The organism is Exiguobacterium sp. s133 (assembly GCF_018618595.1).
Lineage (GTDB): Bacteria > Bacillota > Bacilli > Exiguobacteriales > Exiguobacteriaceae > Exiguobacterium_A > Exiguobacterium_A oxidotolerans.
Genome location: NZ_JACSMK010000004.1, coordinates 114,060 through 229,402, shown reverse-complemented (window position 1 = coordinate 229,402; position 115,343 = coordinate 114,060). Strand labels below are relative to the sequence as shown.

Here is a 115,343-nt window from a genome sequence, read left to right as displayed (position 1 = left end):
ACGTCTTCAGAAAAACCGGCATTCCCACCAAATCCGACTTCTTCATAATTCGAAATCAGAATTTGCGTCGTATGCGGTAATGTCTCGTTTTTCCACTCCTTGATCAGTTCGAGCAACAGGGCGACGGATGCTTTATCGTCCAGATGACGTGATTTGACGAAACCTGTTTCGGTATGAATAAATCGCGGATCGAACGTCACGATGTCACCGACTTCAATCCCTGCTACCCGTGTTTCCTCTGCCGTCGTTGACCGGATGTCGAGTCTCACTTCGATATTCGTCGCATTTCGCTCTTCCGTGTTCGTCACGCGTGACGTATGGACGCTTGAGTGATGGAACAAAATCGTTCCTGAAACGGTCTGTCCGTCCATTTTATGGACGAGACAATTTTCACCTTCGATTGCCGTCCACGCATAACCGCCAAGTTGTGATAACGTCAGTCGACCTGTTGGCAAAATTTCTTTGACCATCGCCCCGAGCGTATCGACGTGTGCTGTCAACAAACGAATCCGTGAAGACTGTCCGGGCAACGTAGCGAGCAATGCTCCCTTTTCTAACTTTTTATACGTAATTCCTTCTGCTTTAAATCGATTTTCTACATATGTAAGAGCATGCGCGGTAAATCCAGTCGGACTTGGGATTTCTACTAATTCACGAATCGTCTCAATCACAGCTTTCATCTTGTTCGCTCCTCGTTTGACGTCCTTTTTAAGAAAGGACGGCTTATTTTAATGAAATCGTTTCCTTCTTATGATACCAAATATCTCTCTCCAGTCGAAAAAGAATGCACAATCAAAAAAAGCGACCGCCTGCTATGAAAAAAAGCCATAGCAACAGTTGCGCTACGACTTTCATCCTTTAAATGACTTCTTAACTCTTTCATTTAGACGTATTTTTTCATCCAAATGTCATCTCGATACGTCCCATCCTCTAGTTTGACCGAATCAGGGTCTTCTGCATATACTTCGAAACCAAGTGATTCATAGAGTTTTTGAGCAGCTTCATTTCCTGACAAGACGGCTAGAATGACTTGTTCGACTTCCGGAATTTGTTTCGCCTCTTCAATCAAGGCCTCCATCAGGGCGCGCCCCGTGCCCCCACGATAATCCGGTGAGATATAGACACCAGAAATCATCGCCTTATGTGATTCCCGTGACAGTTCGTACGGTTTGACCTGACCAAATCCAAACAATGTATCTTCATCGAATATCCCGATCCAAACTTCATCCGACTCCGGATCTCCTTCTAGCCCCTCTTGAACTTCTTCGAGCGGCGTTTGTTGCTCATCGTCAAAAGAATGACCAAATGCATCCGGATGATTTTTTAGACCTTCGAGGCGTAAGCGCCAATACTGTTCTGCATCTTCCTTTGTTAACGTTCGAAATGTATACATGACTATCGTTTCTCCCCTTTGTGAGTTTTCTAATGTTTCTTAAGACATGAAAAACTCTTCTATCCCTAACATAACCTTTTTCTAGTAAAATAAAACCTAGTTTTCAGATTTTTTATCGCGTCCTTTTTTCTAATCAAAAAATCGTACCCACTGAAACTCCGTTTGCCCGAGTTCAGTGGGTACGATTGACGCTTCCGATTTAACGTAAGACAGGTTCCATCGTTTGACGTAAAACTTCCGCCGAATGATGGAATTTTTTTAATTCCTCATCCGTCAGCGACACCTCGATGACTTCGCGCACACCTTGTCGGTTAATCACGGCAGGTACACCGATATGAATACCAGAAATCCCGTACTGTCCGTCAACGTGCGCTCCTACAGTCAACAAACAGTTCTCGTTCCCGAGAATCGCACGGACGATCCGAACGAGACCAAGTCCAATCGCATAGTATGTTGCACCTTTTCGTTCAATGATATGATAGGCTGCATCGCGTACATTGATATAGATTTGATCTAAATCTTTTTGAGAATAACGATCGTCTTCTGCAAGCAGTTCATCAATCGTTTTTCCATAGATTCTTGAGTTGCTCCAGGCAGCGAATTCCGTGTCGCCATGCTCACCTAAAATATAGGCGTGGGCGTTTCGTGAATCGATATTAAAGTATTCTCCTAACATTTGGCGCAAGCGTGCCGTATCGAGTACCGTTCCTGATCCGAAGACGCGTGACTTTGGTAAACCAGAATATTTCCATGCTAAATGTGCCATGATGTCAACGGGATTTGATGCAACGACGATGATGCCGTCAAATCCTGATTCCATGATTTGGCGCATCATTTCTTTCATGATTAAAGCATTTTTCGCAACGAGGTCAAGTCGTGTCTCACCCGGTTTTTGTGGTGCACCGGCCGTGATCACGATGACTTCGGCATCTTTACAATCCCCGTAATCCCCTGCCCATATTCGCATCGGCGAAGAACTGAATGGCGTCCCGTGATTTAAATCCATCGCTTCCCCTTCAGCTTTTGCTTTATTCACATCAATGATGACAAGTTCTTCACAAAGTCCAGCTGTCGTCATTTGATACGCAAAACTTGATCCTACTGCCCCCGCACCAATTAACGCAACGCGTGTAACTTTAGCATGTAATTCCATCCGATATGTCCACCCTTCCAAACAAATTAAAAGTTTGTTAACTATCTCACAATTAGATTGTAACATCTTTCACAAACTATTAAAGACTGTGTAAACGGTCACATTTTGTCTAATTTGTGTCAACAATATCCTAACATAAGGAAGTCAGGTACTTCACCTTCCATTACCACAATCGATACAACATGAAACCAATCAGCCCCGCTAGCGTACTGGACAAATAATTAACGGCGTCATTCCCTAGCCACTTCCACCCTCGGACATATTGTGTCGTAGTACCATGATGGATTTTTTTCTCGGTTTCTTTGCCACAAATCTGACAACGATACTTTCGTTGAACGGTAGCGCCTAACACCGTATCGAGAATACTGCCAAGGACACCTCCGGCCGCGACGATCAACCATTGCTTTACGGACAAATCGAATAGAATGTCACCCGCTGTCGCGATAAATAATGCACCGATGATTGTCGCGAGTGTCCCGAGTAAAGATACCCCGCCGCTCGTTCCTCGTAAGACCGGTTTAAACGTCCGGATTGAAATCGGTTCTTTTTTAGAAAGCGGACCAATCTCGGATGCCCATGTATCTGCATTCGAAGCAGCAATGACAATCAAGAAAACTAATAAAAAATCAAATTCATTTGTCAGTACAACGCCTATCGAAGCAAGCATAGCGGTTCCACCGTTGGCAAGTACTTGCCAACCATCTCGTGCACCATCCTTCTCGACGATTTGATCGACGGACTGCTTGCGTGCCTTACCGAGTTTTGATAACAGGCTAGAGCTACCGAAGAATAACAGTAACAGGACTAATCCTTCATAATCGAGCGCATAGACGACCGTGCTGCCGACAAGTATCGTCAACAATGCACCGCTTTTCGTTAATAATCCAAATTGATAGCCAGCATATCCGAGAGCTAAGCAGATGAATAGAAGAACAGTTAATGACATTGAATGACCTCATCTTCAGTGACAATTGTATCAACCGGGCGATCAAATGATTCTACTTCGAATCGTTCCACGACTTGAACGGCAAATGCAATCGAAAGCGTCGGACCTGAAAAATCAATCAACGCACGATCATAAAACCCACCGCCCCATCCTAAGCGATAGCCATTACGCATATAGGCACGACCCGGTACGATACAAAGATCAATCGTCGGCAATGCAATTTCAAAAGCAGTTGCATCCGGTTCAAAAATCCCCATCGAATTCTCAATCAGTCGACTGCTTGGCGAATGTTCAAAAAATCTCATTTCTTGACCGATGACCTTCGGAATGACGACACGTTTTCCATCCGCCCATGCTTGTTGAATGACTCGATCCGTTGAACATTCGTTTCGAAACGAGAGGGTCACCGCAATTGATGTCGCACTCATCCATTCTGGCAATACAAATAACTGCTCTGCAATTCGTCGTTCCCGCTCCTGCCGGTTTTCCAACTCGTTCAGTCGCTCACCGATTACCCATCGCGCTGCTTTTTTATTCATATAGTATTCCCCCATTCACAAAAAAAGCCATCACACAAGGTGACGGCTTCCATCTCAATTATTTTACTTCACGGTGAAGTGTGTGCTTACGGAGACGTGGGTTGTATTTCTTCAACTCAAGACGCTCTGGGTTGTTACGCTTGTTCTTTTTAGTGATATAAGTACGGTCACCAGTTTCAGTGCAAGCCAAAGTAATTTTAACGCGCATGGGATTCCCTCCTATCTAGCTCTCAATGTATCAAGTGTTTTTGCTTTACATAAGGTTAAGCATACTCAAGTATCGTACCAAGAAAGGAACGGAATTGCAACTGTTCATCCGTTCTTTTTCTGAATCGCCAATTGTTCGTATGGTTTTTCAAGGTTCACTTGGAATTCAAGCGGTTTTTGAGCAACATGATAATCATTTTCGATTCCTTGTCGCGCTTCTTCACGTTCTAAATAAATCAATTGTGAATGACGAAGTGCTTCGCCCTCTAATCGTTTAATCGCAACAACTAAACCACCGCTACTCGCTGGAGAACGCTCACTCTCAAGATTGTACACATTGCTGACAAGCGGCAACTGGTTGATCTCAGCAAACGATTGAGCAGCCGACGCCGTCTCCATCGTAAAGTTATGGACAAGGCGGAATTCTACGATTTTATGCAGGGCTTGCGCTTGACGCAACACGGCAAGATTTAATCCGGCCAACTGATTGTAAGTCTGAACGAGCGGTAGGCCCGTCATGCGGACGCCGTAAATATGAACGCCATCTTCAAATCGATAAGCCGTCTCATTTTCTGTGATGACATAGACATTTTCTCCCGCTCCTGCCAATCGCTTCGCAAACTCAGCAATTGGTCGGTTCGAATCTTGGTAATCTTTTGCGACGAGTAAAATCGCAGCATCGTTCCATGACGTTTCACGTTGCACCGCAACATAGTAGTCATGCGTCGTCAAATAGACGTCTGGTTCGATGTCTGTATCCGCTAAGAAGGGATATTCGGCATAACGCGTTTCAAGCCAGTCGGTCGTTAATTCTCCAGCGTCAAGTAACCGCTCCGTTTCTTCAAATCGCTTAATATGTTCACGGAATCGATTCGCCGCATATTGTGCCGTCGTCTGTCCATCGAGAATGAACGGCCAGTCGCTCGAAACCGCGAGCAAGTATTCACGAATCAATTGACGTTTTGCTTTGACCGTCAAACCATCTTGATGACGATTACGCGCCATGACACCGGCTAATCGTTTTTCAAGTTGATGCAAGTGACGAATCATCCAGTCGTTCCGTTCATTGATCCACACATCCGCATACCCTTTCCGGCCCCATGTCCCCATTGCGACGTGCACCGTCTCGATGTCGCCAAAATGACGCTCGAGGAACATTGTAGGTGAAATCGATTCGACCCCAACATCTTCAAGTCGTTCCATGGCTTTACCAAGGAAGTCCGGTCCCTCAAACCACCAATGTCCAAACAGTTCTGCATCGAATGGCGCCGTGACAAGGAAGGGTGGGAAATCTTGTCCACTGTGCTGGTCAAGATGCTCCGCCAATGCTTCCGCAAAGTCAGCTGCATGCTCATCCGTTTGTTTCCAAGCCCAGTCGCGGACATAAAAAGCCTTTTGATCGGACTCTCCTGTAACACGATGTAATTTTAAGCCCGTATCGTAGCGGAGTCCTTCAGGATGCATGAATTCTGCAATTTGGTCCCACTCCCGATCATAGGCAAGATCGCGGTAAAATTCACGATAGTTCGGGTGTCCCGGATAACCAATGACAGAACTCCAAATGCGTCCAGAAATGATTTGATCGCGCGGAAACAGTGCAACACCATGTGGCGAATAGACCGGTGCGCCGATGCCGTGTTTCGGAGCAGGATCAGCGTTTAAGATGGAATGTTCGTCTACGAATGTATAACGAATCCCCTCTTCGTACATGATTTTATCAAGACCTGGTGTGTAGGCACATTCCGGCATCCATAGACCCGTCGGACGGAATCCATAATGACGTTCGAAACAGTTTAATCCAGTTTGAATCTCTGACCGGGCAGCTTGCTCTGATAACATATGCGGACTGAAACCATGCGTTGCCGTACAGGTCATCAATTCAAGGTAACCCGCTTCTTTATAATGACGGAAGGCATGGTTTAAATCGCGACCCCAATGTTCGAATGTATTTTTTAAGTCACGGTACCGTTCTTTGTAGAAAAGCAGGGCATCCCGTTCTTCCGCCACTAAATCGCGGTCAAGTTCTTGATCAATTAAGCGTAATGTATCATCTAAATGCTCTACATAACGTTCTTGAATCAGTGAATCCGCAAGCATTTCAATGACGGGTGGAGAAATACTAATCGTCCATCCGAGCGGACGCTCCAGACGATCAATTTCCCATAATAACGGAATATACGTTTCTGAAATCGCTTCGTACATCCAACGCTCTTCTAGACGATGAGCTTCCTGATGACGAATATAAGGTAAATGGGCATGTAAAACGAGTGAAAAATAGCCTTTGCGCATGTTTTCTCTTCCTCTCCTTCTTTCTATCTTTTAGCTCAACGAATTCGGTCGAAATAAGAATACGGTCGTAAAACTTCTACCCATTCCGGTTGCTCGACTTCTCCATTTTGCCAACGAGCGACGACTTCAGCGAATCGCCCTTCAACGACAGGTTCGTCACGCGGCGTCTCGACCGGCTTCGAACGTAGTACCGGAACAAAGTCACCATCAATCGTTTGAATTCCCCATTCGATGATGTATGTAGTGTTTGGGGATAACGGACGAACGAACCAAGAGTTCGTCATTTCCGGCAGTTCAAATTGATACGTCCGGTTCGCTTCACCTTTTTCATACTCGACTAACGTCACATCAATGATTCGAAGTTCTTTACGGAATGAATCGAACGCTGCATGGTAATGCGTCTCTAACATTTTACGAGATAACTCCGAGAGCTCCCAGTACACGTACAATGCCGTCGGCGATTGAACGATGGCATGCATGATGTCATCTTCATAGTGCGTCGCCATCCCGAATGCATCCCGTTCAAGCGATGGTATGGCGATGACAGCAGGAACGATTTCATTCGCAGCCACTTTCATCGATGGAGTGGTTTTCTGTTGTTTTTTAGGAGTTGCTGTTTTTTTGTCCGTTGGTTCTGAAAGTGATTTTCGGTACTTACTCCACGCATATTTCACTTTCCCTTCCGTCGACTCTAATTTCTCAGCGATTTGTTTTGTCGTCAGTCCTTGTTCTTTTAATTTTATGATTTTATCAAGCATTACCTATCACCTCTTTATCTTTATTCACTTCTTTCCTATTCTACAAACTTGTTTCAAATTCCTTTACGAAAAAAAGTAGGTCGAGGATTTTCCTCGTACCTACTCAAGTTAGTTATTTAAGTCGTAGTGTTTCCCTTTTTCGAGATAGATGAGGTGCTCCCCGACGTTCGTCAAATGGTCGCCCATCCGTTCGATGTAGCGACAGATGTTCGTAAACTGCATGATTTCATCGACAACAATCGGTTGCAATGACATATGGCGCATGTATTGGCGAAGCGCTTTATATGTCGTCTCATCAATGATGTTGTCGAGATCGGATAACGCTTTTGCTTTTTCGATATCACCATCGCGATAGGCGACGATGGCTGTTTCCGTCATATCAAGCAATGTTTCAAACGCTTCTTTTAGAAGCGAGATGTCGATGACATAAGGAAATGTTTCGACACGTAAAACCGCTTTCGAGATGTTTCCGGCATAATCGGCAATCCGCTCTAAGTCTGTTGCGATTTTCATCGCTGTCACGAGTCGACGTAAATCCGTTGCCACTGGTTGTTGTTTCGCAATCAAAAGAATCGCATCATCATTAATTTCAAGTTCCAGCGCATCAAGTTCGTTATCATTTTCAATCACTGTACGCGCGATGTCGAGATCGTATTTTTCAAGTGCTTCTGCTGTCGTCGCAATCTGTTGCATCGTCTTGCGGGCAAGAAGAAAGACTTTTTGATCGAGTACTGCTAGATTTTCTCCAAAAATCGTACGGTGAGCTGCCATTGAAAGTTCCTCCTAATTATCCGAATCGTCCTGAAATATAATCCTCTGTCCGCTTATCACTCGGATTCGAGAAGATACGATCCGTTTGATCAAACTCCACTACTTCTCCGTTCAAGAAGAATGCCGTCTTATCTGAGACACGTGCTGCCTGTTGCATATTATGCGTCACGATGATGATCGAGTACTCTTTTTTCAACTCCTGGACGAGTTCCTCGACTTTGAGTGTCGAAATCGGGTCGAGTGCTGAAGTTGGCTCATCCATTAAGATGACATCCGGTTCGATTGCAAGGCACCGCGCGATACAAAGACGTTGTTGTTGCCCACCTGATAATCCGTAGGCATTTTCATTCAGACGATCTTTGACTTCATCCCAAATCGCCGCACCTCGCAAGCTACGTTCCACGATTTCATCTAAAATCTTTTTGTTTTTGACACCGTGGACACGTGGTCCGTACGCGATGTTATCGTAAATCGATTTCGGGAACGGGTTCGGTTGCTGAAAAACCATTCCGACGGACGTCCGTAATTCTTCCACTTCATATTCTTTATCGAAGATGTTCCGGCCGTTATATTCGATGACACCGTTCGTCCGTACGATTGGCACGAGCTCGACCATCCGGTTCAAGGTTTTGATGAATGTCGATTTCCCGCACCCAGACGGTCCGATGATTGCCGTGACTTCGTTTTGTTTAATATCTAAGTTGACATCTTTTAAGGCGTGGTCATCGCCGTACCATAAGTTTAAATTGTCGACACGGTATACACTGTCTTGCGCAGCTACTGGTTGATTCATAGTTGTTGCCCCTTCTTTCTCGGCTGTTTTTGTCGTCAGCTTCGTATCCATCATCTGTGTTCCTCCTTAAAAACGATTCAGCACACTCCTACGATTAATAACGTTTAGAAAAACGATTTCTAATCCAGATTGCAAGTGAGTTCATTGTCAATAAAATCACCATCAAGACAATGATTCCTGCTGCAGCAAGACCTTGGAAATCAGCTTGCGGACGGCTTGTCCAGTTATAAATTTGAATCGGCAACGCCGTAAACTCTGAAAAGATCCCTTCTGGTGCACGGGCGATGAAGATGGCTGCTCCGACCATGATAAGCGGTGCTGTTTCACCGATCGCACGTGAGACAGCTAAGATGATTCCCGTAATGACACCTGGAAGTGACGCCGGTAAAACGACTTTGAACGTCGTCTGCCATTTCGAGGCACCAAGTGCAAGTGAAGCATGACGCATCGCTTGCGGCACGGAACGAATCGCCTCTTGCGACGATACGATGACGACCGGTAAGCTCATTAACGCGAGCGTCAACGCTCCAGCGATCAATGTTGAACCGAAGCCCATATTCCGGACGAAGAATGTTAAACCGAGTAAACCGAAAACGATTGAAGGTACGCCTGCCAAGTTCGAGATGTTGACTTCGATGAACGATGTCATCCGCCCTTTTTTCGCGTATTCCTCTAAATAAATCGCAGCTCCGACACCCATGATGAAAATCATTGGAACGATTAAAAGCATTAAGAAGATCGTACCCATCAGTGCAGGATAGATTCCAGCGCGTTCTGGACGTCGTGATGGGCCATTCTGAAGGAAATCAAGCGATAACCATGCAGCACCATCACGAAGTACGCCGACAAGAAGAATACCAAGAACGACGAGACCAAATAGGAGACCAATCAAGAAAATCACTTTCGTCACATTGTTGACGACAAGACGCTGACTGATTGATTTTTTTACTGCAACTGGATCAATGAACTTTTTTTGTACAGGTTGTTTTTCTGGTAAGGCCATCTTAATACTCCTCTCTGAAACGACGCGTAATCCAGTTCGCGAGGAGGTTCATCACAAGTGTAAAGACGAACAACAGCGTACCGACAGCGTAGATACTATAATATTCAACGGTTCCATATCCCGCATCACCAAGCGCGACTTGAACGATATAAGCTGTCATCGTTTGGACAGGTTCAAGCGGATTGACGGTTGCAGTAGGATTTGATCCCCCGGCAATCGTCACAATCATTGTTTCACCAATCGCACGAGACATCCCTAGGACGATCGACGCGATGATACCTGAAAGTGCTGCCGGAACTACGACTTTTAAAGCCACTTCAAGGCGTGTCGAACCAAGTGCGAGTGCACCGTCACGGATTTTTTTCGGGACAGAACTCATCGCATCCTCAGAAATCGAGGCAATCATCGGGATGATCATGATTCCGACGACAATCCCTGGGCTGAGTGCGTTGTAAATCGCAAGACCGGGAATTAACTTTACGAGTAGAGGTGTGACGAACGTCAACGCGAAGAAACCGAAGACGATTGTCGGGACACCTGCTAAGACTTCAAGAATTGGTTTTAACACACGACGTGCGCGCTCTGACGCATACTCACTTAAATAAATAGCAGATGTGAGTCCGATCGGCACGGCAACTAGCATCGCAATCACGGTAATCTCAAGTGTTCCGACGACGAGCGGCCAGATTCCGTACTCTGGAACCGAGTTCAACGGGTACCAGCTCGTACTACCGAAAAATTCTTTGATTGAGACGACTTCAAAGAAATGTTCCGTTTCGATGACTAACGTGAGAATGATGCCAATGGTCGTAACGACCGAAGCAAACGCACATAAAAATAAGATGATTGGCATAATTCGTTCCATGATGTTTTTCATACTGAATTTTTGTTTTCGGTTCTGTTGAATCAGCTCGCGAACCGAGTTTTTTGATGATGAATTCATCCTTCTTCGCTCCCTACTTCATCATTCCTACATAAGAACGGGACTTAAAAAGGGAGAGATTCCCCCCTTTTTAAGTCACCCTCCTATTCGGATGTTTATTTCATTGCATCTTCGATTGCTTTTGCATTTTCGTCATAACGCTCTTGCTTCATTTTGACGTAACCGACTTCTTCCGCTAAATCACCGGCATTTTCATTCGTAAATTTCACGAAGTCAGCGACTTGTTTTTTATCAGTGAGTGATTTGTTGTTTACATACGTGTAGATTTCACGTGATAACGGATATGAAAGATCGTTGATTGTTTCTGGTGTTGGATCAACAGCATCTTTTCCTTCAGCCGATAACGGTACTTCTTTTAACTTATCTTTGTTTTCAGCATAGTACGCATAACCAAAGTAGCCGATTGCGCCTTTTGTTCCTTCGACACCTTTAACGAGGACGTTATCATCTTCAGAAAGCTGGACGTCTTTACGCATATCTTTTTCATCCATTACTTCCTCATTGAAGTAATCGAATGTACCTGAGTCTTTACCAGGGCTGAAGAATTTGATTGGTTCTGCTGGGTAAGATGAATCGACATCTTTCCATGTTTTGACGTTCGGATCCTGCCACATTTTATTGAGCTGGTCAATCGTCAATTCCTTGACCCATGTGTTTTCTTTACTTACTGCAACTGTTAATCCGTCAAGCGCTAGTGCCATTCGTGTATATTCAATTCCATTTTTTTCTGCTTCTGCTGCTTCTTCTTCTTTGATTTCACGTGAAGCGTTCGAAAGATCTGTTTCACCGACGACGAAGCGTTTAAATCCGCCACCTGTCCCAGACACACCGACCGTTACGTTTACATCTGGCTGTTCAATCGAATATTCTTCTCCGACTGCTTCCATGATTGGAAAAACTGTTGACGATCCATCAATTGCAATCTTTCCTGAAAGATCCGACGAACTCGAAGAGCTTCCTTCGTCATTTCCGCATGCTGCACCGACTACTGCGATTGAAGCTACTGTTGTGATAAGTGCTGTTTTTTTCATCCAAGACATGATTAAATTTCCTCCTCGAAGTATGTCGCTTATACCAATACGACTTTTTATCCGTTTCCCTTACAAGACTTATAATACGGATGAACTATTAAAACGAAATGAATCCAACGTAAAAGAATTGTAAAGGCTTGTTTTTTGCAGTTTACAATTCAAAATACATTATAAAAAAAGGTCAATCCAAATAAAAAAAACGAAGATGAGTTTCCTCACCTTCGCTCTTCTAGTTAATTTGGCTTAGTCTGCCACGGAATATCTTTTACATTGAAGTACGCCTTCACTAAATCATGCCCAATTTTCGAGTTGACCGTTTCTTGCTCCATATATGGAAGGAATACGGCCCATGCAATCTCTGGATTATCGTATGGTGCCCAACCGACAAGGTTCGAGTTTAATGAACGAACCGGCTGACCACTGCTGTCACGTAATGCAATCCCGTCTTCACCATATACGCTTACCTGTGCCGTACCTGTCTTAGCCGCCGCATCGATTCCTGTCAGCGCAATTACTTTAGAAGTCCCGCGCTCTCCTTTGACGACTCGATGCAATCCTTCGCGGACGTGATCAATGTTGTCTTGGCTGACTTCGATTCGGTTCAAGTAATTTGTTTCGAAGCTATACTCGACTTGTTTTGTATCTTCTTCAATTGAATTCGATGCGAGCACTTCTTTTAAGAAATGCGGTTGAACACGATAGCCGCCGTTCGCGAGTGTGGAGATATACTGCGCGACTTGTAACGGAGTGAACGCGTCATATTGCCCGATGACACGGTCCATCAAGAGCGTGACGCGGTCCGGTGTCCCTTGCACACCTTTCGCTTCGTACGGTAAATCAATCCCAGTCGTCACGCCGAGCCCGAACTGGCTGTAATAGTTTTGCATGATGGCTGCAGCAGCATCGACGCTCGCCCCTGCAATCCCATTACTCGGATAATTTGCCATCCGCATTGCGATGTTGAACATATATACGTTTGACGAGCGTTCGAGCGCCGTCAAATCCGTAATCGGCCCCATGTTGACGTAAGAAGCCTTCTTCGTCCCACCGATTGTAATCGGCGCATCATTGATGACTTCATTTTGACGAATGACGCCTTCTTCAAGTCCCATTGCAACCGTCGCCCCTTTAATCGTCGATCCGATTTGGAGTGAGGTCAGAACATTATTGATTGCGACGTCACTGAATTTATTCGTCGCCGTATCGAGTTTTTGTCCCGACATCGCTAAAACTTCACCCGTTTGCGGGTTCATCACGACCGCATAACCTTCTTTAAGATAGCCGCTTCCCATGCCGCGACCCATCTTGATCGCTTGTTGGAGGATTTGATCGACCTGTTTGTTGTATTCCGCGTCAACCGTCAGAACGAGGTCTTTTCCAGACTCTCCTTCTTCGCGGTTCGGCTCACCAACTGGTTCGCCGTTAAACGTCTCATACACATCATATGCCGGTTTACCGCGCAGTAAATCTTCATATTGTTGTTCTAAAAACGATGTTCCGACCCGATCGTTCAAACTGTACCCTTTTGCCTTGTATTCCGCTTGTTGCTCAGCAGGAATCTTCGAGTACTTTCCGAAAATGTTCCGGAGCGTTCCTTCATATGGATAAGATCGTTCATAGAACGGTTCCACAGAAACACCTTTCAGGTCTTCGAGATTTTCGTCAATGATCGCCATCTCTTTTGCCGTCGCACCAAGCTTGACAAGTTGTGGATCAAGCGCATACCCGACTTCCATATTGTGTTTGATTGCGACGATTTCCATTGTTTTATCATCATAATCAATATCTTTCTCTGTAATTGTATCGAGCATGACTTGATTCTCTTCAGCAATCGATAACTTTTTTCGTTCTTCCAATGTCGGATACTTTTCTTTCATGACAGCATCAAAACGACGTTTCGACTCTTCTGTATTGGTCGCGATCCAGTAATCTTTTAAGTCACGTTCCGTTACCTTCCAATCATCTTTCGGTAAATTGATGATGGCAGCGAGACGTGAAGCTGTTTCAATCCGCTCATCGACCTTTGTATTTTGCGAGCGTCGGTAGACAATTGAATATTTTGAAATCGTATCGACGAGCAATCGTCCATCGCGGTCATAAATTTTCCCGCGTGGTACTTCATACTTTGAAGCGATCATCTCTGTTTTTTGAACTTCTCGTGAGATTTTTTCACCATTGACAATTTGGACGACACCAAGTCGGAAAATCAAAATCGCAAATAATAAAAAAACAACAAAGAACATTAAATTTAATCGAAGCGGCAAGTGGTTACGCCGTCTTCCTCTTACCGTGATTCGTTTCGCCATGGCGTACTCCCCTATCGTTCAAAAAGTCATCTTTGTTTATTATATAGAAGGAAACAATCCATAACAACCTATCCCATCATTTTCCGCATTAAAAAAAGAACCGTGCCCTCTTACCGGGGACACGGTTCTAGCATTTAAAAACGATTATTTTGCGTCAGCGTAAAGCTTGGCAACGTGATCCCAATCAATGACATTGAAGAATGCATTGATGTAATCCGGACGACGGTTTTGGTAGTTCAGGTAATATGCATGCTCCCAAACATCAAGTCCGAGAATTGGCGTTTTACCTTCCATGACTGGTGTATCTTGGTTCGGTGTCGAAACGACAGCAAGTTTGCCACCTTCGACGATGAGCCATGCCCAACCAGATCCAAAGCGTGTTGTAGCTGCTTTAGCGAAAGCATCTTTGAATGCATCGAATGAACCGAATGCTTCATCGATTGCTGAAGCGAGTTCGCCTGATGGTGCAGCACCGTCGTTCTTTTTAAGCAATTTCCAGAAGAATGAGTGGTTCCAATGACCGCCACCGTTGTTGCGAACTGCTGTTTGAATGTCAGCAGGAAGCGCATCAAGGTTTTGAAGCAACTCTTCTAATGATTTCCCTTCGTGTTCCGAGCCTTCGAGCGCCGCGTTGACGTTCGTGACGTAAGCATTATGGTGTTTCGAGTGGTGAATCTCCATCGTACGAGCATCGATATGTGGCTCAAGCGCATCATAAGCGTAGCCGAGTTCTGGTAATTCAAATTTTGACATTTTCATGTCCCCCTTTATCCTATTTTCGGAACTTCAATACCTTTTAAGACTAGCAAAAATGACGGGTATAACGCAAGTAATGACCCTTACATTTTATTGTTCATCGCGTGGTGCGAATACAGAGACACCACCACCCGGAACAGGGAAAACACCAAATCCTTCTTCATCGATGACGACAGGCTCATCTTGGTGATTTGTGTAATCGAACCATTCTTCACCAGCACGATCTTCTCCGACGAACATCCGTTTTTCACACATGTCTGCATTTGACAATAGTACGGCACAACCCGAGTTCGGGAACTCTTCGACTCCGTGACGGACCCAACCGACACAGTGTGGATCATCGAGATAATCTTCTTGTTTCCCGTATGCTTTATGGTAGCGGGCGTACAGCAATGCATCGATCATCTCTTTTTTACCTTCGACTGGATGTGGTCCTTGTACACCGTAATAATCGCCGTAAAAGACACACGGATAACCGTCTTTACGAAGGAGAACGGATGCGTAAGCATGTTGTTTAAACCAATCATCGACCCACGACTCAAGCGATTCGCCTGGTTGCGAATCATGGTTGTCAACGAATGTAACAGCATTCGTCGGATGCGACTCAACAAGTGTATCTGCGAAGAGCATCGTCAAATCAAATTTTTTCCCCTGTTCTGATGCTTCGTGGAACTTATAATGAAGCGGAACATCGAATAAATCAATTGTATAGTCGACGCTATCTAAGAAGTGACGACAATCATCTAAGTCAGATTTCCAAAATTCACCGACCATATAAAAATCTTCTGGATTTTCACCCATCATTGATTTCGCGAATTCATTGACGAATTCGTAATTGATATGCTTGATTGCATCGAGTCGGAATCCTTGGCAATCGAGTGTATCCTTGAACCAGTGCCCCCAGTCGATCATTTCCTTGCGGACTTCAGGATGATTGTAATCGATGTTCGCAAACATCAAGTAATCATAGTTCCCGAATTCGCTATCGACTTGGTTGTTCCAGTCTTTATTTTTTCCGGAAATTTTGAAGACGCCGGTTCTTTCTTCTCGCGCATCAAAATCCGTTCCGTTAAAGAATTCATGATTCCAAACAAAATCAGAATACTTCCCGTCACGTCCTGGGAAAGTAAATTTTGTCCATGCATCGATTTCGAATTCTTCTGAAATTTCTTTCGACCGATCTTCTGGGTTAACTTCGACGACATTAATCGTCTCCAGTTCATCTGCTGCCGCCTTATGGTTCATGACGACATCGGCATAAACAGCGATATCATTTTCATGTGCCACTTGAATTGCTTCAAGTAGTTCGTCTTTCGTCCCGTATTTCGTCCGAACCGTTCCTTTTTGATCGAACTCACCTAAATCATAAACATCGTATATCCCATACCCTGTGTCTTCATCTGATTGCCCCTTAGAAGCTGGTGGAATCCAAACAGATGTGATGCCTGCAGCACGAAGCTCCGGCGCTCTCTCTTTTAAACGTTGCCAATGCTTCCCATCATTTTCTACATGCCACTCGAAAAACTGCATCATTGTATGGTTACGTTCCATCTCTCTTCGCTCTCCCTCAATTACTATAGTATGAATATTATTACAATATCTTTAATATTCCCCAAGCGAACAAAAATAAACGCACACCCCTAAACAGGAGTGTGCGTTTATTAAATGGACCCTGCAGGACTCGAACCTGCGACCGGACGGTTATGAGCCGTCAGCTCTAACCAGCTGAGCTAAGGGTCCTTAAATAAATAGTAGCGGCGGAGGGAGTCGAACCCACGACCTCACGGGTATGAACCGTACGCTCTAGCCAGCTGAGCTACACCGCCATAATGAATTAAAACAACTACAATTAGATTAATGGAAAGCATCTAAAATGTCAATAAATTATTTCACAAAAATAAAGAGAGACTTCTTTACAGAAGTCCCTCCCGCTTATATTCATTTCATTCAAGCCGTTCCCGAACGTTGTTCGAGTACTAAATCTGTAATATTGACGGCGTGATCGCCAATCCGTTCGAGGTTCGATAACAGATCAACAAAAATCATACCCGCTTGACCTGTACACTCCCCGGCATTGACGCGTAAGACGTGGTGTTTACGGAATGAACGCTCGAGTGAATCGAGTTTCCCTTCTAATTCAAGGACTTGGCGTGCTAACGAAACATCATCACGTTCAACTGCTTTGATTGCCGTATCGACGATTTTTTGTGTTAGAACGTACATTTCATCCAACTCTTTTTTCGCTTTTGGCGTAAATTCAATCCGGTTGACGATTTGGAAGTCAACGAGTTCGATTACGTTTTCGACATGATCACCAATCCGTTCGAAGTCATTGACCGCATGCATTAAGAGCGAATGGTCATTCGATTCACGTTCAGAAAGATCGTTCGCCGCCACTTTGACAAGGTAGTTCGTGACTTCCGTGTTCAAATGGTTGATTGCATATTCAATCTGACCAGCGTCAGAAACATCTTTTTTATCATGGGATTGCGTGTAGCGATGTGCTTTACCGAGTGCTTCTTTCGAGAACTCACCCATCCGTAAGACTTCCATTTTTGCTTGGTTAAGCGCAAGTGAAGACGATTGATTCAAGATGTTTTGATCCAAATGACGTGGTTTTGAATCGACTGTCGTGTCTGTTCCCGGAACGACCTTTTTAACAAGCCATGCGATTTGTGCGATGAACCAACATTGAATCAATGTGTTGACGACATTGAACGTACCATGTGCAAAGGCAATTTGCATTTTCGGTTCAAGATTGAGTACACCTGTGATCCAAGCGATGAACGTCGAGAACAAAGGTAAGGCGACTAAGAAAATAATCGTACCGACGATATTGAAGATGACGTGTGCTGCTGCTGTCCGTTTTGCGGCAATCGATGCACCGAGTGCTGCGAGTACTGCCGTGATCGTTGTTCCGATATTATCCCCGAATAAAATCGGGAGAGCTGCTTTGATATCAATCATGCCACCAGAGTATAACTCCTGCAAAATACCAATCGTCGCAGAGGACGACTGGACAAGGAACGTAAAGACCGTCCCGACGAACACACCGAGTAACGGATTGTCTGACATCGAAATCGTCAGTTCACGGAACCACTCACTTGATTGAAGTGGTTTCATGCCGTCACCCATCAATGTCAAACCATAGAACAAGGCACCGAAACCGAAGAAGATTTGTCCGATGTATTGAATCCGTTCTTTATTGAAGAAGAAGATGAGAAACGCACCAAGCGCGATTGCAGGAAGGGCTGCTTCCTTGACGTTAAAGCCGATGATGAAGGCCGTGATCGTCGTTCCGATATTAGCCCCCATGACAACACCGATTGCTTGACGTAAATTCATCAGACCCGCGCTGACGAGTCCAACGACGATAACGGTCGTACCTGACGATGATTGAATCAAGACCGTGACGACAATACCGGCAAGAATTCCGAGTAACGGGTTCGATGTGTATTTGTCTAAAATGTAACGAAGTCGGTCCCCTGCTGTTTTTTGGAGCCCATCTCCCATATACTTAATACCGAATAGGAAAATACCGAGTCCACCAATAAAAGTGAAAATCATTTCCTGCAAATCATAATTCATCGTTTCATCTCCTCATATCTAAAAAAGTGGGATTGATTTTTTGTTAAGATTTTATTGTTTCAACCTCTCCTATTATGTAAAGGTCCGTTGAACTTGTAAATAGTTTTATCAACATTTGAATGTTAAGGTTTTATTAACCTGTACCAAAACAGAGAAAACCCTTTATTACAAGCGTTCCTAAACTCACTACACCACTGTTATGAAACAGAGAAAAGAGTGTTATCATGGTTTTTTTAAGACAATTTATTAATTATTTACAAACCACCTTAGTTCCAAACCGATCTTTTTTAAAGACTCGCCTTGCCGATGTCTCCCTTTATTTTTGTGGATTAGCGTGGATTTCATTTTGGACGACAGTCATCGATAGTATATTTATCATCAAAACGGTTCCATTCATCGTCTGGTTTATGCTCCATTTCATTTTCGTCGCCATCGCGCTTTTACTGTTTCTTCTATTGATGTCGTATTTGAATCGTTGGTTGATTGATTGGATACTCAAAAGACCATGGGCGTACCGGCAAGTTTTTCCGTATACGGTTGCTGCTAACTTATGGAGCTTTCCAGTCGGTGTCCTCTGTTATCAGCTCGGATTCACAGCACTTGGGGTGACGCTCCTATTAGTCGGTCACTTCATTTATTCTTTACTGCCCGTTTTCTCAGCGCGGAAGCGAAAAAAAAATACTCGTCCAAAGTCGTGATTCTGCCTTACTTCTTCGTCTCAGCTCCGTCTACCGGCGGATTGACAGTTGCTTATTTCTATTAAAGAATTGTAAATGTTCGAATTTCGTTCTTGTTTCTCGATTTTTAGGGAATAGTTCGATATGATAGAGAAGGTAAACTTACACAATATGGCGCTATGCCACAAAAGGAGATTTTCGATATGCCGAAAATGGTCCATCGCTCTAAGACTCGTCCCGTTCGTGTTGGGGACCTTGTCATTGGTGGAAATAATGAAGTCATCATTCAAAGTATGACAACAACAAAAACACACGACGTCGAAGCGACTGTCGCTGAAATCTTACGACTTGAAGAAGCCGGATGCCAAATCGTCCGCGTTGCTTGTCCAGAAGAACGTGACGCACTTGCGCTCGCTGAAATCAAAAGCCGAATCAACATTCCGCTTGTCGTCGACATTCATTTCAACTATAAACTTGCGCTCATGGCAATCGAAGCAGGCGTCGACAAAATCCGGATCAACCCGGGTAACATCGGTCGTCGCGAAAAAGTTGAAGCGGTCGTCACAGCTGCAAAAGCTAAAAATATTCCAATCCGGATTGGTGTCAACGCTGGTTCACTCGAGAAACACATTCTTGAGAAATACGGATACCCAACAGCACGTGGTATGGTCGAAAGTGCCTTACACCACATTAAGATTCTTGAAGACCTTGACTTCCATGACATCATTGTTTCGCTTAAAGCATCTGACGTTCAGCTTGCGCTTGAAGCTTATCAGTTAGCATCTGAATCATTTGACTACCCACTTCATGTCGGTATTACAGAGTCAGGTCCTTTACGTACTGGTTCATTAAAATCCGCTGCTGGTCTTGGTGCGATTCTTTCACGCGGTATCGGGAACACGGTCCGTGTCTCACTATCAGCTGATCCAGTCGAAGAAGTGAAAGTCGCAAAAGAAGTCTTGAAATCATTTGGTCTCGCAGCAAACGCAGCAACATTGATTTCTTGCCCAACATGCGGTCGGATTGAAATCGACTTGATGGCGATTGCGGCAGAAATCGAGGATTATATCGATAAGATTCAAGTCAACATCAAAGTTGCTGTACTCGGCTGTGCCGTCAACGGTCCTGGTGAAGCACGTGAAGCGGATATCGGAATTGCCGGAGCACGTAACGAAGGGCTTCTGTTCCGCCACGGAGAAATTATCCGTAAAGTACCTGAAGCGACGATGGTCGAAGAATTGAAAAAAGAAATCGATGCAATCGTTCTTGAAAAAGAAGCTGAAAAAGAAGCGGCGAAAGCCAACCAAGTTTAATTGTTGAAGAGCCCTCTTTTTAATTGAAGAGGGTTCTTTTCATATCCGTTTTTCGACTATGTTATACTAATGACAGAAATTTAAGGAACGCAGGTGATCCAATTGAAAATCGGCATCGATATCGATGGGACGATTACGCACCCGTCTTCATGTTTTAACTATATGAACAAGTATTTAGGAACTTCGATTGACTTCGAAATGGCATCCGAATATGAATTGCATACGTATACGGATATGGGACAAATCGAGTTTTGGGAATTCATGGTCAAGTCTGGTCATGAGCTCGGTATTTATCGAGAATCTACGCCTCAGGCATTTGTCCAAAAACATTTATGGGAATTACGTCAACATTTTGATTTGCACTACGTAACGGCACGCTCAGAAATCGTTCGACCGGTTACGGAAGAATGGATTGCGCGCCATGAGTTACCACTCGACTCGCTCATCATGACCGGGTCGCATGACAAGGTTCAAGTTGTACGTGATCTATCACTCGATTTATTCATGGAGGATCGATTAGAGAATGCGTTACAAATTGCGGAAGATACGTCAATTCCAGTTATTTTGTTCGATGCTCCTTACAATCGAAAAGCACTTCCAGAGAACATCATTCGTGTTTCTTCTTGGGATGAAGCCGTTCAAACGATTTATAAATTCGCTCCAATCCGTTAAAAAACAGCCTTATCCGGCTGTTTTTTTCCATTTTTTATACATAATCCGTTTACGTTATCGTACAATTATCATGAATTCGTTACGTTTTGTCTCGAGTCATCTTCTATTAGCTGAAAGGATTTTTTTATGTTATCGACGTTGAATATTTTTTTCACGAACATATGCATTATATTTTTAATACTATCTGTCACATTTTATTTGATGCGAAATCGACTCCCGATCCAGTATGACTCCAAGCGTTCAACGCGCTTGTATTTTGGTTTAGCAAATGGTTTAACCGGCATTTTACTGATGCATAACTCCATCTCAATCAATGGATCATTGATTGATTTACGACTGCTGCCGCTCGCTCTATCCGCTCTATACGGGGGGCCAGTCAGCATTGTGACGACAGGAATTATTTTACTGCTGTATCGTGTCCTCATCAGTGGGGGTGAATCCGTTAGTGCCTTACAAAATTCTCTAGTGATGCTGACCGGATTTACCGTGCTTATCATCCTCTGTGCTCAACTCATCAAACATAAAGGGCGACTCTTCACTGTAATTGTAACGATAGGCTCTACCTTGGTTCTCTTACGCATGTTGCTCGGCCCTTCACATCCTCATGCATGGCAGACGATTTTTTTGCCGTATTTCTTAATCACAATTGGCGCCTCGATTCTTTTTTATCATCTTTCATATATGTTACAAGGACACTTCGTTCTTTACGCGTACCAGTCCTATTTGGCTTCGACCGATGAACTGACGCGCCTCGCGAACCGTCACGTTATCATGGAAAAAGTACAGGCTCTTGTAGAAGCGAAGGCACCTTGGGGTGTGATCATCTTCGATCTTGACCACTTTAAGGCAGTCAATGATCAATATGGTCATGCTGTCGGAGATGCTGTATTACGCCACTTCTCCGTTTTACTAACACAGGAGTGCCCGGATAGTATCACGGTCGGCCGCTATGGTGGCGAAGAGTTTATCGTCGTCATTCCGAATACATTTACGGTTTCACCGACGCGACTCGCAAGACAACTCGTTCAATCCGTCACCGATACACCGTTCGTCATGCAAGACCACGCCTTGACGATTACTGTTTCTGCCGGTGTCGCCTACGCGAAAAATCAGGCAGCCGGAATCGTTTTTAAACAAGCGGACACCGCGCTCTATGCTGCAAAAGACAACGGCCGTAACCAGTTCATGTTATACGATAAATAAGGAAGCATGGACTTAATCCATCGCTTCCTTATTTTTGCTTTCTAATAAAAGAATGATATCTGTTAGCGAAACTGGTTTTGCAAAAAAGTAACCTTGAAAAAGATGAATCCCAATATCTTTCGCAATTTGAACTTCTTCTCCTGTCTCTACCCCTTCGACGATACACTCGACATTCATCGAACGTGTCAATTGGAAAATCGATTCAAGGATGGACTGGCGTTTTGCTGATTCTTCAATTTGTTCAATGAACTGTTTCGGTATTTTTAATTGGCGCAAAGGTAACAACCGTTCCAATACATGGTAAGAGGCATGACCTGTTCCAAAGTCATCTAACGACACTGGAAAATCAAGTGTTTTTATCCGCCGTAATGCCCGAAGAATCGGCTGGCTCTCAAAATCGAGCGACTGACTTTCCGTAATCTCGATTTTGATTTGTTGCGGTTTAAGCGAATACTTAAGTAGCATCCGTTCAATAAAGGGCATGAACGATTCGTTCGTCAATTGGCGTGGTGACACATTCACTGATACCGTAAAATTCTCTGGCACAAGACCGATCAATCGTTTTCTTGTCTTACAGCCTTCTTCAAAAATCCATTCGCCTAGACGAATGATTAAGTCACTTTTTTCAGCAATCGGGATGAAGACGGATGGTTGATTCGCTTTAGACAACTCCGTTTTCCAGCGAACGAGTGCTTCAAGTCCAACAAAGGTCTGTTGATTCGAATCGTACTGTAGCTGATAGACTAAATAAAAATCTCGATTGACTTCAGCAAGTGATAAGGCGCGCGCAGCTTCGACACGTAATGTTTGTTCACAGCGCCATGTTTGATCGATACACATGACTTTTTTATCATTTTGAACGGATTCTTGTAGCGCAGAATTCACTTGTTGAACTCGTTTCATCCAACTTTTTTGCAACGTATCGCCGTCATCAATTACGATATACAGATTGACATAAATTTGATGGAGGTCGATCTGATAGGGCGCAGACATTTTTTGACTAAGTAACTCCATCTCATCATGACAGGAAACACCTTCAGGTTTTTCCATGACGACAGCAAGCGTCCCTCCTTCAATCCGCACAAGTGCTAAGTAAGGTGGAAGTAATGATTGGAGTCGTTCGATACATTCAAACAAGACACGAGCTTGTATGTCTTCTCCAAAATAGCGTGCCAATTCATAATAATTCTCAAGGTGAATACCGATGAGCAGTAAATGTTGACGGTTAGCATCATCAAAAAAATCTTCTAATCCACGCATATTCAATAATTCTGTTTGCGGATCACGTTTTGCGGCCTCATCAAGTTGATTAGCAAGCGAGTGCAATTGACTTAAATTTCGTATATGTAAATGATTGATGATTAGCGCAATGCAAATTCCAATCGTAACCATCCCGAGCCGTGCGACATGATCTGAAGAGTCGATTTCCACCATAGTCGCCGTTGTATTGAACATGATAAGCAGATTCGTCGCTAGTACGACGACAATCGTATACCACATCACAATCCGGTTGTACGAGATCAAGGCAATCATTAAAAATAAAAAACAACTTGCCCAAGCTGTGACGGCAGCATATGGTAACAAATTAATCGAGATGATCGGCACAATCAGTAACATGATGGAGAGGAGATGCGATTGATATTTTGACGCGATATGACTTCGACTAATGATAAACGTCGTTATCCCGATCACTAAAAGCAGTATGATGATCGTTGATCGATTAAGATACGCATTTTGTAATACATCATCCGTCGTCCCTAAAAAAATCAAAGCTCCTGCTGTCATCATGAACAACGCAAAATTTCCCATCCAGTGTTGTTGTGCGATAGTGGTATCAGTCGTCGTGCTAAGCGGCATACGTCTCCTCCTTTCATTTCCGATTGTCATTGAGGTAGTCATTTTTTTATTCGACATCGCTTGATGATACTCCTGTCTTACGTTATGTGTCAATTTTTTACTTAAAAAGACATGTTCTTCTGTTTTTACACAGCTGAACATGTCTGATTTGATTTAATATCCAAAAAAGCTGGTGATGATGGCGCTTGACTTCACTTGATTTTTATCGCGAATCTGTCCGACATAGATGACGTCCCCTGACAAGATATCGACGACACGAATTTGATAATCAGACGCGTTCATCTTGGAGACGAAATAAAACTGGTTGTCTGCAAATGCTTCGTTAATCGATTCCATCTTTTTCTCCGCCGCTTCAAGCTTGATTGCATCCTTTGTCACTTGCTTCGTTGCAGTGTCATAGACGGTCCATTGCAGTTCGTTTGTTTCTTCATTTTCATTATAAGCGATCAATCGTTCGCCGTTGCCCATCGCAACGAAGGATTGATTCGTTTTATTTAACTTCTCGATTGGTCGGACGTGTTTCCCGTCATCTTCAAGATACGTTTCCTGAATTTCCGAATCGTTATTTTCATCAATGAATTGTTGCACATAGATGACGCGATCCGGCCCGGCCGTTAAGTAGTTTCTGAATTCGTTCTTTTTGATTGCCGGTGAAGCGAGTCGGATTGGCTTGATTTTTTTCTGTTGATAGTCCACTTGCATCAATTGATTGGTCTCGTGATTTTTTCTGTACGCATCGACTTGGATATAAAGTGTCTTGTCCATCCGGTCGATGACGCGTACGCTGCCTGTGCCATACCCTGTCTTGACGGTAGACGGAAACGGGAGCGTCATTTCCGTCAGCCGTTTCGTCTGTTTATCCCACATCTTTAATTCCAGTTCTTGTTCAGCCGTACGGATCCCGTACAGGTAGTCGTCATCTTCACTGAGCGTTTCATCCGCCCGTAAAAAATCCTTGGCGTCTGTTTTTAGAATCGGGTTAAACTCTCTGTTCCCAAATATTCCTTCAAGATAATTGTCGCCATTTTTTTTGACTGTCCCATCTAACGATACATCGGAATAGACGTTTTTACCTTTCGCTGTCGACTGCAGAATCAGATGCAGTTTCGCAAGGTTCGTTCCCTTTACGTCTCCTGTTATGTGCTCGACAGTGTAGTCTGCCGTTTGAATTGTTGCCGTGTAACCGTAATAACTCGTCAAACTCACTAGACATATAACGAGTAACATTACTAAGTATTGAAAGCGTCGCATCATGTTCCCCCCTTAAACGGATAGTTTGTTTTGGACTAAGCGAATGCTTCTAAAGCCGACATAAAAGAAGCCGATTGATAATAAGACAAGATACAACGTCACGTATTCTACTCTTAACAATAAACCGGACAGTGGACCTTCTGTGATATACATCACGAGTCCGAATGGCAGGATTAAAATCATCGCTTCGGCTATCAGCTGGATCATCGCCCGTGATTTTCGGAACGACCGCTCAATCAGGACGATGAAAAACAACAGATTGATGACGGCACAGGACATCATCAATAAGATGAAGACATCCTCGATATTCATCGAATAAAACACTTGCAACAGACTCCCATCTTTAATAAGACCGGTTGGTAATTTATGTGATTCTGGTAACAACCAATCAAACAGACCGTAACTTGCGATAACCGTCAGCCACTGCAAACCGATTAAACTCACCGTCACGAGCAGGACCGTCGTCAGCTTCGCAAAGTAGATTGACACCCGACTGCCCGGTAAAAGTAAGAGTCGATAGATATGTTTTGATTCCCCAATCCATTCACGGTACCAAATTTGCAAGGCGAGTACTAAGATATATGCGACACCAATCATCATGATGTAATCAAAAATCGAGGTCGCTGCCGCAAAAGAAAATTTTCCATACGAATTGACCGCTTCGAGTTCGGAGGCTTGGTTCATCCGCATGAACGTTTCGATGCTTCGTTCGTATAACATCGTCTTGACGACGACTGACAGTAGTTCAAGCACGATTAATGCACCGACTACGATTAAATACAATTTACTGCTCCGTTTGATTTCTTCATTCGTTAACATCAAATACTTTTTCATCGCTGATACACCTCCCGCATCCGGTCTTGGACGGATTTCCCGTGAATTTCCCGCATTTCTTCCGTATCGTGTTCATCAATGATTTGTCCGTCCTGTAAAAAAATCACACGGTCAATCAAATGCTCGACTTCGACGATTTCATGCGTCGTCATCAAGATGCCGCGCCCTTCCATATAATGACTCGAAAAAATCCAGGCAATCTGTTCTTTCGTAAACAAATCAATCCCGGCAAACGGTTCGTCCAGCAACAGATACGGCCGATCGAGGGCAAAACCGAGTAATAAATTGACCTTTGCCTGATTTCCTTTTGAGAGCTCATTAATTTTATCCGTCGACAGCAGTTTGAACGTCGCCATCAATTCATCTGCCGTCTGCTCGTTCCAGTCCGGATAATAATCGTTCATGTATGTAAGCGCATCCCCGATGGTCATATAGCTCGGCATCGTCTGGACGTCCGGCACAAAAGCGATTTTTTCGCGCGACGTCGTCCCGTCGACGATGATACTGCCGGCGTCCATCGGAATCAGACCGACGATGCCTTTAAGAATCGTCGATTTCCCTTCCCCGTTTAAACCGATTAAACACGTTAACGTATCCGGTTTGACAGAAAACGATACACCGTTCAAAACGGGACGTTTTCGTCCAAAGCGTTTTTTTAGACCATGTACCTCAAGCATCGATTTTCCCCCGTTCTTTCGTTTCGTATAGGTGTTCGATTTTCATGACGACTTCATCAAGCGGGACTTGAATCGCCTGGATTGAATGCACAAACTGTTCGACTGCTTCATTTAACAATTCCGCCCGGACCTTCGAGACAACTTCCGGATCCATCGTAATTTTACTCGGGACATTTCGTTCAGTCGTAATCAAGTGTTGTTCCTCCATTTCCTTATATGCTTTTTGAGCGGTGTTCGGATTGATTCCTAGTTGAGCAGCGATTTCGCGTCGTGAAGGAATCTCCTGACCACGTTTCAACTCTTCCGTCGCGATTCGTTCTTTAAACCACCGGATGACTTGTAGGTAGACAGGACTCCGTTGATCGAATTGCATCGGCATGTTGCCACCTCCATCGTTATACTGTATTAAAACACTAATACACCTTATGACTGTATGATACTTGTAATACAGTCACGGGTCAATAAAAAAAATCACTTCTTTTTCGAAGTGATTTTAGGGTGTAAACAAACTTGAGGAGTCGGATGGGTATGAAGGCATGTCGCGCTTCCCTGTCTTGACTCGTATTCAAAGCGGCAACATTCCGCTTTGGAATCGATTCAGACGCTACGCGCTCTAAATCTTTGCATGACTTGTCTTTCACTGCGTCACAGTTTGAAAGGCTTCGTTTTCATTGACTCCTACGGGAAAAGTACGTTTTTGTCCGTCTCGCCCGAAGAACGCATCGAAAAAGATAGACACTTTTATCTCCCACTATCACTTTGTCTACGCTAAGAAAAGGTTAGATTCGTCGTGCCAATTCATCAATCAAATCCGTCGCAACGATACTACTTGGATGGATGCGTTGTTCGATCCGCTTAGAAGCCCGTGCATACCAAGCGACTCCCATGGCGATTAAATGCTCAACCGATCCTTGATCGTGGTAGTCACGTTGGGCGAGCAGACTGGTTATCAAGCCAAATAGCGTATCGCCGCTGCCGCCTTTTGCAAGTCCACTCGATGCCCCGGAAATGACGTATCCTCCCCCGTCCGGTTTAGCGACCAAAATGACATGCAATTTCAAAACAACCGTCACTTGATGGAGCATCGCATAGTCCGACGCTGCTCCAAATAAATCATCTTGAATGTCTGCGACCGCTTTGTTCGTCATTCGGGCAAACTCACCGATATGTGGGGTTACAACGATTGGGGCTCGCCGTTCTGGATACTCTTCGCGAATCAGTGCCGCCGCATCGAGGACAACGGGAATATCTTTAGTAAAAGCCAGTTCAATCCAGTCCGCTACTTTATCCGAAGTCAGTCCCGGTCCGATTCCGACAGCCGTCACTTGATCAAGCATCGCTTGAATCGTTTCCGTCGTCTGATTGAGCACCATCGCTTCCGGCGCGTTGATTAATAATCCAATTTTTGCTGAATCGACTGTTGCGACCTGTAACTTTCCGACACCGGTTCGTAAAGCCGCCCGTGCCGCGAGTTGAATCGAACCCGGCATCGTCTCGCTTCCGCCAATCAAAAGTGCCGTGCCATAGGTCCCTTTATGTCCATCGTGTTGCCGTTCAAACAAACTGTCGATCGGTTCCTCGAACAGTTCCCATTCCGCTGCGTTCGGTAATCCGATATCGACGAGCTCGACATCTCCATAAAACGGTGCGGTCTTCAGTAAAAAGGCGGACCGTTTATAGGCGTGGAGGCAAAACGTCTGCATCGCTTGAACCGCTTCCAAAGAAAAATCGGTTGCCGCATCAGACGGTACTCCGCTTGGTACATCGATCGCATAAACGATTGCTCCTTGCTGACGCTGTTCTTTCACCAAGTCAAAGGTTTTTTCCGTCACCTCATTGATTCGTTTCGGATCAAACCCTGTTCCGAAGAGCGCATCGATAATCACATCATATTGTCCACAAGGTGGCTCTGCGACGACACCAAATTTTTCAGCATACGTTTCATGGAGCCGTGCCGTCTCCGTCTTGGTTGGACCAAGCGGAGCTTGGACCGTCACGTCATAGTCGTCTCGAATCAGCTCACGGGCGATGACGTATCCATCCCCTCCATTGTTGCCTGTCCCACAAATGATTAAAATTCGGTCCGTCTTGGTATGCCGTTGCTTCATCTCGGCCGCGACATGTTGCCCGGCCCGTTCCATCAGCACTTCGACCGGCAGCCCCGACGTCCGTGCCCATTCATCAATTTGTCTTGCTTCATTTGCATCATAGATCATTCCAATCACCTCTGTTCGTCCTATTCCCGTTTTCCACCGAACTATGCAACAAAGGCAGTCGATCCTGAAACCAAAAAAGGGATTGCCCACTTAAGTATGGCAATCCCTTTTTCTTGATTGTTTTGTTCAAAATCAACTTGTTCCCCTTCATCCTCATATGATCCTCTAGAAGAAGTTATTCTGAGTCAGACAGATTGGCAATCGGCACACCGACCATAGATTTCAAACTTATGATCTTCAACCTCAAAACCAGACGCTTTGATTGGTGACATTAATTCCATCGGGCACACGTTCAGCGTTTGCGTCTTTCCACAAGCGCGACAAATTAAATGATGATGATGTTGTCCCGACTGACAAGCAGCACGATATTTCATTTCACCGTCGAGTTCCGTCGTTTCTAAAATATTGATTTCCGCAAAGTCGTTTAAGTTACGGTAAATCGTATCGTAACTTAGCGACGGATGAGAGGTTCGTAATTCTTCCGCGATTTCTCGAGCACTGACATACCGGTTCGCTTCAAAGAGATACGCCAGTAAATCAAGCCGCTTTGGCGTCGCTTTGAATCCGGAAGCTTTCATTTGTTCACGCGCTTGTTCGATCTGTTTCTGCATGCGTTTTTCCTCCAATCCAAAATCGTTCCACTAACATCACGATGATGAGTTCAGCAACAGCAAGCATGACAATCATTCCGCCAGGTGCTAAATCGAATTGATAGGCAAGAATCAACCCGGCGACCGTCGCGACTTCACCAAAGATGATCGCAAACAAAATCGTCGTCTTGAAACTTTTTGCAAAACGAAGCGCCGCTGCGACGGGTAATGTGATTAAACTAGAGACGAGTAAAATGCCGACGACGCGCATACTGATTGCAATGACGAGCGCTACGACAATCATAAATAAGATATGCACAAGACGTAAACGAATACCCGAGACACGCGCCTGTTCTTCATCAAAGGATAAAAAAAGTAATTCCTTATAAAAAGCGATGACGAACAAGATAACGATTCCCGTCACGATTAAAATGGTATAGACATCCGTCAATGTGACAGCCGAGACCGTTCCGAACAAAAAGGACACTAAGTCCATTGAAAATCCATTCGCCAAGCTGATAAAAATTGCCCCAAGTCCCATCCCGGTCGCCATGATGATCGGAATCGCAAGTTCTTGAAAATGTTTATATTTCGCGCGCAACCAGTCAATCGTCAACGCCGCGATGACGGCCGTCACAATCCCTAAGTAAAGAGGGTTCAAACCGGATAAACTTGCGACCATTCCTGAAATCAACAGACTGAGTGCAATTCCAGCAAGTGTGACGTGAGACAAGGCATCGGCGATGAGACTCATCCGGCGTACGACGACGAACGACCCAATCAACGGGGCCGTAAACCCAATCAAGACTGCTGCGACGAGTGCGTACTGTAAAAATTTTAATGTCATAAAGGCTTCAATCACTGGACGCCCTCCCCTTCATGGATAAGCACGCGTCCCGGTACCGGGTAAAGCGAACGAATCGTCTGCTCATCAAGTTCCCAGTATTCCTTAATACCACAGTTGCAACCAAGACGTCCGTCCACGAGATGAATGACGTCCGTGACGAGCTTACTGACAAAATGAATATCATGGGTGACGAGGACAAACGTCCGCTTCTTATCACGTCGTAGTTCTTCTAAAATTTCATAAAATTCTTTGACATACCGCTGGTCGACACCGACTGTCGGTTCATCGAGAATCATCAAGTCCGGATCATTGACGAGTGCACGCGCGATAAAGACGCGTTGTTGTTGCCCCCCCGATAAATCACCGACCTTCGAGTCGCGCCGCTCCCACATACCGACTGTCTCAAGCGCCGTTTTCACTTTTTCACGATCGTGTTTCGTTACACGGCGAAATAACCCTTTTTTCGCGTACAGCCCCATTTCGACGACTTCAGCGACCGTCACAGGAAAACCGGAGTTAAACGAAGCCGCCTTTTGCGAGACATAACTGATCCGCCACCAGTCATTGAAATTCGACTGATTTTGTCCGAACAGGCGAATCGATCCTTTCGGATTCAACAGCCCAAGCATACATTTAATTAACGTCGACTTCCCGGATCCATTTTCGCCAACGATGGCGAGAAATTGTCCTTGCTCAACTGTGAATGACACATTGTTCAATACACGGCGATCCGGGTAATCGTACGTTACTTGATTAATCTCAATAATCGGTTCATTCATTTGTCTTCACTCCTTCCGTTTTTTAAAACGGAATAATTACGTCTTATCAACTTTTCCATTATAGCCCCGCTCCCTGACTGACGCAACTGATGTAACTTTTTTAAACGTTATCGTTTTTTCAGTTAGTCACAAGGTACAATAAAGAAAGATACACTCCCGTTTCTCACCGTATCGTTTCGGGAACAGTTTACTATATGTGAAAGGAGTCGGGATATCTTTGAAAAACGAATTAGCAGTCATCGACATCGGATCGAACTCGATCCGTTACGTCATCTTCCACCCAATCGATTCAGGTCGCTACATCGAAAAAATTAACGTGAAGGTGGTCGCTCGACTATCCGCTCATATCGATCAAGACGGAGCACTCGATCAAGCGGGCATCGACATCTTATCTGACACACTCCAACGGTTTCATGAAATCGGTTTGACGCATAACGTCGAAGAAACGTTCTGCGTCGCGACAGCTGCCATTCGAAATGCCACGAATCGCCAGGATATCGTTGAGACCGTTGACCAGACGACTCCATTTTCGATGCGTATCCTATCCGACGAGCAAGAAGCCTACTATGGCTATTTCGCCATCATTAACTCGACCTTCTTGACAGATGGTTATTCCGTCGATATCGGCGGCGGTTCGATGGAAGTGACGTTGATCGAAAATCGCGAGATGGTCGCCTATCACAGTTTTCCGTTCGGAGCCGTCACGTTGACACGCCAGTTCATCTCCGGTGAGACGATGACCTCAAGTGAACAAAAGAAATTGATTAAATTCTTAAAAGAGCAGTTCGCTGAAATTCCTTGGCTTAAAGAAAAAAAATTGCCGTTGATCGGTGTTGGTGGTTCTGCCCGAAACTTCGTCCGCATCCATCAGTCGACTCTCGATTATCCACTTCACGGGATCCATCAATATCAAGTCCGGACAAAAGAACTCGGAAAACTCGTTGACGAGCTTGAAGACAAGTCACCAAAACACCTTGGGAAAATTGAAGGGTTATCAAAAGATCGAGTCGATATCTTCCTACCTGCCCTGATTGCGATTCACGAACTCGCGTTACATATCGAGGCCGACCAATTCGTGATGAGTAACTACGGTTTGCGCGAAGGACTCGTCTATGAGTACGACTTACACGAAGGTAACCAACGCCGTGTTGAAAACGTCCGCGAAGAAAGTCTGTTTCAACTCGAAAGTGATTATAAAGTCAATCGCGACCGGATGAATTACCTCGGCACGCTCGCTAAATCACTATATCGTCAACTCGTCTCACTCGACATCATTCCGGAACGCGCCGCCGATTTACGATTACTTGATTCAGCGAGTCGTCTGCTTTACTGCGGACAGTATATCAATCCAGATACGCGGTCGAACCAGACCTTTTATTTATTGACGAATACGGACTTGAAAGGCATGACGCATAAAGATCGGCTTGCGCTCGCGCTCGTCAGCTCTTATTCATCGTCAAAACGGATGCAACAACTCTTGAAACCATTTAAAGATTGGTTTTCCGATAAATCAATCGAGCGGTTCGATTTGCTTGGATCACTTCTTAAGCTTGCCGATGCACTCGACGTGACGGAGCGTCGCGCCGTCGACAGTGTCGAACTGCACATTGAAAACGAGGCCCTGCTCCTGACGCTCGATACGGGTGATCATGATTATGGATTTGAAGTCGAAAAAGCCGAAAAACAAAAGAAACATCTCGAACGCGTCATCGACCAGTCGATTGAACTGCAAACGAAAGGAAGTCTTACTTCATGAAATTCGATTCTCCAGACTACTTTAATAATCGCGAAATCAGTTGGCTCCAGTTTAATGAACGTGTGCTCGGAGAAGTCTTAGATACACGAAATCCGTTGATGGAACGATTGAAGTTTTTAGGAATCTTCAGCTCCAACTTGGACGAATTTTATATGGTACGTGTCGGTGGATTAAAGGATGAGGTCCTGGCCGGGTTCAACAAGCCGGAAAACAAACAGCAGTTGACGCCGAAGCAGCAACTGCGCGCAATCGCCGCGAAAACTAAAGAGCTCGTCGAACAGCAATATGAGGCATTCAAGGAAATTAGTACTGCTTTAAAGAAAGAGTCGATTTTCTTTTTAAAGCACGAGGAATTAAACGAAGTTCAGTCCGAATATGTGAAAGCGTTTTTCCGTGATCAAGTTTTCCCTGTACTGACACCGGTCGCAGTCGATGCCTATCGCCCCTTTCCGATGTTATCATCGAAGTCGCTCAATATCGCGACTGCACTCGAAGCAGAGGATGGTTCAAAGCGGAACTTAGCGCTCGTCCAAGTCCCTGCCGTCTTACCGCGTTTCGTCGATTTACCGGTCGACGATGAAGAGACGACGGCCGTCATCTTACTCGAAGATGTCATTATCTCCTTCATCGATTCGCTCTTTAAAGGTTATCGTGTCCTGTCTGCGATGCCATTTCGCATCACGCGAAATGCCGACCTCCCGTTTCATGAAGAAGGGACACATGACATTTTAAAACTGATTGAAAAGGAATTAAAAAAACGCCGGTGGGGGGTAGGGATTCGTCTCGAGATTCAAAAAAATGCCATCAATACAGAACTACTCAACATGTTGCGCGACGTGCTCGACTTACAAGATCGCGATATTTTCGCCGTCGACGGTCCAATCGATTTAACGTTCGCTTTCGCCTTTTATAGTCAAATCGGTGTCGAGTACGACCACTTGATCTATCAAACGATCATGCCAGTCGAACCACCTGCGCTCGAACAATCGAAAAACTTATTCGATCAGATTTTACAACGCGATTATTTGTTACATCACCCGTACCATACGTTCGATCCAATCGTCCGTCTGATTGGTCAGGCAGCTAATGATCCGAACGTACTCGCAATCAAACAAACGCTTTACCGTGTCTCAGGGGATTCCCCTATCATTAAAGCTTTAAAGACAGCCGTCGAAAATGGGAAACAGGTTACCGTTCTCGTCGAGCTGAAAGCCCGGTTTGACGAAGCGAAGAACATCGAGTGGGCAAAACAACTTGAAAAAGTCGGTGCTCACGTCATCTATGGGTATAGTGACTTAAAGACGCACTCAAAGATCACCTTGATCGTCCGCCTTCAAGAAGGACGAATTCAACGCTTCGTCCATCTCGGGACGGGGAATTATAACGATTCAACGGCGAAACTCTATACCGACATCGGTCTATTGACCGTCCGCGAACAATTAGCGGAAGATGCGACAAACTTCTTCAACTGGTTATCCGGATACGGGGAACAGCCGAAATGGAATGCGATCCACACGTCCCCTAATTCGATGCTTGAAAAATTCTTATCATTGATTGATGACGAAATCAAATTTCATAAAAAACATGGCAACGGTCGAATCGTCGCGAAGATGAACAGTTTGACGGAAAAAGAAATCATCACGAAGCTCTATCAAGCATCACGTGCCGGCGTCCGCATCGAACTGATTGTCCGTGGCGTCTGTTGTCTCCGTCCACAAATAAAAGGTGTTTCAGAAAACATCAGAGTCACGTCTGTCGTCGATCGATACTTGGAGCACTCACGAATCTTTTATTTCCACCATAACGGAGAAGAACTGATTTACTGTTCGAGTGCCGACTGGATGACACGAAATATGCGCAAACGCATTGAAATCTTATTCCCGATCATCGATGAAGATCATAAAGAGTATTTGAAGGATTGCCTCGCGATGACACTGGCGGACAATATCAAAGCACGGGAACAAGGGGCGGATGGAGAATACGCTTACGTCACGCGTGGTAAACAAGCATGTGAATCGCAAATCTTGATTCAACATTATACGAACGACAAATTAAAATCAAAACCATCATTCGAAAACCCACTCGAACACAAATGGATTGCCATTGAACGAAAGGAAGATAAAATCTCGTTCGAGCCACAATCACCTCAAAAATAAATGTTGTTTAACGTCAGACATCTTCATATAATGAAAGTGTAAGCGTTTTTTTATATGAAGAAAGGACTGGAACTCATGCTACAACAAATTTTATTATCACTACTTGCCGGCATCATTTGTGGTGTCGTCTTTACCGCTCTTAAATTACCAATCCCGGCACCACCTGTCTTCCCCGCAATCGTCGGAATTTTTGGTGTCTTCCTCGGAATGAAAGTATTTCTATTCGTTGCCGATCGTTGGCCGTTTTAATGAAACAAAAAAACGTTCGCCTCATCCCTTTTTTAGGACGAGACGAACGTTTTTTTATTTCTTCAATGCTTCGGCGATGACATGATCCCAGTTCACATCATCACAAGCTGTTTTACACGTTGGTTCTACTTCACACGTCGCACATTTTCCCTTTTTCGCCTTTTTCGTAAAACGAACTAAAGAATAACCTGCGTATCCAAAGATTATCAATCCAATCAAAATATCGACAAGATGCATGTAATTCCCTCCAAGCTTATGAAAAACCGAGTAGTAGCCCTGTTTGATAAATGACGAAGGAGACACCATAGGCGACGAACAATCCATAGAGACTTGCAACCCACGTCAGCTTCGCGCTTCCGACTTCACGTCGAATGACGGCGACGGTCGCGAGACACGGAACATACAGTAATACGAATGCCATGAAACTATAGGCACTGAGTGGCGTGAACTGCCCTGACAACTGACGACCGAGTTCTGATTCATTGACGGCATAGATGATTGCCATCGTTGAAACAACGACTTCCTTCGCCAAAAATCCGGTAATTAAGGCAGCACCTGCCTGCCATGTCCCAAAGCCGATTGGAACGAGGAGCATTGCAATCACTCCACCAATCATCGCGAGAAAACTATCATTCATATTGACATCGAATCCAGCTGGTCCCGTATAAGCGAGCAACCAAATGACGACTGATCCCCCAAAGATGAACGTACCGGCTTTTCGAACAAACCCTTTTCCTTTTTGCCATGTACTCCGCCATAACGTCAACCATTGCGGTACCCGGTATGGTGGTTGTTCGACCATGAAGAGACTTGTCGCATCTTCGGCCGCTAGGATTTTTGAAAATACTTTTGCCGCAATCAGCGCAAGTACGATTCCTAAAATATAAAGTGATAAGACAATCAATGCTTGATTACTCGCAAAAAAGCTACCGGCGAATACGGCATAAATCGGCAGTCGGGCCGAGCAAGACATGAACGGTGAGATGAAAATCGTCACCAGTCGTTCCCGCTCTTCTTCGACCGAACGTGCTGCCATGATACCAGGAACGTTACAGCCGAAGCCGATGATCATCGGAATAAAACTTTTCCCGTTCAAGCCAACCATTTGCATGAAACGGTCCATGACGATCGCGACGCGGGCCATGTACCCTGAATCTTCGAGAAACGAGATGAAGAAAAACAAGACGAAGATTTGCGGGACAAACACTAATACACCACCGACCCCTGCAATGACGCCATCAATTAATAAATCTTGAATGAATCCAGATGCCCCGATTGCACTTAGTATCCATACAACACCTGCTGAGAGCGGTCCTTCGATGAAGGCCGATAAGAGGTCCGATAACGGAGAGCCGACCCAATTAAACGTGATATGAAATAATCCATACAATACGGCGAAAAAGATTGGTAACCCGAAAATCGGATGCGTAACGACTGCATCAATCCGGTCGGTCCACGATTTTTGATCCGTCTTTTCCTCGACGACAGCACTCGCTCGCATCGCGATTGCCCAGTTTCGGCGACACTCTGTAATGTGGGCATGAATGAAACGACCGAGTTGAGCTTCGAGTTGTTTTCGAATTTCGATAATTGAAGACGAACGTCGCTCCAGGTGTTCGACGAAAACACGATTCCCAGCCAAGTATTGAACAGCCATCCAGCGTTCGTTCAATTGCAGCAATGCTTGTTCCATAATTTCTGTAATCGCCTGTTCCGTTGCCTCTCCGTAGTCAATATGCAGTGGAGTAACGGCTTCTGTCTTGAGTGATGTTAATAAGACATCACAGCCGTCTCCAGTCCGAGCGACAATCGGAAATATTTCTACCCCAAGTGCCGTCGCGAGTGCCCTCGCATCAATCTGTGTTCCCCGATTAGTCGCGACGTCAATCATATTCAATCCAATTTGAAGTGGTTTTCCAATCTCAAGCAGCTGTGCCGTCAATTGCAAGTTCCGCTCTAACTGCGATGCATCGATGATATTAATCATGGCGTCGAATTGTTCTTCCATTAAAAAACGGGCGACGACCGCTTCATCGGCCGATAGCGGGTCCAAATCGTAGACGCCGGGCAAATCGACTAGCTGTCCCCGCCCACCGTGTAATTTCCCGATTTTTTTATCAACCGTTACCCCCGACCAGTTGCCGACATGGGCATATGATCCGGTCAAGCGGTTAAATAATGACGTCTTCCCCGTGTTCGGGTTACCGAGTAAAGCAATCCGTTGCGTCATGGTGAATACACCTCAATCTTTTTTGCATCGCTGCGCCGAATCGCAATCATTTGATGATGATCTCTTTGTTCTATTGTCAAAGGACCTTGAAAGCTCGCCCGTCTCTTGACGACGACTGGACAACCTTCATAAAAACCAAGCGCGAGTAAGCGTCTTCGTAATCGATCCTCGATTTTATTTAAGTTGGTCATAACAACGGGTTTGTTGATTGGAATCGTTGCTAAATCAATCATTATGGTTCCCCCATCTGATACATTTTTCATTGATAACAATTATCATTGTTGATTATAACACGTTTTTTTACAATAAAAAAAGCTGGTAGTGATTCGATGTGTGAACATCTTGTCACTATCAACTTTCTTACGGTTCATCTGAGGTTGCCGCAACATCGATTAAGGAATCAGATCTTTGATGGGCTAAACGATGGCATGAAGGACAGAGCGTCAGGAACTGATTGTTTTCCTGATGCCACTCTAAAATGGACTGGTTTGTTTGTCCACAATGTTCGCAAGCTTCCGCTAACTGACCGATATGATTCCGCTCATGAAATTTCTCCTGCCTGCGTTGCTTCGCTTCCTCAATCGTCGTAACGTCGGTTTCGAAATACCCGTACTGCCACGCTTCGACCAAGCGTTGACGAACACTCACCTGAACCATCCCCGATTCAACCTTCAAATCTGTAAGTGGTGTGCCAAGTAACGGATGATGTAAGTCGACGCTAATTAAATCAAGACACGCGTATGTCCGCTCGACTCCGTCTGCCTCTACTCGCCAGTGAGGATCAGATGGGCGTGTCGTATATTCACTGAACAACGTTTCCGCATAAGCGATTATCCCCATTTTTGTCGCTAAAAAAACTTCTTCACCCGCTTCTAAATCTGCTGGTAAATAAAAGGGTTCCTTCGTTTCATAATAATGAACGACCGCCTGCCGTAAAGCAAAATCTGATTCATCAACGACTAGTAGATGGCACACGTCCTTACACCTCTCTCGTTTAAATGGATGTTCCGATGAGTGGTAATCGCCACTCTGCATCAAAGTTCCCTGACCGCAACATCGCGATTTCTTCTTTATAGGGTGCCACTTTCTTTTTCGGATCAAGCCCGATATACGGTGTCTCTAAAATTTTTGGTAAATGAGCAAGCGCTTGATGATGGACGATCCGATGTAATGTGTCAAATCCAATTTCACCAAAACCGATGTTTTCATGACGGTCTTTTTTCGCACCACGGACGTTTTTCGAGTCATTAACGTGGATGACACCAAGGCGATCGAGACCGACGACCCGGTCAAACCGTTCGAGTACCCCGTCTAAATCGTGGACGATGTCATATCCTGCATCATGGACGTGACACGTATCGAGGCAGATCGACAAGCGGTCGTTGTGTGTGACCCCATCAATGATTTGTGCCAATTCTTCAAACGTCTTCCCGATTTCAGACCCTTTCCCTGCCATCGTTTCGAGTGCGATTTTTACTTTTTCATTTCCAGATAAGACTTCGTTCAATCCTTCGATGATTCGTTTAATTCCGATATCCTCACCGGCACCGACATGGGCACCAGGGTGTAAGACGATATGTTGCGCCTTTTCAAGTGCTTCCGCGCGTCGAATTTCTTCTGCCAAGAATGATACGGCTAATTCAAAGGTTTCCGGTTTCGTCGTATTGCCAAGATTGATGATATAAGGGGCATGGACGACAATCTCTTCAATCCCATTTGCCTCCATGTGTAATAATCCTTCTGCAATCCGTAATTCCTCAATCGGTTTTCTTCGTGTATTTTGAGGTGCTCCTGTATACACCATCATCGTTGTCGCGCCATATGACGCCGCTTCCTCACTTGCACCAAGTAACATCTTTTTCCCCGATAAGGAGACGTGTGAACCAATTTTCATCCTCTATTCCACCTTTCGCTCTACTTACAGTGTACCAAACGTCGGAAAAAAAACAAAAAATCCCTAGGACGAGAAGCTTCTTCTCATCCGTAGGGAAACGTGACTTATTTTGATTTACTCGCATTCGCCTTACGTTCTGCACGTCCGACGCCACGCTGTTCTTTAATCCGCTCACGTTTTGCTGTTTCTTTTAACTTATACTGGTGTTTCTTTTTATAGCCAGGTTTGACGCGTTTTTTCGCTTTAGCCGCTTCACCTGATAAACGGCTATGTGCCGTTTTCGAGACAGCCGTCTTCATGTGTGGTTTCGCACGACGACGCTCTTTGACTTCGCTGACTTGACCACTCTTGACATCGACATTGATGAATTCGATGCCACGGTCTTCAAGACGGTTGATTGAACCATTCTCATGATCTTCAAACAACGTGTACGCAAGTCCTTCTTGGTCGACTCGACCCGTCCGTCCGACACGGTGCACGTAGAAATCAAGATCTTTCGGAATCCCGTGGTTGATGACATGTGAGACACCCGAAATATCGATGCCGCGTGCTGCTAAATCCGTTACGATAACGTATTGGAATTTCGCTTCGTTGATTTCTTTGATTGCTTGTTTCCGGCGTCGTGCGGGTAGGTCACCGTGAAGTGAACCGACATTTAAGCCTGCGTCAAGGAACGATGCTTCAAGTTCAATCGCTTCTGTTTTCGTGTTTGTAAAGACGAGACAGATGTACGGGTTGAGTGCTTTCGCTAATTTCAACGCTAAGTCTGAACGATCACGGTGCTTGACGGGAACCGTATGATGGACGATTTTTTTCGCCGTCTGTTGTTTTGGATCAACATGTGCATAACGTGGGTTGTTCATATACTTCTTGAGAAACGGTTGAAGTTTCTCAGGAATCGTCGCTGAGAAAACCATCATCTGAAGTTTCTCAGGAAGTGCTTGGGCAATCCGGTCCACTTCTGGTAAGAAGCCCATGTCAAGCATCTGATCGGCTTCATCGATGACATAGTTTTTGACGAAGTGCGGTTTTAACGCTTGCTCTTTAAAGAGGTCTAAAATGCGACCTGGCGTCCCGATGACGATTTGTGGTGAAACTTTGACGCGCCCGATTTGACGTTCACGATCCATCCCACCTGTGATGAGGCTCGTTTTGATATAGTCTGGGTTCTTCACGAGAATTGATTTTAATTCTTCGTGGATTTGCCATGCTAATTCACGTGTCGGTGCAACGATGATTGCTTGCATTTCTTGTAATTCTGGATTGATGTTTTGAACCATCGGTAAGAGGAATGACAAGGTCTTCCCTGTTCCAGTTTGTGATTGACCAATGATATCGCGACCCTTAAGGGCAGCCGGAATAATCCGTGATTGAATATCCGTTGGTTTTTTAATACGTGCGTCTTCGAGTGCTTCGACGACGAACGGGTGCAAATCAAAATGGGTAAATCCATTCATCTTCGTCACCTTCCTTTCTCCTGCTTAAACAACTAAAAGTGATTGTGTCACTTTTATCATCTATTTACTTAGTTCAACATGGGTATGGGTCTACTACCGTCATACAGATAAGAATACGTATAGAAACGATCTGGAATTTTTTTATTTTTCGTATGAAGCTTCAACGCGCTGAAGGCGACTTGCATCATCTCTTCAGCGGACTGGACAACCGTCGCATCCATCGATTTCATGTCAACAGCTTCTAATATAGCACGATTCCCGTCGATTCCGACAACTATTTTTCCGGAAATGTCTGCTTTTTTCAAGGCTTCGAGCACACCTAACGCAATATCGTCATTGTGACAGTAGACCGCATCGAATTCCGTACCGGACTCGATGATCCGACGCATGACGCGTTCTGATGTCACCGGATCATAGTCACCACTTGCTGAATTGACAATCGATATCCCGGGTTCTGTCACGATTCCTTTGACGAATCCGGTATGCCGTTCATTCGTCGTGTGTATGTTCGTCGTCCCCGTAATTTCAACGACTTTTCCTGTTGCAGTTCCATTTCGTCTAATCAGTTCGTTTTTGACATATGAAGCAAGTTGTTCACCAATCATCTGATTGTTCGACGTCACCGAGCTGACGACTGCATCAGATCGAATCAATCGGTCAATCGCAAAAACGGGAATCCCATTTTTTTCTGCTTCTTCTAATGCGCTCGTAATATAAACATCGTCAAACGTCGTGATAAATATCGCGTCGACCTTCAATTTGATGAATTCACGAATTTGCTCTCGTTCACTGATGCGGGAGTTATGTGACGTCGCCACGACGGCTTCATACTTATTTACTTTTGCCTCGGCTTTAAACGCTGTAATCAACCGTTGGGCGAATTCATGTTTATCGTTGACGATTGTAAAGGCGACAACGTCACGGTCAGGATTTTCCTCCTGACCTACGAACAGATTTGAAATCAGCAGGATTGAGGCCGTCCAAACAAAGAGGACAAGCAACCATGACTTATTAAACTTCATCCTGGTCTCCTCCTCGTGGTAAGTGAATTTGGACTGTCGTACCGACACCAACCTTGCTATCGAACTCAATTTTTCCATTATGCTCACGAACGATGCGACTTGACATATAGAGACCTAAACCATTGCCATCCGCTTTCGATGTCTTAAAGGCTTGCCCAATCGTTTCGAGTTGGGGTTCTGTCATGCCGACACCATTATCTTGAACAATGAAGACGAATTGATTCGTGTAGACGTGTAGATGCAAATGACAAATCCCATCTGCACCACGCGACTGCACTGCTTGTAAGGCATTACGAACACAGTTCGACAAGATTTGTGACAATCCATTTTCAGAGGCATAGAGATTCGGCATATGCGCCGGCGTATAAATTTTACAATCTGCTGCTTCTGCGTATGTCTCGGCGTGTAAACGCGCTTCTGCTTCCATGATGAATTTAAATTTTTTCATGAATTCGTTCATGTCAATCATCGACATCTTTAATACCTCGCCGCCACCTTTAGAGAGGTCGAGCATCGTCTCAATCATTGCGTTGGCACGATCTAGTTCTGATAAGGCTAACGCCAACATTTCCGGACTATTGTTCTCTTGCTCCGTCAAAAGTTGGAGCGTCATTTTGACTGGCGTCAATGGATTGCGGATTTCATGCGCGATTCCTGCCGCGAGCTGACCGAGCGAGGCTAATTTTTCTTGGTGTAACATCGCTTGTTGTTGACTCAATTGTTCGACTCGCGCGTTTTCCATCCGCTGGGCATACTCATTGTAAGCAGACACTAATGTTTTTACTTCGTTCGACCCCGATCGTTCCAATTCAATCGGTTGTGGCGTCGTGCTTTTTTCGATTTTTTGTACGAGCTCGAGTAAGGGTGCTGTCAGTTGACGTGACATGAGGTACCCGACGATTAGACTGAGGACGAGCGTCAACGCTGCGATGACAAGATATTGTTGCCGTGTCGTATACACGGGTTCGTAAAAGACACTCCGGGGTGTCCGAACAAGAATTTTCCAATCCGTCACTTTTAAATCACGTGCAAAATAATACATGTCTTTGTTCGTACTGAAGATATCGTATGGTTCTACCGTTTGAAATGCCCGGTCGACGACACTTTGAGTCAAGACACGTTCTTTGTCGGTCACGAGGTTTCGCGAAGTCGCGAGTGGCTCTCCTTTACTGTTAAAAAGATAGGCCATCGTTTCGTCGTCGAACGATTCGAGTGAATTTCGAAAGACAAGTGAATTCATCAGACTTAATCCACCACCAAAAATCCCAACCCGTTCACTGCCGTTACGAACCGGAACATACATATACGTGAGATAATCCGACTGTAACGGATATCGTTTACTCATATGAAAGTCTGTACTCGTCAAGGCCTGAAGAAAATCATCATCTTCTAGAATCTTTGAATTTCGGATGCGTCGATCTTCACTAGAAAACCATGTGAATTTTTTAGTCTTTAAATCATAGTAGAAGAAACTCTTAAAACCCGTATCGATATCGAGTAAGTTCGTTTCGCGAACGACTCGTTCTAATTCATTCATATTGTCGACATTCAATTGCAGACCCATGATTTCTTCATGTAAATTCCCGATACTATCACGGAGTGCGTTGCTCGAGACCTCAACACTGTTTTCACTTTGTTTTTCCGTTTGCTGTTCAACCCGTGAAATCGTCACACGGTCAGCTGTGAAAGCAAGTGCCGCGATGACCAGACAAATTAGAATGAACAAAACAGCGGTGATTTGAAAAAAGTAAGACCGCATCATCTTTTTTGTCTCCAACGTATTGCCTCCTTCTCCATGATTTTTACAACTCAATTAGTATATCATGTTATCACTCTTGAATAGACTCCTCTATTTTCAATCATCTGCAATCAATGGTACACTCTAACTAATCATTCTTTCTACGCTAAAGGAGAATCAACACTTATGTTAGTAAAAAAAATCAGCCCTCGTGGTTATTGTTATGGTGTCGTTGACGCGATGAAGTTAGCGCAACAAGCCGCAATGAATGAAAACTTGCCACGACCTATCCATATTCTCGGTATGATCGTCCATAATGCTCACGTTACACATGAATTTGAACGAATGGGTGTTTTGACAGTTGATGGTCCTGATCGTCTTGAAGCACTCGAAACCATTAAAGAAGGAACGGTCATCTTTACAGCGCACGGAATTTCACCTGCCGTCTATGCGCGCGCTGCTGAAAAAAAATTAACAGTCGTCGATGCGACATGTCCTGATGTCACGCGCACACATGATTTAATCCGGACTGTCGTCGCTGATGACTATGAAGTCATCTACGTCGGAAAACACGGACACCCGGAACCAGAAGGTGCAGTTGGCGTCGCTCCTGAACATGTCCATTTGATTGAAAAAGTCGAAGACATCGAAGCATTGCCTGCCCACTTATCAACCAAAAAAATCATCGTCACGAATCAAACGACGATGAGCCAATGGGATGTCCAGGCCTTAATGGAACATGTCCGTAAAAAGTACCCGCACGTCGAAGTCCATAATGAAATTTGTAACGCGACGCAAGTCCGTCAAGAAGCTGTCGCCGATCAAGCGGGCGATTGTGATCTTGTGATCGTCGTCGGCGATCCACGTTCGAACAACTCGAATCGCTTGGCACAAGTTTCATTTGATATCGCAGGTACCCCAGCTCATCGTATCGGTGATTTGACTGAACTTGATTTAACATGGCTCGAAGGCGTGAATCAAGTCGGTGTCACTTCAGGTGCTTCTACACCAACACCAATCACGAAAAAAGTCATCGATTTCTTACAGCAGTATGACCCAGCTGATATCAGCACACATGATAAAACACCATTTCTTGAATTGCGTCGGATTTTACCAAAAGTAAAAATCTTGTAATAGACATTTAAAAACCGTACGGAACCTTAAGGTTCCGTACGGTTTTTAGACTGTAGACAAACTCTTATAAAGAACTAAAATTCTATAGCGAGATGTTATCAGTTCGCGCTTCCCTGTCTCGCCTCGTCTTCAAAGCGGCAATGTTCCGCGCCGTTACAGCAAAGCTGCAGGGTCGCGACCGATTGCTTTTCGCGGTTCTAAAGCGATTCAAGACGGATTTCGCTTTAAACCGTCTGCATGCCTGGATTTTCGTCACGGTATTACCTAAAAAGCGTCATGTTTCGTTGACTCCTACGGGAAAAGCAACGAAACATGACGCTTTTATCTTCCGATATCACTTTGTCTACACGCAAAAAACTGTACTGCACTTTAAAGTACAGTTTTTTGCGTTCATAAAAATTTGAATGGATTCGTATTTGCCGTCGAGACGACCAATTCGACGTCGCGGATTTTTCGTTCCTCAAAACGTTTCTTCAGCTCATTGACGACGCCTTGTTTCATGACTGACTCGACGTGATGTCCAGGATCGACGACTGCTAAGCCGAGCGCCATTGCATCATGGGCGACGTGGAAGTACAGATCGCCCGTCACGAGGACATCTGCCCCGGCAAACGCCGCTGTTGAAACATGTTTATTGCCGTCTCCACCGAGTACGGCGACTTTTTTTATGAGGCGGTCCGATTCTCCCACAAAACGCAGGTTTTCAACACCGAACACATCACGGACATGCTCTGCGAACTGACGTAACGACACCGGTCGTTCGAGGTAACCGATTCTGCCAAGCCCTAACGGCTCAGCTGTCCGCTCCTGGCGCATGATATCATAAGCGACTTCTTCATAGGGGTGCGCTTTTTTCATCGCACGAATCACTTGTTTTTGATTCAGTTCCGTAACGATCGTCTCAATTCGGACTTCAGAAACTCGTTCGACTTGTCCGACATTGCCAATGTAAGGTACTGTCCCAGTCTCAGGTTTAAATTGCCCAGTCCCTACACTATGAAACTGACAGGCGCTGTAAGCACCGATTTGTCCCGCTCCTGCCTTCGTAAGCGCTTCTGATACCTGTTGTACGGCTTCTTGCGGAACGAAGACAACAAGCTTATAGACCGCGTTTTCAAATGTAAGTGACAAAACCATTGTGTCGGTCAGTCCGATGGCTTCTGCCATCAAATCATTAACACCGCCTTGCGTTACGTCGAGATTCGTATGTGCCGCGTAAACGGCAATCTTATGTTCGATACACTTCATGACGATTCTTCCAGTCGCCGATTGATCGTTGACTTGCGCTAATTTACTAAAAATCGGCGGGTGATGGGCAATGATTAAATCGACGCCTTTTTCAATTGCTTCATCGACGACCGACTCCAAGACGTCAAGCGTCACCATGACACGCTTCACGTCTTTATTCAGCGTACCGATTTGTAGACCGATCGGATCCCCCGGCATCGCAAATTTTTTCGGTGAAAATGCTTCGAACTGTTCGATAATGAATTGACCGTTCGCCATCAGCTCGTCACCTCTTCCATTTTTTCGATCAAGCGGCGGATTGTCGTGATTTTTTCTTGGAGGAGCTCCGAGTCATTCCCACGCTGCATTTGTTCTAAAATAAATTGACGCTTTTGTTGTTCTGCTTGCCATTTTTCAATGAAAGCAGGTGCTTTTTCTCGCATGAGTTGCGGTCCAAATAACAATTCCCACTTCCGGATGTCCGCGTCCTCTGCGTAAATCATTTCTTCTCCTTTTTCTGCAACGAGAATCTCGTAAATCTTTCCATTCTCTTTAACGATGGCTTCCGACAGTAACGCATATCCATGTTCAAGTAACCATTTTCGAACATCGACAGCATCGACGTTCGGTTGAAGAATCAAGCGTTCTTCGCCCGATAAATGCGCCTTCCCTTCCTCTAAAATCGTTGCGATGAGCGTTCCACCCATGCCGGCAATCGTCACAGCCGTTACTTCTCCTGGAGTGAGAACCGTCAAACCACTCCCGAGACGTACTTCAATCTGTTCGTCTAATTGAACAAGCGCGACTTGCCCTTGTGCCGCTTCCATCGGCCCCACATTGACTTCGCCTGCGATGGCACGTTCGACTAAGCCTTGTTGGATACAATAACACGGGACGAATGCGTGATCGGAACCAATATCCGCGAGGACTGCTCCTTGTGGAATATATGAGACTACTTTTTTTAATCGTTGATCTAATGTGACGTGTGTTTGCAATGTATGTCATCCTTCCTCTTTCTAATCCATCTCTTTTTAAAATAGCTGACTTAGCCCAAAAAAGAAATACCGTGCTGTATGGCTTTTCCCAAATTCGTACAAGAAAAAAACACCTATCTCGGAGAAGAGACAGATGTTTTTGACTTATTTCTTTTCTGCAAGCCATTTCGCTAAAACAGTGGCTTCTTCGTCGTTAGCAAGACCCCCAGGCATTTGCCCTTTACCATTCATAGCGATGTCTTTGATTTCTTCTTCTTTAAGCTTCGCACCGACTTTAGTTAAGTTCGGACCTGCTCCGCCTTCGAGATTGCCGCCGTGACATCCTGTACATCCTTTTGATGCAAATAGATCTTCTGGCTTCATTTCAGCTGTTGATGGACCCTTTTCAGCTTCTTTCGCCTGATCTACGCCAAAGTATGACAATGAAATCATGGCAATGATTGCGATGATCGCAATCGCTGCGAACGGTACTAATGGATTACGCATTTGGATTTCCCCCCATATTCTATACCCAACCAAGTTGGTGACTGAATGGTATTCCCCGTTACTATTCTACTGTAAAAAAAACAGAGAAGGAAGAAAAAAACAAAACTTTTTCTTCCTTCTCACCAAATTTTCATATTTTCTTCACACTTTTAAAATCAATCCAAGAAGTCTTTCAGACGTTTTGAACGACTCGGGTGGCGAAGTTTACGTAAAGCTTTCGCTTCAATTTGACGAATCCGCTCGCGCGTAACACCAAATACTTTACCGACTTCTTCAAGCGTCCGTGTCCGACCATCATCAAGACCAAAACGAAGACGTAACACGTTTTCTTCCCGGTCCGTCAATGTATCGAGGACATCTTCAAGTTGTTCTTTCAATAATTCATACGCAGCTGCGTCTTGAGGCGCCGTTGCGTCTTGATCTTCAATGAAATCACCGAGATGCGAATCGTCCTCTTCCCCGATTGGTGTTTCGAGTGACACCGGTTCTTGAGCGATTTTTAAAATCTCACGTACTTTCTCAGGTGTGATTTCCATCTCTTTTGAAATTTCTTCAGGCGTCGGTTCACGTCCTAAGTCTTGTAGGAGCTGACGTTGAACACGAATCAATTTATTGATCGTCTCGACCATATGAACCGGAATCCGGATTGTACGTGCTTGGTCAGCAATCGCACGGGTAATCGCCTGACGAATCCACCATGTTGCGTAGGTCGAGAATTTGTATCCTTTTGTATAATCGAATTTCTCGACCGCTTTGATTAATCCCATGTTTCCTTCTTGAATCAAGTCGAGGAACAACATACCACGTCCGACGTAACGTTTTGCAATCGAGACGACAAGACGTAAGTTCGCTTCAGCAAGACGCTTTTTCGCTTCTTCATCGTTTTGTTCAATTCGTTTTGCAAGTTCGACTTCGTCCTCTGCATTCAAGAGATCGACACGACCGATTTCTTTCAGGTACATCCGGACAGGGTCATTGATTTTAACACCTGGTGGGACAGAGAGATCGTTTAAATCCGCCTCTTCTTTATCGTCACCCGTACCATCGTTGTTTACTTTGATACCTTCAGTCTCTAACAATTGAAGAAACTCTTCAAATTGTTGCGCATCCATCGATTCAAATGAGCTGAGCTTATCTTCGATTTTTTGATGCGATAGTTCCCCATTTTTATGTCCGAGCGCGATTAGTTCATCCTTCGCGAGACGGAGTATTTCTGCTTCTGATCTTGCTTTTTCTGCCATCGAACCATACACTCCTTCCACATCATGCAACAGGTCATCGATCTTTTAAGCGTCGTTTCCGTTCGATGATTGCCTGCATTAGTTCCGCTTGAGCACGGATATCTGTTTGTTGATTCAAACGTGACTTCTCTTCATCGAGTGTCCGTCGTTGTCGTTCATTTTGAACGGCGCGTATATAATGACTCAACAAATCCGGATCGTACTCCGGCATGAGCATAAACTCTAAATCGGCGACGATTCGTTGAAGCGATGCATCTTGTAACATCGTCAAGAAGCGGTCCGGATTTGCCGGAGCACCTGCTCCATAAAACTCATATAATTTACCGGCGATCAGCTGATGCGCCGGATCATTAAAATCGACTCCGAGTTGATCTCGGACTTCCATTCCAACCTCCTCTGACCGAATCATGTAAGCAAGTAAAAAACGTTCTGCCCGCTTCCAGTTCGTAAATGTTCGGTCTTGAGGTGCTGCGACGTTCGTTTGTCGTTCGACGCGACGTTCCTGCTTTACTTTAGGTGCTTGTAACGGTTTCACTTGTGACAATAACGATTCTTTCGATAACTGGAATTCTTCCGCTAGCTTACCAAGATAAATATCTCGAAGCAGAGGATTCGTTGTCCGATTAATCTCCTCAAGCATAGTTTCAATATATCGAACGCGTTCTCCTTCTAATCGCAAGTTTTTTCCTTGACGAAAATAAAAAGATTTGAATTCAAGACTTGAAACCCGTTCTTGTTCCACTAGACGAATAAATGTTTCTTCGGAATGAGTTCCGATGTACGAATCCGGATCTTCTTCATCCGGTAGCCGAATGACGGAACAATCTACCGCAACATCTTCAAGAAGACGTAATGCTTTAATCGTCGCTGCCCGACCGGCTTTGTCTCCGTCATAGCAAATAATGACTTCATCGACGATCCGTCCAAGATTTTGTGCATGGACAGGAGTTAAGGCCGTTCCTAAAGAGGCTACGGTATAGGATATACCCGCTTGAGCGACTCGTACAACATCTAAATTGCCTTCTACGAGCACAACTTGTTTATTTTTACGCATCGCGCCCCGTGCTTGTGCAAAACCGAACAGTAATTCACTTTTATTGAAGAGCGGTGTCTCTGCCGTATTGACGTACTTCGGGTCTCTTCCATCAATGGAACGTCCACTGAATCCAACAACCGTGCCATCACGATCTGAAATCGGAAAGACGACCCTGCCGTTAAATCGATCGCGATAATCGCCATCTCTACCTACAGAAATCAATCCAGCTTCCACCATTTCATCCAAGTCAAAATTACGCCGGGTCAAGGAGTCGACTGTAAAACGTTCTTGGTCTGGAGCATAGCCGAGTTTAAATTCACGCATCGCCGATTCGCCAATTCCCCGTTTTTCAAGATATTCACGACCGGCGTCACCAGCGGCTGTCTGTAACATGACTTCATGGTACAAATCAGCAACGATTCGATGCGCTTCACGCATCCGGTATTTCTTTTCTTGATCTGGTGTCGATTCAGTCTGATCAGATCGCTCGAACTCCGGTAATGTCACGTCCGTTCGATCAGCGAGTTTCGAGACGGCTTCCGGAAAACTCATCCCTTCCGTTTCCATGACGAAGGTGATGGCGTTTCCGCCCGCTCCACAACCAAAACAATAATACATTCCTTTATCAGGCGAGACCGAAAAAGAGGGGGATTTTTCTGAATGGAATGGACATAACCCTGAATACCGATTCCCTTGTTTTTTTAATTCTACACGTTCAGAGATTAGTTCAACGATATCCGTCGCTTGGCGAACCTGATCGACCAGTTCATCCGGAATTCTTTTCAATCGTCCCACCTCCTCTTCTCAACTCTTATATATATACCCGCAATGAAACGGAACGAATACTCGTTCCGTTTCATTGGAAAAATTGCATCATCTCATTTATCAGCTAGACTAGTATACTACGCAAGTACTTTCTTGACTAGTCATGTGCCTTTCCTGAAATTCCCGTCAAAATCAAGTTCGCTGTTTCTTCAACTGCCTTATTTGTCACATCGATGATTTGACAGCCAATCCGCTCATACAATTTTTTCGCATAATCAAGTTCACGATTGATGCGATCGATTTGTGCGTAGGCAGCTTCCGGTTTCAAACCAAGCGAACGTAACCGTTCCATCCGGATATCAATCAACTTCTCAGGAGAAATCAATAATCCGAAACACTTTTCTTTCGGAATATCGAAAAGTTCTTCTGGTGGTACAGATTCCGGAACGAGAGGAACATTCGCAACTTTGTACCGTTTCAAAGCAAGGTATTGTGAGAGAGGAGTCTTCGACGTTCGTGAAACACCAATCAAGACGATATCAGCTCGTTTAATTCCACGCGGATCCCGACCGTCATCATACTTCACAGCGAATTCGACTGCTTCGATTTTCCGGAAGTATTCCTCATCCAAACGATAAATTAGCCCTGGCTCTTCTTTCGGTTGCATCCCGAGTCGATCTTCCATCGTATCAAGCAACGGTCCAAGTAAGTCGATTGCTTCGACTTCGTGAGCCTTCGCCGTCTCCGCAAGCAAACGACGGTGCTTCGCATGGACGATCGTATAAACAATCGTCGCCCGCTCTTCTTTCGCATGCAAAACGAGATCATAAATCACTTGATCGTCATCGACGAATGGGATCCGGACTGTTTCAATCGCCCGCTCCGGAAATTGAATCGCTGCTGCACGAACAACAAGTTCACACGTTTCACCCACTGAATCACTGACTACATAAATACGTTGTCTCATCTGTGAGCCTCCTCTTAAATTTCTTCATCTCTTGCTAACGCGACCAGTACTTTCGTCATGTTCGTCTTCGTCATCCGTCCGACGACTTTCAGGATGCCATCACTGTTTTCAACGACAGGCATCGAGTCGATTTGTTTTTCGATCAACTTCATCCCGGCCCCGATCAATGTTTCCGTTTTCTCACACACTGTCAAGTTCGGCATCCGCGTCATGATGATATTAACGGGCAATGAATCGAGTTCTTGGTTCCCGATTGCAGCTCGTAAAAAGTCTTTTCGTGATAAGACACCAACGAGTGCATGATCATTGCCAACGACGAAGAGCGAACCGACATCTTCTAAGAATAAGTGAACGATTGCGTCGTAAACGGTCATACTCTCATGAATCACCTTGGCAGAAGACATGAACTCGCCGACTGTCAACGTGTCGAGTTTCTCATGAAGCATCGAGGCGTTCTTTTTACCAACATACATATACCCGACGCGCGGACGCGCTTCGAGCATTCCTGTCATCGTCAAAATCGAGAGATCTGGTCGTAATGTCGCCCGCGTCAAGGAGAGCTCGGACGCAATTTGCTCTCCTGTGATCGGACCATTTTCTTTGACGATTTGGAGTATCTTTTTCTGCCGTTCATTTAACTTCATCGGCTCATCCGTCCTTTGTTTACACTAAAGTGAGTGCATTGAATCGTGCGACCGCTTGAATCGCGTCCGCGAAACGTTTCATTTCGCTTAAACGGTTCGATCGAATCGCATCGTCTTCTGCCATGATCATCGTCCCATCAAAATAGGCTGTAATGGCTGGAACCGTTGATTCAAGTGCGCCCATCGCTGTTTCGAAATCAGATTGCTCTACTGCCGCTGCGACTTGTGGAATGACCTGTTCGATTCGTTCATGTAAAGTACGTTCCGCTTCATTTTCAAAAAGCTCCGGATTGATAGTAACGACCGTTTCCGCTTTTTTCGAGATGTTGAGTACACGGCTCAACTGTTCGACTGTTTTCTTGAATGTGTCCCGTTGCGTCGCCGCTTCAAGCATTGCTGCTCGTTTTTCATTCGCTCCGACCGTCATATCAAGTTGAAGTGCTGCTTCAACGACGTCATGACGATACCCTTTTTCCGATAAACGGAACTTGAGGCGTTGACTGAAGAATTCTTGCATCGCCACTTTTACTGATTCTGCATCTGTCTGATAAAGACCTGCTTTAATTTGAGCTGTCACTACGAAATCAATCAGTTCAACGAGTGTCATTTGGATATTGCGATCCGCTAAGACTTGGACGATTCCCTGAGCCTGGCGGCGTAACGCATAAGGATCGGCAGAACCGCTTGGAATCATACCAACACCGAAGAAGCCAGCGACGCTGTCCAACTTATCGACGACGGCAAGTAGCGTCCCGGTTGGTGTCGCCGGACTTTCATCCCCAGCGAAGCGTGGCATGTAGTGCTCGCGGATCGCCGCTGCGACTTCCTTGTCTTCTTGTTTCATGTTTGCATAACGCTCGCCCATCAAACCTTGGAGCTCCGTGAACTCATAGACCATCTGACTGACGAGATCGAATTTATAGATATGACCGGCACGATCGACTTTTGTTCTGTCGGCTGAGAAGCGGTCTGCAAGCGCAAGCGCCATCTCACGTACGCGGCGAACTTTTTCACCCGTCGTTCCAAGTTTTTCATGGAAGACGATTTTGTCGAGACGGGCTGCTTGTGCGTCGATATCCGCTTTCTTATCTTCTTCGTAGAAGAATTGCGCATCGGCAAGACGGGCACGAATGACTTTTTCATTTCCGCGGGCGACGTTCTCGATGTGTTGCGCGTTCCCGTTACGCACCGTCACGAAATAATGCAGTAACGTACCATTACGTTTTACAGGGAAGTAGCGTTGGTGCTCTTTCATCGTCGTGATTAAGACTTCTTCCGGCAATTCAAGGTACGCTTCGTCAAACGCACCGAATAAGGCAGTTGGATATTCGACGAGGTTCGTGACTTCTTCAAGCAGTGACGCATCGATCGGTACTTCGAATTGTTCTGATTGTGCTAGTGCTTCGATTTGTTCTTCAATCATTTGGCGGCGTGTTGCATAACTGACGATGACATGCTCACCAGCCAATGCTTCGACATACGCATTCGGACGTAAAATCGTGATGTCTTGACCAAGGAAACGATGGCCACGTGACGTCCGTCCTGTTTCGACTGATGCGACTTCGAACGGAATGACTTGATCGTCAAGTAAGGCAATCAACCAACGGATCGGACGCATGTAACGGAGCGGTTGTGTACTCCAGCGCATGTTTTTCGGGAAGTTCATCGCCTCGATCACTTGTTTTAGCCCCGTCAATAACGTCGCTGTTTCTTGTCCTGCTTCCTTACGCGTCGCATAGATGTATTCGACTCCTTTTTCTTCACCAAGGAATAGATCATCTGTCGTCAATCCTTTTCCACGAGCAAATCCTTCCGCCGCTTTCGTCCAGCTCCCGTCTGCATCTTGCGCGATTCGTTTAGCTGGTCCTTTTAACGTTTCTTCCAAATCCGTTTGGCGTTCCGCGATTCCTTTAACGAGAACAGCGAGACGGCGCGGTGTTGAAAAGGCTTCGACTGTATCAAATGTAATCCGTGCTTCTGTCAAAAATGTCGTTACACGTTCCTTCAGTTGTGTTTCAGACTGCAAGACGAAGCGTGCCGGCATTTCTTCGAGACCGATTTCAAGTAATAATTCATGCATGTGATTCACCAGCTTTCGATTTAATCAATGGGAAACCTAAACGTTCCCGCTCTTCGATGAAACTTTGAGCACAACGGCGCGACATGTTCCGGACACGGTGGATGAATCCTGTTCGTTCCGTGACGGAAATCGCTCCTTTTGCATCGAGCAAATTAAAGGTATGTGAGCATTTTAAGATGTAGTCATACGCCGGGAACACAAGGTTTTCGTCGAGCGCCCGGTTCGCTTCTTTTTCATACTGATCAAACAATGTGAACAATAAATCAACATCTGATGTCTCGAACGTATATTTGGAATGTTCGAATTCTGGTTGATAGAAGATATCGCCATAGCGGAACCCGTCCGTCCAGACTAAGTCAAAGACACTTTCGACATCTTGAATATACGACGCGAGACGCTCGATACCATACGTGATTTCCACTGCAATCGGATTACACTCAATTCCACCAACTTGCTGGAAATATGTGAATTGCGTGATTTCCATCCCGTTCAACCAGACTTCCCAGCCAAGACCTGCTGCACCAAACGTCGGGTTTTCCCAGTTGTCTTCGACAAAACGAATGTCGTGTTCAAGCGGATTGATGCCGAGGAGTTCTAGACTTTGTAAGTAGAGTTCCTGAATGTTGTCAGGAGACGGTTTCATGATGACTTGGAATTGATGATGTTGATACAACCGGTTCGGGTTTTCCCCGTATCGTCCGTCAGCCGGGCGACGTGACGGCTCTGTATAACAAACGTTCCACGGTTCTGGTCCTAAGCTCCGTAAGAATGTCATCGGGTTCATCGTCCCGGCACCTTTTTCTACATCATATGCTTGCATCGTCAAACAACCTTGTTCCGCCCAAAATTTCTGTAACGTCAAAATCATGTCTTGTACTGTCATTTTCAAGAGATCCACCTCCAAAATTTATAAGGAAACACAAAAACGTCCCTATGTACAACATGGTTGTACATAGGGACGAGACAAGCCCGCGGTTCCACCCTACTTGCATGCGTAGCATGCCACTCTTTTACGGGAACACTCAAAAATGCCGTTCACACCCGTTTCATATCCAGCTCACACTATCCTGGAATCGCTTGAATGAAGAGGAGGTGCTACTCCTTTTTCTCATCGTGTTCGTTTAGTTAGTTCTTCCGCACTTATTCTACCGAACGTACGCGTAGTCTGTCAATCATTCTCAAGGTTGAGCAATTGATCGAGAACGCGCTTCGATCGTAACCGAAGTCCACTATAACGTTCCATGTAGGCATCCATGATTTGACGCAGTAATCGTTTCGTTTCCGGCTTGACCGTGACCGTACCGATCCGTGAAAAATCATAGACGGAAAAGACATAGAGCATCTTTGCAACTGACTCCTGCAAGAATACGGCATACTCATCTTCATGACGATGGCGCTTACAGAGCAGTCCGCCATGGTTCAGCGAAAAGGCGAAAGGTGCTTCCGTACTCCCGCAAATCGTACAGCCGTTTAAGTGCGGAGCGATACCAAGATGACGCAACAAGCGTAGTTCAACAATGAACGATACGACATCCGGATCAAGTCCTTCGTCCATCGCCTCCAGTCCGTCGACGAATAAATCATACAACGTCGGATAGGCGACGCGTTCGTCAAGTGCCTTATCCGCAAGTTCGAGCAGGTACATCGCATATGACATCAAGAGGACATCTTGCCGGATATGTGAATACCCGGTGATGACATCCGCTGATTTTAATTGACCGAGTCCACGTGACCTCGGGTAGACATAGACCGCTCGAATAAACGGCTGACTTGCTGCATTAAACCGGCTACCCGGTTTCTTCGCACCACGAGCCATGACGGCGAGCTTTCCGTATTCACGCGTCAGCAACGTGATGATTTTATTCGATTCACCATACACGACCGTTCGTAATACGAGCCCTTCCGCCTTATCAATCATCGCTTAATACTCATCGTCGCGGAAGCCGAGTTCACGCAATTGTCCGGCTTTGTTACGCCAGTCTTTTTGCACTTTGACCCATAGGTTCAAATAGACTTTCGTTCCGAGAAGCATTTCGATGTCCGTCCGTGCTTCAGACCCGATTTCCTTGAGGAGTGCCCCACGTTTCCCGATGATGATGCCTTTTTGCGAATCACGTTCGATTAAAATCGTCGCGTGGACGTCGACCATATTGCCGTCCTCACGTGTTTTGATTTGATCAATCGCAACTGCGATCGAATGCGGTACTTCGTCTCGTGTTTTTTGTAAGACTTTTTCGCGAATCATTTCCGAGATAATAAAGCGTTCCGGATGATCCGTTACTTGATCGGCCGGATAATACATCGGTCCTTCTGGTAAAAGTTTCGCAACCTCACCGAGGAGCGGTTCAACATTATTACCTTGAAGAGCAGAAATCGGCACGACCGCTGCAAACTCTAATTCGTCTTTATACGACTCAATGATTGGCGGAATGTCATTCGGATGAATCAAGTCGACCTTGTTCATGACGAGAATGATTGGCGTATCAAGGCCTTTCAACTTCTCGATGATGAAGTCGTCGCCTTTTCCTTTTGGCTCCGTCACGTTGATCATGAAGAGAATCGCATCGACTTCACGCAAAGCGTTTGTCGCAACTTTCATCATGAAGTCACCGAGCTTATGCTTTGGTTTATGAATTCCTGGCGTATCGATGAAGACCGTCTGCACATCATCCGTTGTGTAAACACCTTGAATCTTGTTTCGTGTCGTCTGTGGCTTATCTGACATGATTGCAATTTTTTGACCGATGACACGGTTCAAAAACGTCGATTTCCCGACATTCGGACGACCGATGATCGAGACGAATCCCGATTTAAATCCTTCTTTAAACATTGAGATCTCCCTTCGTGAACGCACCTGGTAACAATGCGCCAACGGTTGTTTCTGTGACATCACCTGTTAAGTTCGTCAAATAGATTGGCATATCTGCATCACACATTTCGAACAGGACTTGGCGGCATTGTCCGCATGGTGCTACTGGACCTTCCGTGTCTGCTACGACAGCCATCGCTGCATATTCACGTGCATCTTGTGCCCATGCTGAGAAGACGGCTGTCCGCTCTGCACAGTTGCAGAGACCGTAAGCGGCGTTTTCGATGTTACACCCGTGGAAGATTTGTCCGTCTTTTGTTAAGAGAGCAGCTCCGACTTGGAACTTCGAATATGGAACGTACGCTTTTTCGCGTGCAATTTTAGCTTGTTCGAGTAATTGTTCTGTTTTCATGTCATTTTTCCCCTTTTAGCAACTTTGTTGGCCAAAAAAGGCCGGATTCTTATTGTACCAAATATGGGACGAAGATGCATAGTGCAATCACAATTGATGTAAGCGCCAACACTAAAACTGCACCGCTTGCGATGTCTTTTGCCGCCTTGGCTAACGGATGCCACTCTTTCGTCACTAAATCGACCGTTCTTTCAAAAGCTGTATTCAGCATTTCCGCACCTAGAACGGTACCGATCGTTAAAAATAAGATGGCACGTTCAACGGACGAAAGTGGGAAATAAAATGCTGCAATCGTGACGACTAGTCCGAGAACAAAATGAACTTTCATATGTCGTTCTTCTCGAACGGCTTGTCGGATGCCCGCTAGCGCATGGACAAACGGAACCCACCAGGACTTCACAACTCGCCTCGATACAACTCGAAGTGATGTAGAATTTCCTCCTGACGTTTTGTCATGACTTCTTCATCTGCCTTTTCGATGTGGTCATACCCTAACAGATGTAAAAAACCATGGACGGCTAGAAAACCAAGTTCCCGCTCAAACCGATTTCCATATTCAGCCGCTTGTTCCCGACACCGTTCGACGGAAATGATTAAATCACCCAGTACAACAGGTTCGTCTTCTAGTAATTGAAAGTCAATTTCATCTTCTCCGAGCTCATCCATCGCAAACGAAATGACGTCCGTCGCTTGATCTTTCCCACGCCAGTCGCGATTGATTTCTCTGATTTCTTCATTCGTCACGAATGTGACGGACAGCTCACTATTGACTTCGACTTCTTCTTGTTTCGCAGTATAAATAAGAATCGATTCGACTAAGCGCTGCTGTTCCTCGCTCAATAAGTTTCCCTCGTCTGTCATATAAGTATTCATTTCGTTTCCTCTTTCTTTAATTCAGGATATTCAATCCGTTCGTGGAACAATCCCGAAAGCGTATGACACGCACTTTCCCCGACACGATAAATGTCACGTGTCGTAATGTCACATTCCGCGAATTGATCGTCGAGCATCTTCTCTCGAATGATTTTCGAGACAAGATCACGAATCCCCTCTTCAGTCGGAGACTTCATCGAGCGGACAGCTGCTTCAATCGAATCCACAATCATGATGACTGCCGCTTCTCGTGTCTGTGGTTTCGGTCCACTGTAACGGAATTCCGCTTCGTTGACTTCACCTTGCTCCGTTGCTTTTACATAGAAGTAGCGGAGTAACGACGTACCATGGTGCTCTTGGCAAATCGCGACGATTGCCCCCGGGATTTTTGCTTCTTGTAAGAGTTCTACTCCATCATCCGTATGCGCTAAAATAACACGCGCCGACTCGATTGGTGTCAATCGATCGTGCGGATTACGGCCATGTTGATTTTCGATGAAATAAAGCGGACGGCGGGTTTTCCCAAGGTCATGATAATAAGCACCAACTCGCGCAAGTAACCCATCTGCCCCGATTGCTTCACATGCCGTTTCAGCTAAGTTCGCGACCATCATACTATGATGATACGTTCCTGGTGCTTCGACCAGTAATTTCTTTAATAACGGATGTGTAGGATTTAACAGTTCTAATAACCGTGTCGGAGCCAAGATTCCGAAAGTCATTTCTAAAAATGGTAACAAACCAATCGCGAAGATAGCACTCAATACGCCGCTCGCGATCGCAAACGCCGTTAACGTTAGCGTTTCCTGAAGTTCAAGTTGCCCACTGCGCATCAATAAGAAGGTAAAGAAGACAACGATGTTCGCAGCAGAAATCATTAAACTACTCAAGAAAATCCGTCGTCGTGACAAACTCGATTGTAAAAAGAATGTCGCGACGAGTCCGCCTACCACTAAGTAAATCGCAATGTTAAAACTAAAGTTTTGGTTCGTGCTATAGAAAAATGTGCCGGCAAGCGCCATAAAGAGTGTGCTGGACAAGGCGATTCGTTCATTCAGCAAATTTCGTAAAACGAGTGCCGCGAATGCCGTCGGTGTCAACAAGTACAGTACAGGATTGATATCCTCTGCCAAAAACGCCATTCCGTATGTCACGACAAGTTGCAAAATCACGACAAGATAGACAAGACCGAACAAACGTACTTTACCCATCTTCGCGTATCGAAGATTTGAACGAGCGATGAATCCATATAACAGCAACGTCATTAAACCACTCAAAAGTAACGTTCCTAACAATGGTTTGAACGACTTCCGGTCAGAGATCAATCCGACAAGCTTAAGCTGACGGTATTCATCTTGCGAAATCACTTCACCACGCTTAACGATAACCTCCCCTTCAGAAATGATGACAGGTTCGACTTTATCGCTCGTTTGATTTCGTAATTGCTCCGTCTTCTCAGGGTCATACACGTAGTTCGTGACAATCAATTGATCGGTCAATGCCTTACTGACCGCTTTTAATGAAAAAGATAATGGTGTTCGGTCGATGTCGAGCCGTGCATTCTCACGCGCTTCTGCTAACTCTCCGTCCTCAGAAGAAATCCGCTGTTTCATTGCTTCTTCAATTGCCGTAATCACCGCGTCACGTGTCGTGCTTCGAACGGACGAAGAAGACGTCGCAAGCAAACGCAATTCATCATCTTTCAATAAATCAGCCGCCTCTGTATTTCGAAGCCGCTGCTTAATCCGTCCGATATCTTCTGCCTTCGTTATACCTTTTAAGCTCGCAAAGAGTTGTTCCACCTTATCAATTTGTTGCGATGCATATTCTTTTTTGACCGTATACTGACTGTCAATCGCAGCTACGGTATTTTCTTTAATCTGTCTGGTCGCTTCACGGTCTTCGATGGTCAAAGGAGATCGGATATCTTCTTCCGCGATAGAGAAGGCTTCTGCCGCCAAAGCTTCCGGGCGAACGGACACATACATCATCGTTGACACGATGATGTAAAATCCAATCGTCAGCAAGCTGATCCACAGTCCTATTTTCCGCATGTCTTAGTCCCCTTCCCCTTACTTTCATGGTTGAGTTTCAGCCGATTTCTTGGCTGTACGCATCAATGATTTTCCGGACAAGTGGATGACGAACGACATCAGCAGAACTGAAGTGTTCAAAATGAATGCCTCGAACATCACCTAACAAATTCAAGGCTTCTTGCAATCCAGAGGCTTTTCCCCGAGGCAAGTCGACTTGCGTCAAATCTCCTGTAACAATCATTTTCGAATGAAATCCGAGTCGCGTCAAAAACATTTTCATTTGTTCTTTTGTCGTATTTTGAGCTTCATCCAAGATGACGAAGGCATGTTCGAGCGTTCGTCCACGCATGTAGGCAAGTGGAGCAATTTCAATCACACCGCGCTCTAATAAGCGCGCCGTATGTTCGACACCTAACACATCATGGAGCGCATCGTATAACGGACGAAGGTAAGGATCGACTTTTTCTTTTAAGTCCCCCGGTAAGAAACCTAGACTTTCACCAGCTTCAACAGCAGGACGTGTAAGGACAAGCCGTTTCACATGCCCCTCTTTCAGGGCTTTCGCCGCCATGACGACAGCTAAATACGTTTTCCCTGTCCCGGCAGGTCCGATTCCGAACGTTAAATCGTATTTCTCAATCCCGCGTACATAACGTGCTTGACCTAGTGTTTTTGCACGTAATGGTTTTCCTTTATGATTCGTATGAACGACGGTGTCATATAATTCAAGTAATTCATCGACTCGATTTTGTCGTGCCAATTGAATTGCACTTGTTGCGTCACGCTCCGTTAAAACTGCCCCACGATTCACGAGCTGTGTGAGAACGCCGATGACTTGCGTCGCCAGTCTAATCGAGTCCTCCATTTCTGCTTGAACAACCAATTCATCACCTCGATGAACGAGCTGAACATCAAGTTCTGCCTCCATTGTTTTAAGCACCGCATCATTCGGTCCAACGAATGCTTGCGTCTGATCTGAATTCGAGAATGCGAATGGAATTCTTTCATTAAATATCACGTTATGATTGGCCTCCTAATGATGGACAACAGTATGTCATCGCCACAAATCTATTCTCTTCTACTTTAGCATTTCCTAATAATAGATGGAAAGAAAAACCCATCTTGTTGAAACACCTAAAAAGGTCAGCTCCCCTTAAAATTAGGAAGCTGACCTGTTCTTATGAATGGGGTGTTTTTGTTTTACGTTTTGAAACGGGTGGACCGAGGACTTCGCTCCAGATGATGGCACGACGTGCTTCTTCTTGCGTCGTTTGCATCCCTGTTTTCTTGACCGCTTTCGTCCCGATTGCTCCTTCGGCGATTGACCCCTTGATTTCTCCGATATTCGTACTCGTTTTAGAAACCAGCTGACGATCCGTATGCCGTTGCATGTCCGTTCGACGATCTTCTAACAGCGGACGTTGCTGTTTCTTTTTTACAGCCGGCGGTGCATCATCATTCGTCATCGCTTCCGCCTGCCCCACCATGTTCTTCACATAATCCCCAAACTCTTTTGATGGCGTCCTTGTCGGTTGGTTAGCTTTACTTTTATCTGCCGCTTTAGAAATGACAGAGATGACGCCAAATGCCACCATTAAACCGACCCAGATTAAACTTCCCATCCTACATCATCCTTTATTGTGAGTCATTCGGCGAAGACTGACCACCAATTGCCTGGCGCATCTTCGTATCTGCTGTCACGTTGAGGTAATTCGCATAATCCATCACGCTGAAGTTTCCGTCACGAAGCGCTTCCGAAATCGCAAGCGGGACTTCCGCTTCGGCTGCAACAACTTTCGCTCGCATTTCTTCGACACGTGATTTCATTTCTTGTTCGCTCGCAATCGCCATCGCACGACGCTCTTCCGCTTTCGCTTGGGCGATGTTTTTATCCGCTTCCGCTTGATCCGTTTGAAGAACAGCACCGATATTTTTCCCGATATCGATGTCCGCGATATCGATTGATAGAATTTCGAACGCCGTACCGGAATCAAGGCCTTTCGCAAGAACCGTTCGTGAAATCATTTCCGGATTTTCAAGCACTTCTTTTTGATCGTGACACGAACCGATTGTCGAAATGACACCTTCGCCGACACGGGCGATGACTGTTTCTTCACCCGCACCACCGACAAGACGGTCAATGTTAGCCCGGACTGTGATTCTTGCTTTTGCTTTTACTTCAATCCCGTTCATCGCAACACCTGCGATGAATGGTGTTTCGATGACTTTTGGATTAACTGACATCTGTACTGCTTCAAGCACGTTTCGTCCTGCCAAATCAATCGCGGCCGCACGTTCGAAACTAAGTTCGATGTTTGCACGATGCGCGGCAATCAACGCATTGACAACACGATCAACGTTACCACCGGCAAGAAAATGACTTTCAAGTTGGTTCGTATTCAAGTTTAAGCCAGCTTTGACGGCTTTAATTAACGGATTGACGATTTTAGAGGGTGTGACGCGACGTAAACGCATTCCAACGAGTGTGAAAATCGAGACGCGGACGCCGGCCGCCAAAGAACTAATCCACAGTGGGATTGGAACGAGCGTAAAGAAAATTGCGAGGAAGATTAAGACTCCTCCGGATATGAGTAGGACCGTTAACAGTTCAGGTGTCATGTGATTGACTCCTCCTTCGTAGTTTGGACTCGAACGACGACGCGTCCGTGTGTCACTTCTTTGACGATAATTCGCTCACCAGAGCCGATAAAATTCCCTTCAGTCACTGCATCGATCCGATTCCCATCGATTTCAATCGTTCCAGCAGGTCGTAAAGGCGTCAAACTGATACCTTCCTTGCCATTGAGTTGAACTTTCTCTTCATGTGACAAATACCCTTTTTCCGACGATGTCGAATCCGTCAAAATCAAACCTCTCCATAACAATGACTGGTTGGATTTGATTCTTCGGTATGCCCAGTATCCTGCCGCCAGCGACAAAAATACGGATAGACCTATCGCAAGGCCGACTTGACCGACCGTCGCACCCGCCATGATCAGGCTCGCGAGGACAGCACCGATACCCACAACTCCAAAGATACCGAATCCTGTGACGAATATTTCGATCAGCAACATGACGACACCGACCAAGAAGACCGCTAAAATCATCCCTAAGCTAAAAGACATTACTCCGTTCACCCCTTTTTATCAGAATCAGACGCTTCTCCCCTTTTGAAACACATTTCTTTGTTACTCTTATTATATACGCTTTCACCCATTAAAAGGTTTCACAACTCTTTTAATTTCTAATTATTCCGATAATATGTGTCAAAAAAACAAATAAAAAAGGTATCCCGAGGGATACCTTCAAAATTGATCAATTTAATTGTTGTTTAACAAGTCGATTAATCAAAGCACCGTCCGCCTTGCCCTTAAGCTGCGGCATGACGACACCCATTACTTTCCCCATATCAGAAGGAGCAGAGGCACCCGTCTGTGCAATAGCTGCATCAACGATTTCCTGAACTTCTTCTTGAGAAAGTTGTTTTGGCATATAAGCTTCGAGCACGATAATCTCTGCTTGAATCTTCTCGACGAGGTCGTGACGATCAGCGCTTTCGAATTCTCGGAGGGAGTCGTTGCGCTGTTTCATCTCACGTGAGAGTATAGTTAGCTCTTCCTCATCAGTTAATTCTTGCTTACCGAGTTTAATCGCTTCATTTTGCAGGGACGACTTCACCATCCGAATCGTCGTCAGACGATCTTTCTCACGCGAACGCATGGCTTCCTTCATATCCGCTGTCAAACGCTCTTGAAGACTCATGAGGATACACCCTCTCTAACGTTAGAACTTCTTACGCTTACGCGCAGCCTCCGATTTAAGCTTACGTTTTACACTTGGCTTTTCGTAGTGTTTACGTTTACGAACTTCAGCAAGCGTACCATCTTTTGAAACACCACGTTTGAAGCGACGAAGTGCGTCTTCAAGTGATTCATTTTTACGTACACGAGTTTCCACTAGTTTTCCCTCCCTCCGATATTACCGACTAAAGGAAACGTGTCAGACACGTCATATAACATTATAGTAGGAATGTACAGAATGGTCAATAGTTGATTGACATGTTCTCATTACATCCTTGATATGTTCCTTTTTGTTCCTTTCTATAGTCTCATGTCGTCCCATTATTTACAACAGATTCATCTGTTTTACCTAAAAAAACGCGGCACTTTTTGTAAGCGCTTTCTTAAAATCATTAAAATGTTTTGTCAAAACAGTGAATGATGTGTCAAAATATAAACAGTTATCTGAAAAAGGAGTTGGTATTATTTATGAAAGAAGCAAAACGAGTCATCTGGGGTCTTCTCATCGGTATCGCCTTAGGACTTGTCCTAGCCGCTCTACCTGACAAGACGATTTACGAAAAATTAGATATGTATGCCTTACAACCAATCGGGACGATTTTCTTGAACCTGATTAAAATGCTTGTTGTTCCAATCGTCTTCTTCTCGATTTCCCTCGGTGTCATGGGTCTCGGGAACCCAAAAGAATTGGGTCGTGTCGGCGGAAAAGCCATCGGGTTTTTCTTATCGACGACAGCAGTTGCGATCATCATCGCACTTGGTCTTGCCTTATTAATCAAACCGGGCGAACGTGGTACTTTCCAGACTGAAGGACTCTCAAAGGCAACCGGTGAGATTCCTGATACAAGTATCATCAATACGATCGTCGGGATGTTCCCGACAAACCCGATCACGGCGATGGCGGAAGGTAACATGCTCCAAATCATCGTCTTCAGTGTGTTCGTCGGGTTCGGAATTACGTTCTTAGGTAAGAAAGCAGCAACGCTTCGTTCGTTCATCGAACAAGGCAATGACTTGATGACGTACTTAATCACACTCGTCATGAAAATGGCGCCGCTCGGAGCTTTCGCCTTGATCGCTTCAGCCGTTGGTTCATTAGGTCTTAAATCATTACAAGCAATGTTCGCGTATATGTCGATCGTCGTCTTATCATTAATCGTTCATTCATTATTCACATATGGTTCTGCCGTCTCTTTGATCGGAAAAATGAATCCGATCTTCTTCTTCAAGAAGTTTGCACCCGTCATGATGTTCGCCTTCTCGACATCTTCGTCGAACGCAACACTTCCGGTCGCGATGCAAACGGCGCAACGTGAACTTAAAGTACCACGGTCTGTCTCAAGTTTCGTTCAACCGCTTGGTGCGACGATCAACATGGACGGAACAGCAATCATGCAAGGGGTCGCGACCGTTTTCATCGCGCAAGTCTATAATGTCGATTTAACACCAGGACAACTCGCGACGGTCGTCTTGACTGCCGTTCTCGCGTCTGTCGGAACAGCTGGTGTGCCTGGAGTCGGCCTCGTCATGCTGACGATGGTCCTCCAGTCGGTCAACCTTCCCGTCGAAGGAATCGCCTTAATCATCGGGGTCGATCGTCTACTCGACATGATGCGGACTGCCGTCAACGTCACTGGTGACGCTGCTTGTGCCGTCATCGTAGCGAAATCGGAAGAAGGTAACTTAAAAGATAAGGAAGTCGAAGACGAGCGCTACGCGTAAGTTTTCCGCTTGATGAAAAAAGGTCGTCCCTACCGTGAATCACTCATGGTAGGGACGACCTTTTTGTATCTTGTTATTTTTTTAGAACAAATGAACTGAGTGGATCTACCGTGATGCTGCCTGAAACATTTCGAAGTGTTTTCGTCCCTGCTGTTTTACCATCGACGATCAACTTCCACTTTCCTTTCGGAAGCGTCAGCTTGACCGCAGCACGTTTTGCGTTATGGACAACGAACAACTCTGCTTTTTGATGTGGTGCATCTTCTGAAAGTTGATACGCGACGACTTGCTCCATCGTATCGACAAACGTCAAATACCGTCTGATGTCTTTCGCTGATCCGAGGTGAAGTGCCGGATTTGCTTTCCGGACTTCAATCAAGCCCTTCATGTAATCGACGTCTTGTTGACGATCCATCTTCCGTTTCCAGTCGAGCTGGTTGACGGAGTCCGGTGATTTATACGAATTATGGTCGCCGCCCTTCGTCCGCATGAAATCTTGACCGGCATGAATGAACGTCGTCCCTTGTGACGTTAACAGGATGCTTGACGCCAAGCGGTGCATTTTCGTTTTCGTCGCATCCGTATCGTTCGGGTTCGTTAAGTTCAACTTATCCCATAACGTATGGTTGTCGTGTGCTTCCACATACGTGATGGTTTGATTCGGCTCTGCTGCAAATCCTGTGATGTCTTGGTTATACGCAATCTCACCGACGATTCCGCGTTTAATGCGTGTTTCAAGACCTGTTTTCCCGTTAATGAATCCTGCATCCGTATCTTCAAAGACACTTCCTTTAAGCGCATCACGCAAGTTATCGTTGAAGTGGGCGACGCCCGGCATTTGTTTTGCATTTGTCTGATTCGCTTTTTCTGTTTCAGGAAGTGGTGTGTTCAAGCTCCACCCTTCGCCAAAAACAAGGATTGATGGATCGATTTTAGTTGTCGTCTTTTTGACGGCATTCATCGTCTTGACGTCATGGATCCCCATCAAATCAAACCGGAAACCGTCCCAGTGGTACTCTTTTGCCCAGTATCCGACGGAGTCGACGATCAACTTATGCATCATCTGGCGTTCTGACGCTGTATCATTCCCGACACCCGTCCCGTTCGCTAAATCGCCACCCGCTGTGTAACGGTAATAGTAACCCGGGACGATTTTATCGAGGTTCGATGCTTTGGCGTCGAACATATGGTTGTAGACGACATCCATGACGGCACGTAGCCCATTGTCATGAAGACCTTGAATCATCTGTTTCATCTCTGTGATTCTGACTTTCGGGTCATATGGATTCGTCGCATATGAACCTTCTGGTGCATTGTAGTTTTTCGGGTCATATCCCCAGTTGTATGATTTTAGCGGATTCGTCTCATCGACGGAAGCCGTATTGAAGTCGTACACTGGAATGAACTGAACATGTGTGATGCCAAGTTCTTTGAGATGATCAAGTCCTGTTTTCGTCTTCGTTTTCTTGCCATCTTTCATTAAACGTGTTCCACGTTCAACTACTCCGAGGTACTTCCCTTTTTGCTTAATTCCTGAATCATATCTTGAACCGGTCACATCAAACATCGACAAATCACGGACGTGGGTTTCATAGATGATGGCATCTGTCGCTTGTTTAAGCGGCATCTTTGATTTCGTCCAGCGTTTCGGATCCGTCTCCTTTAAATCAACGACAACACCTTGATCCCCATTGACAGCAACAGCTGTCGCATATGGATCGACGGCACGCGTCGTATCTTTTGCATGTTTCACTTCATATGTGTAGCCTGTCCCGTCGAGGTCACCTTTTACAGTGACGGTAAAGACGCCACGATCACCACGTTTCATCTCGATTTCTTGTGTGATGTCTTTTGTTGTTGCTGCTGCTTGTTTTGGTAACTTGTATAACTCGAGCTCGACCGTTTGAGCGGTTGGTGCCCACAAACGGAACGTCGTTTTTGATTTTTTATACGTCACACCTAACTTGCCATCATAGGCATACTTTTGATCAAAGGCATCAGAACGTAAGACCTGTCCTGCTTCAAGCACGCCTTCACCGAAGACAGGATGTGTCACAGTCACGATCTTTGCTAAATCGATGTCGGACGAAACCGTTACTTCAAGTGTCTTCGCGTCAAGTTGTGTGACGACCGGATTGACGAGTCCCGTGAACGAAAATTGTCCGATATCGTCTGCTGAGACGGGCGCGTTCGTTTTGAGCGTCAGCTTCTTAAAGTCATCTGCGAGGAAACTCGTAATCTTAGGTGTCCGGTCAATTTCCGGTTTTCCGTAGTAGATTGTTTGATCCCCTTCGATTAACCAGATGTCTTTTGCTCCGGCATAGAAGAAACGATCCGCCCCGTCTTTTTCAGACCAGCCTTCGATATGCGGAATGATCCCGACGAGTCGTTGTTTCGTTGGGTTCGCAAGCGACACGGTTGTGACAGCACCAAACTCATCTTGTTGATTAAATTCAAACCGTTGTCCATCTGCCGCATTCGGCCATGCCCAAACGCCATATTTTTCATAATCGTTGTCATAACGATAATAATGGACGTTCGTTTTGATTGATTCGACGTCAGCCCCGCCTGTCGGATTGACCGGTGAGACGTCTTTACTTCCGGATGCAATCCACACTTCCGCGACACCATCTTTAATCATGTCTTTTGTGATGAATCGGTCATTTTCAGAACCGGAATCTTTGTTCCAGTTATCATCACGGACGATAAAGCCGATTTTTTCTGGTTGGTCGACCGGGAATTCATAAGCGGCAACCTTTCCGTATGCATCTTCTCCGTTAAAGACGTGCGCCTTGTTCGGGAAGTAATCCGGTCCGTTCGCCCAGAGCCAGAGATTCCAATCTTTTTCTGACGTTTTATCTTCTTTATAGTGAATGATGACGAGCGTCGATTTGCCTTTTTCGAGCGCTAATCCGTTCACTGGGAGTAAACTGAAAATTAGTGCAAACGTTAGCACAACTGCACAGACTGATTTCCATCGATTCATGTTCCATCCTCCTTGAATGTATGTAATCGTTTTCATTTCCATTTTCCACACGAATTCCCATACTGTCAAAGTATATTTTAGTTAACTAAAGAAAATAAGCCTTTCGGACCAGAACAAAAAAGGGCTGACTCATAAGTCAGTCCAAAATCAATCCTATATCGATCAAATGCTTATGAAACTTAAAAAACCTGCATGGGTAGGCTGTTCTGTCACATTTCCCTGTCTCGACTCGTCTTCAAAGCGGCAACCTTACGCGCCGCTTTGGAAGCGATTCAAGACGGAAGACGCTTTTAATTCTCGCCACTTTGTCTACAAAGTGAAGAAAACGACAACTCCACAGTCTGTGTTATCCCTTCATCAATGCTTCGAGTGCTTGTTTCGTTTCCCGCATCGACGCATCCGAGGCGAAGAAATACCAAATGCCGTCACTTGCGATATACCCTTCGCCGTCGATTTTCAAGGATTGTAAGTGTTTGAAACCGGTTTGATTCTCTTGTGCCAGTTGGGTCGCTTCAGAAAACGTAATGTTCGTACTGAAATTATCCTCTAAGACCTGACTGAGTTGTTCGAGCTTCGTTAAAATGTTCGGACCTGCAAGTTTCATTCCGACAGACTCAAGAACTTGCCGTTGCCGGATTTGCCGTCCCATATCCCCGAGCGGATCCTGTTTCCGCATCCGGGCGTAACCACTCGCTTCGAGACCGTCCAGTTCAATCTGTCCTTTCTTGTACTCTTTTTGAAGCCGACGGTCGTTCCAACTAAAGGCAGACGGATTATCAACCGTCACACCATCAACGGCGTCAACGAGTTCAATCAGTCCATCCATGTTGATTTTAGCGTAATACGGAATCTCGACGTCAAACGTCTTTTCGACCGTCTGAAGCGTCTCTTCGACTCCACCATAGGCATACGTATGATTAATTTTTGTCGTCTGTCCATCTGCTAACGTGACTTGCATATCGCGCGGAATCGAAAGTGAACTCGCTTGTTTTGTTTTCGGATTAAACGATAACAACATGATTGCATCGGCCCGACCCGGATCATTTTTCCGTTCATCGACACCAATCAACAAAACATGGACAGGTTGCATGACTTCAAGTGGTAATTTTTGCTCACCTTTTAGTGGAGTAATCAATGCATCAGCAGTTTGTTGGAGCTTTAAAAATGCGTATCCGGTCGTCGCACTCGCAATCAAGACGACTAGTAACAAAAGCACACTCGCGACTCGCAAGAACGGATTCGGTCGCTTTTTCTTCATCCGTGATTCCATCATTAACCTCCTCACAGTTTCTGTTGATACGTCTTCATCAGACCGGTGATATTCGAGTTATGCAAGAAGAGTACACCGTCGACTTGTTGTTGTTTTGCGAATTCTGACACATCAAATGTTGCATTGACATACCGGATATCAACGACTTCGAGATTCGCACTTCGGGCGAGAAACGGCAGGACAGGATTCGCAAAGGAATCCTTCAGGACAAGCAGTTTTGGTCCCTTTACGTCCGACCGCATCGACATGATGCCATGGTTGCCCCGTAAAAAGACTTCATACCGGTCGGCATAATCACCTGCTTCCTTGATATAGCTTTCATCGATGACCGGTTGCTGGCACGTGTTGTCGTAGCACACATCAATCCCGTCGAACTGGCTTCCATCGTAATAAGCAAGTGTATCGCCGGTCGTTGCATAGGCGAGGGTCGTTTTCCGGGCAAGTGATCCATAATATTCGTGCCCGGATACTTTCCGGGCGTTTGACGCGACCGGTACTTCTTTAATCGATACCTTGTCCGCTCGCAACTGACGAACGATTTGCTGATAGGCAAAATAAGCTCCGTCAATGTTCCAGTGATGATCCGTTTTAAAATAATCGGACAGCTTCAACTGGTCGAGCGAAATGTTCGTCATCCCTGCCTGATCAAACCCTTCTACCATCTTTTTGTACCGGACTGTCGCGTTCGACGCGACATAGTCGGGTAAAATCCCGTTCTTCTCAGCGACGACCGTCTTTGAAGGAGCTAGTGCCATGTAGACAGGTCGATCAACGGCTTGAACAAATTTCTTAAAACCGTCCGGAATCGGTGTCACCTGTGCCTGACTCGACTCAATCATGTAGTCATTCGGGGCCGTATAAATGCCATTTCGAAACGGTTGGCGTAAGACGTTTTTTGACAAGCGGGCTTGTGTTTCGACGAGTGTCCCACGAAGCAACAATTGATCGGTAAAATACTTTTCGAGTTCTCCCATGTATGCCCCACTGACGACTGTTGCTGTCGTTGGTGGCGTCAATTTTGCGAGCGAACGATTTTCAAGTTGTGACATGACACGGTCCTGTTTCAAGACCGTCCCAAGACCAACCATCGTCAGGATGACCATGAAACTGACTGCCGTCGCCGCCATCATCCGTCGTTCGAACGAGTACTTCTTTCGTGGCCTCTGGTCTTTGTCTGGTCTGAGTGGCGCATGTGCCATGCTGATTCCTCCTTACTTAAAAACGGAAATAAATGAACGGATTGAAGGTACTCGCGACGAGGGCAGATGTCGCAAGAAACAGTAACAACATCGCATAGCCATACTGAATCGTCTGGCCGACTTTCCCGAGCCGTTCGACGATCCACTGACCCAGTATTTTTGGTAGCGGTGTCGCAGCAAACGCGGCAAGCAGTAAGATGACACCATTTTGGACGAGCTGGTAACTGGCACGTTCATCCCACACTTCTGTCGGGATAAACATCGCACGCAAGTACTCGAGTGCGTCCGGAAATGTCGTTGCACGGAAAAAGACCCAGCCGACTAACACAAGAATGAATGTCCAAATCGTCGAAATGACGGGGACACGGCGTAATAATTTCCCGAGAAATGCTTTCTCGAGCATAATCCATATCCCGTAGTACGCACCCCAGGCGACGAACGTCCAACTCGCACCATGCCAGAGGCCCGTCAGCATCCAGACGACTGCAAGATTTCGATACTGTTTGAGCGGCGAGACACGATTGCCGCCAAGCGGGATATAGACGTAATCACGGAACCATGAGCCGAGTGAGATATGCCAACGTCGCCAAAACTCCGAGACGGACTTCGCGATGTAGGGATAGTTGAAGTTTTCCAAAAAATGAAATCCGAACATCAGTCCGAGTCCAATCGCCATGTCGCTATATCCCGAAAAATCAAAGTAAATTTGTAGCGCATAGGCGATGATGCCGATCCATGCCAGACCCATCGACAAATCATTCATCTTGAAGACGGCATCTGCCACTTGCCCGCAGCCATTCGCTAAAATCAATTTTTTCGACAACCCGATAATAAAGCGGCGGACACCAAGTGCGAAATCAGGTAATGTCTCTTGCCGATCGTTGATTTCATTTGCGACCGTCTCGTAGCGGACGATTGGCCCGGCAATCAATTGCGGAAATAACGCGATATACAAAGCTAAATCAAGCGGGTTTTTTTGGACTTTCCCCGCTTCCCGGTAGACATCGATGACGTAACTCATCGCCTGAAACGTAAAGAAGGAAATCCCGATCGGTAACACGACTTCCGGAACAAACAGTTCCACCTGAAACGTTTGATTCAAAGACGCCATGAAAAAGCCACTGTACTTGAACCACCCGAGTAAAGCGAGGTTCGTGATGACCATACTCGCCATGACAGGTTTGATGCCGACACGGTGCCGGTACGTATCGACCATCAGGGCAAACAAATAGTTGATCAGGATACTCGCGAGCATCAGTAAAACGAACTTCGGTTCTCCCCAAGCGTAAAAGAAAAGGCTCGCTACAAGGAGCCAGCCGTTACGAAAAAATCGTGGCACTAGATGATAGACAAGCAGGACGACCGGTAAAAACACAAATAAGAAAATCGTCGAACTAAACAGCATAGTGAGGATCCTCCTGTTTCAGTTGAATACGTTCAGCGATCTTCAACTCGGTCAGTTGGATCCGGACGTCACCTGCTACGAGAAACTTAAAGGCAATTTTAAAATACTGTGCCCCTTTCATCCGCTCCAGTTGAATCTGAAGATCAGTTGCTCCGTCGAGCATGACGAACTCCGACTCCGACCCCATGCGTTTTTTATTTCCGTATTGCATCTTAAAGAGTTGGACTTGACAAGGAACATCGGTTTCAAAACGACACGTCACATGAATGACGTCCGCCTGTCCGAAAGCGGCATCTTGGCGGTACAGCTTTGACGGCGGATACTGGAAACCTTGATCAAACAATTGGATATACAATTTATCCGCATCCGTCGCCGCCTGGAAATCGAACAACACACCAACCGCTTCGTCTTCTAACAGAATCTTTTCTTGACTTCCCTGCGGAAAAAAATGATAACTTGCTAAATGAAACGTACGTGCTGTTCTCATACCGGGACCTCGCTCATGATCGCGTCAACGATACGTTCCGCCGCATGACCGTCACCGTAAGGATTCGCGGCCTGTGCCATCCCCTGATACATTTCTTCATCCGTCAATAAGCGATGACTCATCTCAAAAATACGTTCCGGATTTGTCCCGACAAGTTTTAATGTCCCGGCTGCAACACCTTCCGGCCGTTCTGTCGTCTCCCGCAGAACAAGTACTGGTACACCGAGCGATGGCGCTTCTTCTTGGATACCGCCGGAGTCTGTCAAAATAAACGTTGCCCGGGCCGCTAAGTTATGAAAATCAAACACATCGAGTGGGTCAATCAAGTGAATGCGCGGATGGTGTTTCAATTGCTCCGCCGCTTCGAGCACGATTGGGTTCGGATGGACGGGGTAGACGATTTCAATATCTGCATGCGTCTCTGCCAACCGTTCGATGGCATCAAAGATGTGCGACAGCTGGAGGTGATTTTCGCGCCGGTGGACGGTCAGTAAAATTAACTTGCGTCCGCTCGCCTCTAAGTCCGTTAAGACTGGGTGCGTATAGTCGGACGAGACGGTTGTCTTGAGCGCATCGATGACGGTGTTCCCGGTCACGATGATCGGTGTCTGTTTATGCTCGCGTCGGAGATTTTCCGCTGCTTGATCTGTCGGTGCAAAATGAAAATCAGCCAGCACACCTGTCAATTGACGATTCATCTCTTCCGGGAATGGTGCATATTTTTGGTAGGTCCGTAATCCCGCCTCGACATGTCCGACCGGAATTTGTTGGTAAAAAGCAGCGAGCGAAGCAGCGAACGTCGTTGTCGTATCCCCATGGACTAACACGAGATCGGGTTGCTCCTTTTCGAGGACACGACGCATCGCATTCAAAATCCGTGCCGTCATTTCTTCGAGTGTTTGCCGTGGACGCATCAAATCTAAATCGTGATCGGGAACAATCTGGAACAACTCCAAGACTTGATCAAGCATCTCACGATGTTGCGCCGTGACGACGACGATCGGCTCGACACCTTCGCGCGCCTCAAGTGCTTTGACGACGGGCGCCATTTTAATCGCTTCCGGTCTCGTTCCAAATACAAGCATGACTTTTTTCATCCATTCCATCCCCTATTCCTTATTCATGATGACAATTCAATCGTCTCGCCACGGACGGACCGTTCGATTTCATCACTTCGTCCTGTCCGTTTTTTTGCCACGTAATGGGCAACTTGCTTTTTCGATAACTGTTTATGCCAGTAGAGATACTTGTTGTACTCCGCCATCGTCTCTGCGGTTGGTCCGAACATCCGGACTTCGCCGTATTCGAGCCATAAGACTTTTGAACAAAAACTTTTGACCTGACTGAGCGAATGACTGATGAAGAAAATCGTTTTCCCTTGATCACGAAACTCGCGCATCTTATCCAAGCATTTTTCCGTAAACGTCTGATCGCCGACCGATAAGGCTTCGTCGATAATCAAGATATCTGGATTGATGTTGATGGAAATCGCAAACCCTAAGCGGGCCCGCATCCCGCTCGAATACGTTTTGACCGGCTGGTCGATGAATTCCCCGATGTCGGCGAATTCTAAAATGTCTGGAGTGATCATTCGGATTTGTTTTTTGTTCAGTCCCATCATCAGCCCCTTGAGCTCGATATTGTCGCGCCCCGTCAACTGATTGTTCAATCCGCTCGAGATGGCAATTAAGGCTGACTTACCACGCAACGTCACCTGCCCGTACGTCGGAGGCGTGACGTTCGCAAGGAGATGTGACAACGTCGATTTCCCGCTTCCGTTGATGCCGACGACACCAACGATTTCACCTTGTTCGACTGAAAACGATACATTCTTTAAGGCATAGAACGGCTTTCCGCTCATCTTGCCAAATAAAACCTCTTTTAACTTATCAATCGGACGCGAATACAAGACGTATCGCTTCGAGACATTTTCAAACACGACATGACTCATCTTCGTTCCTCCTACACATAATCAATGAAATAACGACGGAATCGGATATGGACGGTTGCACCTGTCATTAAAATCACTGCGGTAATGCTCCAAAAATAACAGCCGTACCAAAGATGCTCCATCAAATACCCCGTTCCGATTAAGGCTGAACGATACCCTTCGATCAAATAGACGAGTGGATTGATCATCAACAACGTCTTAAAGATGGAATGATCGGGTGGGACCCACATGATTGGCGTCAAATACATCAACATCCGCATGCCTGATGTGACCATGTTTTGGACATCCCGGACCATCGTCGCGAGCGCCGACAACAGGAGCGAGACCGCATATAAGAAAATGATTCCTGCCGGTATGATGTACAACAGTTCGAACGTATGCCATCCCGGAAAATAACTAAAGGCAGCTCCAAGAATGATTGTCAGGAGGACCATCGCAATGTGCCGATAAAATTGTGCCAAAATGACATAGGCCGGAATCGTACTCAACGGGAAATGCATCTTTGAGACGAGCGCGACCCGTCCATAGATGGAACGGGACCCACTCGGAATCGTACTTCCGATAAAGAACCAGGCAATCAATCCACTGACTAACCATAAGACAAACGGAATCCCGTCAACCGGGTGTCCACCTCGAATGCCAAAACCGAAGACGACCCAGTAGACACCGATTTGCAACAACGGCGTCATGATTTCCCAAAACCACCCGAGGTATTGCATGCTGTATTGGCTTTTTGTCTCATAGAGTGAAAGACGTACGATCAGGTAAAGATGATCTTTCAACTCATTGAGAACAGTACGGACGCTCTTCATATCGCTTCAGCGTCTACTTTCATCGTGTTATGTGTATGCAAGTTACCGAAGTTAAGGACCATGATGTCTTCAAGCTCTCCGACGACGCCTTTCGTATCGAATAAGACTGGTGTCCGCATTTGGTTTTTCAGACGACGTGAATCAAATGCCTTGAATTCATCGTGATCGACAAGGACAAGGGCAAGGTCAGCTCCTTGGATTGCTTCAATCTCGTCGACTAATGTGAAGCGTGACGAAATCGAGCGTTCGACGTGCGGATCACAGACTGCGACATCGAGTCCACGATCTAGTAATTGTTCGATGACTTCGACTGCCGGACTTTCCCGCATATCATCAACGTTTCCTTTATACGTGACACCGAAGACAGCAATTTTCGGACGGACACGGTTGGCGACGAGGCGTTCTGCTTGATCCGCAACGAAACGGGGCATGTTGACATTCGTATCACGCGCCGTATGGATGATTCGTGCAAGCGACGGCGCCTTCGCGACGATGAAGTACGGATCGACGGCAAGACAATGTCCTCCGACACCCGGTCCCGGATGATGCAAGTTAACGCGTGGGTGCATGTTTGCCATCTCAATGACATCGAGGACGTTAATTTTAAGTTGGTGACACACTTGTGTTAATTCGTTCGCAAGTGCGATGTTGACGTCACGGAATGTATTTTCCATCAACTTTGACATCTCTGCCGTCTTCGCATCCGTCTGGACGATTTCTCCCTGGACGAAAGTCCGGTAGACAGCGGCCCCGGCCTTGGCACACGCTTCCGTCAGTCCCCCAACAATCCGGTTGTTATGAATCAATTCATGAAGAATTTGTCCCGGTAAAACCCGTTCCGGACAATGGACGACGAACACGTCTTCGCCAATCTTAAAGCCCGCTTCTTCAATCAATGGTCGTACATGGTCATCCATCGTCCGTGGTGCGATTGTTGATTCGACGATGACGACGTTCCCTTTTTCTAAGTGTGGCAGCAGATTGCGTACTGCTGAAATGACATATTTCAAGTCACATGATTTGTACGTATCGTCAAGGTTCGGCGTCGGAACGGCAACCAGAAAGACATCAGCTTGTTCCGGCGTTAATGTCGCACGGAACGTACCGTTCGCGACGACTCGTTTGATGACGTCTTCTAAGCCTGGTTCTTCAATATGGATATCTCCTGCATTCAACATTTGAACGATTCGCGGGTCGATATCGACACCGACTACTTCTGTGCCGTGATCTGCGAACATCGCAGAAGAAGGTAATCCAATATATCCAAGTCCGATTGTACAAAGTTTCATTTTGTCATTCCTCCATCTAGTGTGTAGTTCACGTCAAACCTTGCATCGAACATGACGTGGCTGTACCTAGACCATACCGACAATTCCTAGTGTTTCCAATGGTTCTAACCATCTCTTAAACCATTCTTCACAGACCTTACATTCGCCGTATTTTCTGTACTTTACGTAAAGGTTGTAAAGAATCGACGAACACGTTGACGAACCTTGTATGATACCGACCATATCCACATCAAACGTTCTCCATTTGTGTGGTTTCACTTGGTATTAGCTGTAACTTTAATTGACTTCAGGTGCTGTTCCCGCTGAAACAGCCGCATATACCGCTAAGAGATGTTGTTTTTCCTCGTCCCAGTTGTACCGTCTTCTCGCCTCTTCCGCTCGGCTTTTCATCTGATTGCGTAACGAATCATCCGCTATCAAGCGATTGACGGCTTGCGCAATCGACTCCGGCGACTCGACATCGACAATCAAACCGACCTGTTCCGTTTCGACGACCCGGCGAATTTCTGGTAAGTCTGCCGCGACGACCGGGACAAGTGCTGCCATATATTCGAATAATTTATTCGATGAGGCTGAATAATGGTTAAAGCAGACGTTTTGTAAGACTTGGAACCCAATCGTCGCTGCCGCTGTATAACTCGGCAACTGATTTAGTGGTACTTTATCGATGAAATAAATCCGCTCACGCGCTGAAGATTCCGCGGCTAAGCGTTGCAAATGTGTTTTGATTTTACCATCGCCAACAAATAATAAAGTTCCGTTCGTCACGGATGGCATCGCCTCAATCAATCGTTCCAGTCCGCGCCCTTCTTGAATCCCGCCTTGATAAAGCAAAATCGGTTCCGCACGGTCGAGACCGAGTTCTGTGTGCAGCGAACGTGCCGCCGGGATCGTTTCCTGATAAAACGGATAATTATGAAGAACCGTCGGCCGGCTTCCGTACAGTTGCTGGTGATAATCCGCTCTTGTATCATTTTCGACCATCGTCCAATCAACGAAACGCAACAGGATACGCTCAAGGATTCCTTGTCCCTTTCCGTATCCTGTCCGGTCGGTTTGCACTTCGTGTGAATCATAGACGACTTTTGCCTGACGTTTTGCTAAAATCGCTTGCGGTAACGTATTTAAATCATTGGCGTGCATGACATCGTATTGACGCTGTCTTGCGGCGCGCGTCATCCGGATGATGCCAAAGCTGTTATAAAGCGCATAGCGTAAAAAGCGGCTTTTTTGTAACAGATAGAGCATGAGCAAGACGGGAATCAACCACGGAATCAGTACCAACACTCCGATAGCCGCGACTAGCGTAACCGGTGACCGTTTCCGAAAACGCGACAGCACACCGGCAAGTGGTGGTGTGCGATCAATCCGAAGAATGCGGAAACCTGCTGGATGCTGCTCGATTTTCGGTAACGTTCCGTCATTTAAACAGTACAAGTCGACCTGATACGCAGCATCAGCAAGGGCGGTACATTCCCTTAACACACGGGCATCGTTCGTAAAAGTGTTCCAAACAAACATTCCGACACGTTTCATCCCTTCACCTCCACTGTCTGTTGACAAGTTTGACGAATCGCTTCAAACAGTCGCTCTTCATTTTGTTCCCAGTCAAAATGTGTTTGGACGTAGGAGACGCCAGAGCGTCCCATCAATGCCCGTTCTTCCGGATTGTTTGCGAGATGACGAATCTGCCGGACGATCTCGTCCCGGCTGCGGTCACGCGATACGACACCAGCACCCGATGCTTCAATCACTTTTGCGGCATGTCCGGAAACAGCGCCGACGATGGCACATCCCATCGCCATATAATCGATGATTTTCCCTGGTGTGACCGTGTCGAATGCCGTGCTCTCGACAAGCGTCGCAAAGGCGATGTCACTTTTAGCGAGCTGTTTCAATGCGTCCCAACGCGGCATCGCGTTCATGAAGTGGATGTTCGTCAGTTTCCGCTCTGCAATCAACTTCTCGAATTTTTCCTTATGGTATCCGTAACCAACGACATGGAATTCAATGTTTCTGTCGACCATCAACCGTTCCGCCACATCAAGTAATAAAAAGACATCTTGTGCCAGTCCGATGTTTCCCGTGTAGACAACGCGGACCTGTTCCGAGACATGACGCCGTTTAATCAACCACTCATTTTCTTCAATCGAATTCGGAATGTAGTGAATACGCGATGCGTCAATCCCCTTCTGTTCGATATAGGACCGAAACCCTTCGCTGTTGATGACGATTTGATCCGCTTGATGATACATCCATTTTTCAAGCCAGTACAATGGTCTCAATAACAGGCGTGATTTCGTGATGCCGACACCGACGAGTGATTCCGGCCATAAATCACGGACATCTAAAATTAGCGGTGCCTGTTTGACATGTTTCGCGACGACACCGACCAGTCCCATAAAAATCGAAGGTGTTGTCGCATAGATATATTCGTACTGTTTTGGATCTTGCCGCACTTCTTTGATCGCTAAGAAAAACTGTTCGATGAAGAGGTGGAGTCGTTTCCACAAATTAGTCGTCGCCCGGACATCGCGTGGTTGAATCCGTGTGATGTGCGCGGCGTCAAGCGTCGGTTCGTCCCAAAACATCGCATCCGTATAGAGTTCCGCCGTCGGATAAAGCGGCTCTGACGTCAAGACATGGACGTCACTGCCCCGTTGTTCCATCCGTTTAAAAATATTTTTCATCCGATTCGCAGCACTTCCGATTTCCGGATAGAAGTTTTGACAAATCATCAACACGTTCATCGACGCCTTGCCTGTCTTCGTGATAGTTTTCGTCTGAGCTTCCAGTAACGGACGATGACTTTTCCTAATTTTGAATTTGCGAGTGACCGGTATTTTGATTTCCATGCTTCATTCGCCTCCAGCACTTCCATGTTCGAAACGAGTGCCTCCTCGTAACGTTTGAGCACTAACGTATATTGGTGCGCAAGTTGTTCCAGCTGTTGATTCATCTCGCTTACTTGGTGTTCCAGTTTCACCTGTTCATTCGATTGTTCCACCATCCGCAATTCAATTTCCGCTACGTGTTGCACTTTTTGTTCCAGCCGCTTGTTGACTTGTTTTAGACGGATGACTTCCGCTAGGTGCATCCGCTCGACAGTCTCAAACGAATCTTCGAGCCAGTCGACTTCTTCTGCAGACAACATCCGGACCGGTTGTACATCTTCCTGAACGACAAGCGTCACGCCAAGCCACTTATCCAACCGTTCGATTTTTTCAATCGTGCCATAAGGTGTTACTTGTTCGACAAGTCGTTTCAAATAATAAGTCCGCTTATGATCGGCGTAATCATTAACGCCGAACGGAACGGTCACGACAAGACGTCCACCTGGTTTGACGAGTGTATATGCCTGCTGAATCACCCGTTCCGGTTCACCGATGTGCTCGAGTACTTCTGTCATCAAAACCGTATCGAATTGCCGGTTTGCTGAAAAAGACATGATGTTCGCTTCACTGAACATGACGACGGATTGGACAGATGCCGCTTCTTCTTTTAATGCAGACGTTGCTTCAGCGATTGCTTCCGGAGAGACGTCGATTCCTGTGACATGTTTCCCTTCGCGTCCGAGTAAAATCGGGACGAGTCCCCCTGAGCACCCGACATCAAGGATGTCTTCTCCCTTCGCCTCACGTATTATCCAGTGGATGCGCGCCCGGACCTTTTTTCCGAACGCGATCCCTAACTGGTCATAATAGGCGGCACGAACTTGATCCTTTGGTCGTTTCATTCCTGCTGTGCCCGTCATGCCGTGACCTCCTCTAATAACAATTCTTGAATCGCATCCGTCTTACCCGCATCCGCTAATTCGACGAACTGCCGGACTAACGGTGCCGTTAGTTGAATCGGTTCATAAAACCCGACAATCGTCCGTAATAAGGCAACACTTGGTCCAAAGTCCTTATCGCTGCATTGGCGCAGCTTGACCAAATACCAGTGTTCGAAGAAATGCTCAAAACGTTTCGTCTTGTATTGGTCGAGCACACCATATTTTGCAAACTTCTCTGCTCGTGCCCGTTCACGGAGGACACTGCGCTCAAAGAAGCGGACCGTCAACGAGTTAACCGTCGAGCCGGCGACTGCCGCGTAATAATAATGCACGACGCGGTTCACAAGCAGAACACGCTCCGCCCGTAACATCATCTCTTGGAAAAATAACGAGTCTTGACCGACGGCTCCGACGACCTGTTCCAGCTGATGTTTGACGAGGAAATCGCGCTTGACGACCAATGCTTGAATGCTTTGCACGGCAAAACGATGTTCAAGCAGATAGGCACGGGGGTCTTCACAAACGGTTCGTCCCTTTTTCCGAATCGTCGGCAAGGCGATGATGCTCGTCTTCTCCGCTAACTTTTTCATATGACCGACTGCAAAATCCAGCTCCCGGTCATTGTCAAGTTCATTCAACAACTCCGCATAACGGTCACTGAGCACTTCATTGTCCGGATCCAAAAAGGCTACCCGGTCGGCACGCGCCAGTTCGACACCTTTGTTACGAGGACGTGATGCACTTCCGCTCCCGCCTGTTTCAAAGAAGTAAGTCGTCACGTTCCCGTGTCGCCGTCCAATTCGTTCGACGGCTTGAATCGTCCCGAAATCCGTCGACCCGTCGTCGACAAGCACGATTTCCGTTTCGTCAAAACGATTCATCCGCTTCAAGCTCGCAAAACACTTATACATCAAATGAGGGCCGTTGTTATAAATCGGCACGACGACTGACAAGACCGGCGCAAGGAGCGGCTCCGTTTGATACTGTTCATTCCACTCGAAGCGATCCAGCATGAGCGTCCGTCCGGATAACGTTCCGCTGACAAACTGTTCAAACGGGACATGCTCCCGCCAGACCATCGCTCCGGTATCTGCGCCTGACGTCTCAAAGACTTCATAAGCGGCTTGTCCGCTGAGCGATTTCCGGACGATATCGGCATCGGCAAACTTAAAGCCGTTGCGTAAATCTTCGAGGTAATATTCCCCGTACGACTCGCCGCCGTCGAGCAGGGCAACAAGATCGGCTTTTCCATATTCCCTTTCCGTCAACTCGGACAGGTGACAAATAGCATCCGCTTCAATCGATTGCTTGGCAATCTGCTGTTCAAGAGCCGGTGTCGGATTGCGTAAGACGACGAGCAGGCGACGCGCCGGTTGCGGTTGATTGAGTTTCAACATCCGCGCCAATTGATCGACCCGGTCAAACACCGTGTGACTCGACATGACGGAACGAATTCCTTCAGCACGCAATTGCTCAATGTCTTCTTCAGATGTCCGTTCGACGATTGCTTTGATTTCCTGTTGATCGTGAACTGTAAATACGTTTGGAAACAGATTGTTGACGGCGATACTATAATTCGAAATGATTAGATTCCCAAGTGCCTGCGATTCAAAAATCCGGCGCGCACACATCGTTTTACTGTATTTGATGCTATTGAGATTCAACACCCAGTCGTAACATTTGCTCACCTGCTGAAGCGCATCATACGGAATCGCAGGGGCAACCCGTTTGACGTACCGGTCCGGGAAATGATAGTCCGGTAAGCCGAGGTGATAGTTGCGGTCGACGATATCGAGCTGATGCGATGAGCTCATCACCCCATCGAATAGCACTTCCGTATCCTTGACACGTTCTGGATACTTCGCCATCCAGCTCCCGGCGAACAAGACATGATTTTTCCGGCTTCGGGTTGCGCCAAGCGGATTATGGATCAGCGGATTCACACCGAACGAGACCGCTTCAATCCGGTCATGGCCACAAAGCACTTGATATTCCGGAAGCATCGCTTCGTCCGATGTCAGCACATAATCGGCTTGTTTTGCCAGCTCACTGAAACGGTCGAAGTTACTCGGGTCTTCCGTTGACTGGAAGACAATCGGAATCCCTTGTTGTTTCACCTCTCGCATCATCTGGAGGAGTAATGTTCTTTTTTTCGATTTCGGTGTCGCGACCCCTTTCCAGTCATCCCCCTGCAAGCCTTTCCATGACGTGATGACTAAAAAGAGATCGATTTTACGACTAAAGACATCCTCAAACGTGTCTGCATTCACATAATGGAGATGGAACGCATCTTGATAATAGGCATGCATGAACTCGGAACAGACGACAGCTACTTCAAGCGGTCGCGGCTCATAGTAACGTGACTGACTCCGAAGCGGAATCGATTGGTAGTCGATCGTATCGAGTAATTGTTGATTACTCTCTTCTTGATAGCGCTTCGTTTTTGTTTCAACCGGCTTGTTTGACGGACGAATCGTCTTAGCCGTTCCCAACGATCCTAACTGTTGTAATGTCTCGAACGCAGTCGAACTCGCTGCTGGTTCCGTCTTCAATCGCTGTTGTTCAGCACGGACCCAACTTAGCTGTTGCGTCACTTTTCTTTTCCACTGTTGTCTATTCACGTTCAAAACACCCTTCCTGCTTGATCTCTTTTCAGTGTACGAGAGCAATTCAAAGGGCACTTAAATCCCTTGCAAGGTTTTTGTAAAGAGTTGATGAATGTTCTCCAGTATTTCCTTATATTCCAGTTGAGAAGATGACTGATTGGCATGGACTGTAGTTTGTTCGTGACTTACTTTTGAATAATTAGGCAATAAAATATGATGAGCACTTCATTAGTTTCAGAATCAGATAGACGGGTAAATCTTAAGAAGATTCGAAAAAGAGAAAGGAATGAATTTTACCATGAATGAAAAAAAAGAGAATTTACCAAATGAACAGGCAGACGTCGGTCTTCACCCAGATCCTGAACCGGCTGAAACATCAGACCCCGGCATCAAGCCTGCTGAGACACAACACCCCGATCCAGATTTAGAAGAATTGAAAGACGATCAAAAAAAATCATGATCGACGTTACACGTCGTACCTAAAAAAAGAAGCGTCGGACGATTCAATTACGAATCGTCCGACGCTTCTTTTTTTAGGTACGTTTTTACATACAAAGTCTACACTTTACAGTTTCACGAGTAACTTTCCTGTGTTCGAACCATCGAACAGACCTAGGAATGCATCCGGAACGTTATCGAAACCTTCAAAAATCGTTTCTTCATATTTCAATTCACCGGCACTGACCCATTTCCCTAACTGTTCTGCCGCTTCCTTGAAACGTTTTCCATAATCCCCGACTAAGAAGCCTTGCATCCGTGCCCGTGAAGCAATCAATTTTGATTGTACGCGAGGTCCGATGTTCTCTTTTTCATTATATCCAGAAATCGCGCCACAGACCGGAATACGGGCAAACGGATTCAAACGGTCAATGACCGCGTCCCCAATCTCGCCTCCGACATTCTCAAAGTAGACGTCCACTCCACTCGGACACGTGCGGTCAAGTGCTTCGCCGACGTCTTCCGTTTTGTAGTTGATGACTTCATCAAAACCAAGTTGCTCTTTTAGGTAGGTCGTTTTTTCATCGCTTCCCGCGATTCCAACGACACGAGCACCTTTGATTTTGGCGATTTGACCGACGATTGATCCGACAGCCCCGGCCGCAGCCGACACGACAACCGTTTCACCTGGCTGCGGGTTACCGATATCCAGTAAACCAAAGTAAGCCGTCATCCCTGTCATACCGAGTACGCCGAGCGCTGTCGATACAGGTGCGAGCGACGCATCAATTTTCCGAACAGTTTTTGCATCGACAACAAGTTTCGTTGCCCAGTCGAGCATTCCGACGACGATATCCCCTTCTTTAAGAGCATCACTACGTGACTCGATGACTTTCGCGACGACACCCCCTTGAACCGGTGCGTCCAGCTCAAATGGTTGCGAGTATGAACGTGCATCATTCATCCGCCCGCGCATGTATGGATCAACTGAAATGTAGAGTGTCTCGAGCAAGACTTGTCCCGCGTCTGGTGCGTTTAGTTCGATTGATTCATACCGAAACGTTTCACGCGTCGGACGTCCTTCAGGTCTTTTTGCTAAAACGATTTGTTGTTCTGCCATTTCATTCATCCTCTCTAATATCTTTTACCCTTTTACTCTACCAGTCCTTTTCACGGAGTGCGAACAGAATGCACTCATCAATTCACAGAAAATTCCTATTTCTTCTTGACGTGTTCTTTCCTGTCGCGTAAGATAAAAAACAATTCATAGCTTTTATGCTGTTATGCACAAAAGCATTACATAAGGAGTGTATTCCCATCGAATCTTCTACAACACGAATCAATCGTCAGTTCGGTATCCATGTACTGAACGGACTCAGTATCGGAATTTTAGTTGCACTAATCCCAGGTGCTCTGCTCGGCGAACTCGCCAAAGCATTATTACCTTACTTCGCGCCCGCTCAACACATCATCGACTCGACTACGATTGCGATGCGCTTGTTACCGATGGTCATCGGTGTTGCCGTCGCCATGCAATTCAAGACGACTCCAATCGAAACCGCCTCGATTGGTCTAGCGACCGTCGTCGGTTCAGGTGTCGCAACACGGACGGAAACAGCCGGTTTTTTATTCGTCGGTACGGGTGATGTCATCAACGCAGGTGTAACAGCTGCCATCGCAACCGCACTTGTCTTATGGATTGGAAATCGTTTTAAAACCTACACTGTTCTCGTCATACCGACGTTGATCATTGTCGGTGCAGGCGGGATCGGCGTCCTTACATATCCGTTCGTCACTAAAATCACTGCGGCGATCGGTCAAATGATCACTCAGTTCACTGTTCTGCAACCAATCTTGATGGGCGTCCTGTTAGCGGTCACGTTTTCTGTTTTGATTGTCTCTCCCCTATCGACCGTCGGGATTGCGACAGCCATCAGTCTCTCCGGCATTGCGGCAGGCGCTGCAAACCTCGGTGTCTGTGCAGCTGGATTCGGTCTTGCAATCGCAGGCTGGAAGGCAAATTCTCGCGGAACGTCGATTGCGCATTTTTTAGGATCACCGAAAATTCAGATGGCAAACTTCATTCGAAATCCCATCATGATCGTTCCCGTCATGTGTAGTGCCGCTGTTCTCGGCGGGTTAGCCGGGATTTTAGGGATTCAAGGAACACCGTTTAGCGCCGGCTTCGGTATGTCCGGGTTGATCGGTCCAATCAATGCTTTGCATTTGATGGCAGGTGGATGGACATGGGCAAATGGACTGCTCGTCTTCGGATTATTCATTTTACTCCCGATTGTCCTCTGCTTATCCTTCCATCAGTTATTCCGTCGCTTCCGCCCCTGGACGAACCAGGAAGACTACCGACTCGATTTTGAATAATTAAAAGAAGCGGATTGCCGGTACCGGCAATCCGCTTCTTTTAATTAACATACTTTAAACAAACTTTAAGACATCTAACGGTTGTTTAAGCTGGTGGTCTGCGAGTTCCCATTCATCCGTCGTCCCGAAACCGAACCGGCAAATCGCAACCGGCATGTCAGCAATTCGTGCTGCTTCGATATCAGACGACCGGTCACCGACCATCAAGTACTCGACGTCTCCAAACTCTGCTCGATGTGCCGCTAAAATATCAGCTTTTTGTTTCCCGTTCACTGAACCTAAACATTTCGGACTCGTGAAAAACGGTCGGATGGCTTGACTGTCGAGGACAAGATTCATGTAGTGGACCCCGCAATTGCTTGCCGTCGAGACAATATGTCCTTGTTCCGTCAAGGTGCGGAGTAAATCCCGGACTCCTTCAAACAACACCTCTTGATCCTTCATTGTCTGTTCTAAATGATGATGACGCTTTTGGCGAATCAACCGAATGTCTTCTTCTGACGCATCCGGAATCGCCTTTTCCCAAAACGCACTTCCCGCCAGTCCGTAACTTGCCCGAACGCGGTCTTTTGATGGCTTTTCAAGATGCGGCATGTCTGCCATCGCAAGATGAATCGCCTCTGTCATCTGATTTGTCGAGTCGATCAATGTCCCATCAATATCAAATAAAATAACTGCCATGAAAACACTCCTCTATTTTTTTAGCATTCTCTTTTTTCTAACATATAGGTAAACCCCGAGAAGAAGCAATAGCCCGACAATCCACGGAGTATACTGGTGAAAATCATGATGTCGTCCATTCATACCATGCCCGAGCTTTTTTCCACCCCAGATGAAAAACGCGGACCACACAAAAAAGGACACTGTCGTTGCGATTGTGAACGTCAAACGAGACACACCTGTCAGACCTGCTCCAACCGCAAAACCCATTCGCCACATCGGTGACAGGAGTAAAATAAATCGTCCGCGCGTCTCCATTTGCTGTTGAAATTGAACCATTCTCGTTTCAGAAATCCGAAACAATTTAAAAACGCGTCCAAGTAGCCGCTCACTTCCGAGTTGACCGATCGTAAAGAAGATGTTCTGGCTGACGACGAAACTGAAGACGGCGACAAGTAACATCAAGACAATATTTGATTGTGCCGTATGCACCAAGTAACCCGCATAGGCGAGCGGAACTTCACTTGGTAAAAACGGAAACATTAATGTCACCATAATCCCTAGATAACCATAGGACTCCATCCATGCATGCCAGGCCATCACATACCTCCTCTTCTCCGTTCGTTTCCTCTTCTTAGTGTAACGAACTTTACGAGTAGCGTACAGAAAACAACTTTTTTCCATTATAAAAGCCTGACACTGAATCAATCAGTGTCAGGCTCAACAATCCGTCTATGTTTCAGTAGGCATCTTCACTTTGGATAGGTTGCGTTCGTGCTTTTTGTTGCTCATCCTGCCAATCACTATATCGCGTCAACTCTTCAAAAATCGTTTTCGTGACGAACAGAATAATCGCGACATCATCTGCGAACCCAAAACCAAGAATAAAATCTGGAATCAAGTCGATTGGTGAAACCAGATAAATCAACGCACCGATTACTTTTAGAATTGTTGTCCGGCGGATATTTCGGTATTCTCCTGATTGATACGAACGTACCATATCAATGAATAAGCGAACCGGCGAAAAGACAAGTGACAGACTTGAATTTTTTTGAATTGAATTGTTCGCTCGTTTTAAAATCGATTTTGTTTTTTTCGGACGATCGATATAGTCCTTTGCTTCTTCCGCATATTGATCTTGTTGTTGTTTTAATTTCTCATTCGATAAATCCATCCGTAAATCCCCCATTCGACGATTTAATGTCTTTAACGTTAATACTATTCCCTCTACACTTGATTGATAATCCTCAACCGTACTTGAAACGTTAGGTTTTAATCAATCCGATTCAGGCTATTCCATTTAGAAGGAAAGTTGCAAAGAAGAGGAGTGAAAGACATGGATTTAGTCAATCAAACGGTCATTATTACTGGTGCTGCAAACGGGATTGGTGCAACGCTTGCTAAAACATATGCAAATGAAGGTGCCGTCGTCATTTTAGCAGATATTGATCAAATGACGGGTGAAGTCATTGCTCAAGAAATCGAAGAAGCTGGTGGAACGGCTTACTTTTACCGGTTGGACGTTCAAGACGAACATGATGTCAACTTACTCATCGAAAAAGCATTAGAACATACAGGTAAAATCGACATCATCATCAATAACGCCGGCATCATCATTCGAAAACCCCTTCTTGAACTCACGCTCGAAGAATGGGACCGCGTCAACCATACGAACTTACGCAGTATCTTTTTGACAACAAAGGCAGCTGCACCACATCTAAAACACGGTGGTCGAATCGTTAACTTGGCTTCGACTCGTGCCTATATGTCGGAGCCTGATACAGAATCGTATGCCGCAACAAAAGGTGGAATCGTCGCTTTGACACATGCTCTTGCCGTTTCGTTAGGTCCCAAAGGCGTTCTCGTCAATGCAATCGCACCAGGGTGGATCGAGACCGGGAATTATCATGAACTTTCCCCGGAGGATCATTCGCAACACCCGTCTGGACGCGTCGGTAAGCCAGAAGATGTCGCTCGTGCCGCCCTGTTCTTAACGAACCCCGAAAATGATTTCTTGACGGGAGAGACACTTGTCCTTGATGGTGGGATGACGCGAAAAATGATCTATGAAGAATGAGTACCGATCGACTGATTGAAAACCATGCGACTACAAGGGTGGGAGTTATTGCATTCTCCCCTCTTGTTTCACGTGACTCCTTCAGGAAAAAGTCCCAACGTATCTTGTCTTGCCGAGCAAAGCGCTTAAAAAAGTAATTCCTTTTTTTGTGTCTGACCATTTAGTCCAAAACTAATTTAAATAACCAAATCATTCATATATCAAACCACTTTTTAATAATGAATATAAAATATTACAAAAACATATCAATGGTCTTTTATTGAATTTTATCTTTCTATCACGTCTACCATTCCTTTTTTACCGCTTTATACCAGTCTTTTCATTGTCTTCTTTACGATACTTATCAATTATTTTCATAAAAAGTACATCCTTTCTATCATTATTTTCCTTATTATTTTAAATAAACTGTAACGTCCCTCCGTAAAAATTGTTGTTAGAGTAGTACAAGTATCACTCAACAACAAGGAAGGACTGATCGATTCACTTATGAAAAAATCTTTCATGCACTCAATGGGAATTTCCCTGATGACACTCACACTTCTCACAACACCATTCGTTACATCCGTAGGTGCTGCGACTTCATATAAAGACAAACAACAACAAAACGAACAAAAACAATCAAAACAAAAAGAAGCACTCGACGAAAACAATCAACAATTATCGAAAGCCCAAGAGAAAGTTTACGCGATTGACCAACAAATCAATGGATTGACGCTTCAAGTCGTCGAAAATGAACAAAAGATTGATCAAAATGAACGTCAGTTAACGAAACTTAAACAAAAGATTACAGCTTTACAGAAGAAAATCAAAAAACAAGAAAAAATGCTCGGCGATCGGCTGGCAGTTCGACAAGCTAAATCTGATAAAGATCCATTGCTCGAAGCTGTCTTCGGTGCAGAAGACATTGGTGATATGATCAGTCGCTTCAACGCATTCAATACGATTGCCGAAAGTGATGCTTCATTATTAAAAGATTACGAAACGAGTAAACAAGAGTTGGCAGAAGCAAAACAAGAACTTGAAGATACACGTACCGCACTCATCCATGACCGGAAAGTTCTAAAAAAGAAGCAACACGAGTTGAATGCTGAAAAGGACAAACGAACAGCCTTATTAAAACGCTTGAAGAAACAAAAGCGTTCAATCGAATCAAACATCTTAAGTCTAAAAGAGGCCGCTGCTCAACTTAAGGCACAAGAAGCGGCAGCCAAAGCCGCTGCTCTCGCAGCTAAAAAACAAGCAGCCGCGCAATCGGCGCAACCTGCTTCAATCAGTAAAGCAAGTACGAAAGTTATCTCAAATGCAACCGGAAAATTCATCAAACCTGCGAACGGTTCCATTTCACAAGGTATGGGTGCCGCGAGCGGAAATAATGGCTATGCTTATCATAACGGGACCGATTTCGCTGGACCGGTCAATTCTGCAATCGTCGCATCAGCTGCTGGAACTGTCATTCAAGCAAGCTCCGGTGGTCCGTATGGTAATCATGTCTATATCGCACACAACATCGGTGGTAAGACATATACGACTGTTTATGCGCATATGAATGCCTTGACAGTTAAACAAGGACAACAAGTCAAGCAAGGCCAACAAATCGGAAAACTCGGTAGTACGGGGAATTCAACCGGTCCCCATCTTCACTTCGAGATTCATGAAGGTGGCTACCAATATAATGCGAACGGACGGACAAACGAACTAAACCCAGAAAGTTTCTTTTAAAATGAATAAGCCCCGACACGTCGATTGATGTGTCGGGGCTTATTTTTTATATTGAGAACATGAGAGGTCATTAAATTTTAAATTGATTTGTTTGTTGATCAAGTGATGTTGTTGTCGTCTCGAGCTCTAACATCAATTGATGAATTTGCTCGAACGAAGCTTGTTGATCACGCATCGAAGCTGCGACCTCTTGATTCCCTGCCGCTAACTCTTCCATTACGCCACTAACCGAACTGACCTGATTGACGACATCATTCGCTTGTTCTTTCGAGCGGACAAGCTGTGATGTCACGTAATTGAGCGTTTCAGTGACATCGGCTACATTTTTCCGCGTCTCTTCGAATGCCGATTTGACTTGAGCAAAGTTTGCGACCTGATTCTCTTGTTCTTTTTCAGAACGCAACAATGCTTCTTGCAAGACAGCACCATCTTGGCGAATCGAACGTACGAGTGAGAAGATTGATCGTGTCGCTTGGTGCGTCTCGTCCGCAAGTTTTTTCACTTCGCTTGCGACGACGGCAAAGCCACGTCCTGCTTCTCCGGCTCTTGCCGCTTCAATCGCTGCATTCAAGGATAAGAGGTTTGTCTGCGCCGAGACACCTGAAACAAGTTCTGCCATTTTTTCGATTTGTTGTGTCTGTTCAAGGAAACCTTCTAGCTGACGTCCAAGTTCGCGGTTTTGAACCGTCGACGCAGCGAGTGAGGCTGTTTGTTCTTCCATGACCGAAGCACTCTGCCCCATCGTCGTGTCTGCGACTTGACCTTGGCTTAATGCAAGCTGAGCCCGACGTTCACTTTGGTCGAATGAGGAGCTCATGTCTGTAATCGTACTGACCGTCGTCTGTAAATCATCCGATACTGTCTGTGTTCCGCTCGCCATCTCATTGATCGCATGCGTCATATTACCAGACACTTCGACGATGTTCGCATTTTCAGACGTTGCCTGTTCACTCATTTGACTGATTGTATTCGAAGTATGACTAATCGTCCCAATCACACCATGTAACGTTTGTTGCATTTGCGCAATCGCTGACTCGAGACGACCGATTTCATCTGCTCGTCCTGACGTCTCCAGTTGCTCCGATAAATCACCAGCCGAAATTTGCTCCGCTGTTTTAACGACACGGCTGATTGGACGCGTAATGCTCCGTGCGAAATACCAATTATATAGTGCTAACGCAATCAATAAAACAAACGTTGCGATTAACACAGTCCGTGTCAAATTGACGGTCTGGTCCTTCGCTTCTTGTTGCAGTACATCATAAAACTCACCGTTTTTTGTATGTAGTGTATACAAATCACTTAGTACACCCTCGATTCGGGCAGCATATGATCGGATTTCAATCGGGTTACGCCCCTCGACCAAATCATTTCGTTCAGCTGATAACGCAGTATATTTTGCTTCCGCCCGGTCCATTTCCGTTTTAAATGCATCAATTAAATACGTTTTTTCAAGCAACTGTAGCGCCTTCTCGTTCTTTTGACTTAAAGCGAGTACTTGCTCGACTTGACTGTCAGACGGTTGAGTTGCAAGACGGTTCCATGCGGCTTGTTCGTACAGTAGTTTTGTTTCAAGTTCCGAGATTTCGACAAGCTGTTTTCCATAATCTTCGTTGTACGATTGAATTTGCCGGAGTTCAACCAACGTCCATCCCATCAAGGCAACGACACTGATGATCGTCACGAGTGTCGAAATTAAAAAGCGTGTCCGTAACGTCATTGTACGTCAACCTTCCCTTCTAATACATCTTGTTTCAGTTGCTCAAGTTGCTTTAAATCTTTCTCTGAAAACGTTACATTTCGAATCGGGGCTAGTTGAATCGCACCTTCTTTGACACCGAGCACGATTTGACCCGACTGTAACCCTTTTTCTTTTACCGTATCGCCAATCGTCGTGATCGCGAGATCGACTTGTTTTAACATCGAGGTCATGACGGCGTCAGGCGCAATTGCCGTCTGATCACTATCGACACCAATCGCTTTATTGCCTTTTGCTTGCGCTGCTTCGAGGACACCACTGCCCGTCAAACCAGCTGCGGCAAATAACACATCTGCTTGTTGTTTCATTTGATCGTTCGCAATCGTCCGTCCTTTTTCGGGTGCTGCAAAGTCTTCTGCATAATCGACTAAAACTTTGATGTCCGGATTGACGGCTTTTGCTCCTGCCGTGTATCCTTTTTCAAACTTCTCGATTAAAGGCGACTTCATTCCTCCAACAAACCCAATCGTCTCATTTTCCGATTGAAGCGCAGCAGCAGCTCCTGCAAGATAACTGCCTTCATCTTCTTTAAATGTAACCGATAAGACATTTGGTAGTTCTGATACGGCATCAATCAACGCAAATTGTTGCAATGGATAACGTTTCGCGACTTCTTCTAATTCCGCTTGTCCCATAAAACCTAATCCGACGACGACGGTCGGCTTCTCTTTTGCCAACGTATCAAACGCCACTTTATATGTTTTCGTTTCCCCTAGTTCACGATAATCAATGAACCAATCTTCTTTTTCACGTAGTAAGGCCATCCCACTCATCGCGGCATCACTAAACGATTGATCACCAAGACCGACATCTGATAAGACAACCGCCATTTTTTGACGTTCCTTCACTGCTTGATCTGGATCGTCGATGATACTTCCACAACCTGCTAAACTGATCGTCGTCGCAAGCATTGCTAGTTTCCAGTGTTTCAACATCTCTACACTTCCTTCCAACGTTCTACATCTGATTATCGGAAGTGATGTCTGACTTCTTAATAGCTAGATTAAATTCAGAATTTTCCTGACAACAAAAAAACACGCCCCTCCTAACATAGGAAAGACGTGTCTGATGATGTATTTATTGCGAATTAATAATCGCTGTCTGAAGAACCACCTGTTACGATGGCGATACCAGCAGATGCACCGATACGTGATGCACCAGCATCGATCATCGCTTTAGCGCCTTCGAAGTCACGAACGCCACCTGAAGCTTTCACACCGATGTCAGGTCCCACTGTTTCACGCATGAGGCGAATGTCTTCAACCGTTGCACCACCAGTTGAGAAACCAGTTGATGTTTTAACGAAGTTCGCTCCAGCTTTGACTGAAAGTTCAGCAGCTGTTTTGATTTCTTCTTTTGTTAAGAGGCAGTTTTCAAAAATGACTTTAACGAGTGTACCATTCGCCGCTTCGACTACTGCACGGATATCACGTTCCACGAGTTCCACGTCACCGTCTTTTAGTGCGCCGATGTTAAGAACCATGTCGATTTCAGTTGCACCGTTTTTGATCGCATCTTTCGTTTCGAAAGCTTTGACTTCTGGTGTGTTCGCACCAAGTGGGAAACCGATTACTGTACAAACTTTAACGTCGTCGTCAGACTTTAAAAGTTCTGCTGCAAGTGCGACATACGTCGGGTTGACACAGACGCTAGCAAATTTGTACTCGAGTGCTTCCTTGCAAAGTGTTTCGATTTGGGCGCGTGATGTTTCCGGCTTGAGTGCCGTGTGGTCGATCATAGCTGCTAAGTTCATGATTAGTTTTCCTCCTTAAGGATATCCCTTATACTCTTTTTCTATTCTATCACGCAAGAGGTCAGACTTCTATCTTTTTACGCTACTTTCCGCAGTTGTTTTTTTCGAATCAATAAACTGTTTAACGTAAAGACGAGCGCAGCCGACCAAATAAATGTAAACGCGACCAAGTGTGTACGTGTAAAGGGTTCATCATACAAGAGAACACCGATGGCAAGTGATAGCGTCGGAGCAACAAACTGTAGAAAACCGACGACTGTATATGGGATCCGTTGGGCACCAAAACCGAATAAAAGTAACGGTACGGCCGTGATTACACCTGTCAACAATAATCCTGCCGTGACGAACGGTGTGTGCGAGAAGGTCGACGTTCCTTGTACACCAAGATAACTGATAAAAAGGAGTGCGAGCGGTAGCGGTGCGAGCGTTTCGAGTGTCAGACTGACCGTCGCTTCGAGCGGACGTTGTTTCTTGACGACACCATAAAAGCCGAAACTAAATGCGAGCGCAAGCGAAATCCAAGGGAACTCGCCATAACCGATTGTTAAAATCAAGACACCGATCGTCGCGAGCAAAATTGCAATCCATTCAATCCGTGACAATTTCTCTTTAAAGAAGAACACCCCGAACACGATGCTGACGAGCGGATTGATGTAGTAGCCAAGCGAGGCTTCGACGATGAAATTATGGTTGACTGCCCAGATGTAGATAAACCAATTCATACTAATGATGATTCCGTTCAAGAAAAACAATCTTCGTGTCCGTTGATTTTTAAACGCCGTCGTCAATTTAGGTAATGCTTTTTGGAAATACAATAACAGTAATAAAAACAAAAACGACCAGACAATCCGATTGGCGAGTATTGCCTCGCTTGAGACGCTAGCTAACAGCTTCCAATAAATCGGAAGTAATCCCCAAATGACATATGCTCCTAATGTGGCAAACAGGCCAGGTTTATTCATCGTTCCATTCCTCTTTTCTGAATTACGAGACCTTTTTCATCTTCATTCGTCCTGCCGATAAACCACTGATCGTAAACAGTGCGACGGCAATCCAGATGAACAGGAAGGCCACGAAGTGAATCGATGTAAACACATCATTAAACAAAAAGACACCGAGTACTAACGTCAACGTCGGTGCGATGTACTGCAAGATACCGACATATACAAATGGAATCTTCGGCATACCGTACCCAAACAGCATCAACTGAACAGCTGTCGCAACACCAAGCATGATGATGGCAATCAAGGCTCCGGTCGGTAAAGCGAGCGGATTCGCTCCCGTCACACCAAGCGTCAACAACGCGAACGGTAATGTCACTAACGTCTCTAGGAATAACCCTGATAACGGTTCTGCCGCTGCCTTTTTCTTTAACACACCATAAAAAGCAAACGAAACAGCAAGCGAAAAAGCAATGATTGGAAACTTCCCGTAGCCGAATGTCAAAATCAAGACACCGATGATGGCACTGATGATGGCAATCAATTGGGGCCGGTTCAAACGTTCTTGGAAAAATAACAACCCAAACAATACGCTGACGAGCGGATTGATGTAATAGCCGAGCGACGATTCGACGATGTACCCTTCACCGATTGCATAGAGATAGAGCGTCCAATTCCCACCGAGGACAAGACCAGCAGCTAAAACGGTCAGACGTTGTTTTTTATTCCGCCATAATCGACCGACTTGCGTAAATTTGCCGGACAAACGTAATAATAGTGTGACGAAGATGAACGCACTGATGATGCGAATCGACACGACCGTCCATGCCGGAACAGTGTCTGCAAATAATTTGTAAATCGGTAACAACCCGCCAATCACGTAGGCGACGAACGTCGCGCTCATTCCCCGTTTATCCACAATGAACCTCCTTATGTATACAAGTAAAGCCGCCATCATCATGGCGACTTTTTCGTTATTCCTGATCGAGCGTCGTAAATAAGGTTTTCATTTCTGACTCCGTCAAGTCACGCCATTCACCAATCGGTAAATCACCTAACTCAATATTCATGATACGGACCCGCTGCAACCGTTTGACGCGGTAACCAAATTCTTTACACATGCGACGAATCTGCCGGTTCAAGCCTTGCGTCAAGACGATTCGGAATGTCCGTGACTCGAGTTGTTCGACGATACATTCTTTCGTTGTTGTTCCAAGGATATCGACGCCGCTCGCCATTCCTTCGATGAACGTCTCTGTGATCGGGGCATCAACCGTTACGATATATTCTTTATCGTGATTATTCTCTGCCCGTAAAATCCGGTTGACGATGTCCCCATCGTTCGTCAAAATGATCAGTCCATCTGAGTCTTTGTCTAAGCGCCCGATCGGGAAAATCCGTTTCGGATGATTGACGAAATCGATGATATTTCCTTCGATGTCGAGTTCGGTCGTACATGTGATGCCGACCGGTTTGTTCAAAATCAAGTACTCAAGCGTCGGTTTTGTTTGGAGCGGCTGTCCATCGATTTCAACGGCATCCGTCGCTTCCGCTTGTGAACCGAGTTCCGCGACGACACCGTTGATTGTGACGCGACCGGCATCGACTAATTTATCCGCTGCCCGTCTTGAGCAGTATCCTGTTTCACTGATGAATTTATTAATTCGCATAGGTTGTCCTCTTTCTCTTGTTAGAATCTTTCCTCAGTGTAGCGTATACGTTACTTGAAAACAAAATAATTTATTTCGTACAGCCTGTTATGAAGCGTGAACATGCGATATCGAGAGGCAATCCGTTCGCGCTTCCCTGTCTCACCTCGTCTTCAAAGCGGCAATCTTCCGCGCCACTATAGCAAAGCTATGCAGGGTCGCGACGGATTGCGCTCTAAATCGTCGTCTGCTTGTCTGGCTTTTTTTCAAGATATTACCTAAAAAGCGTCACGTTTCGTTGACCCCTACGGAAAAAAGTGCGTTTTCAACGCACTTTCAGAGGCAGGCAAGACCCTGCTCGTTGTCCGTTAGGACCAAGGAGCAACGGCTTGCGCCTCGCCCGAGGAAAGCAACGAATAAAGACGCTTGATCTCCCGATAGCACGTTGTCTACTCGCTAAAAAAGTTCGCCTCCCTGAAGCAGGAAGACGAACTCATTTCAGATCGCTTGTTCTTTTAATGTCTCCATGATGCGGACGAATTGTCCGTCATTCATTGGATAGCCGGCTTTATTGATTTTGACGCGCACGAGTTGACCAATCAAAGATTCGTCTCCCTCGATCGCGACACGTAAGTAATTGTCCGTGTAACCGACGAGACGACCGCCTGCTTCTTCCGAAAACTCTTCCGGAATGATTTCAAGCAGTTCCCCTTCGTATTTTGAAGCATATTCTTTTGCGAGTTGATCCGATAAAGCGATCAAACGCGCAACACGCTGTTCTTTCATCGACTCTTCCACTTGATCGTCCATCATCGCAGCTGGTGTCCCTGTCCGTTTCGAGTAAGGGAAGACATGCAGCTCACTGAACTTATGATTATTGATGAAGTTGAACGTCTCCATGAATTCTTCTTCCGTCTCACCCGGGAAACCGACGATGACATCTGACGTGATGGCACAGTCCGGTAACACTTCTTTCAGACGCGTGATCCGTTCCCCGAACTCCGCCATCGTGTACTTACGACGCATCCGCCGTAAAACGGTATCCGATGCTGACTGAATCGGAACATGCAAGTGTCGGACGACGATTGGCGAATCCTTTAAGACGTCTAACACTTCATCTGTGATTTGACTCGCTTCGATCGAAGAAATCCGAAGGCGTTCAAGACCTGTGACGGACTCGAGTGCTTTGAGTAACTTCGCTAAGTTATAGTCTTTCAAATCTTCACCGTAGCCACCCGTATGAATCCCCGTCAAGACGATTTCTTTGTAACCGGCATCAACGAGCTGTTGTGCTTGCTTTAAGACATCTTCCGGTTGACGAGAACGCATCAACCCACGTGCCCATGGAATGATGCAGAAGGTACAAAAATTATTGCAGCCTTCTTGAATCTTCAGCGAAGCACGTGTCCGGTCCGTAAACGCTGGAACGTCCAGTTCTTCGTAGACTTTTGCCTTCATGATGTTCCCGACTGCATTAATCGGCATCCGTTCTTCGCGGAACTGTTCGATGTACCCAATCATCTTGTAGCGGTCTTGTGTCCCGACGACGACGTCAACCCCTGGAATCGCCATGATTTCAGCAGGCGATGTCTGTGCATAACAACCCGTTACACAGATGACACTGTCTGGATTTTGACGAATCGCCCGTCGAATGACTTGACGACTTTTTTTATCACCCGTATTCGTAACGGTACATGTATTGACGACGTAGACGTCTGCATGATCTGCAAAATCGACACGCGCGTAACCTGCATCTTTAAACAGCTGCCAGACGGCCTCTGTCTCATAATGATTGACTTTACAGCCAAGCGTTTGAAAGGCAACAGTAGCCATTTCGTTCACCCTTTCAGTTCAAAATGATACGATACGGCGGATAGGACGTACAGCGGCGCCGTTTCCGTCCGTAAAATCCGTCGTCCGAGTGATGCCGGTAAGAAGCCGGCATCGGTCAACCGTGTTACCTCCGTCTCCGTCAGTCCACCTTCAGGACCAATCACGACGAGGAGTGCATCCCCTGCTTGTAGTCGCGCAAGGGTCGAGGCAAAAGCCGTAGCTTCGCCTTCTTTCGCTGATTCTTCGTATGCGACTAAACATGCCGTATATTGCGGTGCTTCTTGTAGGACTTCATCATACGTCACATAGTCAACTTGCGGCAAGTGAGCACGGTAGGATTGCTCGGCTGCTTCTTTGATGATTTTTTCAAGACGCTCGATTTTTTTCGGGACCTTTTTCGCATCCCATTTCGAGACCGAACGGGCGGATTCAAAAATGAGTAGTTGATTCATCCCGAGTTCGGTCGCTTTTTGAGCGACAAGCTCGATTTTATCACCTTTCGGCAAGGCGTAAGCAAGCGTCACCCGAATCGGTAATTCTGTATCGATTGATGACGACTCGACAATCCGTGCGATGGCCTGTTGTTTGTCGAGTTCTTCGAGCGCACAACGAAATAGGCCGGTTCCATCAAGGACCAAGATTTCATCCCCGACATCCATCCGCATGACGTTTTTCATATGATGGGCGTCATCCTTTTGCAAGGTAAACCGTTCTCCCGAGCGAGCTGCCTGTTCTACAAAGTATCGTTGCATCGGCTCAGGCCTCGCGTTTCGCAATGATTGCGACCCAGTCTTCCAGTTTTGTTGTTTCAACAATCGTAAAGCCGGCCTCGGTCATCGCCTCGACAACCATCTCTTTCTTCTGACTGATGATGCCTGAAGCAATGAAGTGCCCGCCTGGCAGTGTCAGCTCGTAGGCATCGTTCACAAACAATAAGATGACCTCAGCTAAGATGTTTGCGACAATCAATTCGACAGGCTCATTTAATGCTTTCATCAAGTCACCTTGACGGACTGTGATCCGGTCACTGACTTGATTGAGTGCCACGTTATCCGTCGCTGATTTAACAGCGACTTCATCTAAATCAAGCGCGAACACATCTTTTGCTCCCAGTTTCGCAGCGGCGATTGCGAGGACACCTGAACCCGTCCCGACATCGACGACGCGATCTTGCTCTTGCAAGTAGTTTTCAATCGCTTGAATACAGAGAACTGTCGTCGGATGCGTTCCTGTCCCAAACGCCATACCCGGGTCAAGTTCGATGATTTTTTCATCCGGTTGTGGTGTATAGTCTTCCCACATCGGAACAACCGTCAAGTGACGGCTGATCTTGACCGGTTTATAAAACTGTTTCCACGAATGGGCCCAGTCTTCTTCATCGACTTGTGTGAGCGTGACAGTACCTGAACCGATCGTCAGTCCGAACTGCGTCAGCATCTGGATATCACGTTCGATTCCTTTAATCATATCCGTCAAATCGCTACTTTCCGCAAGATAAGCTTTGACGAGGACACCTGTATCCGGATATTCGTCTCGTTTTTTCTCATCCCAAATTTCACCGAAGTTGTCTTCACGATGCGACATCATCTCGAAATCTTCGACATCCTCGATGACGACACCACTCGCTCCTGCTTCATGTAAAATATTCGAGACTGCTTCGACTGCTTCTTGTGTCGTATGGACACAAACTTCTGACCATTTCATTTCCTGTCACGCTCCTTTAGCGAATCACCCTTTAAAGAATGTTTTAATACGGCCAAAGACACCTTCATGCTGCTCTTCGACACCTTTTTCATCACTGATTTCGTTGAATTCACGTAAGATTTCTTTTTGACGATCTGTCAAATGCTTCGGTGTGATGAGGACGACGTTGACATACTGGTCACCATGATGACCTGAACGAACGTTCGGCATCCCTTTACCACGAAGGCGGAACCGTGATCCAGTTTGTGTACCGGCCGGAATCTTCAAGCTAACTTTTCCATGAACGGTTGGCACTTCGATTTCATCCCCGAGTGTCGCTTGAGCGAATGTTAACGGCATGTCCATGACGATATGATCGTCAACGCGCTCGAACAATTCGTGTTCCCGGACACGGACGACGACGTAGAGATCACCGAACGGTCCGCCGTTGACGCCTGCTTCCCCTTTACCAGCTAAGCGAATTTGTTGTCCATTGTCGATCCCTGCTGGAATTTTGACACGAACGTCTTTATTTTTACGGACACGACCTGCACCACGACATGTTTCACATGGTTCTTTGACGATTTGTCCACGCCCGTGACATGTCGAACATGTTGTTTGGTTGACGACACGACCGAACATCGTGTTTTGTTCGACGTTGATGTGACCTGATCCAGCACAACGTTTACATGTTTCTGGGTGCGTCCCTGGTTTTGCACCTGATCCATGACACGTTTCGCAATCTTCCTCGATTGGAATCGTGATGACTTTCTCAACACCCGAGAATGCCTCCATGAAATCAATTTCTTCTACGTACTGGAGATCTTGTCCTTTACGCGGTGCATTCGGATCTTGACGGCGTCCACCACCACCAAAGAACATGTCAAAGATGTCCCCGAATCCTTCTGCGCCGCCGAATCCTGCACCACCTTGCGATGGATCTTGGTGACCGTACTGATCGTAACGTGCTCGTTTATTGTCGTCAGACAAAATTTCGTACGCTTCCGAAATCTCTTTGAATTTTGCATCGGCATCTGATTCTTTATTGACATCCGGATGGTACGTCCGGGCGAGTTTCCGATAAGCTCGTTTAATTTCTGCTGCTGAGGCGTCGCGTGCAACACCTAACACTTCATAATAATCGCGTTTTTCCACGTTCAGTCTCCCTCTCTTTGGCTCCGATTCACTTCATACTGTTTGATTTTACCGAACTTCGTGCGACATGGAAAGAGCCAAAGCGCGGATCACGCTTTGGCTCTCTCTAGCGCCCGAAAAATCGGTCGATTCGAATTATTTGTTGTCTTTATCGTCTACTTCTTCAAATTCTGCGTCCATGACGTTGTCGTCTTGTCCGTCAGCTTGTGCGCCTTCAGCGCCAGCTTGTTGTTGAGCCATGTTTTCGTAGACTTTTTGTGTGAGTTCTTGAACGACTGTTGATAATTCATCTTTCGCCGTACGAATCGCTTCGATGTCTTCTCCAGCAAGAGCCGTTGTTACTTTTTCTTTTGCAGCTTCTGCTTTTTCTTTATCGGCAGCATCGATTTGTTCGCCGAGGTCTTTGATTGCTTTATCTGTCGCGAAGACGAGTTGATCGGCTTCGTTACGAAGTTCAACTTCTTCTTTACGTTTGTTGTCTGCATCTGCGTTCGCTTCAGCATCTTTGACCATTTGGTCGATGTCCGCTTCAGTCAAGCCGCTTGATGATTGGATTGTGATCGATTGTTCTTTGTTTGTACCGAGGTCTTTCGCCGATACGTTAACGATTCCGTTTGCATCGATGTCGAATTTAACTTCGATTTGCGGCACGCCGCGTTGTGCTGGTGGAATGTCTGTCAACTGGAAACGACCAAGCGTTTTGTTATCTGTTGCCATCGGACGTTCCCCTTGAAGGACGTGGATGTCTACTGCCGGCTGGTTATCAGCTGCTGTAGAGAAAACTTGTGATTTCGATGTCGGGATCGTCGTGTTACGATCGATCAACTTCGTCATCACGCTACCCATTGTTTCGATTCCGAGTGAAAGTGGTGTTACGTCAAGAAGAACAACGTCTTTGACGTCACCAGTCAATACGCCACCTTGAACTGCTGCACCGAGGGCAACCACTTCGTCCGGGTTAACGCCTTTGAATGATTCTTTACCTGTGAAGTCTTGAACTGCTTTTTGGACTGCAGGAATTCGTGTTGATCCCCCGACAAGAATGATTTTATCGATTTTATCTGGTGACATACCAGCATCGCTAAGGGCACGGCGCGTTGGTTCCATCGTCCGCTCGACGAGGTCAGCAGTCAAATCGTCGAATTTCGCACGTGATAACGTCATTTCAAGGTGAAGTGGACCTGCTGCGCCAGCCGTGATGAACGGAAGGCTGATTTGTGTCGAAGAGACACCTGAAAGGTCTTTCTTCGCTTTTTCAGCAGCATCTTTCAAACGTTGAAGTGCCATTTTATCTTGCGCTAAGTCGATACCATTGTCTTTTTTGAATTCTGCAACAAGGTGATCGATGATTTTTTGGTCAAAATCATCTCCTCCAAGACGGCTGTCACCGGCTGTTGAAACAACTTCAAAGACACCATCACCAAGTTCAAGGATTGAAACGTCGAATGTACCGCCACCTAAGTCATAGATGAGGATTGTGTGGTCTTCGCCTTTTTCAAGTCCGTATGCAAGTGCTGCTGCAGTTGGCTCGTTGATGATCCGTTTCACGTCAAGACCAGCGATTGTACCCGCGTCTTTTGTTGCTTGGCGTTCTGCATCATTGAAATAAGCAGGTACTGTGATGACAGCTTCCGTTACTTTCTCACCGAGATAATCTTCAGCTTGCGCTTTCAATTTTTGAAGGATGATTGCTGATACTTCTTGTGGCGTGTAATCTTTTCCTTCAACTTCAACTTTGTAGTCTGTACCCATGTGACGTTTAATCGACATGATTGTATTCGGGTTCGTGATTGCTTGACGTTTCGCGACTTCCCCGACTTGACGCTCTCCGTTTTTAAAAGCGACGACAGATGGTGTCGTACGGTTACCTTCTGCGTTTGCGATAACGACCGGCTCTCCGCCTTCCATTACTGCTACACATGAGTTCGTTGTACCTAAGTCAATACCAATGATTTTTGCCATGATAAATTCCTCACCTTCGATTAGTTAATTGTTGTGTTTCGGATGATTCGAGATTACTCTGCGACTTTGACCATGCTTGGACGAATCACGCGGTCATGTAACTTATACCCTTTTTGGAATTCAGCCGTTACGATGCCCGACTCGAATTCGTCACTTGCTTCCTGAACGACTGCCTGATGCAGATTCGGGTCAAAGGCTTCGCCAACCGCTGGAATTTCAACGACACCTTCGTTTTGAAGGGTTTCGGCTAACTGACGCTTGACCATTTCGACACCCGCTAAGACGGACTTTGTTTCTTCGTTGTCAGACTCAATCTGAAGTGCGCGATCAAGGTTATCGACGAGTGGGAGTAACTTCTCGACGATAGATTGTGATGAATACTTCGCACGATTTTCTGCTTCAATCCGGTTACGGCGCTTGAAGTTATCAAAATCGGCACGCAACCGTAATTCTGATGCTTTTGCTTCAGCAAGTTGCGCTTCAAAATTCGGTGTTGCTTCTTCTTCGACGAGGTCCGCTTGCACGAGTTCCTCTTCTGTTACTTCAACTGTTTCTGCTTGTTGCTCGGTTGTTTCTTCATTACTGAGGTTTTGATTCTGCTCTTTTTCTTCCACTCTGAATCGAGCCCCTTTCTATATTCAATCCAAGCTGTTCTTACGCAGCTCGGTTTGGAATGCTTGCAAAAGATGAATGATCGAATTGATGCCTCGATTATAATCCATCCGTTTTGGACCAATCAGCGCAAGTGTCCCGAGCGAAACGCCATCAACGGAGTAATGGGCACGGATCACGCTACAATCCTTCAGGGCATCGACATTGTTCTCGCTTCCGATTGTAATCAAGATTTGATTATCGAGATTCGGACTCAAGAAATCAAACAATGCTTCCTGCTGTTCAATCAATTCTAAGACAGGTCTTAGTTTGGCGACGTCTTGAAATTCCGGTTGGTCGAACATGTTTGCTTTTCCACCCAGATAAATCAAGGGACGCTCATCCTGTTGATCCATCAAAACGATATCGAGTGCTTTCGAAAGTAACGACGTCTGCTCCGAATGTTCGGAACGAAAACGTCTGATTTCTTCCAGCAAACGAATACGAAGATTGCTCAGTGGCGTTCCTCGTAACGTCTTATTCAGACGTTCCATCAGTCGACTCGCTGCCTCACGTGAGAGAGCTTCCGCTAACTGAAGTGTCTTATGCTCAACATGACCTGTCTCCGTTACGAGAACGATTACGACGCGTCCTTCTGCTAACGGGATTAATTCTAAATGGTGGAGCCGTTGTCCTTCTTCTTTAGGACCTAATACAAGTGTCGTGTAATGCGTCAATTCGCTCAACAAGTCCGCCGTATGTCTGATCAAGCGATCATTTTCATTCACGGAATGGGCAAATAATGATTTTAATGCTTTTGCCTCTTGCGGTGAGATGCTTTCCGGACGAATCAGATGATCGACATAAAATCGATATCCAAGCTCAGATGGAATTCGTCCCGCAGAAGTATGCGGTTTTTCAATCAATCCCATCTCTTCGAGGTCCGCCATCTCATTTCGAATGGTCGCGGAACTGAACGTCACGTCGTCTCGTTTCGAGAGCGTCCGTGAGCCGACGGGTTGAGCGGTTTTGATATAATCATCGACGATTGCACGCAAAATCAACAATTGACGATCCGTCAGCACCTTCTTCACCACCTTATTTTGTTAGCACTCACTTTTAACGAGTGCTAATTACATCTTTACTATAAGGAATAGTGGAAATGATGTCAACAGATTTGCTGAACCCTTTGAACAGTTTCCCATTATACGATACAGTGAAACAAATGATGAAAAGGATGATCAAGATGCTTGAGATGTTTGCGATGGCCGGTGTGTTCGTTTGGTTGTTCATTGCCATCATCGGAACGACTGCTTATTTCGCAAGAAAATCTAAAAAATAGACGCGTACGAGGAAAATAACGAGAAAAGACGCTTTTATCTCCCAATAGCACGTTGTCTGTACGCAAAAAACCAATCCCGCTACTGTGGATTGGTTTTTTTGTCGTCCTGAAATCATTCAACTTCCGCTTCACCGATGAACTCGGCGAATACTTCATTCGCAAGCGGGACACCCGCCTCCGTTAATCGCAAGTGTGTATCCGTCCGTTCGACTAATCCGCGCGGCAATAACTTCGTGATTGTTTTACCAAAAGCAGCATCTAACGCTATCCCATACTTTTGCTCAAAGTGTTCGATTGACACCCCTTGTTTCATCCGAAGTCCGAGGAACATCTCTTCTTCCATTCGCTCGACACGTGTCAGTGGTGTCTCGTTGCGGACCGGTAAACCTTCCGCCTTGATGTAATGCGGAATCGGTGCGATGTTCGCGCGACGTGTTTGAGCGATGTAACTATGCGAGCCTGCGCCGAAACCGTAATACTCATCATTTTCCCAGTAGACCCGGTTATGCCGACTTTCTTTCCCCGGTAACGAGAAGTTCGAGATTTCGTATTGTTTCAAACCACCGGCTTCAATCGTCTCAATCATCAAACGATACATCTCTGCTTCAAGATCTTGTGTCGGTAACGGGAGTTTTCCTTTTCGTTCTTGAATCGCGAACACGGTGTGCGGTTCCAAAATTAACGAGTACGACGAAATATGGGTGATCGGTAAGCGAAGGGCGCGCTCGACATCGTATTTAACTTGCTCAAGCGTTTGATTCGGTAAGCCGAACATCAAATCGACGGAAATGTTATCAAACCGTTTAGCCGCTTCGTCAAGCGTCTCTGCGACTTTCGCTTCCCGGTGCGTCCGACCGATCCGTTCAAGCAATCCGTCATCAAACGACTGGACACCGAAACTGACACGGTTGACACCACCCGCTTTCATGATATCGAGTTTTTCAGGCGATACGCCGTCCGGATTCGACTCGACCGTGTATTCAAGCGTCTCATCCGTCAGCGGCAAGAGATGTTTGCTGATGATGTCCATCAGACGTTGCATCTGTTGTTCGTTCAGGGCAGTCGGTGTTCCGCCACCAATGAAAATCGTTTCAAGTCGATCGGTCGGGTATTGTTGTAGTGTCAGTTCGATTTCACGTTCTAACGCATCTAAATATTCCGCAACCGGTTGATTCTTTAAAAATACTTTATTGAAATCACAGTAGTAACAGATATGTTCACAAAACGGAATGTGGACATATGCGGCGCGTGGAGTCATTTCGCCTCATCCTTTCTATATAAACAAGAAAAAGGGTGCGTTAAACGCCCCCTTTTGACTTTAATCTTCATCCATCGACAGAACCGACATGAAGGCTTCTTGAGGTACCTCTACCGAGCCTACCATCTTCATGCGCTTCTTACCTTCTTTTTGCTTCTCAAGCAATTTACGTTTTCGTGAGATATCCCCACCATAACATTTTGCGAGAACGTTTTTCCGAAGGGCTTTAATCGTCGAACGCGCAACGATTTTTGTCCCGACCGCAGCTTGAATCGGCACTTCGAATTGCATCCGTGGAATCAATTCTTTTAATTTATCAACGATGACTTTCCCACGTTCGTACGCAAAATCACGGTGAACGATGAAACTCAGGGCATCGACGTTTTCGTTATTCAATAGGATATCCATCTTCACAAGGCGTGATTGTTGGTAGCCAATCAATTCGTAATCCAGTGAAGCATATCCTTTTGTACTCGATTTTAATTGATCGAAGAAATCATAAACGATTTCCGAAAGCGGTAACTCATACGTGATTTTAACACGTGTCGTATCGATGTATTCCATGTCGATGAACGTCCCACGTTTCTTTTGACAAAGTTCCATGATTGCCCCGACATAGTCGTTCGGCGTCATGACAGCTGCCTTGACGAAAGGTTCTTCGATGAACTCGACCTTTTGTTGATCGGGCATCTTCGACGGGTTGTCGACATGCAAGACTTCGCCAGACGTCGTCGTCACGTTGTAGATAACCGACGGTGCTGTCGTGATCATATCGATGTTGAACTCACGTTCGATTCGCTCTTGAATGATTTCCATGTGCAACATACCTAGGAATCCACAGCGGAAACCGAATCCGAGTGCTTGCGATGTCTCCGGCTCGAACTCGAGTGCTGCATCACTTAACTGGAGACGCTCAAGCGCTTCACGTAAATCATTGTAACGGGCGGCATCGATTGGATACAGTCCACAATACACCATCGGATTCATTTTCCGGTAACCCGGCAACGCTTCGATTGCCGGTTGTTTCGCGAGTGTAATCGTATCCCCTACTCGGACGTCTCCAACGGTCTTAATCGACGCTGACAATGTACCAACATCTCCGACCGTTAATTCTTGTTGACGAAGTGCCTTTGGTGTCGAAACGGCAAGTTCTAAGACTTCGAAATCTTTACCGGTCGACATCATACGAATTTTATCACCGACTTTGACCGTTCCGTTGACGATTCGGATTGATGCGACAACACCACGGTACGGGTCATAGAACGAGTCAAAAATTAACGCTTCAAGCGGTGCAGCCGGATCACCGGTTGGTGCAGGCACTTTTTCGACGATTTGTTCAAGAATCTCTTCAATTCCGATTCCTGCTTTTGCTGACGTCGGAACCGCTTCAGATGCATCGAGTCCGATGACATCTTCGATTTCTTGACGAACACGTTCGACATCCGCCGACGGCAGGTCAATTTTATTGATGATCGGTAAAATTTCAAGATCGTTATCTAACGCCAAGTAGACGTTCGCGAGTGTTTGTGCTTCAATCCCTTGCGCCGCATCGACGACGAGAACAGCACCTTCACACGCTGCGAGTGAACGCGAAACTTCATAAGTAAAGTCGACGTGTCCAGGTGTGTCGATCAGATGGAGGATATATTCCTCACCATCTTTTGCTGTATACTTCAATTGGACGGCATTCAACTTGATTGTAATTCCACGTTCCCGTTCGAGATCCATGGCATCAAGCGTTTGGTCTTTCATTTCACGTGACGTCAAAGCGCCTGTTCTTTCTAGAATACGGTCAGCGAGCGTCGATTTCCCGTGGTCGATATGGGCGATAATCGAGAAGTTCCGAATGCTCTTTTGCCGTTTTAAACGGTCTGCATTATTCATGTTTATAGTCACCTTACCTTATATTCAAACGTACATACGCTTCATTATAACAAAAATCAGACGAGCTGTACCATCCCGTTTTGTTTTACCGAAAAACAAAAATCCAAAGAAACCCTAGAGCTGTTATTGCTTTTAAGAAAAACGTTTGCTACAATTGTGTTTGTTCTGTTGAACGATAAATGCAGATATGCGAATATAAATCTCGAATGAGTTTTCTTGGAGGTGAATCATCCATGGCTAACATTAAATCAGCAATCAAGCGTGTTAAAACAGCTGAAAAACGCCGCGTCGCTAACGTACAACGTAAATCGTCAATGCGTTCAGCTATCAAAGCAGTCGAAACTTTCGCTACTGAAGGTAACAAAGAGCAAGCGCTCGTAGCTTTCAACACAGCGTCTAAGAAAATCGACAAAGCTGCTGCTAAAGGTCTTATCCACAGCAACAAAGCTGGTCGTGACAAATCACGTCTCGCTAAACTCGTAAACGCACTTTAATTCTTTCCGAAGAATACGGTGATCGATCGCCACTAGGGGCTTCCCCGGTGGCGATTTTTTTGTGCTTAAAAAAGAGACCGACTCCAAAAGAATGCTTCCTTTCGAGTCAGTCTCAGTTGATTTGAATACTTCGTTTCAATACGTCAATCGATCGACCATCACGTGATGCGGACCAATTCCTTCGATTTCAAATTGCTCACTCGCAATCTTCATTCCAAATCGTTCGTAAAACGGAACTGCGACTAGCCGGGCATTACACCACCAACCAGTAGCTTGCCGTTCCTTTAAAATTCGTCGTGCTTCTTCAAGCAATGCAATCCCGTATCCTTCACCACGTACATCCGGACTCGTCGCCATTCCCCGCAATTGATATGTCAATTCGGGAGCTGTATCATATGACCGTTTTGCAAATGAGCCGATTGCGACAATTTTACCGCCCTTGACGCCTCCGAGGTGAAACGTATCTGTCGCCAAGTCGTCCGGATACGTGCACGCCTCAATCGGTTGATGCGGACGTAAGACGCCATGACGAAGTGGAATCACTTCTGTTGCTTGAATCATTCGAATTTCCATTAGTTCGTCAGCTCCTCACAAAGTCGCTAGTCGGACGATTAGTGAATCAAACAATATTCGCTTATCACCACGCCCAGTCTTCATCCCTTCATCAGTCGTCGTGATGGCGATTAACGCCTGTTCGAGTTGGGCGAACGTAAATCGTTTCCCGGACTGCAATGCTAATTTAATCGCATATGGATGCGCCCCGACCTTTGAAGCAATTTGTCGTTCACCATAACCTTGTTCCGCCAGGCGCTTAGACAGTAACATCATTCGGTACTGACGTGCCATCAAACCGAGCAGCGCTAATATTTCCTGACCTTGCTTTTCTAAGTCACGAATCAGGCGAATCGCAGGCTCAAGTTGACGTTTCATTAAGTAATCCGTCAATTGAAAGACATTGTCTTCAAGTGTCCGCGGTACTAACAAATCAACATCCGCCAACTCGATCGTCGGATGATCGCCTGCATAAAGCATCAGCTTATCGAGCTCATGCGCTAGCGTTCCCCACATTTCTCCTGTCAAAAAGATTAACCGTTCAATTGCCGGTCGCTCCATCCGGTATCCTTTGTCATTAACAGTATCCATCGTAAAGCGGAATAATTCTTCCGAAGTCGGCTTTTTTGCTTCGAGGACCGTCGCACGATCTTTCAACCGCTTGACGATTTTTTTTCGTTCATCCAGTTTCTCCGCTTCGACAATTAAAACGACGACTGCATAATCTGCCGGTTGTAAGACATATTCCGCTAATCGATCAACGTTATGCGTTTTTTTATCTTTCGCGCCCGTCAGAAAAGTCGCTGGTTTTGCAACCACGACACGGTAATCACTTAAAAAAGGAACTGTTTCCGCCTCATCTAACACGGCATCGAGAGGCTGATCGTTTAAATCGATCTTCATGTAGTCAAATCGTTCGCCATCTGGTAATGCCGCCTTCACGATTTCACGTTCCCACTCCTCTAAAAGATGACGCTCCGTCCCATATAATAAATAAAGGTTAGCCAACTTTCCGTTGACAAGCCAAGGTGTTTTCATCATTCCCACCACATTTCACAGTTTATTCTTAACTTCATCATAGATAATCCTCTTTTATTCCGCTATACTAGAAGCGGAATCTATTAAGGGGGAATGCAGCATGGCACATTCAGTACGCCCACCAAGTGAAAATGCGTTTGAAAACGATATTCAATCAAAACGTAATGACGCGCTTGACTCAGCCGTCGGTTTTGGCGCTTCATTTGGTTTCTTCGCCGTTTTATTCATCATTGGCGTTTTAATCAAATTCTTAAGTCTATAATCACTAAAACAGCAACCTTGGGGGGTTGCTGTTTTTTATTTTATCATAGCTTCACAGCCTGCTGAAGAACAAGTTATCATCCCGTCCCTGTCCGTCCGCCAAATCGTCCGCTGATTTCCGATGCGATCTAACACTTCTTCATGCGGGTGACCATAACGATTATTCCGTCCCGCGGAGATGATGACTGTTTCTGGATTCGTTTGTTGCAACAAGTCGAGTCCCGTCGACGTCTTCGAGCCATGATGACCCGCTTTCAAAATATCGATTGGTCCAAGGTTCCAACCTTCTTCTTGTTCAATGCTCGCGTCACCCGTCAACAAAACCCGTTTTCCTGCAACGTCCGCAAGCAACACGATGGAACGGTCATTCTCCTCTGCTTCTGATTCGTCAGGTGCAACAACAGTAAGCCAAGGTCGTATCTCTCGCCCTGCCTTGACGAACTCCACTTTGGTCCCTGTCGCTTCAATCTGCTCCAGCAAACGATGCCGCTTTTCATCCTGATTATCGTATCTTCCGAAATAAATCGTATCGACACGAATTTTCTTTAATAACCCGATGACACCTCCAATATGATCATTGTCAGCATGAGTCAAGATGAGTCCGTCGATTACTGTCTCCGCGCGCGTATGAAGAAAAGGCGCAACGATTTGACTACCAGGGTCGAACGGACGTAACGTGGGACGTTGTGATAACGTAAACGCCCCGCCTGTGTCGATGACGAACGTTTCTCCATCCTTCTCGATTACCGTACTATCGCCTTGACCGACGTCGAGAAATGTCACCTGTTCTTCCGTCCTTAAATCCATCGATACACTTCCAAGAAGGAGAGCACAGACGGGAAGAAGATGCCCCCACCACTTTTGTTCCGCTACATACCATCCGATTAAGACGACGACTATAACGAGCAAAAAGAGTGGTAACGACAATAAGTGGACAGCAACGGTCGGAACAGGTAACTGCTCCGCTTGGGCGAGGGCAAGATCAAGTACACCAACTGCTCGCTCGTGGAGCGTCATGAATGTATCCGTGACTGGGAAAAACAAGAGTAAGCCTACTAGAAAGGAAAGCGGAAGGATGATCCATTCGATCCAGGCTCCAATGACGAGGTTCAACAGAGGCGACCATGGCGAAACTTCCGTTTGTTCCGCCATTTGCAAGACTAGGCTCGTTAAGATCTGCGCCCAGACACTAATTAACAACCAGTTCCAAGGACGTTTTACTTTTTGCCAGATCTTGCGCGACAATAATAAAAAAATCGTTAGTCCGACAGTCAACTGAAAGCCGATATCATAAAGACTCGTATAGGAATAGGCGAGTTGCGCTGCTGCAACATAGGCAACCACGAGGAGCGGGTCTGTCCGTCGTCCGAGACGCTGATAGAGCAGCAAGATGAACGCGACGCAGACTGCACGCGTGACCGGCGCACTCCATTCCGTCAGCCAACCATATAACGGTAATAAGACAAGGACGAATTCCGCTCTTCGTTCACGCGTCAATCGGCACTTTTTCAAAATCCATAATATCGTAAAAATCAAAAAGGCGATATGTGAACCTGAAATGACGATTGCGTGTAACAATCCAAACTTCTTGAAGCGATCAAGCGTCAACTGATCCATCAATCGGTCCTCACCTAGCACGAGCGCTTCGATATACAAGGCTTGTTTCGCCGGAAGTCGTTCAATCCGGTCCATCCATGCTTGGCGCATCCTGCGTCCCTGCGCGTCAAATCCAGGTGTATCGGTACACGATCCCCATTCTTTCACTTCGAATTTTCCTGCTAATCGTTCTGTACGCATCCAGCGCGCCTCGTCAAAGCCGCCACGATTGACACGGGGTAAAACCATTTTTTCCGTCAGTTCGACTTGACATCGTCTTCCAATTCGCTCGTAATCGAGATCCTGATGTTCATCTAGCGTCGCCGAAACGATCAACTCCTGTTGATTCGCAGTCGCCAGGTACCGAATCCGATCTCCATTTTGCTTCGCGTCCAAAATATCAATTGTCTGAATCGGTGTCGTATCAACGAAATCTTGTCCGTACACGATGAGCACTACGACCAACAGACTCATCAAGACAAGGCGTGTCGAAGTAAAAGACCAGCTTTTAATGGTCAAAACGAGACAAATCACACCTACGAGCCAAAGTGACTCTTTGATTGCGATCAATACAATCATGAAAAATAACGGGAATAACGGCATCAGTAAACAATCAAATAGGCTCTCAATGTTTCAAGCGTCTTGTCACCAAATCCCTTAACCTCTCCTAAGTCTTCATAACGCGCGAACCCGCCCTTTTCTTCACGATAGGCTAAAATCGCGTTCGCTTTAGCTGGACCGATTCCAGGGATTTCAAGTAACTGTTGCTCCGTCGCAGCATTCAAGTCGAGCAGACCAGTCGGCACATCTGCTTGTGGCACTTCTTCTTTCGGTTGTGTAAGTTTCACTTTTTCTTTTGTCGGAACAATGACTTCCTGACCGTCAATCAACCGTGCCGCGAGATTCATTTCTGTCACATCAGCAGCTTGTGTCAACTCCGCACGAACGACTGCGTCTTTAATCCGGTCGCCTAACTTAAAGGAATAGGGTCCCGGTCGCTTGACTGCCCCTTTCACATCAACCATGATTTTTTTGTTTAAGAGGGTCTGCTCCGTGGACCCTTGATCTTCTGCTTTGGCGTCTTGCTCATGCTTAACGATTGCTGGTTTGTCGACGAGCGCTTCTTTCGAACACGATGGTAACGGGACGAACAGTACGATTATCAGTAACACGACAACAACAACACTCGCGATTTGTTGAATCCGGGGAATAGTCATCGGTCTCCCTCCTCTTGCCTCGACTTTACCAGGCTCGAGTCGTCACGTAGCTTTGAGTAATTCGTTTTTCTCGTGGTGTTAACTGACAAATCAATTCCTCAAGAAATCTTTTTCATGTAAATCGTTTATTTTTCTTTAACATACAGCACAAAAAACCGCTGCGAAAGTTTCCTTTTGCAACGGTCCATCCATTATATTTTTTCAGCTACAAAGAAAATTCGTTCGGCCGTCGGTGTTGGTGCATCACTCGTGAAATCACCTGTTACGGCGAGCGTCCGGAATCCGGCTTCACGAAGCCACGTCACGTATTGTTCCGGCGGATACGTCCGTTGATGATGTGTCTCGTCAACACGGTCATAACGTCCATCTTCGTCTTCGATGAAGAACGTCAATTCGTGGACGACGGACAGTGGTGCTTCTCCGGGATCGGCAAACCAAATATAAGAACTTTGTTCGGCGTGTGTCGCATATGTTTTCCCGTTAAAGAGTGTTTCCATCTTATACGGGGAATGCACATCAAACAACAACTTCCCGCCTTCTTTTAACGTCCGTGCCGCATGTTCGAACGTCTGTTGCACATCCGCTTCTGTCTTCAGGTAGTTGAGCGAGTCACACAAAATCGTCAGTGCGTCGACTGGAGCAGGCAATTCGATTTCGCGCATGTCTTGACACCAAAAATCGATTTTTTGCTGTTGTCCCATCGCTTTTTCTTGTGCAATTTCAAGCATCTCTTCCGATAGATCGATACCTGTCACGCGGTAATGCTCAGCGAGTAACAACGTCGCCGTTCCTGTCCCACAACCGACGTCAGCAATCGTACTGTTTGCTTCGACGTATTGCGATACCCAGGCGACCCATTCGTCGTAGGGAACATCTTGCATCAACTCGTCATAGACGTATGCAAACTGTTCGTACGCCATCAGTCGATCTCGACTTCTACTTTAGGTGCGTCTGACCAGAGTTTTTCAAGGTTGTAGTAGTCACGGTCATCACGGTGGAAGACATGGACGACAACATTTTCAAGATCGGCGAGTACCCAACGCGCTGCGTCAAGTCCTTCGAGACGTTTGATCGGAAGTTCATTTTTATGCGCAACTTCTTTCACTTCACGTGCGATCGCTTGAACTTGCTTTTCTGATCCACCTTCACAAATCACGAAATAATCTGCGATTGGTGAGATGTTTTTCATATCTAAAACGAT

The 115,343-nt window shown here is 45.9% G+C and carries 109 protein-coding genes and 2 tRNA genes (2 of these 111 cut by a window edge); 16 read left to right on the top strand and 95 right to left on the bottom strand.

Translation table 11 applies throughout. The annotated features are described in order from the left end of the window. From KNP96_RS08055 to KNP96_RS07965, 19 genes are all read right to left on the bottom strand, one after another. Nucleotides 1–680, bottom strand: the 5' portion of a protein-coding gene (locus KNP96_RS08055; protein ID WP_214769933.1) for a M42 family metallopeptidase. It extends 358 nt beyond the left edge of the window; only the first 680 of its 1,038 coding nucleotides appear in the window; it begins with the start codon at nucleotides 678–680; its stop codon lies beyond the left edge, outside the window. Nucleotides 681–883: 203 nt separating this feature from the next. Continuing rightward, nucleotides 884–1,393, bottom strand: a complete 510-nt coding sequence (locus tag KNP96_RS08050) for a GNAT family N-acetyltransferase (protein WP_088836593.1) — start codon at nucleotides 1,391–1,393, stop codon at nucleotides 884–886. A 199-nt stretch (nucleotides 1,394–1,592) separates the two neighbouring features. Beyond that, a complete protein-coding gene (locus KNP96_RS08045; protein WP_029332987.1) occupies nucleotides 1,593–2,546 on the bottom strand; it encodes an L-lactate dehydrogenase in 954 nt (317 codons plus the stop codon). Nucleotides 2,547–2,709: 163 nt separating this feature from the next. Continuing rightward, complete coding sequence (locus tag KNP96_RS08040; protein ID WP_214765397.1) at nucleotides 2,710–3,492, bottom strand: DUF92 domain-containing protein; 783 nt, start codon at nucleotides 3,490–3,492, stop codon at nucleotides 2,710–2,712. Next, a complete protein-coding gene (locus KNP96_RS08035) occupies nucleotides 3,483–4,031 on the bottom strand; it encodes a 5-formyltetrahydrofolate cyclo-ligase (RefSeq protein ID WP_214769931.1) in 549 nt (182 codons plus the stop codon). Before KNP96_RS08035 ends, KNP96_RS08040 begins: the two co-directional genes overlap by 10 nt. Before the next feature lie 58 nt (nucleotides 4,032–4,089). After that, nucleotides 4,090–4,239 carry a 50S ribosomal protein L33 gene (gene rpmG / locus KNP96_RS08030; protein ID WP_012369771.1) on the bottom strand — a complete coding sequence of 50 codons (150 nt, stop codon included), beginning with the start codon at nucleotides 4,237–4,239 and terminating at the stop codon, nucleotides 4,090–4,092. Nucleotides 4,240–4,343: 104 nt separating this feature from the next. Beyond that, a complete protein-coding gene (locus tag KNP96_RS08025; protein ID WP_214765399.1) occupies nucleotides 4,344–6,527 on the bottom strand; it encodes a glycoside hydrolase family 57 protein in 2,184 nt (727 codons plus the stop codon). Nucleotides 6,528–6,562: 35 nt separating this feature from the next. Then, nucleotides 6,563–7,285, bottom strand: a complete 723-nt coding sequence (locus KNP96_RS08020) for a DUF4912 domain-containing protein (RefSeq protein WP_214769929.1) — start codon at nucleotides 7,283–7,285, stop codon at nucleotides 6,563–6,565. A gap of 108 nt (nucleotides 7,286–7,393) precedes the next feature. Next, complete coding sequence (gene phoU / locus KNP96_RS08015) at nucleotides 7,394–8,056, bottom strand: phosphate signaling complex protein PhoU (RefSeq protein ID WP_088836587.1); 663 nt, start codon at nucleotides 8,054–8,056, stop codon at nucleotides 7,394–7,396. Nucleotides 8,057–8,072: 16 nt separating this feature from the next. Then, nucleotides 8,073–8,849, bottom strand: coding sequence for a phosphate ABC transporter ATP-binding protein PstB (gene pstB, locus KNP96_RS08010; RefSeq protein ID WP_239456901.1), 777 nt, complete (start codon nucleotides 8,847–8,849; stop codon nucleotides 8,073–8,075). A gap of 94 nt (nucleotides 8,850–8,943) precedes the next feature. Then, nucleotides 8,944–9,852, bottom strand: coding sequence for a phosphate ABC transporter permease PstA (gene pstA / locus KNP96_RS08005; RefSeq protein WP_088836585.1), 909 nt, complete (start codon nucleotides 9,850–9,852; stop codon nucleotides 8,944–8,946). 1 nt (nucleotide 9,853) lies between these two features. After that, entirely contained in the window at nucleotides 9,854–10,795 is a 942-nt protein-coding gene (gene pstC / locus KNP96_RS08000; protein ID WP_088836584.1) for a phosphate ABC transporter permease subunit PstC, read from the bottom strand. Between the two features lie 95 nt (nucleotides 10,796–10,890). Then, complete coding sequence (locus tag KNP96_RS07995) at nucleotides 10,891–11,835, bottom strand: PstS family phosphate ABC transporter substrate-binding protein (protein ID WP_088836583.1); 945 nt, start codon at nucleotides 11,833–11,835, stop codon at nucleotides 10,891–10,893. 224 nt (nucleotides 11,836–12,059) lie between these two features. Next, a complete protein-coding gene (locus KNP96_RS07990; protein WP_088836582.1) occupies nucleotides 12,060–14,132 on the bottom strand; it encodes a peptidoglycan D,D-transpeptidase FtsI family protein in 2,073 nt (690 codons plus the stop codon). Nucleotides 14,133–14,276: 144 nt separating this feature from the next. Further along, nucleotides 14,277–14,885: a superoxide dismutase gene (locus KNP96_RS07985; protein ID WP_088836581.1), complete on the bottom strand. Its 609-nt coding sequence runs from the start codon at nucleotides 14,883–14,885 to the stop codon at nucleotides 14,277–14,279. A 93-nt stretch (nucleotides 14,886–14,978) separates the two neighbouring features. After that, nucleotides 14,979–16,439: an alpha-amylase gene (locus KNP96_RS07980; RefSeq protein WP_088836580.1), complete on the bottom strand. Its 1,461-nt coding sequence runs from the start codon at nucleotides 16,437–16,439 to the stop codon at nucleotides 14,979–14,981. Nucleotides 16,440–16,554: 115 nt separating this feature from the next. Further along, nucleotides 16,555–16,628: transfer RNA gene (locus KNP96_RS07975), tRNA-Ile, on the bottom strand. Nucleotides 16,629–16,640: 12 nt separating this feature from the next. Then, a tRNA-Met gene (locus KNP96_RS07970) sits at nucleotides 16,641–16,714 on the bottom strand. Between the two features lie 121 nt (nucleotides 16,715–16,835). Beyond that, on the bottom strand, nucleotides 16,836–18,476 hold the full coding sequence (locus tag KNP96_RS07965; protein WP_088836579.1) for a Na/Pi cotransporter family protein: 1,641 nt from the start codon (nucleotides 18,474–18,476) through the stop codon (nucleotides 16,836–16,838). Between the two features lie 224 nt (nucleotides 18,477–18,700). Between KNP96_RS07965 and KNP96_RS07960 the strand changes: the two genes are divergently transcribed. The 4 genes from KNP96_RS07960 (at nucleotide 18,701) to KNP96_RS07945 (ending at nucleotide 22,341) form a co-directional block, all read left to right on the top strand. Then, entirely contained in the window at nucleotides 18,701–19,174 is a 474-nt protein-coding gene (locus KNP96_RS07960; protein WP_214765403.1) for a hypothetical protein, read from the top strand. Between the two features lie 182 nt (nucleotides 19,175–19,356). Further along, entirely contained in the window at nucleotides 19,357–20,466 is a 1,110-nt protein-coding gene (gene ispG / locus KNP96_RS07955; protein ID WP_029332972.1) for a flavodoxin-dependent (E)-4-hydroxy-3-methylbut-2-enyl-diphosphate synthase, read from the top strand. Nucleotides 20,467–20,559: 93 nt separating this feature from the next. Further along, entirely contained in the window at nucleotides 20,560–21,138 is a 579-nt protein-coding gene (locus KNP96_RS07950; protein WP_235195212.1) for a 5' nucleotidase, NT5C type, read from the top strand. A 126-nt stretch (nucleotides 21,139–21,264) separates the two neighbouring features. Beyond that, the gene (locus KNP96_RS07945; RefSeq protein ID WP_353048325.1) at nucleotides 21,265–22,341 is read left to right on the top strand and encodes a GGDEF domain-containing protein; all 1,077 of its coding nucleotides are present in this window, start codon (nucleotides 21,265–21,267) and stop codon (nucleotides 22,339–22,341) included. 12 nt (nucleotides 22,342–22,353) lie between these two features. Here KNP96_RS07945 and KNP96_RS07940 read toward each other — a convergent pair whose 3' ends face one another. From KNP96_RS07940 to KNP96_RS07900, 9 genes are all read right to left on the bottom strand, one after another. After that, a complete protein-coding gene (locus tag KNP96_RS07940) occupies nucleotides 22,354–24,198 on the bottom strand; it encodes an EAL domain-containing protein (protein ID WP_214769923.1) in 1,845 nt (614 codons plus the stop codon). Nucleotides 24,199–24,351: 153 nt separating this feature from the next. Continuing rightward, the gene (locus tag KNP96_RS07935; RefSeq protein WP_214769922.1) at nucleotides 24,352–25,449 is read right to left on the bottom strand and encodes a hypothetical protein; all 1,098 of its coding nucleotides are present in this window, start codon (nucleotides 25,447–25,449) and stop codon (nucleotides 24,352–24,354) included. Between the two features lie 12 nt (nucleotides 25,450–25,461). Continuing rightward, the gene (locus KNP96_RS07930; RefSeq protein ID WP_214765411.1) at nucleotides 25,462–26,283 is read right to left on the bottom strand and encodes an ABC transporter permease; all 822 of its coding nucleotides are present in this window, start codon (nucleotides 26,281–26,283) and stop codon (nucleotides 25,462–25,464) included. Beyond that, nucleotides 26,280–26,960, bottom strand: a complete 681-nt coding sequence (locus KNP96_RS07925) for an ATP-binding cassette domain-containing protein (RefSeq protein ID WP_088836573.1) — start codon at nucleotides 26,958–26,960, stop codon at nucleotides 26,280–26,282. The genes KNP96_RS07930 and KNP96_RS07925 overlap by 4 nt, the downstream gene beginning before the upstream one ends. Continuing rightward, nucleotides 26,953–27,339, bottom strand: a complete 387-nt coding sequence (locus tag KNP96_RS07920; protein ID WP_088836572.1) for a GntR family transcriptional regulator — start codon at nucleotides 27,337–27,339, stop codon at nucleotides 26,953–26,955. The genes KNP96_RS07925 and KNP96_RS07920 overlap by 8 nt, the downstream gene beginning before the upstream one ends. Nucleotides 27,340–27,739: 400 nt before the next feature. Further along, nucleotides 27,740–29,176 (bottom strand): NAD(P)H-hydrate dehydratase, encoded by a 1,437-nt coding sequence (locus tag KNP96_RS07915; RefSeq protein WP_214769967.1) that lies wholly within the window; start codon nucleotides 29,174–29,176, stop codon nucleotides 27,740–27,742. A gap of 185 nt (nucleotides 29,177–29,361) precedes the next feature. Continuing rightward, entirely contained in the window at nucleotides 29,362–29,787 is a 426-nt protein-coding gene (locus KNP96_RS07910; protein ID WP_029332963.1) for a Fur family transcriptional regulator, read from the bottom strand. Further along, nucleotides 29,759–30,628, bottom strand: coding sequence for a metal ABC transporter permease (locus KNP96_RS07905; RefSeq protein ID WP_029332962.1), 870 nt, complete (start codon nucleotides 30,626–30,628; stop codon nucleotides 29,759–29,761). Before KNP96_RS07905 ends, KNP96_RS07910 begins: the two co-directional genes overlap by 29 nt. After that, nucleotides 30,625–31,392, bottom strand: coding sequence for a metal ABC transporter ATP-binding protein (locus KNP96_RS07900; RefSeq protein ID WP_214769919.1), 768 nt, complete (start codon nucleotides 31,390–31,392; stop codon nucleotides 30,625–30,627). Before KNP96_RS07900 ends, KNP96_RS07905 begins: the two co-directional genes overlap by 4 nt. A 217-nt stretch (nucleotides 31,393–31,609) precedes the next feature. Between KNP96_RS07900 and KNP96_RS07895 the strand changes: the two genes are divergently transcribed. The 3 genes from KNP96_RS07895 to KNP96_RS07885 all read left to right on the top strand — a co-directional run bounded on the left by KNP96_RS07895 (nucleotide 31,610) and on the right by KNP96_RS07885 (nucleotide 35,553). Then, nucleotides 31,610–33,148, top strand: coding sequence for a Ppx/GppA phosphatase family protein (locus tag KNP96_RS07895; RefSeq protein ID WP_214769916.1), 1,539 nt, complete (start codon nucleotides 31,610–31,612; stop codon nucleotides 33,146–33,148). Then, nucleotides 33,145–35,304: an RNA degradosome polyphosphate kinase gene (locus KNP96_RS07890; RefSeq protein WP_088836569.1), complete on the top strand. Its 2,160-nt coding sequence runs from the start codon at nucleotides 33,145–33,147 to the stop codon at nucleotides 35,302–35,304. The genes KNP96_RS07895 and KNP96_RS07890 overlap by 4 nt, the downstream gene beginning before the upstream one ends. Nucleotides 35,305–35,379: 75 nt before the next feature. Further along, complete coding sequence (locus KNP96_RS07885) at nucleotides 35,380–35,553, top strand: XapX domain-containing protein (protein WP_014969827.1); 174 nt, start codon at nucleotides 35,380–35,382, stop codon at nucleotides 35,551–35,553. A gap of 54 nt (nucleotides 35,554–35,607) precedes the next feature. On the opposite strand, the gene KNP96_RS07880 is transcribed toward KNP96_RS07885, so the two are convergent. The 8 genes from KNP96_RS07880 to KNP96_RS07845 form a co-directional block, all read right to left on the bottom strand. Further along, nucleotides 35,608–35,790: a FeoB-associated Cys-rich membrane protein gene (locus KNP96_RS07880; RefSeq protein ID WP_088836568.1), complete on the bottom strand. Its 183-nt coding sequence runs from the start codon at nucleotides 35,788–35,790 to the stop codon at nucleotides 35,608–35,610. Nucleotides 35,791–35,806: 16 nt separating this feature from the next. Then, nucleotides 35,807–37,783: a ferrous iron transport protein B gene (gene feoB, locus KNP96_RS07875; protein WP_214769913.1), complete on the bottom strand. Its 1,977-nt coding sequence runs from the start codon at nucleotides 37,781–37,783 to the stop codon at nucleotides 35,807–35,809. Further along, complete coding sequence (locus KNP96_RS07870; protein ID WP_029332956.1) at nucleotides 37,780–38,016, bottom strand: FeoA family protein; 237 nt, start codon at nucleotides 38,014–38,016, stop codon at nucleotides 37,780–37,782. The genes feoB and KNP96_RS07870 overlap by 4 nt, the downstream gene beginning before the upstream one ends. Before the next feature lie 127 nt (nucleotides 38,017–38,143). Beyond that, nucleotides 38,144–38,758, bottom strand: a complete 615-nt coding sequence (locus tag KNP96_RS07865; protein WP_214769911.1) for a hypothetical protein — start codon at nucleotides 38,756–38,758, stop codon at nucleotides 38,144–38,146. Nucleotides 38,759–38,777: 19 nt separating this feature from the next. Further along, the gene (locus KNP96_RS07860; protein WP_088836565.1) at nucleotides 38,778–39,677 is read right to left on the bottom strand and encodes a deoxyribonuclease IV; all 900 of its coding nucleotides are present in this window, start codon (nucleotides 39,675–39,677) and stop codon (nucleotides 38,778–38,780) included. A gap of 104 nt (nucleotides 39,678–39,781) precedes the next feature. After that, the gene (locus KNP96_RS07855; protein WP_214769964.1) at nucleotides 39,782–41,134 is read right to left on the bottom strand and encodes a DEAD/DEAH box helicase; all 1,353 of its coding nucleotides are present in this window, start codon (nucleotides 41,132–41,134) and stop codon (nucleotides 39,782–39,784) included. Nucleotides 41,135–41,202: 68 nt separating this feature from the next. Further along, nucleotides 41,203–42,156 (bottom strand): sugar ABC transporter substrate-binding protein, encoded by a 954-nt coding sequence (locus KNP96_RS07850; RefSeq protein WP_214769909.1) that lies wholly within the window; start codon nucleotides 42,154–42,156, stop codon nucleotides 41,203–41,205. Beyond that, nucleotides 42,146–43,933, bottom strand: a complete 1,788-nt coding sequence (locus KNP96_RS07845) for a two-component system sensor histidine kinase NtrB (protein ID WP_088836563.1) — start codon at nucleotides 43,931–43,933, stop codon at nucleotides 42,146–42,148. The genes KNP96_RS07850 and KNP96_RS07845 overlap by 11 nt, the downstream gene beginning before the upstream one ends. Nucleotides 43,934–44,080: 147 nt before the next feature. On the opposite strand from KNP96_RS07845, the gene KNP96_RS07840 reads away from it, so the two are divergent. Next, entirely contained in the window at nucleotides 44,081–45,028 is a 948-nt protein-coding gene (locus tag KNP96_RS07840; protein WP_029332951.1) for a 4-hydroxy-3-methylbut-2-enyl diphosphate reductase, read from the top strand. A 390-nt stretch (nucleotides 45,029–45,418) separates the two neighbouring features. Here KNP96_RS07840 and KNP96_RS07835 read toward each other — a convergent pair whose 3' ends face one another. The 21 genes from KNP96_RS07835 to rpsU all read right to left on the bottom strand — a co-directional run bounded on the left by KNP96_RS07835 (nucleotide 45,419) and on the right by rpsU (nucleotide 64,556). Then, a complete protein-coding gene (locus KNP96_RS07835) occupies nucleotides 45,419–46,534 on the bottom strand; it encodes a Nif3-like dinuclear metal center hexameric protein (RefSeq protein ID WP_214769907.1) in 1,116 nt (371 codons plus the stop codon). Further along, nucleotides 46,534–47,250, bottom strand: coding sequence for a tRNA (adenine(22)-N(1))-methyltransferase (locus KNP96_RS07830; protein ID WP_088836560.1), 717 nt, complete (start codon nucleotides 47,248–47,250; stop codon nucleotides 46,534–46,536). The genes KNP96_RS07835 and KNP96_RS07830 overlap by 1 nt, the downstream gene beginning before the upstream one ends. A 144-nt stretch (nucleotides 47,251–47,394) precedes the next feature. Further along, nucleotides 47,395–47,736: a cytochrome c550 gene (cccA, locus tag KNP96_RS07825; RefSeq protein ID WP_029332948.1), complete on the bottom strand. Its 342-nt coding sequence runs from the start codon at nucleotides 47,734–47,736 to the stop codon at nucleotides 47,395–47,397. Between the two features lie 155 nt (nucleotides 47,737–47,891). Further along, on the bottom strand, nucleotides 47,892–48,977 hold the full coding sequence (gene rpoD, locus KNP96_RS07820; protein ID WP_012369736.1) for an RNA polymerase sigma factor RpoD: 1,086 nt from the start codon (nucleotides 48,975–48,977) through the stop codon (nucleotides 47,892–47,894). A 34-nt stretch (nucleotides 48,978–49,011) separates the two neighbouring features. Continuing rightward, nucleotides 49,012–50,799 carry a DNA primase gene (dnaG, locus tag KNP96_RS07815; protein WP_159173848.1) on the bottom strand — a complete coding sequence of 596 codons (1,788 nt, stop codon included), beginning with the start codon at nucleotides 50,797–50,799 and terminating at the stop codon, nucleotides 49,012–49,014. Nucleotides 50,800–50,935: 136 nt separating this feature from the next. Next, complete coding sequence (locus KNP96_RS07810) at nucleotides 50,936–51,745, bottom strand: pyruvate, water dikinase regulatory protein (protein ID WP_029332946.1); 810 nt, start codon at nucleotides 51,743–51,745, stop codon at nucleotides 50,936–50,938. A 14-nt stretch (nucleotides 51,746–51,759) separates the two neighbouring features. Next, complete coding sequence (gene ccpN, locus KNP96_RS07805) at nucleotides 51,760–52,389, bottom strand: transcriptional regulator CcpN (protein ID WP_029332945.1); 630 nt, start codon at nucleotides 52,387–52,389, stop codon at nucleotides 51,760–51,762. A gap of 19 nt (nucleotides 52,390–52,408) precedes the next feature. Further along, the gene (glyS, locus tag KNP96_RS07800) at nucleotides 52,409–54,469 is read right to left on the bottom strand and encodes a glycine--tRNA ligase subunit beta (RefSeq protein WP_214769904.1); all 2,061 of its coding nucleotides are present in this window, start codon (nucleotides 54,467–54,469) and stop codon (nucleotides 52,409–52,411) included. Further along, nucleotides 54,462–55,352, bottom strand: coding sequence for a glycine--tRNA ligase subunit alpha (gene glyQ, locus KNP96_RS07795; RefSeq protein ID WP_029332943.1), 891 nt, complete (start codon nucleotides 55,350–55,352; stop codon nucleotides 54,462–54,464). Before glyQ ends, glyS begins: the two co-directional genes overlap by 8 nt. 285 nt (nucleotides 55,353–55,637) lie before the next feature. Continuing rightward, nucleotides 55,638–56,387 carry a DNA repair protein RecO gene (gene recO, locus KNP96_RS07790; RefSeq protein ID WP_029332942.1) on the bottom strand — a complete coding sequence of 250 codons (750 nt, stop codon included), beginning with the start codon at nucleotides 56,385–56,387 and terminating at the stop codon, nucleotides 55,638–55,640. A 3-nt stretch (nucleotides 56,388–56,390) separates the two neighbouring features. Then, nucleotides 56,391–57,299: a GTPase Era gene (gene era / locus KNP96_RS07785; RefSeq protein WP_029332941.1), complete on the bottom strand. Its 909-nt coding sequence runs from the start codon at nucleotides 57,297–57,299 to the stop codon at nucleotides 56,391–56,393. Then, nucleotides 57,292–57,690 (bottom strand): cytidine deaminase, encoded by a 399-nt coding sequence (locus KNP96_RS07780; protein ID WP_214769902.1) that lies wholly within the window; start codon nucleotides 57,688–57,690, stop codon nucleotides 57,292–57,294. The genes era and KNP96_RS07780 overlap by 8 nt, the downstream gene beginning before the upstream one ends. 49 nt (nucleotides 57,691–57,739) lie before the next feature. Then, a complete protein-coding gene (locus KNP96_RS07775; RefSeq protein WP_088836557.1) occupies nucleotides 57,740–58,090 on the bottom strand; it encodes a diacylglycerol kinase family protein in 351 nt (116 codons plus the stop codon). Continuing rightward, complete coding sequence (gene ybeY, locus KNP96_RS07770) at nucleotides 58,087–58,563, bottom strand: rRNA maturation RNase YbeY (protein ID WP_029332938.1); 477 nt, start codon at nucleotides 58,561–58,563, stop codon at nucleotides 58,087–58,089. The genes KNP96_RS07775 and ybeY overlap by 4 nt, the downstream gene beginning before the upstream one ends. Continuing rightward, a complete protein-coding gene (locus tag KNP96_RS07765; protein WP_214765424.1) occupies nucleotides 58,560–60,617 on the bottom strand; it encodes an HD family phosphohydrolase in 2,058 nt (685 codons plus the stop codon). The genes ybeY and KNP96_RS07765 overlap by 4 nt, the downstream gene beginning before the upstream one ends. A gap of 37 nt (nucleotides 60,618–60,654) precedes the next feature. Then, nucleotides 60,655–61,617, bottom strand: coding sequence for a PhoH family protein (locus KNP96_RS07760; protein ID WP_088836555.1), 963 nt, complete (start codon nucleotides 61,615–61,617; stop codon nucleotides 60,655–60,657). Nucleotides 61,618–61,777: 160 nt separating this feature from the next. Next, entirely contained in the window at nucleotides 61,778–62,221 is a 444-nt protein-coding gene (locus KNP96_RS07755) for a hypothetical protein (RefSeq protein WP_214769899.1), read from the bottom strand. Between the two features lie 13 nt (nucleotides 62,222–62,234). Next, entirely contained in the window at nucleotides 62,235–63,218 is a 984-nt protein-coding gene (floA, locus tag KNP96_RS07750; protein WP_029332934.1) for a flotillin-like protein FloA, read from the bottom strand. Further along, nucleotides 63,215–63,724: an NfeD family protein gene (locus KNP96_RS07745; protein ID WP_034801219.1), complete on the bottom strand. Its 510-nt coding sequence runs from the start codon at nucleotides 63,722–63,724 to the stop codon at nucleotides 63,215–63,217. Before KNP96_RS07745 ends, floA begins: the two co-directional genes overlap by 4 nt. A gap of 190 nt (nucleotides 63,725–63,914) precedes the next feature. Then, nucleotides 63,915–64,361 carry a GatB/YqeY domain-containing protein gene (locus tag KNP96_RS07740; RefSeq protein ID WP_029332932.1) on the bottom strand — a complete coding sequence of 149 codons (447 nt, stop codon included), beginning with the start codon at nucleotides 64,359–64,361 and terminating at the stop codon, nucleotides 63,915–63,917. A 21-nt stretch (nucleotides 64,362–64,382) separates the two neighbouring features. Next, nucleotides 64,383–64,556, bottom strand: a complete 174-nt coding sequence (gene rpsU / locus KNP96_RS07735) for a 30S ribosomal protein S21 (protein ID WP_012369719.1) — start codon at nucleotides 64,554–64,556, stop codon at nucleotides 64,383–64,385. A 311-nt stretch (nucleotides 64,557–64,867) separates the two neighbouring features. On the opposite strand from rpsU, the gene KNP96_RS07730 reads away from it, so the two are divergent. Further along, complete coding sequence (locus KNP96_RS07730; RefSeq protein ID WP_214769896.1) at nucleotides 64,868–66,121, top strand: dicarboxylate/amino acid:cation symporter; 1,254 nt, start codon at nucleotides 64,868–64,870, stop codon at nucleotides 66,119–66,121. Nucleotides 66,122–66,194: 73 nt separating this feature from the next. Here the strand turns inward: KNP96_RS07730 and pulA are convergent, their stop codons facing one another. From pulA to KNP96_RS16915, 13 genes are all read right to left on the bottom strand, one after another. Continuing rightward, the gene (gene pulA / locus KNP96_RS07725; RefSeq protein WP_214769893.1) at nucleotides 66,195–69,107 is read right to left on the bottom strand and encodes a type I pullulanase; all 2,913 of its coding nucleotides are present in this window, start codon (nucleotides 69,105–69,107) and stop codon (nucleotides 66,195–66,197) included. 346 nt (nucleotides 69,108–69,453) lie between these two features. After that, nucleotides 69,454–70,377, bottom strand: a complete 924-nt coding sequence (locus tag KNP96_RS07720; protein ID WP_088836551.1) for an LCP family protein — start codon at nucleotides 70,375–70,377, stop codon at nucleotides 69,454–69,456. A gap of 11 nt (nucleotides 70,378–70,388) precedes the next feature. Next, entirely contained in the window at nucleotides 70,389–71,576 is a 1,188-nt protein-coding gene (locus tag KNP96_RS07715; RefSeq protein ID WP_088836550.1) for a DHHW family protein, read from the bottom strand. Between the two features lie 16 nt (nucleotides 71,577–71,592). Next, nucleotides 71,593–72,981: an MBOAT family O-acyltransferase gene (locus KNP96_RS07710; RefSeq protein ID WP_088836549.1), complete on the bottom strand. Its 1,389-nt coding sequence runs from the start codon at nucleotides 72,979–72,981 to the stop codon at nucleotides 71,593–71,595. Continuing rightward, the gene (locus tag KNP96_RS07705) at nucleotides 72,971–73,468 is read right to left on the bottom strand and encodes a hypothetical protein (protein WP_088836548.1); all 498 of its coding nucleotides are present in this window, start codon (nucleotides 73,466–73,468) and stop codon (nucleotides 72,971–72,973) included. The genes KNP96_RS07710 and KNP96_RS07705 overlap by 11 nt, the downstream gene beginning before the upstream one ends. Continuing rightward, nucleotides 73,465–74,565: a non-hydrolyzing UDP-N-acetylglucosamine 2-epimerase gene (gene wecB / locus KNP96_RS07700; protein WP_088836547.1), complete on the bottom strand. Its 1,101-nt coding sequence runs from the start codon at nucleotides 74,563–74,565 to the stop codon at nucleotides 73,465–73,467. Before wecB ends, KNP96_RS07705 begins: the two co-directional genes overlap by 4 nt. A gap of 23 nt (nucleotides 74,566–74,588) precedes the next feature. Then, nucleotides 74,589–75,419, bottom strand: a complete 831-nt coding sequence (locus KNP96_RS07695; protein ID WP_088836546.1) for an ABC transporter ATP-binding protein — start codon at nucleotides 75,417–75,419, stop codon at nucleotides 74,589–74,591. An 11-nt stretch (nucleotides 75,420–75,430) separates the two neighbouring features. Further along, the gene (locus KNP96_RS07690; protein WP_088836545.1) at nucleotides 75,431–76,231 is read right to left on the bottom strand and encodes an ABC transporter permease; all 801 of its coding nucleotides are present in this window, start codon (nucleotides 76,229–76,231) and stop codon (nucleotides 75,431–75,433) included. Further along, nucleotides 76,228–77,520, bottom strand: coding sequence for a nucleotide sugar dehydrogenase (locus KNP96_RS07685; RefSeq protein ID WP_088836544.1), 1,293 nt, complete (start codon nucleotides 77,518–77,520; stop codon nucleotides 76,228–76,230). The genes KNP96_RS07690 and KNP96_RS07685 overlap by 4 nt, the downstream gene beginning before the upstream one ends. A gap of 276 nt (nucleotides 77,521–77,796) precedes the next feature. Further along, the gene (locus tag KNP96_RS07680) at nucleotides 77,797–79,056 is read right to left on the bottom strand and encodes a glycosyltransferase (protein WP_088836543.1); all 1,260 of its coding nucleotides are present in this window, start codon (nucleotides 79,054–79,056) and stop codon (nucleotides 77,797–77,799) included. Continuing rightward, nucleotides 79,053–80,375, bottom strand: a complete 1,323-nt coding sequence (locus tag KNP96_RS07675) for a glycosyltransferase family 4 protein (protein ID WP_239456843.1) — start codon at nucleotides 80,373–80,375, stop codon at nucleotides 79,053–79,055. The genes KNP96_RS07680 and KNP96_RS07675 overlap by 4 nt, the downstream gene beginning before the upstream one ends. Beyond that, nucleotides 80,267–81,274 carry a class I SAM-dependent methyltransferase gene (locus KNP96_RS07670; RefSeq protein ID WP_088836541.1) on the bottom strand — a complete coding sequence of 336 codons (1,008 nt, stop codon included), beginning with the start codon at nucleotides 81,272–81,274 and terminating at the stop codon, nucleotides 80,267–80,269. Before KNP96_RS07670 ends, KNP96_RS07675 begins: the two co-directional genes overlap by 109 nt. Beyond that, nucleotides 81,271–83,916 (bottom strand): glycosyltransferase, encoded by a 2,646-nt coding sequence (locus KNP96_RS16915; RefSeq protein ID WP_088838440.1) that lies wholly within the window; start codon nucleotides 83,914–83,916, stop codon nucleotides 81,271–81,273. The genes KNP96_RS07670 and KNP96_RS16915 overlap by 4 nt, the downstream gene beginning before the upstream one ends. A gap of 283 nt (nucleotides 83,917–84,199) precedes the next feature. On the opposite strand from KNP96_RS16915, the gene KNP96_RS07660 reads away from it, so the two are divergent. Then, nucleotides 84,200–84,361 (top strand): hypothetical protein, encoded by a 162-nt coding sequence (locus KNP96_RS07660; protein WP_167331095.1) that lies wholly within the window; start codon nucleotides 84,200–84,202, stop codon nucleotides 84,359–84,361. Nucleotides 84,362–84,466: 105 nt separating this feature from the next. Here the strand turns inward: KNP96_RS07660 and KNP96_RS07655 are convergent, their stop codons facing one another. Next, a complete protein-coding gene (locus KNP96_RS07655; RefSeq protein ID WP_088836540.1) occupies nucleotides 84,467–85,459 on the bottom strand; it encodes an NADP-dependent oxidoreductase in 993 nt (330 codons plus the stop codon). Between the two features lie 155 nt (nucleotides 85,460–85,614). Here KNP96_RS07655 and KNP96_RS07650 point away from each other — a divergent pair, with 155 nt between their 5' ends. Then, nucleotides 85,615–86,718 carry a PTS sugar transporter subunit IIC gene (locus KNP96_RS07650; RefSeq protein ID WP_239456841.1) on the top strand — a complete coding sequence of 368 codons (1,104 nt, stop codon included), beginning with the start codon at nucleotides 85,615–85,617 and terminating at the stop codon, nucleotides 86,716–86,718. A 54-nt stretch (nucleotides 86,719–86,772) separates the two neighbouring features. Here the strand turns inward: KNP96_RS07650 and KNP96_RS07645 are convergent, their stop codons facing one another. From KNP96_RS07645 to KNP96_RS07635, 3 genes are all read right to left on the bottom strand, one after another. Beyond that, entirely contained in the window at nucleotides 86,773–87,399 is a 627-nt protein-coding gene (locus tag KNP96_RS07645) for an HAD family hydrolase (protein WP_088836539.1), read from the bottom strand. Between the two features lie 12 nt (nucleotides 87,400–87,411). Continuing rightward, nucleotides 87,412–87,978 (bottom strand): DedA family protein, encoded by a 567-nt coding sequence (locus tag KNP96_RS07640; RefSeq protein ID WP_088836538.1) that lies wholly within the window; start codon nucleotides 87,976–87,978, stop codon nucleotides 87,412–87,414. Between the two features lie 139 nt (nucleotides 87,979–88,117). After that, nucleotides 88,118–88,552: a YkvA family protein gene (locus tag KNP96_RS07635; RefSeq protein ID WP_088836537.1), complete on the bottom strand. Its 435-nt coding sequence runs from the start codon at nucleotides 88,550–88,552 to the stop codon at nucleotides 88,118–88,120. A 162-nt stretch (nucleotides 88,553–88,714) separates the two neighbouring features. Between KNP96_RS07635 and KNP96_RS07630 the strand changes: the two genes are divergently transcribed. After that, nucleotides 88,715–89,455, top strand: coding sequence for an SDR family NAD(P)-dependent oxidoreductase (locus tag KNP96_RS07630; RefSeq protein ID WP_088836536.1), 741 nt, complete (start codon nucleotides 88,715–88,717; stop codon nucleotides 89,453–89,455). Between the two features lie 525 nt (nucleotides 89,456–89,980). Next, on the top strand, nucleotides 89,981–91,174 hold the full coding sequence (locus KNP96_RS07625; protein WP_239456840.1) for a murein hydrolase activator EnvC family protein: 1,194 nt from the start codon (nucleotides 89,981–89,983) through the stop codon (nucleotides 91,172–91,174). Between the two features lie 70 nt (nucleotides 91,175–91,244). On the opposite strand, the gene KNP96_RS07620 is transcribed toward KNP96_RS07625, so the two are convergent. From KNP96_RS07620 to hrcA, 13 genes are all read right to left on the bottom strand, one after another. Then, nucleotides 91,245–92,894 (bottom strand): methyl-accepting chemotaxis protein, encoded by a 1,650-nt coding sequence (locus KNP96_RS07620; protein ID WP_088836534.1) that lies wholly within the window; start codon nucleotides 92,892–92,894, stop codon nucleotides 91,245–91,247. Beyond that, the gene (locus KNP96_RS07615) at nucleotides 92,891–93,868 is read right to left on the bottom strand and encodes a BMP family lipoprotein (RefSeq protein WP_088836533.1); all 978 of its coding nucleotides are present in this window, start codon (nucleotides 93,866–93,868) and stop codon (nucleotides 92,891–92,893) included. Before KNP96_RS07615 ends, KNP96_RS07620 begins: the two co-directional genes overlap by 4 nt. A gap of 152 nt (nucleotides 93,869–94,020) precedes the next feature. Then, entirely contained in the window at nucleotides 94,021–94,686 is a 666-nt protein-coding gene (gene deoC / locus KNP96_RS07610; protein ID WP_029332908.1) for a deoxyribose-phosphate aldolase, read from the bottom strand. 77 nt (nucleotides 94,687–94,763) lie between these two features. Continuing rightward, nucleotides 94,764–95,648 (bottom strand): EamA family transporter RarD, encoded by an 885-nt coding sequence (gene rarD / locus KNP96_RS07605; protein WP_088836531.1) that lies wholly within the window; start codon nucleotides 95,646–95,648, stop codon nucleotides 94,764–94,766. A 22-nt stretch (nucleotides 95,649–95,670) separates the two neighbouring features. After that, on the bottom strand, nucleotides 95,671–96,546 hold the full coding sequence (gene rarD, locus KNP96_RS07600; RefSeq protein ID WP_029332906.1) for an EamA family transporter RarD: 876 nt from the start codon (nucleotides 96,544–96,546) through the stop codon (nucleotides 95,671–95,673). A 55-nt stretch (nucleotides 96,547–96,601) separates the two neighbouring features. Further along, nucleotides 96,602–97,297 carry a 23S rRNA pseudouridine(2604) synthase RluF gene (rluF, locus tag KNP96_RS07595; protein ID WP_088836530.1) on the bottom strand — a complete coding sequence of 232 codons (696 nt, stop codon included), beginning with the start codon at nucleotides 97,295–97,297 and terminating at the stop codon, nucleotides 96,602–96,604. 477 nt (nucleotides 97,298–97,774) lie between these two features. Continuing rightward, complete coding sequence (gene mtaB, locus KNP96_RS07590) at nucleotides 97,775–99,109, bottom strand: tRNA (N(6)-L-threonylcarbamoyladenosine(37)-C(2))-methylthiotransferase MtaB (RefSeq protein WP_214769890.1); 1,335 nt, start codon at nucleotides 99,107–99,109, stop codon at nucleotides 97,775–97,777. A 5-nt stretch (nucleotides 99,110–99,114) separates the two neighbouring features. Then, the gene (locus KNP96_RS07585; protein ID WP_214769886.1) at nucleotides 99,115–99,861 is read right to left on the bottom strand and encodes a 16S rRNA (uracil(1498)-N(3))-methyltransferase; all 747 of its coding nucleotides are present in this window, start codon (nucleotides 99,859–99,861) and stop codon (nucleotides 99,115–99,117) included. Between the two features lie 4 nt (nucleotides 99,862–99,865). After that, the gene (gene prmA, locus KNP96_RS07580) at nucleotides 99,866–100,813 is read right to left on the bottom strand and encodes a 50S ribosomal protein L11 methyltransferase (RefSeq protein WP_214769883.1); all 948 of its coding nucleotides are present in this window, start codon (nucleotides 100,811–100,813) and stop codon (nucleotides 99,866–99,868) included. A 24-nt stretch (nucleotides 100,814–100,837) separates the two neighbouring features. Beyond that, the gene (gene dnaJ, locus KNP96_RS07575; RefSeq protein ID WP_088836526.1) at nucleotides 100,838–101,947 is read right to left on the bottom strand and encodes a molecular chaperone DnaJ; all 1,110 of its coding nucleotides are present in this window, start codon (nucleotides 101,945–101,947) and stop codon (nucleotides 100,838–100,840) included. Nucleotides 101,948–102,082: 135 nt separating this feature from the next. Then, entirely contained in the window at nucleotides 102,083–103,909 is a 1,827-nt protein-coding gene (gene dnaK / locus KNP96_RS07570; RefSeq protein ID WP_088836525.1) for a molecular chaperone DnaK, read from the bottom strand. Between the two features lie 53 nt (nucleotides 103,910–103,962). Then, entirely contained in the window at nucleotides 103,963–104,523 is a 561-nt protein-coding gene (grpE, locus tag KNP96_RS07565; RefSeq protein ID WP_029332899.1) for a nucleotide exchange factor GrpE, read from the bottom strand. Between the two features lie 24 nt (nucleotides 104,524–104,547). Then, nucleotides 104,548–105,585 carry a heat-inducible transcriptional repressor HrcA gene (gene hrcA, locus KNP96_RS07560; RefSeq protein ID WP_029332898.1) on the bottom strand — a complete coding sequence of 346 codons (1,038 nt, stop codon included), beginning with the start codon at nucleotides 105,583–105,585 and terminating at the stop codon, nucleotides 104,548–104,550. A 77-nt stretch (nucleotides 105,586–105,662) separates the two neighbouring features. Here hrcA and KNP96_RS07555 point away from each other — a divergent pair, with 77 nt between their 5' ends. After that, nucleotides 105,663–105,842, top strand: coding sequence for a hypothetical protein (locus tag KNP96_RS07555; protein ID WP_088836524.1), 180 nt, complete (start codon nucleotides 105,663–105,665; stop codon nucleotides 105,840–105,842). 112 nt (nucleotides 105,843–105,954) lie between these two features. On the opposite strand, the gene hemW is transcribed toward KNP96_RS07555, so the two are convergent. Both hemW and lepA read right to left on the bottom strand, forming a co-directional pair. Further along, complete coding sequence (gene hemW / locus KNP96_RS07550; RefSeq protein WP_088836523.1) at nucleotides 105,955–107,100, bottom strand: radical SAM family heme chaperone HemW; 1,146 nt, start codon at nucleotides 107,098–107,100, stop codon at nucleotides 105,955–105,957. Between the two features lie 60 nt (nucleotides 107,101–107,160). Beyond that, nucleotides 107,161–108,984 carry a translation elongation factor 4 gene (lepA, locus tag KNP96_RS07545; protein WP_029332895.1) on the bottom strand — a complete coding sequence of 608 codons (1,824 nt, stop codon included), beginning with the start codon at nucleotides 108,982–108,984 and terminating at the stop codon, nucleotides 107,161–107,163. A gap of 233 nt (nucleotides 108,985–109,217) precedes the next feature. Here lepA and rpsT point away from each other — a divergent pair, with 233 nt between their 5' ends. Beyond that, nucleotides 109,218–109,478 (top strand): 30S ribosomal protein S20, encoded by a 261-nt coding sequence (rpsT, locus tag KNP96_RS07540; protein ID WP_014969761.1) that lies wholly within the window; start codon nucleotides 109,218–109,220, stop codon nucleotides 109,476–109,478. Nucleotides 109,479–109,613: 135 nt separating this feature from the next. Here rpsT and KNP96_RS07535 read toward each other — a convergent pair whose 3' ends face one another. Next, entirely contained in the window at nucleotides 109,614–110,051 is a 438-nt protein-coding gene (locus KNP96_RS07535) for a GNAT family N-acetyltransferase (protein WP_214769880.1), read from the bottom strand. A 15-nt stretch (nucleotides 110,052–110,066) separates the two neighbouring features. Continuing rightward, complete coding sequence (gene holA, locus KNP96_RS07530; RefSeq protein WP_214765458.1) at nucleotides 110,067–111,068, bottom strand: DNA polymerase III subunit delta; 1,002 nt, start codon at nucleotides 111,066–111,068, stop codon at nucleotides 110,067–110,069. Nucleotides 111,069–111,168: 100 nt separating this feature from the next. Here holA and KNP96_RS07525 point away from each other — a divergent pair, with 100 nt between their 5' ends. Continuing rightward, complete coding sequence (locus tag KNP96_RS07525) at nucleotides 111,169–111,330, top strand: YqzM family protein (RefSeq protein WP_029332892.1); 162 nt, start codon at nucleotides 111,169–111,171, stop codon at nucleotides 111,328–111,330. A gap of 35 nt (nucleotides 111,331–111,365) precedes the next feature. Here the strand turns inward: KNP96_RS07525 and KNP96_RS07520 are convergent, their stop codons facing one another. The 4 genes from KNP96_RS07520 to rsfS form a co-directional block, all read right to left on the bottom strand. Then, nucleotides 111,366–113,528 carry a DNA internalization-related competence protein ComEC/Rec2 gene (locus KNP96_RS07520; RefSeq protein ID WP_214769877.1) on the bottom strand — a complete coding sequence of 721 codons (2,163 nt, stop codon included), beginning with the start codon at nucleotides 113,526–113,528 and terminating at the stop codon, nucleotides 111,366–111,368. Next, complete coding sequence (locus KNP96_RS07515) at nucleotides 113,528–114,142, bottom strand: helix-hairpin-helix domain-containing protein (protein ID WP_214765462.1); 615 nt, start codon at nucleotides 114,140–114,142, stop codon at nucleotides 113,528–113,530. Before KNP96_RS07515 ends, KNP96_RS07520 begins: the two co-directional genes overlap by 1 nt. A gap of 191 nt (nucleotides 114,143–114,333) precedes the next feature. After that, the gene (locus tag KNP96_RS07510) at nucleotides 114,334–115,062 is read right to left on the bottom strand and encodes a class I SAM-dependent DNA methyltransferase (RefSeq protein WP_088836516.1); all 729 of its coding nucleotides are present in this window, start codon (nucleotides 115,060–115,062) and stop codon (nucleotides 114,334–114,336) included. Continuing rightward, nucleotides 115,062–115,343, bottom strand: the 3' portion of a protein-coding gene (rsfS, locus tag KNP96_RS07505; protein ID WP_029332888.1) for a ribosome silencing factor. Its footprint extends 66 nt past the window's final position; 282 of the gene's 348 nt are visible here — the last part of the coding sequence; its start codon lies off the right edge, out of view — the gene reads right to left on this strand; the stop codon is at nucleotides 115,062–115,064. Before rsfS ends, KNP96_RS07510 begins: the two co-directional genes overlap by 1 nt.

Coding starts and splice junctions, on each gene's coding strand:
- cccA (WP_029332948.1), bottom strand. CDS start 47,736: ATGCGTAATCCATTAGTACCGTTCGCAGCGATTGCGATCATCGCAATC.
- ybeY (WP_029332938.1), bottom strand. CDS start 58,563: ATGAATACTTATATGACAGACGAGGGAAACTTATTGAGCGAGGAACAG.
- glyQ (WP_029332943.1), bottom strand. CDS start 55,352: ATGACAGTACAAGACATGATTTTGACGTTACAGAAATTTTGGGCGGAA.
- KNP96_RS07995 (WP_088836583.1), bottom strand. CDS start 11,835: ATGTCTTGGATGAAAAAAACAGCACTTATCACAACAGTAGCTTCAATC.
- KNP96_RS07555 (WP_088836524.1), top strand. CDS start 105,663: ATGATGTCAACAGATTTGCTGAACCCTTTGAACAGTTTCCCATTATAC.
- rluF (WP_088836530.1), bottom strand. CDS start 97,297: ATGCGAATTAATAAATTCATCAGTGAAACAGGATACTGCTCAAGACGG.
- rpsT (WP_014969761.1), top strand. CDS start 109,218: ATGGCTAACATTAAATCAGCAATCAAGCGTGTTAAAACAGCTGAAAAA.
- KNP96_RS07880 (WP_088836568.1), bottom strand. CDS start 35,790: ATGCATCTTGTCGATATTTTGATTGGATTGATAATCTTTGGATACGCA.
- KNP96_RS07625 (WP_239456840.1), top strand. CDS start 89,981: ATGACACTCACACTTCTCACAACACCATTCGTTACATCCGTAGGTGCT.
- KNP96_RS07870 (WP_029332956.1), bottom strand. CDS start 38,016: ATGATTGATTTAGCAACGATTCCAATCAACAAACCCGTTGTTATGACC.
- KNP96_RS07655 (WP_088836540.1), bottom strand. CDS start 85,459: ATGGCAGAACAACAAATCGTTTTAGCAAAAAGACCTGAAGGACGTCCG.
- KNP96_RS07745 (WP_034801219.1), bottom strand. CDS start 63,724: ATGTCTTTTAGCTTAGGGATGATTTTAGCGGTCTTCTTGGTCGGTGTC.
- rpoD (WP_012369736.1), bottom strand. CDS start 48,977: ATGGCAGAAAAAGCAAGATCAGAAGCAGAAATACTCCGTCTCGCGAAG.
- KNP96_RS07675 (WP_239456843.1), bottom strand. CDS start 80,375: ATGGAAATCAAAATACCGGTCACTCGCAAATTCAAAATTAGGAAAAGT.
- KNP96_RS07645 (WP_088836539.1), bottom strand. CDS start 87,399: ATGGCAGTTATTTTATTTGATATTGATGGGACATTGATCGACTCGACA.
- rpmG (WP_012369771.1), bottom strand. CDS start 4,239: ATGCGCGTTAAAATTACTTTGGCTTGCACTGAAACTGGTGACCGTACT.
- KNP96_RS07855 (WP_214769964.1), bottom strand. CDS start 41,134: ATGAATGGATTTACCCATTTTGATTTGCACCCGTTCGTCGTCGAAGCA.
- mtaB (WP_214769890.1), bottom strand. CDS start 99,109: ATGGCTACTGTTGCCTTTCAAACGCTTGGCTGTAAAGTCAATCATTAT.
- KNP96_RS07835 (WP_214769907.1), bottom strand. CDS start 46,534: ATGGCGAACGGTCAATTCATTATCGAACAGTTCGAAGCATTTTCACCG.
- KNP96_RS07680 (WP_088836543.1), bottom strand. CDS start 79,056: ATGAAACGTGTCGGAATGTTTGTTTGGAACACTTTTACGAACGATGCC.
- KNP96_RS07720 (WP_088836551.1), bottom strand. CDS start 70,377: ATGGAATCACGGATGAAGAAAAAGCGACCGAATCCGTTCTTGCGAGTC.
- lepA (WP_029332895.1), bottom strand. CDS start 108,984: ATGAATAATGCAGACCGTTTAAAACGGCAAAAGAGCATTCGGAACTTC.
- KNP96_RS07740 (WP_029332932.1), bottom strand. CDS start 64,361: ATGAGTCTTCAAGAGCGTTTGACAGCGGATATGAAGGAAGCCATGCGT.
- KNP96_RS07755 (WP_214769899.1), bottom strand. CDS start 62,221: ATGGGAAGTTTAATCTGGGTCGGTTTAATGGTGGCATTTGGCGTCATC.
- KNP96_RS08045 (WP_029332987.1), bottom strand. CDS start 2,546: ATGGAATTACATGCTAAAGTTACACGCGTTGCGTTAATTGGTGCGGGG.
- pstA (WP_088836585.1), bottom strand. CDS start 9,852: ATGGCCTTACCAGAAAAACAACCTGTACAAAAAAAGTTCATTGATCCA.
- KNP96_RS07850 (WP_214769909.1), bottom strand. CDS start 42,156: ATGAAGTTTAATAAGTCATGGTTGCTTGTCCTCTTTGTTTGGACGGCC.
- KNP96_RS07695 (WP_088836546.1), bottom strand. CDS start 75,419: ATGAGTCATGTCGTGTTTGAAAATGTCTCGAAGCGATACGTCTTGTAT.
- glyS (WP_214769904.1), bottom strand. CDS start 54,469: ATGCATGAATTATTACTTGAAATCGGTCTCGAAGAAATGCCGGCACGC.
- KNP96_RS07990 (WP_088836582.1), bottom strand. CDS start 14,132: ATGGCGAAACGAATCACGGTAAGAGGAAGACGGCGTAACCACTTGCCG.
- holA (WP_214765458.1), bottom strand. CDS start 111,068: ATGAAAACACCTTGGCTTGTCAACGGAAAGTTGGCTAACCTTTATTTA.
- KNP96_RS07620 (WP_088836534.1), bottom strand. CDS start 92,894: ATGACGTTACGGACACGCTTTTTAATTTCGACACTCGTGACGATCATC.
- KNP96_RS07810 (WP_029332946.1), bottom strand. CDS start 51,745: ATGAGACAACGTATTTATGTAGTCAGTGATTCAGTGGGTGAAACGTGT.
- phoU (WP_088836587.1), bottom strand. CDS start 8,056: ATGGCAGCTCACCGTACGATTTTTGGAGAAAATCTAGCAGTACTCGAT.
- KNP96_RS07635 (WP_088836537.1), bottom strand. CDS start 88,552: ATGGATTTATCGAATGAGAAATTAAAACAACAACAAGATCAATATGCG.
- KNP96_RS08040 (WP_214765397.1), bottom strand. CDS start 3,492: ATGTCATTAACTGTTCTTCTATTCATCTGCTTAGCTCTCGGATATGCT.
- KNP96_RS07705 (WP_088836548.1), bottom strand. CDS start 73,468: ATGAGAACAGCACGTACGTTTCATTTAGCAAGTTATCATTTTTTTCCG.
- KNP96_RS07900 (WP_214769919.1), bottom strand. CDS start 31,392: ATGAATGAACCGATTATTGAGATTAATCAAGTAACGTACGATTACCCG.
- KNP96_RS07925 (WP_088836573.1), bottom strand. CDS start 26,960: ATGCTTGAGGTACATGGTCTAAAAAAACGCTTTGGACGAAAACGTCCC.
- KNP96_RS07910 (WP_029332963.1), bottom strand. CDS start 29,787: ATGCAGAAACAGATCGAACAAGCGCGTGAACAAATGAAAGCTTCCGGA.
- KNP96_RS07510 (WP_088836516.1), bottom strand. CDS start 115,062: ATGGCGTACGAACAGTTTGCATACGTCTATGACGAGTTGATGCAAGAT.
- KNP96_RS07715 (WP_088836550.1), bottom strand. CDS start 71,576: ATGGCACATGCGCCACTCAGACCAGACAAAGACCAGAGGCCACGAAAG.
- wecB (WP_088836547.1), bottom strand. CDS start 74,565: ATGAAAAAAGTCATGCTTGTATTTGGAACGAGACCGGAAGCGATTAAA.
- KNP96_RS07615 (WP_088836533.1), bottom strand. CDS start 93,868: ATGTTGAAACACTGGAAACTAGCAATGCTTGCGACGACGATCAGTTTA.
- KNP96_RS08020 (WP_214769929.1), bottom strand. CDS start 7,285: ATGCTTGATAAAATCATAAAATTAAAAGAACAAGGACTGACGACAAAA.
- prmA (WP_214769883.1), bottom strand. CDS start 100,813: ATGAAATGGTCAGAAGTTTGTGTCCATACGACACAAGAAGCAGTCGAA.
- pstC (WP_088836584.1), bottom strand. CDS start 10,795: ATGAATTCATCATCAAAAAACTCGGTTCGCGAGCTGATTCAACAGAAC.
- dnaK (WP_088836525.1), bottom strand. CDS start 103,909: ATGGCAAAAATCATTGGTATTGACTTAGGTACAACGAACTCATGTGTA.
- KNP96_RS07525 (WP_029332892.1), top strand. CDS start 111,169: ATGGCACATTCAGTACGCCCACCAAGTGAAAATGCGTTTGAAAACGAT.
- KNP96_RS07965 (WP_088836579.1), bottom strand. CDS start 18,476: ATGAATTATGATTTGCAGGAAATGATTTTCACTTTTATTGGTGGACTC.
- recO (WP_029332942.1), bottom strand. CDS start 56,387: ATGATTGATAAGGCGGAAGGGCTCGTATTACGAACGGTCGTGTATGGT.
- KNP96_RS07660 (WP_167331095.1), top strand. CDS start 84,200: ATGAATGAAAAAAAAGAGAATTTACCAAATGAACAGGCAGACGTCGGT.
- KNP96_RS07940 (WP_214769923.1), bottom strand. CDS start 24,198: ATGCCGCTTAGCACGACGACTGATACCACTATCGCACAACAACACTGG.
- KNP96_RS07535 (WP_214769880.1), bottom strand. CDS start 110,051: ATGGAAATTCGAATGATTCAAGCAACAGAAGTGATTCCACTTCGTCAT.
- KNP96_RS07515 (WP_214765462.1), bottom strand. CDS start 114,142: ATGACTATTCCCCGGATTCAACAAATCGCGAGTGTTGTTGTTGTCGTG.
- KNP96_RS07520 (WP_214769877.1), bottom strand. CDS start 113,528: ATGCCGTTATTCCCGTTATTTTTCATGATTGTATTGATCGCAATCAAA.
- KNP96_RS07915 (WP_214769967.1), bottom strand. CDS start 29,176: ATGATCTATGATGCAAATGAAGCAAGACAAATTGATGAATGGGCACGG.
- KNP96_RS07980 (WP_088836580.1), bottom strand. CDS start 16,439: ATGGAACGTAACCATACAATGATGCAGTTTTTCGAGTGGCATGTAGAA.
- KNP96_RS07690 (WP_088836545.1), bottom strand. CDS start 76,231: ATGAAGAGCGTCCGTACTGTTCTCAATGAGTTGAAAGATCATCTTTAC.
- ccpN (WP_029332945.1), bottom strand. CDS start 52,389: ATGAAGTTAAATGAACGGCAGAAAAAGATACTCCAAATCGTCAAAGAA.
- ispG (WP_029332972.1), top strand. CDS start 19,357: ATGCCGAAAATGGTCCATCGCTCTAAGACTCGTCCCGTTCGTGTTGGG.
- pulA (WP_214769893.1), bottom strand. CDS start 69,107: ATGAATCGATGGAAATCAGTCTGTGCAGTTGTGCTAACGTTTGCACTA.
- KNP96_RS07860 (WP_088836565.1), bottom strand. CDS start 39,677: ATGAAAATTGGTTCACACGTCTCCTTATCGGGGAAAAAGATGTTACTT.
- KNP96_RS08050 (WP_088836593.1), bottom strand. CDS start 1,393: ATGTATACATTTCGAACGTTAACAAAGGAAGATGCAGAACAGTATTGG.
- hemW (WP_088836523.1), bottom strand. CDS start 107,100: ATGACTCCACGCGCCGCATATGTCCACATTCCGTTTTGTGAACATATC.
- KNP96_RS07650 (WP_239456841.1), top strand. CDS start 85,615: ATGCTGTTATGCACAAAAGCATTACATAAGGAGTGTATTCCCATCGAA.
- KNP96_RS07945 (WP_353048325.1), top strand. CDS start 21,265: ATGTTATCGACGTTGAATATTTTTTTCACGAACATATGCATTATATTT.
- KNP96_RS07885 (WP_014969827.1), top strand. CDS start 35,380: ATGCTACAACAAATTTTATTATCACTACTTGCCGGCATCATTTGTGGT.
- KNP96_RS07985 (WP_088836581.1), bottom strand. CDS start 14,885: ATGTCAAAATTTGAATTACCAGAACTCGGCTACGCTTATGATGCGCTT.
- KNP96_RS07960 (WP_214765403.1), top strand. CDS start 18,701: ATGGTTTTTTTAAGACAATTTATTAATTATTTACAAACCACCTTAGTT.
- KNP96_RS07920 (WP_088836572.1), bottom strand. CDS start 27,339: ATGCCGATGCAATTCGATCAACGGAGTCCTGTCTACCTACAAGTCATC.
- rarD (WP_088836531.1), bottom strand. CDS start 95,648: ATGAATAAACCTGGCCTGTTTGCCACATTAGGAGCATATGTCATTTGG.
- KNP96_RS07640 (WP_088836538.1), bottom strand. CDS start 87,978: ATGGCCTGGCATGCATGGATGGAGTCCTATGGTTATCTAGGGATTATG.
- KNP96_RS07935 (WP_214769922.1), bottom strand. CDS start 25,449: ATGCGACGCTTTCAATACTTAGTAATGTTACTCGTTATATGTCTAGTG.
- KNP96_RS08025 (WP_214765399.1), bottom strand. CDS start 6,527: ATGCGCAAAGGCTATTTTTCACTCGTTTTACATGCCCATTTACCTTAT.
- KNP96_RS07730 (WP_214769896.1), top strand. CDS start 64,868: ATGAAAGAAGCAAAACGAGTCATCTGGGGTCTTCTCATCGGTATCGCC.
- KNP96_RS08035 (WP_214769931.1), bottom strand. CDS start 4,031: ATGAATAAAAAAGCAGCGCGATGGGTAATCGGTGAGCGACTGAACGAG.
- deoC (WP_029332908.1), bottom strand. CDS start 94,686: ATGAACTTAGCAGCTATGATCGACCACACGGCACTCAAGCCGGAAACA.
- KNP96_RS07670 (WP_088836541.1), bottom strand. CDS start 81,274: ATGACGGGCACAGCAGGAATGAAACGACCAAAGGATCAAGTTCGTGCC.
- KNP96_RS07890 (WP_088836569.1), top strand. CDS start 33,145: ATGAAATTCGATTCTCCAGACTACTTTAATAATCGCGAAATCAGTTGG.
- KNP96_RS07780 (WP_214769902.1), bottom strand. CDS start 57,690: ATGAAAACAGAACAATTACTCGAACAAGCTAAAATTGCACGCGAAAAA.
- KNP96_RS07710 (WP_088836549.1), bottom strand. CDS start 72,981: ATGCTGTTTAGTTCGACGATTTTCTTATTTGTGTTTTTACCGGTCGTC.
- KNP96_RS07840 (WP_029332951.1), top strand. CDS start 44,081: ATGTTAGTAAAAAAAATCAGCCCTCGTGGTTATTGTTATGGTGTCGTT.
- KNP96_RS07585 (WP_214769886.1), bottom strand. CDS start 99,861: ATGCAACGATACTTTGTAGAACAGGCAGCTCGCTCGGGAGAACGGTTT.
- era (WP_029332941.1), bottom strand. CDS start 57,299: ATGTTTAAAGAAGGATTTAAATCGGGATTCGTCTCGATCATCGGTCGT.
- feoB (WP_214769913.1), bottom strand. CDS start 37,783: ATGACGCAACGGATTGCTTTACTCGGTAACCCGAACACGGGGAAGACG.
- KNP96_RS07765 (WP_214765424.1), bottom strand. CDS start 60,617: ATGCGGAAAATAGGACTGTGGATCAGCTTGCTGACGATTGGATTTTAC.
- KNP96_RS07930 (WP_214765411.1), bottom strand. CDS start 26,283: ATGAAAAAGTATTTGATGTTAACGAATGAAGAAATCAAACGGAGCAGT.
- KNP96_RS07685 (WP_088836544.1), bottom strand. CDS start 77,520: ATGAAACTTTGTACAATCGGACTTGGATATATTGGATTACCTTCTTCT.
- pstB (WP_239456901.1), bottom strand. CDS start 8,849: ATGAATCAACCAGTAGCTGCGCAAGACAGTGTATACCGTGTCGACAAT.
- KNP96_RS07630 (WP_088836536.1), top strand. CDS start 88,715: ATGGATTTAGTCAATCAAACGGTCATTATTACTGGTGCTGCAAACGGG.
- floA (WP_029332934.1), bottom strand. CDS start 63,218: ATGACACCTGAACTGTTAACGGTCCTACTCATATCCGGAGGAGTCTTA.